Source organism: Dactylosporangium sp. CA-092794 (assembly GCF_050948465.1).
Lineage (GTDB): Bacteria > Actinomycetota > Actinomycetes > Mycobacteriales > Micromonosporaceae > Dactylosporangium.
The window spans coordinates 8,405,383-8,518,815 of sequence record NZ_CP192044.1; the positions used below are offsets into that span (position 1 = coordinate 8,405,383).

At 71.9% G+C, this 113,433-nt stretch carries 104 protein-coding genes (2 of these 104 cut by a window edge); 49 read left to right on the plus strand and 55 right to left on the minus strand.

Features of this window, described 5'->3' with window-relative positions:
• Positions 1 to 743: the 3' portion of a quinone oxidoreductase family protein gene (locus tag ACQPXD_RS36040; RefSeq protein WP_432825977.1), read on the plus strand. 208 nt of this gene lie to the left of the window's left edge; only the last 743 of its 951 coding nucleotides appear in the window; its start codon lies off the left edge, out of view; its stop codon occupies positions 741 to 743.
• A 30-nt stretch (positions 744 to 773) separates the two neighbouring features.
• Here ACQPXD_RS36040 and ACQPXD_RS36045 read toward each other — a convergent pair whose 3' ends face one another.
• Together ACQPXD_RS36045 and ACQPXD_RS36050 are read right to left on the minus strand one after the other, a co-directional pair.
• A complete protein-coding gene (locus ACQPXD_RS36045) occupies positions 774 to 1,115 on the minus strand; it encodes a hypothetical protein (protein WP_432825979.1) in 342 nt (113 codons plus the stop codon).
• A gap of 24 nt (positions 1,116 to 1,139) precedes the next feature.
• Positions 1,140 to 3,446: a glycoside hydrolase family 9 protein gene (locus tag ACQPXD_RS36050; protein WP_432825981.1), complete on the minus strand. Its 2,307-nt coding sequence runs from the start codon at positions 3,444 to 3,446 to the stop codon at positions 1,140 to 1,142.
• Between the two features lie 211 nt (positions 3,447 to 3,657).
• Here ACQPXD_RS36050 and ACQPXD_RS36055 point away from each other — a divergent pair, with 211 nt between their 5' ends.
• The 6 genes from ACQPXD_RS36055 (at position 3,658) to ACQPXD_RS36080 (ending at position 10,932) form a co-directional block, all read left to right on the plus strand.
• Complete coding sequence (locus ACQPXD_RS36055) at positions 3,658 to 4,524, plus strand: hypothetical protein (protein WP_432825983.1); 867 nt, start codon at positions 3,658 to 3,660, stop codon at positions 4,522 to 4,524.
• Positions 4,525 to 4,576: 52 nt separating this feature from the next.
• Positions 4,577 to 5,332 (plus strand): hypothetical protein, encoded by a 756-nt coding sequence (locus ACQPXD_RS36060; protein ID WP_432825985.1) that lies wholly within the window; start codon positions 4,577 to 4,579, stop codon positions 5,330 to 5,332.
• 303 nt (positions 5,333 to 5,635) lie between these two features.
• Positions 5,636 to 6,397 (plus strand): hypothetical protein, encoded by a 762-nt coding sequence (locus ACQPXD_RS36065; protein ID WP_432825987.1) that lies wholly within the window; start codon positions 5,636 to 5,638, stop codon positions 6,395 to 6,397.
• 404 nt (positions 6,398 to 6,801) lie between these two features.
• On the plus strand, positions 6,802 to 8,472 hold the full coding sequence (locus ACQPXD_RS36070) for a transposase (RefSeq protein WP_432825989.1): 1,671 nt from the start codon (positions 6,802 to 6,804) through the stop codon (positions 8,470 to 8,472).
• A 433-nt stretch (positions 8,473 to 8,905) separates the two neighbouring features.
• Positions 8,906 to 10,732 carry a CASTOR/POLLUX-related putative ion channel gene (locus ACQPXD_RS36075; RefSeq protein ID WP_432825991.1) on the plus strand — a complete coding sequence of 609 codons (1,827 nt, stop codon included), beginning with the start codon at positions 8,906 to 8,908 and terminating at the stop codon, positions 10,730 to 10,732.
• Between the two features lie 5 nt (positions 10,733 to 10,737).
• Positions 10,738 to 10,932 (plus strand): hypothetical protein, encoded by a 195-nt coding sequence (locus ACQPXD_RS36080; protein ID WP_432825993.1) that lies wholly within the window; start codon positions 10,738 to 10,740, stop codon positions 10,930 to 10,932.
• Here the strand turns inward: ACQPXD_RS36080 and ACQPXD_RS36085 are convergent.
• The 7 genes from ACQPXD_RS36085 to ACQPXD_RS36115 form a co-directional block, all read right to left on the minus strand.
• Entirely contained in the window at positions 10,913 to 11,104 is a 192-nt protein-coding gene (locus tag ACQPXD_RS36085) for a hypothetical protein (protein ID WP_432825995.1), read from the minus strand. The genes ACQPXD_RS36080 and ACQPXD_RS36085 overlap by 20 nt on opposite strands.
• A gap of 276 nt (positions 11,105 to 11,380) precedes the next feature.
• Positions 11,381 to 12,463, minus strand: coding sequence for a glycoside hydrolase family 5 protein (locus tag ACQPXD_RS36090; RefSeq protein WP_432825997.1), 1,083 nt, complete (start codon positions 12,461 to 12,463; stop codon positions 11,381 to 11,383).
• Between the two features lie 38 nt (positions 12,464 to 12,501).
• The gene (locus tag ACQPXD_RS36095) at positions 12,502 to 12,690 is read right to left on the minus strand and encodes a hypothetical protein (protein WP_432825999.1); all 189 of its coding nucleotides are present in this window, start codon (positions 12,688 to 12,690) and stop codon (positions 12,502 to 12,504) included.
• Positions 12,687 to 13,346, minus strand: a complete 660-nt coding sequence (locus ACQPXD_RS36100; protein ID WP_432826001.1) for an RraA family protein — start codon at positions 13,344 to 13,346, stop codon at positions 12,687 to 12,689. Before ACQPXD_RS36100 ends, ACQPXD_RS36095 begins: the two co-directional genes overlap by 4 nt.
• Positions 13,347 to 13,370: 24 nt before the next feature.
• Entirely contained in the window at positions 13,371 to 15,950 is a 2,580-nt protein-coding gene (locus ACQPXD_RS36105) for a dipeptide ABC transporter ATP-binding protein (RefSeq protein WP_432826003.1), read from the minus strand.
• On the minus strand, positions 15,947 to 16,885 hold the full coding sequence (locus ACQPXD_RS36110; RefSeq protein WP_432826005.1) for an ABC transporter permease: 939 nt from the start codon (positions 16,883 to 16,885) through the stop codon (positions 15,947 to 15,949). The genes ACQPXD_RS36105 and ACQPXD_RS36110 overlap by 4 nt, the downstream gene beginning before the upstream one ends.
• A gap of 50 nt (positions 16,886 to 16,935) precedes the next feature.
• Positions 16,936 to 18,459, minus strand: coding sequence for an ABC transporter substrate-binding protein (locus ACQPXD_RS36115; RefSeq protein WP_432826007.1), 1,524 nt, complete (start codon positions 18,457 to 18,459; stop codon positions 16,936 to 16,938).
• Between the two features lie 194 nt (positions 18,460 to 18,653).
• Between ACQPXD_RS36115 and ACQPXD_RS36120 the strand changes: the two genes are divergently transcribed.
• On the plus strand, positions 18,654 to 19,460 hold the full coding sequence (locus ACQPXD_RS36120; RefSeq protein ID WP_432826009.1) for a FadR/GntR family transcriptional regulator: 807 nt from the start codon (positions 18,654 to 18,656) through the stop codon (positions 19,458 to 19,460).
• Positions 19,461 to 19,514: 54 nt separating this feature from the next.
• Here ACQPXD_RS36120 and ACQPXD_RS36125 read toward each other — a convergent pair whose 3' ends face one another.
• The 3 genes from ACQPXD_RS36125 to ACQPXD_RS36135 all read right to left on the minus strand — a co-directional run bounded on the left by ACQPXD_RS36125 (position 19,515) and on the right by ACQPXD_RS36135 (position 22,178).
• On the minus strand, positions 19,515 to 20,507 hold the full coding sequence (locus ACQPXD_RS36125) for a lactonase family protein (RefSeq protein ID WP_432826011.1): 993 nt from the start codon (positions 20,505 to 20,507) through the stop codon (positions 19,515 to 19,517).
• Positions 20,504 to 21,259 (minus strand): SDR family NAD(P)-dependent oxidoreductase, encoded by a 756-nt coding sequence (locus tag ACQPXD_RS36130; RefSeq protein WP_432826013.1) that lies wholly within the window; start codon positions 21,257 to 21,259, stop codon positions 20,504 to 20,506. Before ACQPXD_RS36130 ends, ACQPXD_RS36125 begins: the two co-directional genes overlap by 4 nt.
• Positions 21,260 to 21,398: 139 nt before the next feature.
• Positions 21,399 to 22,178, minus strand: coding sequence for a FadR/GntR family transcriptional regulator (locus ACQPXD_RS36135; protein ID WP_432826015.1), 780 nt, complete (start codon positions 22,176 to 22,178; stop codon positions 21,399 to 21,401).
• 179 nt (positions 22,179 to 22,357) lie between these two features.
• Here ACQPXD_RS36135 and ACQPXD_RS36140 point away from each other — a divergent pair, with 179 nt between their 5' ends.
• Positions 22,358 to 23,407, plus strand: a complete 1,050-nt coding sequence (locus ACQPXD_RS36140) for a mannonate dehydratase (protein ID WP_432826017.1) — start codon at positions 22,358 to 22,360, stop codon at positions 23,405 to 23,407.
• Positions 23,408 to 23,479: 72 nt separating this feature from the next.
• Here ACQPXD_RS36140 and ACQPXD_RS36145 read toward each other — a convergent pair whose 3' ends face one another.
• From ACQPXD_RS36145 to ACQPXD_RS36155, 3 genes are all read right to left on the minus strand, one after another.
• Positions 23,480 to 24,196: a hypothetical protein gene (locus ACQPXD_RS36145; RefSeq protein ID WP_432826019.1), complete on the minus strand. Its 717-nt coding sequence runs from the start codon at positions 24,194 to 24,196 to the stop codon at positions 23,480 to 23,482.
• A gap of 109 nt (positions 24,197 to 24,305) precedes the next feature.
• Entirely contained in the window at positions 24,306 to 24,983 is a 678-nt protein-coding gene (locus tag ACQPXD_RS36150; protein ID WP_432826021.1) for a response regulator, read from the minus strand.
• On the minus strand, positions 24,980 to 26,119 hold the full coding sequence (locus ACQPXD_RS36155; RefSeq protein WP_432826023.1) for a sensor histidine kinase: 1,140 nt from the start codon (positions 26,117 to 26,119) through the stop codon (positions 24,980 to 24,982). The genes ACQPXD_RS36150 and ACQPXD_RS36155 overlap by 4 nt, the downstream gene beginning before the upstream one ends.
• 157 nt (positions 26,120 to 26,276) lie before the next feature.
• Between ACQPXD_RS36155 and ACQPXD_RS36160 the strand changes: the two genes are divergently transcribed.
• From ACQPXD_RS36160 to ACQPXD_RS36180, 5 genes are all read left to right on the plus strand, one after another.
• Positions 26,277 to 27,710, plus strand: a complete 1,434-nt coding sequence (locus ACQPXD_RS36160) for a hypothetical protein (protein WP_432826025.1) — start codon at positions 26,277 to 26,279, stop codon at positions 27,708 to 27,710.
• Positions 27,707 to 28,090: a hypothetical protein gene (locus ACQPXD_RS36165; RefSeq protein ID WP_432826027.1), complete on the plus strand. Its 384-nt coding sequence runs from the start codon at positions 27,707 to 27,709 to the stop codon at positions 28,088 to 28,090. Before ACQPXD_RS36160 ends, ACQPXD_RS36165 begins: the two co-directional genes overlap by 4 nt.
• On the plus strand, positions 28,087 to 29,238 hold the full coding sequence (locus ACQPXD_RS36170; RefSeq protein WP_432826028.1) for a hypothetical protein: 1,152 nt from the start codon (positions 28,087 to 28,089) through the stop codon (positions 29,236 to 29,238). The genes ACQPXD_RS36165 and ACQPXD_RS36170 overlap by 4 nt, the downstream gene beginning before the upstream one ends.
• Complete coding sequence (locus ACQPXD_RS36175; protein WP_432826030.1) at positions 29,235 to 29,795, plus strand: hypothetical protein; 561 nt, start codon at positions 29,235 to 29,237, stop codon at positions 29,793 to 29,795. Before ACQPXD_RS36170 ends, ACQPXD_RS36175 begins: the two co-directional genes overlap by 4 nt.
• A 713-nt stretch (positions 29,796 to 30,508) precedes the next feature.
• Positions 30,509 to 31,609 carry a M23 family metallopeptidase gene (locus ACQPXD_RS36180; RefSeq protein WP_432826032.1) on the plus strand — a complete coding sequence of 367 codons (1,101 nt, stop codon included), beginning with the start codon at positions 30,509 to 30,511 and terminating at the stop codon, positions 31,607 to 31,609.
• A gap of 141 nt (positions 31,610 to 31,750) precedes the next feature.
• Here ACQPXD_RS36180 and ACQPXD_RS36185 read toward each other — a convergent pair whose 3' ends face one another.
• Entirely contained in the window at positions 31,751 to 32,764 is a 1,014-nt protein-coding gene (locus ACQPXD_RS36185) for a LacI family DNA-binding transcriptional regulator (RefSeq protein ID WP_432826034.1), read from the minus strand.
• Positions 32,765 to 33,029: 265 nt separating this feature from the next.
• Between ACQPXD_RS36185 and ACQPXD_RS36190 the strand changes: the two genes are divergently transcribed.
• The 4 genes from ACQPXD_RS36190 to ACQPXD_RS36205 all read left to right on the plus strand — a co-directional run bounded on the left by ACQPXD_RS36190 (position 33,030) and on the right by ACQPXD_RS36205 (position 37,620).
• Positions 33,030 to 34,292 (plus strand): ABC transporter substrate-binding protein, encoded by a 1,263-nt coding sequence (locus tag ACQPXD_RS36190; protein WP_432826036.1) that lies wholly within the window; start codon positions 33,030 to 33,032, stop codon positions 34,290 to 34,292.
• 64 nt (positions 34,293 to 34,356) lie between these two features.
• Positions 34,357 to 35,289 (plus strand): carbohydrate ABC transporter permease, encoded by a 933-nt coding sequence (locus ACQPXD_RS36195; protein ID WP_432826038.1) that lies wholly within the window; start codon positions 34,357 to 34,359, stop codon positions 35,287 to 35,289.
• Positions 35,290 to 35,299: 10 nt separating this feature from the next.
• Positions 35,300 to 36,199, plus strand: a complete 900-nt coding sequence (locus tag ACQPXD_RS36200) for a carbohydrate ABC transporter permease (RefSeq protein WP_432826040.1) — start codon at positions 35,300 to 35,302, stop codon at positions 36,197 to 36,199.
• Entirely contained in the window at positions 36,196 to 37,620 is a 1,425-nt protein-coding gene (locus ACQPXD_RS36205; RefSeq protein ID WP_432826042.1) for a GH1 family beta-glucosidase, read from the plus strand. The genes ACQPXD_RS36200 and ACQPXD_RS36205 overlap by 4 nt, the downstream gene beginning before the upstream one ends.
• An 80-nt stretch (positions 37,621 to 37,700) precedes the next feature.
• On the opposite strand, the gene ACQPXD_RS36210 is transcribed toward ACQPXD_RS36205, so the two are convergent.
• The 3 genes from ACQPXD_RS36210 to ACQPXD_RS36220 are packed head-to-tail and all read right to left on the minus strand — an operon-like array spanning position 37,701 to position 42,828.
• Positions 37,701 to 38,201, minus strand: a complete 501-nt coding sequence (locus ACQPXD_RS36210) for a hypothetical protein (RefSeq protein WP_432826044.1) — start codon at positions 38,199 to 38,201, stop codon at positions 37,701 to 37,703.
• Complete coding sequence (locus ACQPXD_RS36215) at positions 38,198 to 40,984, minus strand: ATP-binding protein (protein WP_432826046.1); 2,787 nt, start codon at positions 40,982 to 40,984, stop codon at positions 38,198 to 38,200. Before ACQPXD_RS36215 ends, ACQPXD_RS36210 begins: the two co-directional genes overlap by 4 nt.
• Positions 40,981 to 42,828, minus strand: coding sequence for a hypothetical protein (locus tag ACQPXD_RS36220; protein ID WP_432826048.1), 1,848 nt, complete (start codon positions 42,826 to 42,828; stop codon positions 40,981 to 40,983). The genes ACQPXD_RS36215 and ACQPXD_RS36220 overlap by 4 nt, the downstream gene beginning before the upstream one ends.
• A gap of 450 nt (positions 42,829 to 43,278) precedes the next feature.
• Between ACQPXD_RS36220 and amcB the strand changes: the two genes are divergently transcribed.
• The 9 genes from amcB (at position 43,279) to ACQPXD_RS36265 (ending at position 52,270) form a co-directional block, all read left to right on the plus strand.
• Complete coding sequence (gene amcB / locus ACQPXD_RS36225) at positions 43,279 to 44,388, plus strand: cyclophane-forming radical SAM peptide maturase AmcB (protein ID WP_432826050.1); 1,110 nt, start codon at positions 43,279 to 43,281, stop codon at positions 44,386 to 44,388.
• A 9-nt stretch (positions 44,389 to 44,397) separates the two neighbouring features.
• Positions 44,398 to 44,583 (plus strand): hypothetical protein, encoded by a 186-nt coding sequence (locus tag ACQPXD_RS36230; protein WP_432826052.1) that lies wholly within the window; start codon positions 44,398 to 44,400, stop codon positions 44,581 to 44,583.
• A 78-nt stretch (positions 44,584 to 44,661) separates the two neighbouring features.
• Positions 44,662 to 45,663 carry an aldo/keto reductase gene (locus ACQPXD_RS36235; protein WP_432826054.1) on the plus strand — a complete coding sequence of 334 codons (1,002 nt, stop codon included), beginning with the start codon at positions 44,662 to 44,664 and terminating at the stop codon, positions 45,661 to 45,663.
• A gap of 151 nt (positions 45,664 to 45,814) precedes the next feature.
• Positions 45,815 to 47,344, plus strand: a complete 1,530-nt coding sequence (locus ACQPXD_RS36240; protein ID WP_432826056.1) for a sugar ABC transporter ATP-binding protein — start codon at positions 45,815 to 45,817, stop codon at positions 47,342 to 47,344.
• Positions 47,341 to 48,366 carry an ABC transporter permease gene (locus ACQPXD_RS36245; protein WP_432826058.1) on the plus strand — a complete coding sequence of 342 codons (1,026 nt, stop codon included), beginning with the start codon at positions 47,341 to 47,343 and terminating at the stop codon, positions 48,364 to 48,366. Before ACQPXD_RS36240 ends, ACQPXD_RS36245 begins: the two co-directional genes overlap by 4 nt.
• 20 nt (positions 48,367 to 48,386) lie before the next feature.
• Positions 48,387 to 49,532 (plus strand): sugar ABC transporter substrate-binding protein, encoded by a 1,146-nt coding sequence (locus tag ACQPXD_RS36250; RefSeq protein ID WP_432826060.1) that lies wholly within the window; start codon positions 48,387 to 48,389, stop codon positions 49,530 to 49,532.
• On the plus strand, positions 49,532 to 50,665 hold the full coding sequence (locus ACQPXD_RS36255; protein WP_432826062.1) for a M24 family metallopeptidase: 1,134 nt from the start codon (positions 49,532 to 49,534) through the stop codon (positions 50,663 to 50,665). Before ACQPXD_RS36250 ends, ACQPXD_RS36255 begins: the two co-directional genes overlap by 1 nt.
• Before the next feature lies 1 nt (position 50,666).
• Positions 50,667 to 50,855: a hypothetical protein gene (locus ACQPXD_RS36260; protein WP_432826064.1), complete on the plus strand. Its 189-nt coding sequence runs from the start codon at positions 50,667 to 50,669 to the stop codon at positions 50,853 to 50,855.
• Positions 50,846 to 52,270: an amidase gene (locus ACQPXD_RS36265; RefSeq protein ID WP_432826066.1), complete on the plus strand. Its 1,425-nt coding sequence runs from the start codon at positions 50,846 to 50,848 to the stop codon at positions 52,268 to 52,270. The genes ACQPXD_RS36260 and ACQPXD_RS36265 overlap by 10 nt, the downstream gene beginning before the upstream one ends.
• 15 nt (positions 52,271 to 52,285) lie before the next feature.
• Here the strand turns inward: ACQPXD_RS36265 and ACQPXD_RS36270 are convergent, their stop codons facing one another.
• The 5 genes from ACQPXD_RS36270 to ACQPXD_RS36290 form a co-directional block, all read right to left on the minus strand.
• The gene (locus ACQPXD_RS36270) at positions 52,286 to 53,197 is read right to left on the minus strand and encodes a LysR family transcriptional regulator (RefSeq protein ID WP_432826068.1); all 912 of its coding nucleotides are present in this window, start codon (positions 53,195 to 53,197) and stop codon (positions 52,286 to 52,288) included.
• A 160-nt stretch (positions 53,198 to 53,357) separates the two neighbouring features.
• Positions 53,358 to 54,083 carry a hypothetical protein gene (locus tag ACQPXD_RS36275; protein WP_432826070.1) on the minus strand — a complete coding sequence of 242 codons (726 nt, stop codon included), beginning with the start codon at positions 54,081 to 54,083 and terminating at the stop codon, positions 53,358 to 53,360.
• 56 nt (positions 54,084 to 54,139) lie between these two features.
• On the minus strand, positions 54,140 to 55,516 hold the full coding sequence (locus ACQPXD_RS36280; protein ID WP_432826072.1) for a serine/threonine-protein kinase: 1,377 nt from the start codon (positions 55,514 to 55,516) through the stop codon (positions 54,140 to 54,142).
• 51 nt (positions 55,517 to 55,567) lie between these two features.
• On the minus strand, positions 55,568 to 56,431 hold the full coding sequence (locus ACQPXD_RS36285; protein ID WP_432826074.1) for an SDR family NAD(P)-dependent oxidoreductase: 864 nt from the start codon (positions 56,429 to 56,431) through the stop codon (positions 55,568 to 55,570).
• Positions 56,428 to 57,207, minus strand: a complete 780-nt coding sequence (locus ACQPXD_RS36290) for an SDR family NAD(P)-dependent oxidoreductase (RefSeq protein ID WP_432826076.1) — start codon at positions 57,205 to 57,207, stop codon at positions 56,428 to 56,430. The genes ACQPXD_RS36285 and ACQPXD_RS36290 overlap by 4 nt, the downstream gene beginning before the upstream one ends.
• Positions 57,208 to 57,395: 188 nt before the next feature.
• On the opposite strand from ACQPXD_RS36290, the gene ACQPXD_RS36295 reads away from it, so the two are divergent.
• Both ACQPXD_RS36295 and ACQPXD_RS36300 read left to right on the plus strand, forming a co-directional pair.
• Positions 57,396 to 57,944, plus strand: coding sequence for a hypothetical protein (locus ACQPXD_RS36295; RefSeq protein ID WP_432826078.1), 549 nt, complete (start codon positions 57,396 to 57,398; stop codon positions 57,942 to 57,944).
• Positions 57,945 to 58,668: 724 nt separating this feature from the next.
• Positions 58,669 to 58,971 (plus strand): hypothetical protein, encoded by a 303-nt coding sequence (locus tag ACQPXD_RS36300; protein WP_432826080.1) that lies wholly within the window; start codon positions 58,669 to 58,671, stop codon positions 58,969 to 58,971.
• A 21-nt stretch (positions 58,972 to 58,992) separates the two neighbouring features.
• Here the strand turns inward: ACQPXD_RS36300 and ACQPXD_RS36305 are convergent, their stop codons facing one another.
• Entirely contained in the window at positions 58,993 to 61,527 is a 2,535-nt protein-coding gene (locus ACQPXD_RS36305; protein WP_432826082.1) for a cation-translocating P-type ATPase, read from the minus strand.
• Positions 61,528 to 61,989: 462 nt separating this feature from the next.
• Between ACQPXD_RS36305 and ACQPXD_RS36310 the strand changes: the two genes are divergently transcribed.
• The 5 genes from ACQPXD_RS36310 (at position 61,990) to ACQPXD_RS36330 (ending at position 66,634) form a co-directional block, all read left to right on the plus strand.
• Positions 61,990 to 62,601, plus strand: coding sequence for a M15 family metallopeptidase (locus ACQPXD_RS36310; protein WP_432826084.1), 612 nt, complete (start codon positions 61,990 to 61,992; stop codon positions 62,599 to 62,601).
• On the plus strand, positions 62,598 to 63,707 hold the full coding sequence (gene alr / locus ACQPXD_RS36315) for an alanine racemase (protein ID WP_432826086.1): 1,110 nt from the start codon (positions 62,598 to 62,600) through the stop codon (positions 63,705 to 63,707). The genes ACQPXD_RS36310 and alr overlap by 4 nt, the downstream gene beginning before the upstream one ends.
• Positions 63,704 to 64,654, plus strand: a complete 951-nt coding sequence (locus ACQPXD_RS36320; RefSeq protein ID WP_432826088.1) for a D-alanine--D-alanine ligase family protein — start codon at positions 63,704 to 63,706, stop codon at positions 64,652 to 64,654. Before alr ends, ACQPXD_RS36320 begins: the two co-directional genes overlap by 4 nt.
• Before the next feature lie 79 nt (positions 64,655 to 64,733).
• Positions 64,734 to 65,972 carry a sensor histidine kinase gene (locus tag ACQPXD_RS36325; RefSeq protein WP_432826090.1) on the plus strand — a complete coding sequence of 413 codons (1,239 nt, stop codon included), beginning with the start codon at positions 64,734 to 64,736 and terminating at the stop codon, positions 65,970 to 65,972.
• Positions 65,969 to 66,634, plus strand: a complete 666-nt coding sequence (locus tag ACQPXD_RS36330) for a response regulator (protein WP_432826092.1) — start codon at positions 65,969 to 65,971, stop codon at positions 66,632 to 66,634. Before ACQPXD_RS36325 ends, ACQPXD_RS36330 begins: the two co-directional genes overlap by 4 nt.
• A 162-nt stretch (positions 66,635 to 66,796) precedes the next feature.
• Here the strand turns inward: ACQPXD_RS36330 and ACQPXD_RS36335 are convergent, their stop codons facing one another.
• The 19 genes from ACQPXD_RS36335 to ACQPXD_RS36425 all read right to left on the minus strand — a co-directional run bounded on the left by ACQPXD_RS36335 (position 66,797) and on the right by ACQPXD_RS36425 (position 84,176).
• Positions 66,797 to 67,402, minus strand: a complete 606-nt coding sequence (locus tag ACQPXD_RS36335; RefSeq protein WP_432826094.1) for a dihydrofolate reductase family protein — start codon at positions 67,400 to 67,402, stop codon at positions 66,797 to 66,799.
• A gap of 3 nt (positions 67,403 to 67,405) precedes the next feature.
• A complete protein-coding gene (locus tag ACQPXD_RS36340; protein WP_432826096.1) occupies positions 67,406 to 68,389 on the minus strand; it encodes an alpha/beta fold hydrolase in 984 nt (327 codons plus the stop codon).
• 6 nt (positions 68,390 to 68,395) lie between these two features.
• Positions 68,396 to 68,755 (minus strand): DUF1330 domain-containing protein, encoded by a 360-nt coding sequence (locus ACQPXD_RS36345; protein ID WP_432826098.1) that lies wholly within the window; start codon positions 68,753 to 68,755, stop codon positions 68,396 to 68,398.
• The gene (locus ACQPXD_RS36350) at positions 68,752 to 69,516 is read right to left on the minus strand and encodes an enoyl-CoA hydratase-related protein (protein ID WP_432826100.1); all 765 of its coding nucleotides are present in this window, start codon (positions 69,514 to 69,516) and stop codon (positions 68,752 to 68,754) included. The genes ACQPXD_RS36345 and ACQPXD_RS36350 overlap by 4 nt, the downstream gene beginning before the upstream one ends.
• A gap of 77 nt (positions 69,517 to 69,593) precedes the next feature.
• Positions 69,594 to 70,880 carry an ABC transporter substrate-binding protein gene (locus ACQPXD_RS36355; RefSeq protein ID WP_432826102.1) on the minus strand — a complete coding sequence of 429 codons (1,287 nt, stop codon included), beginning with the start codon at positions 70,878 to 70,880 and terminating at the stop codon, positions 69,594 to 69,596.
• Positions 70,874 to 71,272, minus strand: coding sequence for an FmdB family zinc ribbon protein (locus tag ACQPXD_RS36360; RefSeq protein WP_432826104.1), 399 nt, complete (start codon positions 71,270 to 71,272; stop codon positions 70,874 to 70,876). The genes ACQPXD_RS36355 and ACQPXD_RS36360 overlap by 7 nt, the downstream gene beginning before the upstream one ends.
• Before the next feature lie 6 nt (positions 71,273 to 71,278).
• A complete protein-coding gene (locus ACQPXD_RS36365; protein ID WP_432826106.1) occupies positions 71,279 to 72,094 on the minus strand; it encodes an N-acyl homoserine lactonase family protein in 816 nt (271 codons plus the stop codon).
• 1 nt (position 72,095) lies between these two features.
• Positions 72,096 to 73,196, minus strand: coding sequence for a branched-chain amino acid ABC transporter permease (locus ACQPXD_RS36370; protein ID WP_432826108.1), 1,101 nt, complete (start codon positions 73,194 to 73,196; stop codon positions 72,096 to 72,098).
• Complete coding sequence (locus ACQPXD_RS36375) at positions 73,189 to 74,085, minus strand: branched-chain amino acid ABC transporter permease (protein ID WP_432826110.1); 897 nt, start codon at positions 74,083 to 74,085, stop codon at positions 73,189 to 73,191. Before ACQPXD_RS36375 ends, ACQPXD_RS36370 begins: the two co-directional genes overlap by 8 nt.
• A complete protein-coding gene (locus ACQPXD_RS36380) occupies positions 74,082 to 74,888 on the minus strand; it encodes an ABC transporter ATP-binding protein (RefSeq protein ID WP_432826112.1) in 807 nt (268 codons plus the stop codon). Before ACQPXD_RS36380 ends, ACQPXD_RS36375 begins: the two co-directional genes overlap by 4 nt.
• The gene (locus ACQPXD_RS36385) at positions 74,885 to 75,667 is read right to left on the minus strand and encodes an ABC transporter ATP-binding protein (RefSeq protein ID WP_432826114.1); all 783 of its coding nucleotides are present in this window, start codon (positions 75,665 to 75,667) and stop codon (positions 74,885 to 74,887) included. Before ACQPXD_RS36385 ends, ACQPXD_RS36380 begins: the two co-directional genes overlap by 4 nt.
• Entirely contained in the window at positions 75,664 to 77,211 is a 1,548-nt protein-coding gene (locus ACQPXD_RS36390) for a class I adenylate-forming enzyme family protein (protein ID WP_432826116.1), read from the minus strand. Before ACQPXD_RS36390 ends, ACQPXD_RS36385 begins: the two co-directional genes overlap by 4 nt.
• 188 nt (positions 77,212 to 77,399) lie before the next feature.
• Positions 77,400 to 78,095 (minus strand): TetR/AcrR family transcriptional regulator, encoded by a 696-nt coding sequence (locus tag ACQPXD_RS36395; protein WP_432826118.1) that lies wholly within the window; start codon positions 78,093 to 78,095, stop codon positions 77,400 to 77,402.
• Positions 78,096 to 78,202: 107 nt separating this feature from the next.
• Complete coding sequence (locus ACQPXD_RS36400; RefSeq protein ID WP_432826120.1) at positions 78,203 to 78,991, minus strand: SDR family NAD(P)-dependent oxidoreductase; 789 nt, start codon at positions 78,989 to 78,991, stop codon at positions 78,203 to 78,205.
• Positions 78,988 to 80,070: a TIGR03617 family F420-dependent LLM class oxidoreductase gene (locus ACQPXD_RS36405; protein ID WP_432826122.1), complete on the minus strand. Its 1,083-nt coding sequence runs from the start codon at positions 80,068 to 80,070 to the stop codon at positions 78,988 to 78,990. Before ACQPXD_RS36405 ends, ACQPXD_RS36400 begins: the two co-directional genes overlap by 4 nt.
• A complete protein-coding gene (locus ACQPXD_RS36410) occupies positions 80,070 to 81,194 on the minus strand; it encodes a thiolase family protein (protein ID WP_432826124.1) in 1,125 nt (374 codons plus the stop codon). Before ACQPXD_RS36410 ends, ACQPXD_RS36405 begins: the two co-directional genes overlap by 1 nt.
• Positions 81,187 to 81,540, minus strand: a complete 354-nt coding sequence (locus tag ACQPXD_RS36415) for a Zn-ribbon domain-containing OB-fold protein (RefSeq protein ID WP_432826126.1) — start codon at positions 81,538 to 81,540, stop codon at positions 81,187 to 81,189. Before ACQPXD_RS36415 ends, ACQPXD_RS36410 begins: the two co-directional genes overlap by 8 nt.
• A 30-nt stretch (positions 81,541 to 81,570) precedes the next feature.
• Complete coding sequence (locus tag ACQPXD_RS36420; protein ID WP_432826128.1) at positions 81,571 to 82,647, minus strand: NAD(P)-dependent alcohol dehydrogenase; 1,077 nt, start codon at positions 82,645 to 82,647, stop codon at positions 81,571 to 81,573.
• A 44-nt stretch (positions 82,648 to 82,691) separates the two neighbouring features.
• Entirely contained in the window at positions 82,692 to 84,176 is a 1,485-nt protein-coding gene (locus ACQPXD_RS36425; RefSeq protein ID WP_432826130.1) for an aldehyde dehydrogenase family protein, read from the minus strand.
• A 153-nt stretch (positions 84,177 to 84,329) separates the two neighbouring features.
• On the opposite strand from ACQPXD_RS36425, the gene ACQPXD_RS36430 reads away from it, so the two are divergent.
• On the plus strand, positions 84,330 to 84,950 hold the full coding sequence (locus tag ACQPXD_RS36430) for a nitroreductase family protein (RefSeq protein ID WP_432826132.1): 621 nt from the start codon (positions 84,330 to 84,332) through the stop codon (positions 84,948 to 84,950).
• Between the two features lie 4 nt (positions 84,951 to 84,954).
• On the opposite strand, the gene ACQPXD_RS36435 is transcribed toward ACQPXD_RS36430, so the two are convergent.
• From ACQPXD_RS36435 to ACQPXD_RS36450, 4 genes are read right to left on the minus strand one after another with little or no spacing between them, the layout of a single operon-like run.
• Positions 84,955 to 85,977, minus strand: coding sequence for a phosphotransferase family protein (locus ACQPXD_RS36435; protein WP_432826134.1), 1,023 nt, complete (start codon positions 85,975 to 85,977; stop codon positions 84,955 to 84,957).
• Positions 85,977 to 87,212, minus strand: a complete 1,236-nt coding sequence (locus ACQPXD_RS36440) for an acyl-CoA dehydrogenase family protein (protein WP_432826136.1) — start codon at positions 87,210 to 87,212, stop codon at positions 85,977 to 85,979. The genes ACQPXD_RS36435 and ACQPXD_RS36440 overlap by 1 nt, the downstream gene beginning before the upstream one ends.
• Positions 87,213 to 87,221: 9 nt before the next feature.
• The gene (locus ACQPXD_RS36445) at positions 87,222 to 88,001 is read right to left on the minus strand and encodes an SDR family NAD(P)-dependent oxidoreductase (protein ID WP_432826138.1); all 780 of its coding nucleotides are present in this window, start codon (positions 87,999 to 88,001) and stop codon (positions 87,222 to 87,224) included.
• Between the two features lie 26 nt (positions 88,002 to 88,027).
• On the minus strand, positions 88,028 to 88,639 hold the full coding sequence (locus ACQPXD_RS36450; protein WP_432826140.1) for a TetR/AcrR family transcriptional regulator: 612 nt from the start codon (positions 88,637 to 88,639) through the stop codon (positions 88,028 to 88,030).
• 81 nt (positions 88,640 to 88,720) lie between these two features.
• Between ACQPXD_RS36450 and ACQPXD_RS36455 the strand changes: the two genes are divergently transcribed.
• Complete coding sequence (locus ACQPXD_RS36455) at positions 88,721 to 89,482, plus strand: SDR family NAD(P)-dependent oxidoreductase (protein ID WP_432826142.1); 762 nt, start codon at positions 88,721 to 88,723, stop codon at positions 89,480 to 89,482.
• 74 nt (positions 89,483 to 89,556) lie between these two features.
• Positions 89,557 to 90,354 (plus strand): SAM-dependent methyltransferase, encoded by a 798-nt coding sequence (locus ACQPXD_RS36460; protein ID WP_432844086.1) that lies wholly within the window; start codon positions 89,557 to 89,559, stop codon positions 90,352 to 90,354.
• 48 nt (positions 90,355 to 90,402) lie between these two features.
• On the opposite strand, the gene ACQPXD_RS36465 is transcribed toward ACQPXD_RS36460, so the two are convergent.
• The 5 genes from ACQPXD_RS36465 to ACQPXD_RS36485 are packed head-to-tail and all read right to left on the minus strand — an operon-like array spanning position 90,403 to position 95,790.
• The gene (locus tag ACQPXD_RS36465; RefSeq protein ID WP_432826144.1) at positions 90,403 to 91,179 is read right to left on the minus strand and encodes an IclR family transcriptional regulator; all 777 of its coding nucleotides are present in this window, start codon (positions 91,177 to 91,179) and stop codon (positions 90,403 to 90,405) included.
• 27 nt (positions 91,180 to 91,206) lie between these two features.
• The gene (locus tag ACQPXD_RS36470; protein ID WP_432826146.1) at positions 91,207 to 92,118 is read right to left on the minus strand and encodes a polysaccharide deacetylase family protein; all 912 of its coding nucleotides are present in this window, start codon (positions 92,116 to 92,118) and stop codon (positions 91,207 to 91,209) included.
• Positions 92,115 to 93,974: an isochorismatase family protein gene (locus ACQPXD_RS36475; RefSeq protein ID WP_432826148.1), complete on the minus strand. Its 1,860-nt coding sequence runs from the start codon at positions 93,972 to 93,974 to the stop codon at positions 92,115 to 92,117. Before ACQPXD_RS36475 ends, ACQPXD_RS36470 begins: the two co-directional genes overlap by 4 nt.
• Positions 93,971 to 94,885 (minus strand): HpcH/HpaI aldolase/citrate lyase family protein, encoded by a 915-nt coding sequence (locus ACQPXD_RS36480; protein ID WP_432826150.1) that lies wholly within the window; start codon positions 94,883 to 94,885, stop codon positions 93,971 to 93,973. Before ACQPXD_RS36480 ends, ACQPXD_RS36475 begins: the two co-directional genes overlap by 4 nt.
• Before the next feature lie 2 nt (positions 94,886 to 94,887).
• Positions 94,888 to 95,790, minus strand: a complete 903-nt coding sequence (locus ACQPXD_RS36485) for an acetoacetate decarboxylase family protein (RefSeq protein WP_432826152.1) — start codon at positions 95,788 to 95,790, stop codon at positions 94,888 to 94,890.
• A gap of 183 nt (positions 95,791 to 95,973) precedes the next feature.
• On the opposite strand from ACQPXD_RS36485, the gene ACQPXD_RS36490 reads away from it, so the two are divergent.
• Genes ACQPXD_RS36490 through ACQPXD_RS36515 form a run of 6 tightly spaced genes read left to right on the plus strand, consistent with a single transcriptional unit; the run spans position 95,974 to position 102,748 of the window.
• Positions 95,974 to 97,995: an FAD-dependent oxidoreductase gene (locus ACQPXD_RS36490; RefSeq protein WP_432826154.1), complete on the plus strand. Its 2,022-nt coding sequence runs from the start codon at positions 95,974 to 95,976 to the stop codon at positions 97,993 to 97,995.
• Entirely contained in the window at positions 97,992 to 99,086 is a 1,095-nt protein-coding gene (locus tag ACQPXD_RS36495; RefSeq protein WP_432826156.1) for a class I SAM-dependent methyltransferase, read from the plus strand. The genes ACQPXD_RS36490 and ACQPXD_RS36495 overlap by 4 nt, the downstream gene beginning before the upstream one ends.
• On the plus strand, positions 99,083 to 99,397 hold the full coding sequence (locus tag ACQPXD_RS36500) for a hypothetical protein (protein ID WP_432826158.1): 315 nt from the start codon (positions 99,083 to 99,085) through the stop codon (positions 99,395 to 99,397). Before ACQPXD_RS36495 ends, ACQPXD_RS36500 begins: the two co-directional genes overlap by 4 nt.
• On the plus strand, positions 99,394 to 100,791 hold the full coding sequence (locus ACQPXD_RS36505) for a M20/M25/M40 family metallo-hydrolase (RefSeq protein WP_432826160.1): 1,398 nt from the start codon (positions 99,394 to 99,396) through the stop codon (positions 100,789 to 100,791). The genes ACQPXD_RS36500 and ACQPXD_RS36505 overlap by 4 nt, the downstream gene beginning before the upstream one ends.
• Positions 100,788 to 102,275, plus strand: coding sequence for a dihydroorotase (locus ACQPXD_RS36510; RefSeq protein WP_432826162.1), 1,488 nt, complete (start codon positions 100,788 to 100,790; stop codon positions 102,273 to 102,275). Before ACQPXD_RS36505 ends, ACQPXD_RS36510 begins: the two co-directional genes overlap by 4 nt.
• A complete protein-coding gene (locus ACQPXD_RS36515) occupies positions 102,272 to 102,748 on the plus strand; it encodes an Ohr family peroxiredoxin (RefSeq protein ID WP_432826164.1) in 477 nt (158 codons plus the stop codon). The genes ACQPXD_RS36510 and ACQPXD_RS36515 overlap by 4 nt, the downstream gene beginning before the upstream one ends.
• Here the strand turns inward: ACQPXD_RS36515 and ACQPXD_RS36520 are convergent.
• Positions 102,735 to 104,159, minus strand: coding sequence for an MmgE/PrpD family protein (locus ACQPXD_RS36520; RefSeq protein WP_432826166.1), 1,425 nt, complete (start codon positions 104,157 to 104,159; stop codon positions 102,735 to 102,737). The two genes, ACQPXD_RS36515 and ACQPXD_RS36520, sit on opposite strands and share 14 nt — an antisense overlap.
• Complete coding sequence (locus tag ACQPXD_RS36525; protein ID WP_432826168.1) at positions 104,152 to 105,051, minus strand: cyclase family protein; 900 nt, start codon at positions 105,049 to 105,051, stop codon at positions 104,152 to 104,154. Before ACQPXD_RS36525 ends, ACQPXD_RS36520 begins: the two co-directional genes overlap by 8 nt.
• 416 nt (positions 105,052 to 105,467) lie before the next feature.
• Between ACQPXD_RS36525 and ACQPXD_RS36530 the strand changes: the two genes are divergently transcribed.
• The 6 genes in view from ACQPXD_RS36530 to ACQPXD_RS36555 are tightly spaced (at most 47 nt apart) and all read left to right on the plus strand, a layout consistent with a single transcriptional unit that may run on beyond the window.
• Complete coding sequence (locus ACQPXD_RS36530; RefSeq protein WP_432826170.1) at positions 105,468 to 106,877, plus strand: ABC transporter substrate-binding protein; 1,410 nt, start codon at positions 105,468 to 105,470, stop codon at positions 106,875 to 106,877.
• 47 nt (positions 106,878 to 106,924) lie between these two features.
• The gene (locus ACQPXD_RS36535) at positions 106,925 to 108,964 is read left to right on the plus strand and encodes a hydantoinase/oxoprolinase family protein (RefSeq protein ID WP_432826172.1); all 2,040 of its coding nucleotides are present in this window, start codon (positions 106,925 to 106,927) and stop codon (positions 108,962 to 108,964) included.
• Positions 108,961 to 110,664, plus strand: a complete 1,704-nt coding sequence (locus ACQPXD_RS36540) for a hydantoinase B/oxoprolinase family protein (protein WP_432826174.1) — start codon at positions 108,961 to 108,963, stop codon at positions 110,662 to 110,664. The genes ACQPXD_RS36535 and ACQPXD_RS36540 overlap by 4 nt, the downstream gene beginning before the upstream one ends.
• 6 nt (positions 110,665 to 110,670) lie before the next feature.
• Positions 110,671 to 111,648, plus strand: coding sequence for an ABC transporter permease (locus ACQPXD_RS36545; protein ID WP_432826176.1), 978 nt, complete (start codon positions 110,671 to 110,673; stop codon positions 111,646 to 111,648).
• 13 nt (positions 111,649 to 111,661) lie between these two features.
• Positions 111,662 to 112,576 carry an ABC transporter permease gene (locus tag ACQPXD_RS36550; protein WP_432826178.1) on the plus strand — a complete coding sequence of 305 codons (915 nt, stop codon included), beginning with the start codon at positions 111,662 to 111,664 and terminating at the stop codon, positions 112,574 to 112,576.
• Between the two features lie 24 nt (positions 112,577 to 112,600).
• Positions 112,601 to 113,433, plus strand: the 5' portion of a protein-coding gene (locus ACQPXD_RS36555; protein ID WP_432826180.1) for an ABC transporter ATP-binding protein. It continues 169 nt past the right edge of the window; 833 of the gene's 1,002 nt are visible here — the first part of the coding sequence; it begins with the start codon at positions 112,601 to 112,603; its stop codon lies beyond the right edge, outside the window.

The window sequence follows — 113,433 nt, forward strand, 5'->3', positions numbered from 1 at the left end:
TCGACGGCCCGGATGCCGGCCTGCGGGTCCGGGCGATGACGGCGGCCGGACTGGCGCCCGGCGTCGAGGGCGGCCTCGCCGAGCTGCAAGTGGTCGACCGGGCCGCCTGCGTGCCGGTTCCGGACGGGCTGAGCAGCGAGGCCGCCGCAGCCATCGGCGTGGTCGGCACGGCAGCCGACCTCGCGCTGCGCAAGGCGGCGCTGAAGCCCGGGGAGAGCGTCCTCGTCCTCGGCGCCACCGGGCCGTTCGGCAACGCGTTCCTGCAGCTGGCCAAGCGGACCGGCGCGCAGCGCGTGATCGCGGCCGCCCGGCATCGCGACCGGCTCGCCCGGCTCACCCACGCGGACGCGGTCGCCGTTCTCGGCGAGGAGCCGCTACCGCAGCAGCTGGAGCAGCACGGCGGCCCCGTCGACCTGGTCATCGATCCCGTATGGGGCCAGTGGGCAGCGCCCGCCCTCCGTTGTCTGAAGCCCGGCGGACGCTACCTCAACGTCGGCGCGGCAGCCGGCGACGGACTGCCGTTCTCGGTCGAACTGCTCCGCGCGGCTCAGCTCACACTGATCGGTTTCAGCAGCGCCGGCGCACGGCTCCCGGACGTACTCGCCAGCTACGAACGCGTCGCGGCGCTTGCCCTGGCCGGCTCCCTCTCGCTGCCGACCAACACCTTCCCGCTCGACGAAGCCGAACACGCCTGGACGGCGCAGACCTCCTCTCCGGGAGCAAAGATCGTCGTCGTCGCCTGAGCCGGCAGAACCGCGCTCCGGATGCCGAGCTCACGCCCTCGTTCCGGGGCGCGGGGCGAGGATGCCGACGATGGCGCCGAGCGCTATCCCGACGAACCCGAACACCGCGGTCTGACCGCTGCCGCTCGCGTTCAGGCCCAGCAGAGTACCGCCCGCCACCACGATCCCGAGCACGGCGAACACCATCAGCCAGACGACGTCCGTGACCCACTTGGAGGGATTGCCGAGGACGGATGACGCCACGTTCTCCACGGCCGCCTCGCGCCGTCCCGGTGGCAGCAGCTCCACCGCCGACTGCACCAGATTCGTCTGTTCGGCGGGATTCTGCACCTTCCTCATGCTGTCGATGGCATCGTGCAGTTCGACGGACACAGCAATCACTTCCCGGACGGGCACTCATCGAGCCGGTGCAGCCGAGTGAACCACGATCGACCAGCCGGCGGGCAGGACGACGTCGACCTGGCGGTTGGCCCCCATGCTGATCTTCACCTCGTCGAGCGGGTTGGGACCGTCGTGGCGGCCTTGGTCGGCGGCGAACGACGCGACCCAGGACAGCGCGGAGTTCCAGTTGATCGCGACCTCGTTGGTGGACCAGGATTCGATGTCGTCGACGTAGCAGAACTGTGGCTTGGGTCGTTCACCGGTCGACGGGTCGAGCAGCATCTTCTTCGCCTTGGGGTCTTCCAGCCCGGGGTTCGGTCCGCCGGCGATCGAGCCCGCGGGCGGCTGCGGGAATCTGGGGTCGAGCTGGTGGGCGTAGATGCGGGAGTGCTGGTTCTTGGAGCAGCGGCTGCCGTACCCGGTGACGTACGAGCGGTTGAGGGCGTTGCGGCCCAGGATGAAGCCGAGACCTTCCAGGACACCGTCGCGGTAGCGCTGGTCGTCCGTGATGTCGAACGCGACGCCGATGACCATGAGCTTGTTGAGGATCACGCTGTTGGCGCCCCAGGTGTAGTCGTTCTCGCCCAGCGGTACACCGTATGCCTGATCCTGGATGATCTTCAGGTAACGGTCGGCCGCGGCCCGCACCGACGCGCGCGCGGCGTCGCGGTCGTTGTCCGGCAGTTTGCTGGGCACGGTGGCCAGGTCGATCCGGCCGAGCCCAGCGACGGACTTCCAGTCGGGACCGCTGTTGCCGAACGCGTCGCCGGTCCAGAAGGGCGAACCGCGCAGGAAGTCCAGGAACGGCTGCTCCCCGGTGGTGATGAACAGTTCGGCGGCGGCCCAGTAGAACTCGTCGCGGACGTCGGTGTCGTCGTACGGTCCGCCGCCGTTGCTGTCGTCCGGTCTGGCGTACATCGACTGGTGGTCGCGGGCGGCCTGCCAGGCAGTGCGGGCCGCGGCCAGGCAGCGGTCGGCGAAGGCGCTGTCGAAGGACCGGTACAGGCGCGCCGCCTGCGCCGCGGTCGCGGCCAGGTTCAGCGTCGCCGCCGTGGACGGCGGGTGCAGCTGCCGCGGCTGCGGATCCTGGTCGGGCAGGCACGGCAGGCCGGTCCAGGCCTGGTCGTGCACCTTGTGATGAGCCATCCCGGCGTTGGGCTTGCCCGCGGGAACCTGCATCCGCAGCAGGAACTCGAGCTCCCAGCGGGCCTCGTCAAGGATGTCGGGGACCTTGTTCCCGCGCTCCGGGATGTCGAGGGTGCCGTCGCCGAGGGCACCCTTGGTGACCACCTTCGCGGTCGTGGTGCGTTCGAACTGGCCGAGCAGCTGGGCGGTGGCGATACCGCCGTTGACCACGTACTTGCCGTGGTCGCCGGCGTCGTACCAGCCGCCACGCACGTCAAGCCTGTAGTCGCCGGTACCGGGCTGGCACGGCACATCGGTGTCGCCCAGGTTCGGTGGCACACCGACGTGACCGGCGGCCCGGGCGTATCCGGGCGCGAGCGCGTTGTCGATCGCGATACCGCTGCGCTGCGCATAGAAGAACTGCAGCGCGTCGCGACGCAGCCGGTCGTAGACGGACTCGGCGATGTCGAACGGGAAGCTCTCCTGCCCGCCGACCCGCAGGGTGTATCCGGTGCCCGGCTCGGTCACCGTGCTGAAGTCGATGGTGTGCACCTTCTCCCCCGACGACGCGTCGAGCCCGCGCGGGGTCGAGCTCCCCGACGCCACCGCCTGGCCCGCGCCGGTGACGACCTGCCAGGACAACGGGTCCGGCGCGTCGGTCACGACGGTGGCGTGCTTCGGCGCCGCCGGCAGGTAGCCGACCTGGCTGACCCGCACCGGAGGCTTGGTCTCCGGGATGTACCGGTCATACGGCTTGCCGCCCACGAGGGACACCTCGTCCAGCGTGAAGACCCACGGCTCACCCGAGCCGCCCAGCTGGAACGAGACCTGGCCCCGTTTGGTGTCGAGGTTGCCGGTGAACGAAAAGTGGTACTGCTGCGGATTGGTGCCGAGCCCGACGTCCTGCGACCACGTCGCCGTGTACGGCGAATCACTGAGCTGGACCTGAGCCTTGATCGTCACCGGACGGCTGGCCGAGGCGGTGAACGAGATCGAGTACGGCGTGTTGGGTTCCAACAGGATGTCGTTCTGCCCGACGATCACGTCGTAGGGCACGTGCGTGCCACCCGGCACCTGAATGCGCAGCCGCTCGTCAGCCGCGGTCAGATCCGTCCCGGCGGAGAACCAGCCGGCGGTGCCGCTGCCGTCGAACGTCCCGTTGAACACCTTCTCGCTGGGTTCCTTAACCATCACCATGCCCCGACCATGACTCCGCGGCGCCCGCCGCCGCCACGGGTCGAAACCCCCGGCCAGCGCCGGTGCGCGCGATCTCCTCCGGACACTCACCATCGCGGGTGTTGCCGCGAGTCATCGATCCGCCGGGCGGCGGCCGTCCACCGGTCAGCCTCCGCGTTCGGGCGCGGGACCAGGTATGTTCGGTTCGCGCTCGGACACCCGGAGGTAGATCATGAGGACGGTGACCCGCCGGCTCGCGCTGCGACAGGCGGATCTCCACGGTGCCGTCTGCCCCGCCCCGCCGGAGTCCGTCGAGGTCCTCAGCCACCGGCCCGTCGTCACCGTCGTGCTCGAGCACCACATCCAGGCCATCACGCCGACCAGGCAGGTCTTCGAGACCTCGCTTCGCCAGGACGAGGAGTGGCGGTTCAGCGGCATCGAATGGCCGGCGGACCTGCGGCCCGGGGCGCTGGTCAGCGTCTCCTGGCACGCCGAGCGGGACGAGGTCGTCATGCGCACCGCCGCGCTGGACGAACCGATGCGGATCGACGGCGTCGACTACTTTCACGAGTACGACCCGAAGGTCGTCACCCACGAATGCGCCCCGGGCACGTCGAACCGGGGGAAGGTGCTCCACGCGGTGCGCCGGCTGGGCCTCGTCTTCGACGACGGCAGCGCCGTGTTCGCCGAGTCGGAGCTGCCCGCGCGCTGCGGGCTCGGCCGGGGTGCCCGCGGCTCGTTCCTGCTCCGCAACGCCGTCGAGCAACTGATCCGCGAGGGCTACGTCACCCGCGTGCTCGGCAGCGTCGACCCGGCGGGGCATCCCTCCTATCCCGCCGTCGACGGCCAGGAAGCCGCCGAGATGCTGTTCTACGCGCCGCTGATCGAGCCGGCCCCGCACCCCGCCGACGCCGACGCGGGGGACGCCGACCGCCGCGACCACTGGGTCCACGGCTTCGTCCGCAAGCTGCCGCCCGGCGCCCAGCCGTCGGAGAAGCAGCTCGAGCTGCACAGGCAGGCCGTCGAGCACGAGCAGATCACCGCCGGCCCGCTGGAGCCCGGCTACACCTTCGTGCAGCAGCACCACCGCAACGGCTGAGCACAGCCCCCAGCGCCGCACCGGGTGTGAAGAGCCGCTATGTTGCGGGTCCATGAACGGTGAACTGGCACAGTGCCTGGCCATCGCGTCGCACGTCTCGATGTGGCTGGCGGATCCGTCCGGCGGCCGCTCCGGGTCGGATGACCTGTCCAGCCTGCCGCAATTCGCGGATATGGTTGCCTTCGACTCGGTGGTCGGTTTTGAGACGTGGGCCGAGCGTCTGGCCGGGGACGGGGTAGACCGGCTGTGGTTCGCCGTGGCCGGCCCCGGGATCGCCGACGGGCCCGCAGGGCTGCCGGCGCCGGTGAGCGCGGCGTTCATGGGTGGCGTACCGGCCGGGCTGTTGAGCACCGGCCCGGCCGGCAGTCGCCTGTGGCAGGCGCAGTGGAGTGCCGGCACGCGGGTAGCCGACGGTGCCGAGATCCTGGTGGTCAACTACATTTCCGAGCCGGTGGCGATTCGCCCGGTACGTCCCGGTATGGACGCGGCCACCCAAGCGCTGGACCAAACGCTGCGGCGCGCCGCCCAGTTCGCCGACCGGCAGCAGCTGCCAGCCTGGGCCCGGGTGTTCACCGCGGCCGACCACCAGCCGGCGCGGGACCTGTTCCCGGCGTCCTGGCCCGATCCAGACGGACCACGGCTGGCCGGCATGGCGCTGGCAGCCTGGGTGTTCGGGGGTATGGGATCATGGAACGACCTCGGGTTCGCCGACGGCGACGTGCGGCAGGAATACGAACAGATCAGCAGCGATCTCTTCGAAGCGGTGATGCAGGCATGCGTCGCGGCCGTCAATATCGACCTTCCCTAGACGGCACCGCCCTACCCAGCATCTTGCCCACGGCGGACCGCCGGCGCGGCCGCAGGGACGGGAAGTCTCCGTGATCATGCGCAACGCAGCATCGGCACCAACGGTTTTTCATGATCGTGGAGTGCTGATGTACCCCCGTGTACCACAAGTCTCCGGGATCATGGCAAACCCGGTGTGCGGTCACCACGGGCAGCATGATCACGGAGACATATGTTCGGCCCGGGCGCGCGGATCGCAGGTTGCACCCGGCGGGTGCGACATCCGCACCGCCGGCCGCTGGTGTGACATCTATCCTTCCGGGTCGTGAGCACCCACCACTCGATCGTCGTCGCCAGATCCGCGACTCCGTTGCCGTTGCTGCCCGAGGTGCGTAGCGCGTTCGGCACGTCCTGCTTCAACCTCGTGCGCCACGAGGACGGCTGGCAGATGGCCGAGATCAGCGTCCGGGCCCATCAGTGGGCCACGGTCGGGGCCGGTCCGGGACCGATCGCCGCCGCGACCGGTGCGCCGGTCCTGGCCGCCTGGATCTCCGACGTCGGCTGCGCGCAGATGGCCGCCGACGTCCCCGGCGGCCCCTCGTGGACCGCGCACCTGCTCGGTGGAGACTGGGAAAGCTGCGGCTTCGACCACGAGATCCTCAACACGTTGCGGGCGCCCGGCCCCGAGCAGCCGCCCGCCGACCACGCCCGGCTCGCCGCCGACCTGGCCGCGTGGTCCGCGGCGGCCGGCCGCACCACCACGGCGGAGCGCATCGAGGCGTTGCTGCGCGACCGGAGCGGGCTGCTGGAGGATCGATACCGCGCGATGGTCGGCGAGCTCGGCCTCGGCGCCGGCGTCGCATTCGAGCGCCGCCTGGACTGGGCCGACGACCGCATTCACACGGCGTGGCAGGATGCGCTCTACGCCAGTTACGACATCCCGACGCCGTGGAACGGGCGGACCAAAGCACCGCCACGCTCCACAGCGTTGGTCGCGTTCGCGGAACTCTACGACGCGGCCGAGTTCAATCCGGACATCACCGAGGCCGACCTCGTCGCACAGGCCGAGCATGCGCTCGCCTTGTGACGCCGGCGCGGTGGTGATCGGCGCGGGTAGTCGAAGTCGGCGGTGGTGGCGGACCGCTCCGAGGTTCGGGCATGTCGAGATCGACAATGAGCGAGGTCTCCGGTCGTTGGTGAACGACCACGGAGCATAAGGGCCCCCGGCGGCGCTCACCTTCCGCGATCATGCCGAGGAGCGTCCCGAATGGCGGGATCTCCATGATCGTGGAGCGATGATGTACCAGGAGAGCCTGGTGCGTAACTCGTTGTGTGTTCTTGTCAAGGCTCTTCCGTGCCAGGCCGGTGGTCTGGTCGTGTGGTGGAGGCCGGTGCTGTGTGGGTACGCACCTGGCCACGCTGTCGTGCGATGTCCGATCATGGCCGTGCGGACTATCGACCTGTTTGAGATGTTTGTGTAGATTTTGTGGTGTGGGTCGTGCATGGCTCGGCAGCGACCGGGGCGAGCAGGTCTTCCTGCTGCCGGTCGACGCTCGTGATCTGTTACCGGCTGGCCACCTGGTGTGGCAGATTCTGGAACAGGTCGAACAGCTGGATCTGACCATGTTCGCGGCGGCCTACCGTGCTGACGGGCAGGGCCGGCCCCCGTACGACCCGAGGATGATCCTCACCCTGGTCCTGTACTGCGCCGCCAAGGGCATCCGCTCGGGCCGGGATATCGCCGCGGCCTGCCACGACGATCTGGGCGCGCGGGTGGTCACCGGCAACCGTCACCCCGACCGGAGCACGATCGGCCGGTTCCTGGACACCCACCAGGTGGCGTTGCGGGCGCTGCTGCCGCAGACCTTGCGGTTGGGCTACGCCCTGGGCCTGGTCGACGTGTCCGTCACCGCCGGGGACGGCACCAAGGTGCTGGCCAACGCCGCGATGCATGCCACCACCGACGAGGCCGGCCTGCTGGCCCAGATCGCCGAGCTCGAACAGCAACTCGCCGAAACCCAGCAGGCATGGCTGGACCAGCTCGGCACCGAACCCGACCACCCGGCCCTGTTCGACCACCCGGCCCTGTTCGACCACCCGGCCCTGTTCGACCACCCGGCCCTGTTCGACCACCCGGCCCTGTTCGACCACCCGGCCCTGTTCGACCACCCGGCCCTGCGCGATGAGCCGGCGGGGTTGGATGGGCTGGCAGGCCCGGCGTCCCGCGGGCCGGGTGGGCAGTTGCGGCGGCGGATGGGCACCGTGTCCCGGCTGCTGCGGCAGCGGCGCGCGGCGCTGGCCCACCTACGTGCGCATCCCAGTACCGAGCGGGTCGAATGGGCCGAGCGGCTACGCCGTGATCAGGACCGGGTGCAGCGCTGCGCCGAGCGACTCGAACAGGCCCGCGCCGCCGTCCAGGCCGCCCATGACCGGCGGGCCACCGCCCAGGCCGCCGGCACCCGCATCCCCGGCACCAGACCAGTCCCGGCCGAGGACCACGTCCGGGTCCGCCAGGCACGCAAAGCCCTGGCCACCGCCACCGCCCGCGCCCAGGCCACCGCCGCCCACCCACCCGCCACCGGCAAGGTCAACACCACCGACCCGGCCAGCCGGATCATGCCCGGCAAACACGACGGCTACGGCCAGCGCCACAACATCCAAGCCTTCGCCACCCCCAACCAATTCATCATCGCGATCGCCAGCCACCACAGCCCCAACGACAAACAGGCCCTCGCACCCCTCCTCACCCAGGCCCGGGCCAACCTCGACGCCGCCGGGATCACCGACCCGATCGGCGCGGCCCTGTTCGACAACGGCTACGCCTCCGAAGCCAACTTCACCGCCGACCTGCCCACCGACCTGCTCCTCATCGCGGTGGAACAAGAAGCCCGCCAAACCGGCCGGCGCACCGGCAACGCCAGCACCACCACGCACGCCTGGCAGGCAATGGCCGAACGCCTCGACCAACCCGCCAACCGCGCCCTCTACCAACGACGAGGCGCCATCATCGAACCGCTCTTCGCCCAACTCTTCGACCGCTTCGGACGCACCCTGCACCACCGCGGCAACGACGACGTCACCACCGAACTCCACCTCTGGGCAGTCACCCACAACCTGCTCAAAATCAGCCGCCACCGCCGCAAACACCACCCGCCCGGCTGAACCCGACCCCCCACACCCACACCCCCGCGCAGACCCGCGCCAGGGGCCGCTCCCACACACCCAACCCCCACCACACCCACCACACCGCCACCCATCAACAACACAAAGTCACCAGACAGGAATACCGGCACCCGTCCACCACCCACCACCCCAAACCAATCGACCCCCGGCCCAGCAGTTACGCACCAGGCTCAGGAGCGGCACTATCACTCCACGATCATGAGGATCCCAGCCAGTGGACGTATCCGCCACATGATCACGGAAGCAAAACGCCGCACCGGGCGCCCGCGGGCGGCGCTCGACGGGCATGTGACAGCGCGGCCGCTACCAACGGTTATATTGTGCGGCGATCTTCTCGATTTCCAGCCCAGCCGAGGTGCCCATGGCCGCCGCTACGTTGCGTCGCCGTTTCAGATACTGGTTCGACAAGACGATGTCCGAGGGTACGTCGGCTCTCGTCGCGTGGCTGGGGCTCGCCTCCGTGGCGGTCGTGGTCGCCGGCGGGCTGCTGGTCTGGCTGATCGACCCTACGCCGGCGGACGGCGGGCGGCGCGGGTTCTTCGCGTCGGTGTGGCAGGCCGTGCTGCATGCGCTCGACCCCGGTACCGTCGCCGGGGACACGGGGCACTGGTACTTCGTGGCCGTCGCGTTCCTCATCACCATCGGCGGCATCTTCATCGTCACGGCGTTCATCGGTGTGCTGACCACCGGCCTCGACGGCAAGCTGCAGGAGCTGCGCAAGGGCCGCTCGGTCGTGCTGGAGACCGGTCACACGGTGATCCTCGGCTGGTCCGACCAGGCTTTCACGGTCATCGGCGAGCTCGTCGAGGCCAACAGCAACAAGCGCCGCGCCTGCGTGGCAGTCCTCGCCGACAAGGACAAGGTCGAGATGGAGGACGAGATCCGCGCGAAGGTCGGCGACCTGCGCAGTACCAAGGTCGTGTGCCGCACCGGCGACCCGCTCGACCCGGACGACATCGCGTTGGTGAACATCGCCCAGGCCCGTTCCGTCATCATCCTCACCGGCTCGGGGAACGACCGCGACGCGCATCTCGTCAAGATGCTGCTATCCGTCACGAAGGCCGAGAACCGGTGCACGGTCGTCGGCAGCGTCTCGGACCAGTCGAACATGCCGGCCGCCCGCCTGGCCGGCGGTCCCGGCGCGTACCTCATCGACGCCACCACCGTGGCGGCCCGCCTGATCGTCCAGACCTGCCTGCAGTCCGGGCTGTCCGTCGTCTACACCGGCCTGCTCGACTTCGGCGGCGACGAGATCTATTTCCGGCGCGAGCCGGGCCTGGCCGGACAGACGTATGCCGCCGCGCTGCACTCGTACCCCACGTCGGCGATCATCGGCGTGCGCCAGGGCGACGGGACCGTGCTGCTGAATCCGCCGAGCGACTATCACATCGCCGCCGCCGACGACCTGATCGCCATCTCGGCCGACGACGACACCGTCGTGATGGCGCCGCCCGCGCCGATCCACCACGAGCTGATCGTGGCCGGCCCGAACCCGGCGGCGGCGCCGAAGCGGGCGCTGATCCTCGGTTGGAACCAGCGGGCCGTCGGGGTCATCGAGCAGCTCGACCAGTACCTGACGGCCGGCTCGGAGGTCGTCGTCGTGGCGCGGCACCACGAGGTGTCGCTGAGCCTGAAGCGGCTCACGGGCGAGGTGCGGAACCTGTCGCTGAGCCTCACCGAGGACGACAGCGCCGACCGAGCCGTGCTCGAGTCGCTCGGCATCGCCGGCTTCGACCACGTCATCGCGCTGTGCTACGACGACGTCGACCGGCAGGTGGCCGACTCGCGCACCCTGGTGACGCTGCTGCACCTGCGCGACATGGAGCAGAAGTTCGACGGGAAGTTCTCGATCGTCAGCGAGATGGGCGACGACCGCAACCGCCAGCTCGCCCAGGTCACCCAGGCCGACGATTTCATCGTCAGCGACAAGCTGCTGAGCCTGATGACGACCCAGATTTCGGAGAACCCGCACCTCGCCGACGTGTTCGGCGGTCTGTTCGACGCCGGGGGCTGCGAGATCTATCTCAAACCCGCTGAGTTGTACGTCCGCGACGGCCACCCGCTCAATTTCCAGACGGTGCTGGAAGCGGCCCGCATGCGCGGCGAGTCGGCGATCGGCTACCGGCTGGCCGCGAACGCGCAGGCGGCGCCGGCGTTCGGCATCGTGCTCAACCCGAACAAGGCGGCAAGCGTGACGTTCGGCCCGGACGACCGTGTGATCGTCCTCGCCAAGGACTGAGAAGCGTGACGGTGCCGGTCATCGAGCGGATCGGTGCGTACCCGTCGCCATCGGTGCTCATCGACGGCGTGGATGTCACCGGCGCCGACCCGCACGGCCCGGCGGCATGTGTGCTGCGGCCACCCACCGCCGAACAGATCCGCACCGCACTTGCCGCCGCCCCAACCGGCGGATGTGCGGTCACCGGCCGCTGGAGGTAGCCGCCGGCCGCTGGGACTGGTCGTCGGCCGGCGGTGGCGGCGGGCCGGTGCGGGGCCGGTCCGGAAACAGCCGGGTCACGCCCCACACGACCAGCGCGACCACCGCCACCCAGAACGCCAGCATCAGCAACCACCCGGCGAGGCCCAGCGCGGAACAGTACGCGGGAATCATCGCGGCCTCCTTCGTCCGCCCGGCGTGTTCGTGTCGCACCGTTCACGGTGCATCGTGCGGATGAGGTTTCCGCCTGCCGAGTCATGAAGATTCCCTGAAGGCTCCGGGATCGTGGCAAACCCGGTGTGCGGCCACCGCGGACAGCATGATCACGGAGACATACGTCCGCCCCGGCCGCGGATCGGAAGGCGCGACAGGGGAACGGCATCCGTCCGCCCCGCGGGTTTCCGCTCCTCGGGTCGAGGCGACCGGAACTCCGCGGGGCGGAACGCAGGATCAGTTGCCCCGCAGCACGTCGGCCAGGGCGCGGTCGAGCTGGTGGCCGTGGAACTCCTCGGCCGCGGCATCGGTCCGGCCGGTGTCGACGACGCCGAACGGCCCGCGGAAGTTCCACATCGCGTAGCCGAGACCGTACTCGTCGAGCAGCGACACAACGTCCTTCGCGTACGCGAGGTACACCTCGTGCGCGACCTTCGAGTACGCGCCCATCTCGCCGACGTGCACCTTGTAGCCGGCGGTCGAGAGGTCGAGGTAGCCCTTCAGCAGCTCGCGCAGGGCCTCCTTGTCCCAGCGCTTCGCATCGTCGCCGGTCAGAACGCGCTCGACCCCCGGCTTGACGGCGGGCTGGTACGGCCAGGTCGGGGGCTCGAGGTCGGCGGAGACCATCCCCTCGGTCCACGGGCACTCGTAGTGGGTAAGCGTCATCGGGTGATACAGGTGCACCGAGTTCACGACGTTCTCCCGGGTCGCGATGCTCGCCGGGGCGGGCTGCAGCGTGATCGACGAGCCGTTCCAGACGAAGCTGCCTTCCACCTGGATGAGGCGATGCGGGCTCACGGCCTCGATCGCTTCGATGACGGGGGTGAAGGTGCGCACGAAGGTCGCGTCGTCGACGTTCATCGGCTCGTTGACGAGGTTGAAGCTGAGCGCGTCCCGCGGCACGCCGGCGTAGCGCTCGGCGAGCGTTCGCCACCATGTGATGAAGTCCCGCAGCTCCTCGTCGTCGGCGAAGAGGTTGCCCTTTTCCGGGAAGTCGAACTGCGAGCCGGCCGTCACGCAGTAGCCGGGCGCGCGGTGGAAGCCGGGCATCACGTGGATGCCGTACTTCTGCCCGAACTCGACCACGCGGTCGAGCAGCACGAGGCGCTCGGGGTCGGGCGTGCGGCCGTAGGCGCCGGTGCCGAAGAAGAGGTACGACATCGGGATGCGGACGAAGTTGAAGCCGAGCTCCTTGATCATGACGAAGTCCTCCTCCGCGACGACGCCGTCGTCCATCGGGAAGAACTCCTTCCACCGGACGCTCGTGGAGAACAGGTCGACAATGTTGAAGCCGCGCCAGCGCGGGATGGCCGTGCTCATGGACGTTCCTTTCGGGTGTGGTGGGTGGCGGTGTGCGATCAGTCGTCGAGCCCGTAGCGCGGGAGCGCCTGGCTGTAGCCGCCGTCGGTGAGGAGGCGCGCCCCGGTCATGTACCGGGATGCGTCCGAGGCGAGGAAGAGGAGGGCGCCGACTCCGCCCGGTGCGGCGCTGCTGCCGGTGACCAGTGCGGTCGCCCCGGCGAGATCCTGGAATTTTAGCGCGCTCACAGCACTCCGTAGGTGCGGAACGCCTCGGTGGAGCTCATGCCGGCCTCGATCGCGGTCCGCACGACGTTCTCGGCGCTGGCCTTGACGAGCGCGCGTTCGATCACCTCGTCCTCCACCGCCGCGGGGATCACGAGCACGCCGTCCATGTCACCGAAGATCAGGTCGCCCGGCTCGATCTCCACGTCACCGATCCGGATGCGGCACCGGAAGTCGAGCACCGATGCGCGCACCGCCGCGTCCTGCGCGTAGCTCCCCCGGCTGAACACCGGGAAATCCTGCTCGAGGACCCGCGGGGTGTCGCGATGGTAGCCATCCACCACCGCGCCGGCCGCGCCCCGCTGACGCGCGGTGGCGGTGAGGATCTCGCCCCACGCCGAGCACGGCACGGTCGCGTTCTGCGCGATGTAGACCTCGCCGTCCTCGAGCTGGTCGAGGGCCTCGGTGAGCCGGCCGAACGGCTTGCGCTGCGGCCCGGTCACGTCGGCGATCAGCACCGGCATCGCACGGCCGACCACGCGCATCGTCTCGCGCATCCCGCGGATCTCCGGTGGGATGAACTGCCGCCGGTAGCCGAGCTCGTCGAGGATGTCGCCGACCACGGGCGTATACAGCTGACTCCGGATCGCGTCCATGCGTGATCGATCCGTCGAGGTCATCGGCGGGTCTCCTTCTGGGTGGTTTCAGACATCGGCGGCCAGGGCGGCACGACGCTGCGCGCGACGCTCTGCCTGGATGACGGGGTCGGGGTAGGGAGATGCGGACGCCAGCCGGCGGGTGTAGGGCTCCCGCGGGTTGGTGGCGACCTCCTCGCTGTCGCCCACCTCGACCAGCGCGCCGTGCTGGATGACGGCGGTGTTGTCGGCGATGTGCCGGACGACGTCGAGGTCATGCGAGATGAACAGGTACGCGACCTTCGTGCGCTGCTGCAGTTCGGCGAACAGGTCGAGCACGCTGGCCTGCGTCGAGAGGTCGAGTGCGCTGACGGCCTCGTCGCAGATGATGAGCCGCGGCGACCGGGACAGCGCCCGGGCGATCGCGATGCGCTGCCGCTGGCCGCCCGAGAACTCGCGGGCGCGGCGACGGCCGGCGTCCTGCGGGAGGTGTACCGCATCCAGCAGGCCGCGCACGCGTGCGAGGGCCTCGGCACGCGTCACCTTCGGGTCGATGAGCAGCGGCTCGACCAGGATGTCCTCGACCGCCATCGCGGGGTTCAACGAGCTGTACGGGTCCTGGAACACCACCTGGATGTCGGAGCTCAGCGCGCGGCGCTCCGCACGGCCGGCGTGGGCGATGCTCGCGCCTGCCCAGCGCACGTCGCCGTTCGTCACGGGTGCGAGGCCGAGGATCGCGCGGCCGATCGTCGACTTGCCGGAGCCCGACTCGCCGACGAGACCGAGCGTCTCCCCCTGGCGGATTTCGAAGGACACCCCGCGGACGGCGACGAACGGGTTCCCGCGACGACCGGGGTACGCCACCTGGAGGTCCTGGACGCACAGCAGGACCGGAGCGCCGTCGAGCGACTTGGGCTCGCGGGGCGCGAGGTGCGCGGGCGCGGCAGCGAGCAGCGCGCGGGTGTAGGTGTGCTCGGGTGCGGAGAAGAGCCGCGGTGCCGGTGCCGACTCGAGCACGTGGCCGCCACGCATCACCACGACGTCGTCGCAGATGTCGGCGACGACGCCGAAGTCGTGTGTCACGAGGACGACCGCGATGTCTCGCTCGGCGATGAGGGAGCGGAACAGGTCGAGCACCTCGGCCTGGACGGTCACGTCGAGGGCCGTGGTGGGCTCGTCGGCGATGATCAGCTTCGGGTCGCACGACACCGCGCCCGCGATCAGCACGCGCTGCGCCATGCCGCCCGAGATCTGGTGCGGGAAGCTGGCGAGCGTGCGGTCGGGATCGACGATGCCGACGCGCGTGAGCAGGTCGCGGGCACGGGCACGGGCCTGCTTGCGCGAGAGGCCGAGGTGCCGGCGGATCGGCTCGACGAGCTGGCTGCCGATGGTGAAGCTCGGGTCGAGGTTCGACATCGGCTCCTGCGGGATGTAGCCGATCTCGCTCCCCCGCAGGCGGGCGAGCTCGGCGGGCGTCATCCGGACCAGGTCCCGGCCCGCGAACCGCGCCGAGCCCTCCGTGACCTGGCCACCGGGCGCCAGCAGTCCGAGCACCCCGAGCACCGTCTGGGTCTTGCCGGATCCGGACTCGCCGACAAGTCCCAGCACGCGACCGCGCTGGACCGAGAACCCGACGCCGTCGACGACGCGGCGGTCGACCCGGTCGAGCCGGTACTCGACGACCAAGTCTTGAACCTCGAGCAGGGCATGGCCCGTGGGCGCCGCCGCAGCGGCCTTCGGTGCGGCAGCGGCGCGGCGCCGGCGGCGGGACGGCGTCGCGCCGTCGCTGATCAGGTCCCGCCCCACGGACGCGAGCAGGATCAGGCAGAGCACCGTCAGCGTGATCGCGACGGCGGGCGGCACGAGCAGGAACGGCGCGTTGTAGATGTCCTTGAACGCGTCGCCGAGCATCCCGCCCCAGCTGGCCGCGCCCGGCGTGCCGATGCCGATGAACTGCAACCCTGCCTGCACGATGAGCGCGACACCGAAGATGAAACCGGTCTGGATGAGCGCGACCGGGAGGACGACCCCGAGGATGTGCCTGCCCATGATCGACAGGTCTCCGATGCCGGAAACCTTGGCGGCGTCCACGTAGAGCTCACGCCGCACGTCGAGGACCGCCGCGCGCACCGGGCGGAACATTCCGGGGAGCATGAGGACCCCGAACACGGCCATCACGGCGACCGGGTTGGAGCCGATCAGCACTGAGATCGCGAGCAGCGCGACGATCGCGGGGAGCGCCTGGATCAGGCTCGACAGCCAGTTGGCGATCGAGTCGAGCCGGCCGCTGTAGTACCCGGCCGCGAGGCCGAGGGGAACACCGAGGACGAACGTGACGGCGGTGCCGGTCAGGCCGGCGAGGAGCGTGACCTGGCCGCCGAACAGCAGCCGGCTGAGCACGTCGCGCCCGGACGAGTCGGTCCCGAACAGGTGCCCGTGTCCGGGCGGCTGGCGAACGGCGGTGACGTCGGCGTAGTCCGGCGACGGCAGGCCGAACAGCGGCGCCAGGACGCAGGCGAGCACGATCACGAGGAGCAGGACGGCCGGGATCAGCATCCCCGGGCTGCGCAGCAGGCGGCGAAACGGCGAGCGGCGAGCGATCGTCGAGGTCGCCGCCGCCGCGGCGAGGGTGTCGGGGGGCAGGATCACGAGCGCACCTTCGGGTTCAGCCACGCGTATGCGAGGTCCATGAGCAGGTTCACGACGACGACGGCGACGACGACGGTGATGACCGCGCCCTGGATGACCGGCTGGTCGCCCGATCCCGCCGCGCCGACCGTCAGCGCGCCGATGCCGGGCAGGGCGAACATGCGCTCGATCACCACCGATCCGCTCAGCAGGCCGATGAACTGCAGCGAGAGCACGGTCAGGGCGACGGGCGCGGAGTTGCGCAGCACGTGCTTGAGGTAGATGGATGCGGTGCCGAGACCGCGACCGCGAAGGGTGCGGATGTAGTCCTGCTGGAGCGTCTCGATCGCCGCGTTGCGGGTCTGCTGCGCCACGGCGGCGGTCGCCGCCACGGCGAGGGCGATCACGGGCAGCGTGATCGACCGGACCCAGCCGCCGGGATCGTCCGCGAAGTCGACCCAGCCGGTCGCCGGCAGGATCCGCAGGTTCAGGGCGAACACCGTGAGCAGCAGGATCGCGACGATGAAGTTCGGCACCGCGAAGCCGAGCACGGCGAACGGCTGGATCGCGCTGTCGACGGCCCCGCGCCGTGCCGCGGCCCAGAGGCCGAGCGTGATGCCGATGATGCCGGCGAGCACGGCGGCGGCGATGGTGATCGTGAGCGTCACCGGGAGGCGGTCGGCGATCGAGCCGGCGACGGGCTGGCTGGTGAACCACGACCGCCCGAGGTCGCCGGTGAGCGCGTGGGTCAGCCAGCCCCAGTAGGCGCCGAGCACGTCCTGGTCGAGACCGAGTTCGGTGCGTTTCCGCGCGACCTGCTCGTTGGTCGCGCTCACCCCGAGGATCGCGCGCGCCGGGTCGCCGGGGGTGACCCAGGTGAGCGCGAAGGAGATGAACGAGACGACGAACACGAGGACGAGCGCCGCGCCGGTGCGCTTGAGCAGGAAGACGAGCATGAGATCTCCGCAGGTTGGGGAGGGGCCGGAGCCCCTGCCCGGCGTGGCCCCTACTTGGCGGGCTTGTAGTTGTAGATGGACGGCACCGACTGCTGCGCCTGAGGGGTCACCGTCACGTGCGGTCCGACGAAGAACAGGTTGTTGACCACGTAGAACGGGTCGAACCAGGCCTGGTCGACGACGTAGGCGGAGAGCTGCTTGTACAGCGCTGCCTGCTCATCGCCGCTCGCGACCGCGATCTTCGACATCAGATCGGCGATCTTCGGGTCGGCGACGTGGAACGGGTTCCACGCGCCGTCCTTGCTCAGCAGGAGCGTGGCGTCGAGCCAGTTCTGCGACGAGCCCCAGCTGAAGACGAAAGCCGGGTACTCACCTGTGAGGAACGGTCCGAGGCCACCGGCGACGTTGAGCGGGGTGTAGTCGACGGTGATGCCCACGTTGGCCAGCTGCTGCTTCACGATCGGGTACACCTCGGGCAGGAACACGTCGATCGAGGGCATCTTCAGCGTGAATCCGCCGGCGTAACCCGCCTCGGCGAGCAGCTTGCGAGCCTTGTCGGGGTCGAACGGGTAGGCGCGGTTGAGCGAGTCGTCGTAGGCCGGGGTGCCCGGGTAGAACATCTGCGTCGAGGAGGTACCTTCACCGAAGGCCACCGACTTCAGCAACGCGTCGCCGTCGATGGCGTAGTTGATCGCCTGGCGCACCCGGACGTCGCCGAGCGCCGGGGTGGTCTTTCCCGCCCGGTCGATCAGGAACAGCCCCTGCCAGTCACCGGGCGCCGAGATCACCGTGAGCCCCGAGGACTTCGCCTCGGCCTTGCGTGACGGTTCACCGAACGTCGCGTCGACCTGGCCGGTCTTCACGGCGTTGAGGCGCGCGGTGGGGTCGGTGAGCACCCGCAGGTCGATCTCCGGGAACGGGAACGCCTCGGTGTCGTAGTAGTTCTCGTTCCGCGTGAAGACGTAGACGTCGCCGCGGCGGGTGGCGTTCTTGTCGAGCACGTACGGGCCGGCGCCGGCGGGCGTGGTCGCGAGGTCAGCGGCCGCGACGGCCGGGTTGGTGATCATGCCGGCGACGAGCGCGAGGTTGTGGGTGAGCGCCGGGTCCGGCGCCGACAGGGTCAGATCGACCGTGCTGTCGTTCACGGCCTTGTAGGACGCCACCGAGGCGAGCGCGGTCGCCCGCGGGCCGTTGGCTGCGGCGAACCGCTTCAGCGAGGCGATGACGGCCTCGGCGGTGAGCGGGGTGCCGTCCGAGAACTTCACGCCCTGGCGGAGCGTCAGCTCGAGCACCTTGTTCTCGTGGTCGGTGTACTCCCACTTGGTGGCGAGCATCGGCTGTAACTTGCCCTTGTCGTCGAGCCGGATCAGCGTGTCGTACGCCGGCTGCAGGTACTGCATGAAGTTGCCGACATCCGACTGCGAGGGATCGAACGACCCGACGTCGACGATCACGCCGATGGTGAGCTTCTGATGTCCGGCGGGCGCGTCGCTTCCGCCACCCGAGCATCCCGTCGCGCCGACGACGAGGGCGGCGGAGATGGCGACACCGCCGAGAAACTTCCTCAACGACACAGCGTCCTCCTTGAAGTTGTGCGCGACAGATTGCCGGTGCGTTGCCATCATGTAAGAGAGGTTGTTATATGTCAACATGCGAAGCAGCGAGGTTCCGGGCACGACGACGTGGTTTCGGGCGAGTCCGCGGGCACGGACTATGCTGGATCGACAGTCCCGCTTATCAGGGCAGTTGATAAGCTGTGATCGCTTCGGTGAGCGAGGACGGAGGTCGGGCAGCAATGCCCTCAGCCATCAAGCGCACCTCTCTGCAGGAGCAGGTGACGGAGGGGCTCATCGAGCTCATTCAGGAACGCAACCTCCGCGCGGGCGATCAGCTCCCCGGCAGCGCCGAGCTCGCGGAAATGATGAGTGTGAGTCTCCCGGTCGTGCGGGAGGCGATCGCCGGCCTGGCCGCCATCGGTCTCCTGGAGCGACACCAGGGGCGGGAAACGACGGTGGCGACGCCGAACGCCTCGCATCTGAGCCGGTTGTTCTCGCTCCGGGTGATCGGCTCGGAGGTCGACGACGAGAAGCTCCAGCAGTTCCGCGAGATCGTCGAGGTCGGCAACGCACGGCTCGCCGCGCGGAACCGGACGCCGGAGGAGTTGGCGGCGCTCGATGAAGCCCTTGCCACGCTGAACTCCGCGCGGACCGCCGAGGAACTGCACATGGCCGACGTCGCCTTCCACGCCGCGGTCGCCCGGGCGGCCGACAACGACCTGTGCGAGCTGACGCTCCACTCGCTGGAGCCCTTGCTCCGGCGGCTCCGCCGACGGGTGTGGAACGGCTGGGTCAACACGGGCGGGGAGGTCACCAGCATCATCGATGCCCATCGCACGATCCTCACGGCGATCCGGGACGGCGATGAGGACGCCGCGGCCGCCGCGATGTCCAGCCACCTCGCGCAGGCGCGGGTCGGGCTGGAGGAAGCGCTCGGCGGCGGGGACCACGCGGTTGCGCCGCGCGCCGGATTCCCGGAGGCAGGCGCCGAGTCGCCGGCACCCGCGACGACCGGCTAGGACGAGCTCCGTTCCGGTATCTCGGCGGCGAGAGCCCGGATCGTGCCCGGATCCTCAGCCGAGCGGCGGCCGACCGAACGCTCGCGACCACGGGATCACCCCGAAGTCGCTGACGTGCGGGGCCGGCGTCAGCCGGGGAGCATCGCCCTCCCCCGCGACGTACGTCGCGATGCATCCGGCGTCCTGAACGCAGACGTAGGTGTGCCGGGCGTCCGAGGTGATCGCCCGTGGGTTGTCGCCCGGCAGGCGGATCTCCTCGCCGGCGACGAGGCGGTCGCCCTCGACGGCGAACGCCGCGATGGTGCCGACGACACGGTTGGCCACGATCACGTCGTTTCCGCGTGCGGTGATGCCGGACGGCTGAGCGCCGCCGGACCGCGTCGCCGGCACGAGGTCCAGAACGCGCGACCCCGGCCCGCGCAACTCGATCAAGGCGAGCTCGGCGCTCAACTCCCCGACGAGTACGGCGCGGTCGTCGCCGATCATCACGAAGTGGCGCGGGCCGAATCCGGGCGGCAGTGCCGCTTCGACGTGCTGTCCGCCGCCGGGCGAGACGGCGACCACGGCATCGGCGCCCAGGTCGGCGACCAGGATGTCGTTGTGGCGCGGGTGGGCCAGGTGGGCATGCGAGCCCTCCTGGCGACCCGCCACCGGTCCGGACCCGCTGAGCTGCCAGACCGCGGCAGGCTCCTCGATGGCGCCGTCGGACGCGAGCGACCACGCCGCGACGGTTCCGTCGAGGTAGTTGCTCACCACCAGCCGGGCACCCGTCTCGTCGACCGCCAGGTGGCACGGCAGCGCGCCGTGCGACGGCACGCGTTGCCGTTCGTGGAGCGATCCGTCCGGCCCGGCCTCGACCACGATGACGGCTCCCGGTTCGGATTCCTGCGTGGCGTACAGGATCGGGAGGCGAGGGTGCGGCTCCACCCAGGAGGGGCTGCGCAGCGCGAGGGCACCGATCCGCTCGAGGCCGTGACCGGTGCCGCGCCACAGGGCGAGCTCGGACAGCCCGCCGTGCGAATCCGAGCCGCTGTAGTAGAGCGTCATTCCAGCAGGCCGTACCGCAGCAGCGCGAGACTGTACCCGCCGTCGACGAGCAGCCGGGTGCCCGTGACGTACCGCGACGCATCCGATGCGAGGAAGAGCAGCGGCGCGACGACGTCGTCGACCGTACCCACGCGCCCGAGCGGGATCCACGACTCGAACTTGTCGCGGCCCATCGTCTCGATCGCCTCGCGGGCCATGTCGGTCTCGATAGCACCGGGGGCGAGGCAGTTGACCCGGATCCCCAGCGGTGCGAGCTCCAGCGCCATCGTGCGCGTCGCGCCGGCCAGCCCGGCCTTCGACGACATGTATGCGAGGTTGCCGGCGACCGGGACGTCGTCGTGGATGCTCGTGATGTTGACGATCGAGCCGCCGGTCGACGCCCGCAGCAACGGCAGCAGCGACCGTGCGAGCAGCATCGGGGCGACCAGGTTGACGTCGAGGACGGTGCGCAGCTCCCGCTCGCTCAGGGTCGCGAGCCGTTGCGGGATCTCGACGCCGGCGTTGTTGACGAGCACGTCCAGCCGGTCGACCCGGGCCTTCACCGCATCCGACAGCGTCTCGACGCCCGCTTCGGATGAGAGGTCCGCGAGGATCACGTCGGAACCGGGCCCCACAAGCTCGGCGTGGGCGGGCGGCCCATGCCGGAGGACGCGAGCCCCGGCATGCTCAAGCGCATCGGCCAGGCCCGCGCCGATGCCTCGGGAGCTGCCCGTCACGAGGGCGGTCTTGCCCCGCAGATCGTCGAACGACATCACTTCACCAGTCTTCAGGCCAACATCCTTGAAGACCAACTTATCAGATAAGCGACTACTATGATCAGGGCGTAGCCCGGAGAGCGGTGGCGTGGAGGGTGCCGAGCAGGGCGAGTGCCTGGGCGCTGGGGCGCGTACCCTACGCCTTGGCCGAACGCACCGAACGCTTCTTCTTGGCCGCGGGGAAACCGGCGCGGGGGGCGACCTCGTGGTCACCGGCGCGGATCGACTCCTCCAGACCAGCGCGCGCTTGGGCCAGATGGCGAGACATGGCGGCTGCCGCGGCGTCTTCGTCGCCGTCGCGAATGGCCATCAGGACCACCCGGTGCGCGTCGATGATGCTGGTGAACTCCCCGCCCGCGTTCACCCATCCGTTCCAGACCCGGCGGCGAAGCCGCCACAGGAGCGGCTCCAGCGACTCCAGCGTCAGCTCGCACAGGTCGTTGTCGGCAGCTCGAGCCACCGCGGCGTGAAAGGCGACGTCCGCCTCGTGCAGCTCCTCGGCGCTCTGCGCGGACGCCAGGACGGCCATGGCTTCATCCAGCGACGCGAGCTGGTCCTCGGTGCGATTCCTCGCCGCCAGACGGGCGTTGCCCACTTCGACGATCTCGCGGAACTGTTGCAGCTTCTCGTCGTCGACGGCCGAGCCGATGACGCGCAGCGAGAACAGCCGGCTGAGGTGCGACGAATTCGGCGTCGCCACCGTGCTCTCACGGCCCTGATGTCTCTCCAGCCGGCCGATGGCCGCGAGACCTGCCATCGCCTCCCGCACGACCGGCACGCTGACCTGCAGCATCTCCGAGAGCTCGGCGCTTCCTGGCAGCTGATCGCCCGCGCGAAGATTCCGTTCCTCGATGAACTCGATGATCGCCTCGGTCGCCTGGTCCGTCAGCGAGGTCCGTTTGATCGATCGGGGCATTCCTGCCTCGCTTACCTAAGGAGATTGCGTACCTGTGAGCATACAAGGTTCTCAGCTCTCCTGATAGGTCGGGTCCATCGACCGAGGCCCACACGACTGCCGAACCTGCGGCCACGTCGGCCGCGCTCGCAGCTTATATGATAAGCTGGTAACACGATAACAAGACGTAAGGAGAGCGTGTGTTTCGACTCTCGGAGTTCCTGTCGCCGCGTCCCGAACCCCTGTGGGACCTCGTGCGCCAGGCCGGCGTGACCGACGTCGTCGCCCTGCTGCAGGGGGCCGAGCAGGAGCAGCGCATGTTCGCCTCGCTGCAGAACGGCCGCCTGCACCACCACCGCGTGGACCAGCTCCCGTGGAGCGAGGCGTCGATCGCGCGGGACCAGGCGGTCTTCGCCGAGGCCGGCTTCACCGTCGTCGCGATCGAGGACACCGTCCCGATGGACCGCATCCGCATGGGCCTGCCGGGGCGTGACGAGGACATCGCCGCGATCATCCAGCAGCTCGAAGCCATGGGCAACCTGGGGATCCGCGTGCTCTGCTACAACTGGATGGCCCTGTCCAGCTGGTCGCGCACCGCCGTCGACGTGCGCAGCCGCGGCGGCGCCCTCGTCACCGGATTCCGGCAGGCGGACGCCGAGGCGCTGCCGGAGGTCGAGCATCCCGCGGTCGAGCACGATCAGATGTGGGACGCCCTCGAATACTTCCTGCGCGCGGTCATCCCCGTCGCCGAGCGCGCCGGGGTGCGCCTCGGGATGCACCCGGACGACCCGCCGCTGCCGCGACTGCGGGGCGTTCCGCGCATCATGGGCTCTGCGGATGCCTACCGCCGGCTGCTGAGCATCGACCCTTCTCCGAGCAACGGAGTCACTTTCTGCCAGGGCAACTTCACGTTGATGGATGGCGATGTCCCGTCGATGATCCGGGAGTTCGGACCCAGAATCCGGTTCGTCCACTTCCGCAACGTCCGCGGTACCGCGAGCGACTTCGTCGAAACGTTCCACGACGACGGGCAGCTCGACATGCTCGAGTGCATGCGGGCCTACCAGGAGGTCGGGTTCGACGGCCCGCTGCGGCCCGATCACGTCCCGACGATGGCCGGAGAGCGCAACGAGCGGCCCGGATACGAAACGCTCGGCCGGCTCTTCGCGCTCGGCTACGCTCGCGGACTCGGCCAGGCCGTCTACGCGCCGAGTGCCTCCGACCGCACGGCGGCACCCGTTCCTTCCTGACCAGTCATTCGTCGCGAGAGCGGCGGACGAGGTGAACAACGCGGCGCGATGAGCCGCGCCGCGAGCGCTGGGTCAGGCGGTCGCCAGCGCGGTGATGGTCAGGGTCGCGGAGTACGTGCCGGGTTGGGTGCTCGACGGGATCTTCAGGGAGAGGTCCCCGCGGATGACGGTGGTGCCCAGGCCCCGGCCCGCCGGCGCGGCGGCCAGCCGGCCGCCGTGCTTCAGGCCCGGGTCGGTCCGCGGGGCCACCGGCAGGCCCGGGACGACGTCCCGGGCCGGGTTCTGCACGGCGATCCCGGGCGTCCAGCCCAGGAAGCTGCCGCTGAACGTGTGGCCGTCGCCGGCGAAGTCGCCGATCTGGCCGGAGACGCTCCAGCCGGGGACGGTCTGGTCGCGGAAGTCGTCGATCGTCACCCAGCCGAGGTCGCCGGTCGACTCGAAGGTGTGGTCGGGCCGGAGCACGGCGTCCGTCATCACGACCGTCCCGCCGGCGGTCATGGTGAGCACGCCCTCGGACAGCGGGACGTCCACGTCGATCGTCTCGTCCAGCGTGCCCTCCCGGAACTTCGCCCGGCCGGTACTGGAGCCGGACCGCTCGTAGTCGACCCGCATGCCGTACTGCGCGACCGTGCCGATCCACGAGCGGAACGCGTTGTAGGACAGCGTCGAGCCGCCCCCGGAGATCGGCACGTAGCTGGCGGCCGCCGCGGGCCGAGCGGCGCCGGCGACGCCGACCAGCGCGGCCAGCAACGAGACTGTGGCCAGTTTGCATATTCGTCGGACCCGCATGGTGTATCCCCCCGTCGATGTGGAAGTCGAGGGTGGACCACGGGGGTGTCCCCCAGTTCGGCCGGCTCCCGTACGCCGGAAATCCGTCAGGTAAACAGGAGGTCGTCCGCTATCCGCGGTCGCGCACCAGACCGTTGAGGTGGGCGTACACGACGGCGTGGATCCGGTCGCGCAGGCCGAGCTTGGCCAGGATGCGCGAAACGTGGGTCTTCACGGTCTCCTCACCGACATGCAGGCGGCGGGCGATCTCGGCGTTGCTGTGCGCCTCGGCGAGCAGCAGCAACACCTCCCGCTCACGGCCGGTGAGCCGGGACAGCTCGGGCGGCTCCGGCGGCGGGGCGAGGCTGGTGGCGAACCGGCCGATGTGACGGCGGGTCACCGACGGATCGATGAGGGCGTCACCGCGCGCGGCGATGCGGATCGCGGCGACGAGTTCCTCCGGCGGCAGGCTCTTGAGCAGGAAGCCGCTCGCCCCGGCGCGGATCGCACGATAGACGTATTCGTCGCTGTCGTAGGTGGTCAGCACCAGGACCCGGGTCCGGTTGCCCGGCGCGGCGAGCACCGCCTCCGTCGCGCCGAGGCCGTCCAGGCGCGGCATGCGCACGTCGAGCACGGCCACGTCCGGACGGGAACGGGCGATGGCGTCCACCGCCTCACGGCCGTCGGCGGCCTCGCCGACACAGACCAGGTCAGGCTGCGTTCCGATGAGGGTACGCAGGCCGGAACGGAACAGCGCATGGTCGTCGGCGACGAACACACGCAACGGCTGCTCCGGCGATCCGGTCACGCGGCGGCATCCCACGGCACGGCGACCGAGGTCCGCCAGGTACAGCCGTCCGCCCGGGGCCCGCACTCGGCACGGCCGGCGAACGTCCGCACGCGGTTGTGAATGCCGGTGAGCCCGCGCGGTACACCGTGGTCGCCGCCCGGCACCGCGGCCGCGCCGATGCGGTTGTCGGCGGTGACGATGAGCTCCGTGAGGCCGTGGTCCACGGTCACCTCGACGCCGCTGCCGTCGCCGTGGCGCAGCGCGTTGGTCAGCATCTCCTGCACCACCCGGTACAGCGCGACGTCGAGGTAGTCCGGCAGCGGCCGCACGGCGCCGGTGATGTGCACCGAGACCGGCACGCCCGCGGCGCGGACCACGTCGACGAGCTCGTCGAGGTTGGACAGCCCGGGCTGCCGCGCCGAGTCCTGCGGGTCGCCGTGCAGCACGTCGAGCAGCCGGCGCAGGTCGGTCATGGCCGCCTGGCTGGCCGTCTCCACGGCCCGCAGCGAATCGCCGGTCCCGGCCGCGGAGGCGGCGCCCAGGCCGAGCCGCGCGGCACCGGCGTGCACGTTGATGGCGCTGACGTGATGGGCGATCACGTCGTGCAGGTCGCGGGCGATGACGCTGCGCTCGCGGGCGACCGCCTCGGCGACGGCGTCCCGGGCGTCGCGCCGCTCCTGCTCGGCCCGGCGCCGCAGGTCGTCGAGGTAGGCCCGCCGGCTGGTGGTGTACCGCCCGACGAGCCACGGCAGCACCCCGCTGCTGAGCGCGTCCAGCGGGGTCAGCCAGCCGGGGTGGTCGCCGACGAGCAGCGCCGACCCGGCGATCCCCGCGCACAGCACGACGACCGAGCCGACCGCCTGCGGGCCGCGCAGCCACGCCCCGGCCCGGTAGCCCGCGATGAGCGAGCCGGCTTCGTTCGCGTCGGGCGCGGCCGTACCGCCGAGCAGCAATGGGCTGAGCACGCGGACCGCCGCGGCGAGCACGGCCACCGCCCCGGACAGCCGCGCCGCCGTGGCGAGCGCGGCGTCGGCGAGCACGATCATGGTCAGGGCCGCCCACCACCGCCAGCCGCCAGGGCCGTCTCCGCCCACCACGAATTCGAGAGTGTCGGCGGCGAGGCAGGCGGCGGCGACGAGCAGCGACTGACGCACCAGCGAACCGTGCGCGTCACGCCCTGCCACCACCGCCGCCTCACCTCCACACCCGATCCTGCCTGGCGGCCCCCGGGACCGGGTCCCCCGGCCGGGGGATGGACATCGCTCGCAGACGGGACGATTCGGATCCGGGTGGTACCTAGCCTCATCGTCGATGAACGCCGCATCGCGAGCCGCCCTGGCCGTCGCCGCCGCCTCCGCCTTCCTGCTCGGGACGGGCGCGCCGGCACGGGCCGACACGCCCGCCGCCGGGGCCGACGTCAGCGTCGCGCAGAGCCTGGGAACGCGGGAGCTGACCGTGACGATCCGGCGCGTCACCACCGTGCCGGGCCCGCTGCGGGTCGACATCGTCACGCATGCCGGCTCACCCGCCGGGGCGCTGCGTCTCGCCGTCACGCCGACCGGCGCCGATGTTCCGAACGCGCACCGGCCGCCGCCGGGCGCCGTGACCGGGTCCGCGACGGTGACCCTGCCGGACCGGCCCGGACCGGCCGGCGCCACCCTGCGCATCGACCGGGCCGGGCCGTGGGAGTTGTCGCTCGGCGACGGGAACCAGATCGCCACGGTGCCGTTCACCGTGTTCGCGCCCGCGGTGAGCCCGCCGGAGCGCGCCGCGTACGTCGGCTTCGCCGTCGCCGGGGCCGCCCTGCTCGGCACGCTGCTGCTCGCCGCCGCCGGACGGCGGGCATGGTGGGCAGCGATCCCGGCCGCCGCCGCGGTGGCCGGCCTGGCCGTGGCCACGACCGGTGCGGTGCTGACCCGGTCGCTGCCGCCCCCGCCGCAACCAGGACTGCAGCGCGACGCGACCGTGGCCAACGCGACCGACCCGTACGCGGGCCCGTTCCGGGCCACCGACCCGTCCCGGCCGCCGGCGAACGCGACGCTGACCGCCGAACCGGCCGGGCTGCGGCTACGGCTGAGCGACGCGGCCACCGGCCTGCCGGTCGACGACCTCGTGGTGCACGACGGCGCGCTGGTCCACCTCATGGTCACCGGCCCCGGCGGCGAGCTGTGGCACTTGCACCCGGTCCGGGTCGGGCCCGGCGAGTACCGTGCGCCGCTGGAAGCGCCCGCGGCCGGCCGGTATTCGGCCGCCGCGGAACTCGAACGCCGCGGCGGCGGGGTGCAGCTGATCCGCGCGCAGCTCGACCTCGCCGCCGGTGTGGCGGCGGCGCCACCGCCCGCCGGCACGGCACCGGTGCGGGTGAGCGTGGCGCCCGCGGTCGCGGGCCGCCCGGTGACGATCCTGGCCAGCGCCGGCGCGAACGCGGACCTGCAGCCGTGGCTGGGCATGCTCGGGCATCTCATCGTCGTAGGCCCGGGCGACCCGGCGACGGCCCCGGTGTGGGCGCACAGCCACTCGATGGGCATGGGCGCCGGCATGATGGCGATGGACGGCATGGCGGGCGGCATGCTCGCCGCACCGGGCGTCGACGGGGCACCGGACGAGACGGTCGCCGCCTACGGGCCGGTCGTCCAGTTCACCTTCACATTCCCGCTGCCGGGCACCTACCGAGCCTGGATTCAGGTCGAGCGGCAGTACACCGTCATCACCGTCCCGGTCACCGTCACGGTCGGTGCCTCATGATCCGGATCGCCACGGCGTCCGCGCTCGCGGCGGCGGTACTGGGGTGGCTGCTGTGGCCCTCGAGCGCCCCGGCGACCGAGCTGACGGTCGGCTCGGCGGACCGGGTCGTCACGGTCGCCGTCGCCACACCCCGGGTCGGCGACCGTGACGTGGAGGTGCGCGTCACCGACCGTACCGGCCGGGCCGACGACGCCGGACCCGTCGAGGTGACCGCGGTCCTGCCCACGATGGGCTTCTGCGCCGCGCCGGCTCCCGCCACCCCGCTCGGCGGCGGCCGGTTCCGCGCCGCCCGCGTCCCGCTGATGAGCCCCGGCGACTGGCAGCTGCGCGTCGACGCCGGCGGCGCCACGCACGTTCTGCCCCTGACCGTCCTGCCGTGAGCACCCGATTGGAGCACGCACACATGACCCGTCCCACCGCCGGCCGTTCCGGCGCGGCGACCGTCCTGCTCGGCACCGCCTTGTCCCTGGTGGGCATCACCTGGGACGTGCAATGGCACGTCGACGTCGGCCCCGACACGTTCTTCACGCTGCCGCACCTGCTGCTGTACTCCGGCAGCGCCGTCTCCGGCCTCGCCAGCCTGGCGATGGTCCTCGCCGCCACCGCGGCCCGCCGCGCCGGCCGGGACGCGGCGGAGATCGCCGGCGGGCCGCCGGTTCGCGCGCTCGGCGTGTTCACCGCACCGCTGGGGTATCTGGTCTCCGGCGTCGGCGCCGCCTCGTTCCTGCTGTACGGCCTCATCGACCTGTACTGGCACTCCGTCTACGGCTTCGACGCCACGCTCGCCTCGCCACCGCACATCGCGTTGTTCAGCGCCATCACCGTCACCATGGTCGGCGCCGTCATCGTCTACGGCTCGTCGCGGCACGAACGCTGGGGCCGCGCCGGGCTGCTGGTGAGCCTGCCGATCCTCATGATGTTCAGCCCCATCACGACGAACGCGGTCAAGGACCTGCCGTTGCCGTTCGACCCGATGACCGCCGGTACCGCGTTCTTCGGCGTCATGCTGCTGGTCGTCGGCCTGGCCACCGTCGGGCGTCCGGGCACCGCGCTCGGCGTCGCCGCGGTCCTCGGCGTGATGCAGGCGGCGCTGTGGCTGTTCGCGCCGTTTGCCGCGCACGCCTATGCCGGCGCCGTCGGGCTGCCGCTGCGCGACAATCTCGGCGGCAAGCCGCCCGAACTGCCCGCCGGCATCCCGATGTTCCTGCTGCTGGCGGCCGCGGCCCTGGAGGGCGTCCTGTGGCTGGCCGCCCGCCGCGGCTGGTCCCCGCGCTGGGCGCCATCGGTCGGCGGCGCCCTGGCCGGGCTCATCGTCTCGGTCTCGTTCGCCCTGCAGGGCCCGCTCATCGGCGGCGACCCGGCCCCGGCCGGGGCTGCGCTGGCCGTTGGGGCGCTGGCCGCCGCCGGGTTCGGCGCGCTGGGCGCGTTCCTCGGCTGGCGGTTCGCCGGCATGCTGCGCGGCGACGCCGAGGCCGCCGCCGCGCCGGTCCCCGGCCCCTCACTCGCCGTCGAAGGGCTGCAGCCGTGACCATCCGCACCACGCTGGGCCGCGCCGCCGCGGGCGTCGCCGCCGTCGCCGTCCTGGTCCTGGGCACCGCGAGCCCGGCCCTGGCCTATCAGCCGGTCAACATCGTGCACACCGAAGACGTCCAGGCCGGCCCGTACCAGCTGACCATCGGTTTCTCGGTCTGGCCGCTGCGCGCGCAGCGCTCCCTGGACTGGGTCTTCATCCCCGGCGGCGGCATCGCCGACAAGACCGGGACGCTGTCGGTGGCCGGCCCGGACGTGCCGTCGGACGAGGCGCACCGGCCGCTGGTGCGCCATCCCCGCCGGCTCGACGTGTGGGGCCTGGACGTCGAGTCCCTCGACAGCCCGGGCGACTACACGTTCACCTTCGACATCGACGGCCCGCAGGGCCCCGGCACCGGCACCCTGGCTGGCCTCAACGTCCTCGACCAGCCCGGGCCGCCGCCGGCGTTGAGCTGGGCGGTGTGCGCGGTGCCCCTCGTCGCGCTGATCGCGTTCCTGGTCATCGCCTGGCGCCGCGCCAGGCCGTCGGGCCACCTGCTCCCGCTACCGGCGTAACCAACTGCCGTAACGGCCGGGCCGGCTCAAACCGAGCCGGCCCGGCCGGGTGTCGGTGGCCACCTTGGCGCACAAGCGGTCATCGGCGCCGACCGCCGGGGCGGCCCGGCGCGGCGGCCCCGCGCGGATGTCGCACCCGCCGAGTCGCACCATCCGATCCGCGCGGCCGGACCGGACGTATGTCTCCGTGATCATGCTGTCCGCAGTGGCCGCACCACGGGTTTGCCATGATCCCGGACCTTTCGGTACACGGGAGTACATCAGCACTCCGTGATCATGAAAAACCGTTGGTGTCGACGCCGGGTTGCGCATGATCACGGAGACATCCGGTCCCTGCGCCGTGCCGCGCGGCGGGTAGCGCCCGACGGGTGGGACGTGGTCGCAGACCGTGCCCGCTTGTTGGGACGCATAGGCCGGGCACCGACGGGCAACACGGACAGCGGCGCGGGCCCGGTGCCGGGGCACAGTATCGGCCGGGACGACCGATCCGCAGCACCTGCAAGGTTCCAGGTACCGCCGCGAAGCGCCCCTCGGCACACTTGTGTCGCCCGCAGACGTCGGGCTATCCACCCTCCCCGCTGGATAGCAGCGCCCGGTGCCGGGCCGGTCCTGCAGCATCCACAGTGGAGGGACGTCGGTGCAGTCACTCAGGCGAAGAATCGGGGGACTTCATGGAAGCAAGCAGCTCTGCACGGCCCCGCCGGGCAAGGACGGTGAGACGACTCGCGGTCGCGGCGGTCCTGATGACCGCGTCCGTGGTGGCCGCCCAGCTCACGTTGGCCGGACCGGCTCAAGCGGCGGGCTGGGTGAGGCCGTTGGAGAACTACACCACCAGCGGTGGATACACGGGGCCGCAGCCCGGCCACAACGGCGTCGACATCATCGCACCAGCGAACACGGACATCCGCGCGGTCTCGGGCGGCGTCGTGGAGCAGGCCCAGTGGGACAACGGGTGCGGCTGGTATGTCGGGATTCGCCACTCCACCAATGAGGGCACCCTCTACTGCCACATGATCTCGCAGCCGCTGGTGTCCGTCGGTCAAAGCGTCAGCACGGGGCAGGTGATCGGCCATGTGGGCTCGACGGGCGATTCGGGGACACCGCACCTGCACTTCCAGACGCATCTCGGGACGTCGACCGACGAATACAACACGACCGACCCGATGACGTTCATGGCGGCCCGCGGGGTCAACCTCGCCGGCGGCAACCCTCCGCCGACCAACCCTCCGCCGAGCGGCGGACCCTACAACGTGACCACCTTCGCCAACGCGCCCGGTTACGCCTCGGCGACCAGCACCACCCAGACCGGCACGCTCAACGCCGGTACGAATTACGTCTACTGCAAGTACTGGGGCCGCAATGTCGGCAACAGCACCTCGTACAACCACTGGTGGCTCAGGACCGACCTGGACAGCGGGTCGCCGTGGCAGAACCAGTACGTCTCCGCGTACTACCTGAGCAACTGGGGCAACGACGAGGCCCTGACCGACAACGGGGTCACGATTCCTACCTGCTCCGGCGGTGCGAAGCCGTTCGAACAGTACCAGGTGACGACGTACGGCGACGCGCCCGGCTTCTCCTCGGAGTGGTCCACCACGCTGTCCGGATGGCTCTACGGTGGCGGCAACTACGTCTACTGCAAGGTCTGGGGACGCGAGATCAGCAGCGGCAGCAGCTTCAACCACTGGTGGCTCAAGACCGACCTGGACAGCGGGTCGCCGTGGCAGAACCAGTACGTCTCCGCCTACTTCCTGAGCAACTGGGGCAACGACGAGGGGTTCGCCGACAACGGCGTCTCCATCCCGAGTTGCTGACCTGACCCTTTGACACCGGGCGCCGCGCCTCCGGAGCGCGGCGCCCAGGCGTGCGCGGGGCGGGCAACACCCCGAGAAAAATGCCCGCGCTTGACGACGGTGACGGGGCATCCATAGCGCGGTGCGAGGATGCCGGCCGGATCAGGTGGAGCCGCGCACGACCAGCGTGGTGGGCAGCGCGGTGGGGTGGCAGGACACGTCGCCGTCGCGCAGCATGGCGACGAGAGTCTCGGCGGCCGCGGTGCCGAAGCCGGCCTTGTCCTGGGCGACGGTGGTGAGCCCGGGCGGAACGAGCGCGGCGACGTCGATGTCGTCGAAGCCGACGACCGCCACGTCGCCGGGCACCCGCAGGCCCGCCTCGGCGATGGCCCGCATGGCGCCGATCGCCATCTCGTCGCCGGCGGCGAACACGGCGGTCGGCGGTGCGGCGAGTGAGAGCAGCCGGCGCATGGCGGCATGCCCTCCGTCGAGATAGAAGTCGCCCTCGACGATGTACTGCGCGGGCAGCGCGAGGCCGGCTCCGGCCAGTGCGGCGCGGAAGCCGGTGAGTCGCTCGGCCCCCGGCCACGTCCGCTGCGGGCCGGTGATGGTGGCGATCCGCCGGTGGCCGCGCTCGACGAGGTGCCGTGCCGCGAGCGCGGCGCCGCCGGCGTTGTCGGACGTGACGTAGGTGGAGGTGGGGCCTTCCACCCGCAGGTCCAGGGCGACGCAGGGCACGCCGGCGTCGGCGAGGGCCAGCACGGCGGGCTCCCGGTTGCCGTTGTCGATGATGACGAGACCGTCGAGGTTGTGCCGGCGCACCGCGCGCAGATAGCGCTGCCGGGCGTCCGATCCCGACGCGTCGGCGGCGGCGAGCATGAGCAGGTGCAGCCCGTGCCCGCTCAGCGCCGTCTTGAGGGCGACCAGGATCTCCTGCAGGAACGGGTGCCGCCAGCCGGGCCGGCGATGGTCGGTGTCCCACACCAGGCCGACCAGGTGGGACTTCTTCGTGGCGAGGGTGCGGGCCGACTCGTTCGGCAGGTAACCGATCTGGACGGCGACGTCGAGGATGCGCTGGCGGGTCTCCTGGCTGACGACTTCCGGGGTGTTGAAGACGCGCGAGACGGTGGCGACCGACACGCCACAGTGTCGCGCGAGCTCTCTGATGGTGGCCATGCGGGCGCTTTCTTGTAACCGGTTACAGGACCGTACTGCGGCGCCGCGAACCGGTCAAGCGGGCATTGCTCGTTATCAATCTGATACTTGACAATACCGGGGCAGGCGGGGCGAGACTGGGCACTGGAAGCGCTCCCAGTTGGCAACCGCCCCGCCGTTGGACAGCGCTCACCCGATTCGCGTTGCACCCACACACCCCAGCGACGCGGCGATGCGACCGGCTCTATGTAACCGGTTACACCGCCGCACGGAAGGACCCAGACGCATGCACCGCTTCCGACTGGTGCCCATGACGGCGGTCGCGCTGGCCGCCGCCGTGCTGCTGACCGCCTGTGGCACGAACGGCGGCGCCGGCAGCAACGGCACGATCACGCTGAACGTCAACCTGTTCGGCAACTTCGGGTACAAGGACCTGTACGCGCAGTACGAGAAGGACCACCCGAACATCAAGATCCAGGAGCACACCGCCGCCTACAACGACCACCACCGCGACCTGGCCACCCATCTGGCCGCCGGCTCCGGTGCCGGGGACATCGAGGGCATCGACACCGGGTTCATCGCCCAGATGCGGGAGCGGGGGAACCTGTTCGCCGACCTGGGCACGGACCGCCAGTCGCAGTATCTCGACTGGAAGTGGAAGGCGTCGCTGACCAAGGACGGCAAGCAGATCGCCTACGGCACCGACGTCGGCGGCCTGGCCATCTGCTACCGCCGCGACCTGTTCGAGAAGGCCGGCATGCCCACCGACCGCGACCAGGTGTCGGCCGCGTGGCACAGCGGCTGGGACAAGTACATCGAGTTCGGCAAGCAGTACGCGCAGAAGGCGCCGACCGGCAGCGCCTTCTTCGACGGCGGCGGCCAGCTGTTCAACGCCATCATCGGCCAGGCCTCAACGGGGTACTACAGCGAGGACAACACCATCGTCGTCGGCACCAACCCGGAGGTTCGCGCCGCCTGGGACCTCAGCGTGCAGGCCATCCAGAGCAACCTGTCGGCGAAGCTGATCGGCAGCTCCCAGGAGTGGAACAACGGCTTCGCGAAGGACCAGTTCGCCACCATCGCCTGCCCGGCCTGGATGATGACGAAGATCAAGGACCAGTCGAAGCAGGCCGCCGGCAAGTGGGACGTGGCGGAGGTGCCGGCCGGCGGCGGCAACTGGGGCGGCTCGTACCTCGCGGTTCCCAAGCAGGGCAAGCACATCGAGGAGGCCAAGGCGCTGGCCGCCTGGCTGACCGCGCCCGAGCAGCAGGCCAAGGTGTTCACCCAGCAGGGCAACCTGCCGTCCATCCCGTCGCTGTACGACAAGCCCGAGATCGCCCAGTACAAGGACCCCTTCTTCAACAACGCACCGGTGGGGCAGCTGTTCACCGCCGCCGCGAAGCAGTTGAAGCCGCAGTATCAGGGCCCGCGGGCGGGCGACATCCAGACCACCATCCGTGACGCCCTGGTGCGCATCGAGCAGGGCAAGCAGTCGCCCGACGACTCGTGGAAGCAGATGGTCGGCGACGTGGGCCGCCTCGCCAAGTAGCCGCACCTCCGCGCCGGCGGCGGCCGCCCGTGCCGCCGCCGGCCCCGGCGACGAAGGATCGACGATGGCCAGCTATCTCCACCAGGCCCGGCGGGCCGGCCTGAGCCGGCTCGACACCAAGGGCTCCCCGTACCTGTACATCCTGCCGTTCTTCCTGCTGTTCGGCGCGTTCGGCCTGTTCCCGCTGCTCTACACCGCGTACGTCTCGTTCAACGACTGGGACCTGCTCGACTCGAGCGACCATCGCTGGGTCGGCCTGGCGAACTACGAAGAGCTGCTGCGGGACCCGTACTTCTGGAACGCGCTGGGCAACACGCTGAGCATCTGGCTGCTCTCCACCGTGCCGCAACTGCTCGCCGCGCTCTGGATAGCCCACCTGCTCAACCACCGGCTGCGGGCGCGGACCGCGCTGCGCATGGGCGTCCTGCTGCCCAACGTCACGTCGATCGTCGCGGTGACGATCGTGTTCACCCAGCTGTTCGGGCGCGACTTCGGCATGGTCAACTGGGCCATCGGCCTGTTCGGGGCCGGGCCGATCGACTGGCAGGCCAACACCTGGAGCTCCCACCTGGCCATCGCGGTCATCGTCGCCTGGCGGTGGACCGGATACAACGCCCTCATCTTCCTCGCCTCGATGCAGGCGATCCCGAGCCACCTCTACGAGGCCGCCGACCTCGACGGGGCGACGCAGGGCCAGCAGTTCCGCCGGATCACCGTGCCGATGCTGCGCCCGACGATCATCTTCACCACCCTGATCTCGACCATCGGCGGGCTGCAGATCATGGCCGAGCCGCTGCTGTTCGCGAGCTCCCAGACGCCGACCGGCGGGTCCGACCGGCAGTTCCAGACGATCGCCCTGTTCATGTACGAGCAGGGGTTCCGGGAGTTCCGGTTCGGGTACGCCTCCGCGATCGCCTGGACACTGTGCCTGCTGATCGTCGTCGTCGCGACCGCCAACTTCCTGCTGACCCGGCGCATCGCCAACGACGAGGAGTGAGGAGATGGCCATGAGCACCCTCGCCGACACCCGCCCGACCGGCACCGCCCCGCCGCGGTCGCAGCGCCCGCCCCGCCGCCGGCGCGGGTTCGGACATCCGCGCAAAGCCTCGGTCTGGACCTACGGCGCCCTGCTGGCGGTCGTGGCCGGGTCGGTCTTCCCGCTGTACTGGTCCCTCGTCGTGTCCTCGCAGACCCCCGACGCGGTCACCCAGGTCCCGCCGGCCCTCGTGCCGGGCGGGCACCTGTTCGACAACATCGCCCGGGTGTTCGACACGACCGACTTCGGCCTCGCGCTGGTCAACTCGTTCATCGTCAGCGGCTCGGTCACCGTCTCCGTGGTGTTCTTCTCCACCCTGGCCGGATTCGCCTTCGCCAAGCTGCGCTTCCGCGGCCGGGGGTGGCTGCTCGCGCTGGCCATCGGCACGTCGATGGTGCCGCACCAGCTCGGCGTGATCCCGCTGTACATCATGATGGCCGACCTCGGCTGGACCGGGCACCTCGCCGCCGTGATCGTCCCCGGCCTGGTGACCGCGTTCGGGGTGTTCTTCATGACCCAGTACCTCGGCCGCGCGGTGCCCGACGAGCTGCTCGAGGCCGGCCGGGTCGACGGGTGCGGCACGTTCGGGCTGTACTGGCACGTGGTCCTGCCGGCCGCCCGTCCCGCCGCGGCCGTGCTCGGCCTGTTCACCTTCATGCAGGCGTGGAACGACTTCTTCTGGCCATTGGTGGTACTGCAGAACAATGCGACCGTGCAGGTCGCCCTCTCCGCGCTGGCCAGCGGATACACCACCGACTACACGCTGACGCTGACCGGCACGCTGCTCGCCACGCTGCCGATCCTCGTCGTGTTCATGGTCCTCGGCCGGCAGATCGTCGGCGGCATCATGCAGGGAGCGGTCAAGGGATGAGCACCACCTTCGACGGCGCGAGCGCCGCCCGTGCCGCGACCGGCGCGCCGGCAGACGTGCCGGACCTGCCCGCCGGCTTCGTCTGGGGCGCCGCCACGGCGGCGTACCAGATCGAAGGCGCGGTCGACGAGGACGGCCGCGGCGAATCGATCTGGGACGTCTTCTGCCGCCGGCCGGGCGCCGTCGCCGATGCCGCGTCCGGGGCGGTGGCCTGCGACAGCTACCACCGCTGGCGCGAAGACGTGGACCTGCTGGCCGGGCTCGGCGTCGACGCCTACCGGTTCTCGGTCGCCTGGCCCCGGGTCATCCCCACCGGGCGCTACGGGGTGAACCAGGCGGGGCTGGACTACTACGACCGGCTCGTCGACGCGCTGTGCGAGCGCGGTATCCGGCCGTTCGTCACCCTCTACCACTGGGATCTGCCCCAGGCGCTCGAGGACGAGGGCGGCTGGCGCGCGCGGGACACCGCCGAGCGGTTCGCCGAGTACGCCGGCCTGGTCGCCGGCGCCCTGCACGACCGGGTGGAAGACTGGATCACGCTCAACGAGCCGTACTGCTCCTCGATCGTCGGCTACGCGGAGGGCCGGCACGCCCCCGGCGCCACCGAGGGGCACGCCGCGCTGGCCGCCGCGCACCACCTGCTCCTCGGGCACGGCCGGGCGGTCGACGCGATCCGGGCGGCGGCCGGTCCGCGCACGCGCGTCGGCATCACGCTCAACCTCTCCCCCGTCGTGCCGGCCACCGGCACCGACGCCGACCGGGCGACGGCGCACCGGCTGGACCTCATGCTCAACCGGCAGTTCACCGACCCGGTCCTGAGCGGCGAGTATCCGACCGGCTTCGAGCGGTTGTACGCCGGCGTGAGTGACCTGTCGTTCCGGCGAGACGGCGATCTCGATGTCATCTCGGCGCCGCTGGACTTCCTCGGGGTCAACTACTACTACCGCCTGCACGCCGCCGCCGCGCCGCACGCACAGCCCGACCCGGCCCTGCGCAGCGCCGCCGACATCGGCGTCCGGCAGGTGCGACCGGAGGGCGTGGCCACCACCGGGCTCGGCTGGCCGGTCGAACCCGAGGGGCTTTTCGACACCCTGACCGGCCTCGCCGAGCGCTACCCGGACCTGCCCGCCGTGTATGTCACGGAGAACGGCTGCGCCGAACTGCGCGACGGCCCGGAGCCGGACCCGGAACGCATCGCGTTCATCGCCGGGCACCTGGCCGCGGCGAGCCGGGCCGCCGATCGGCTCGAGCTGCGCGGGTACTTCTACTGGTCGCTGATCGACAACTTCGAGTGGGCGCGCGGCTACGGGCCGCGCTTCGGGCTCGCGCACGTCGACTACGCCACCGGCATTCGCACGCCGAAGGCCAGCTACCACTGGCTACGCGACCGGCTGCAGGCCTGGCACGCGCGTACCGCCTGACGGTCCCGGCGCCCGTGGTGTCCGCGGTGGCTCAGGCGGCCGGCGTGTGGTCCCGGGTTCAGCGGAGGCCCGGGGATCGGTCATGGACCGTCACCGTCGTCTTCGTCCCTGAGGGCGTCGTTCAGCGCGTGCAGGAAATACTCCGCATTCTCGTAGCCCTCCCGCTTTCGTTCGGCCTCCTCGGCTTTGCTGTCGGCCGCCTCGGAGACCTCGGCGTCGGGGGCCGCGGAGACCTCGGCCTCGGGAGCCGCGGAAGCCGAGGACTCGGCTTTGGCGTGCTCGGTTCGAGCGTCGGCCATCACCAGGGTGTGGTCGTCGGGCTGATGCCGCTGCTCCAACCCCGGCCGTTCGTTCACACCGGCCGCGTTGGGGGTGGGGCTCACAATGCCCCAGTCGACGGCCAATCCGGCCACGAGGGCGGCGGCCACCGTGATGCGCCACGCCTGGTCCGCGACCTGGCGCAGACTGTTCACCAGGCCGCCGTCTCGGGAGTTGTCCTGGCGGACCGTCTCCGGGGATTCCGCAGGCTTCGAGTCCGGGGGTGGCGGAGGCTGGTCGGGCGGCCGGGGAACGTCGCTCATTGCGGGATCACCTCGTTGTCGATGAGGGACTGGACGAACTGCACGGCGAGGTCGGCCAGCAACGGGTGGCAGGCGTAGCGCAGGGCCGCCTGCAGTGGCTCGCCGCCCCACTGACCGCGTAGCGCGAGCACCGCTGCTCGCAGGCCGCTGGCGTCGGGATCGCCGAGTGCGACGCCGTTCACGGCAGGACCGGCGTCCGGCCGGAGCCGGAGCTGCGCGATCTGATCGGCTGTCGTCGGCCCAGGTATCGACAGTCCGCGGGCGGCCCAGTCGGCGCTGGCCGGCAGGGCCGTGGCGTCGTCGCCCAGCGCCTCGCTGCGTGTGCGTAGCTGGTCCAGGACGTCGTTCCAACGGTATACGCCGGCGCGAAAGCGCGGGTCGACGTCCCGGCGCTGGCCGGTGAGCAGCGCGTTCGCGGCAGCGTGGACGGCTTCGATGTAGTCGTCGACGTCGACGTAGCGGCGGATGACATCCGCACGGGCCAGCACGGACCGCTCCGCCGCGTGCCGAACGGCGCAGCGCAGGGTCTCCGGGCCGACCGAGTTGACCAGCGGAGCGAGGTCCGGGTTCGGGAACAGTCGCGGCTCGCCAGCGACGAAGGCCATCGTGAGCGCCTCGATCCAGACGACAAGCAGGGGCTGCTCGGCGAGGCGGCGCGCCGTGTTGAGCTGGGCCAGGGTGCACGGCGCGGCAGTGCAGCCGGGACAGCGGCGGCCGATCGGAAGGTGGGCCGGCGTGACGGCCGCATGCTCGCGGGACTCGCCAAGCGGGATGCGGATCTTCAGTGGGCGGTCAGCGCCGTCCACGGTAACGGCAGCCTCGCCCGGGCGGAACGCGACGAGCGCCTCGGACTGGTCATCCTGCAGGTTCATGGTACCGCCGACCAGGGAGCGGTCGTCGGCAGCCGGGAGCCGGTGGGCGATCTTGAGGGCGCTGTTCTTGATGACGTCGGGGACGAGCTTGGACGGAATCTGTTCGACAACGACGACGCCCTCGCCATAGGCGCGGATCTCGGCGAGCAGAGTGGCGAAGAGCTCCACCGCGGCCGCCTGGGGGCCGTGATCGACCTTGCGCAGCAGGCGATGCGCCTCCTCGATGACGATGAGGTGATGCAGGGCGATCGCGCCTTGCGAGCCGTGGTGCACGCGCAGGTGCTCGACGATCCGGATGAGCACCATGCCGATCAGGAACGCCTTGTCCTGATCGTTGGTGATGGTGTCCAGCTCGAGGATGGCCCGCAGGCGCAGCAGGGCGCCGATGTCGAGCGGGTGGCCGCCCTCGAAGAAACGGCCAGGGGTGCCCTCGCGGAGGCTGCCGAGCCGGACGTCGATGAAGCCGCGCACGTCGGCGGTCATCTCGGGTCCGTAGCCGATCCGCTCGACGATACGGCGCGCGACGGTCTGCAGGTCGCCCAGCGTCGGGTAGCGGCGGGACGCGGGCTCGTCGGGATCGTCGAGGCGGTACTTGGGTTTGACGGCCGGCACGGGATCGCCGGTGACGAGGTCCCAGCCGCCCGCGCGGTAGCACTCGGTCAGCGACCGGGAGAGCACCTGCGGGAACGGCTCGTGGCCGGCGAATGCGGCCAGGAACAGCGCGCGGACGAGGTCGACGTGACTCTGCAGCGGGTAGCCGGGCTCCGGTTCGAGCGGATTGAGGCAGACCGGCGGCGCGTCGAGGTCGCCGGGGCGGAGCACGACGATGGGCAGCGCCGGGCCGAGCCTCCCGGCGATCCGGGCGTACTCCGCCTTCGCCGACTCGATGACCAGCCAGGACAGCGGGGTGTCCAGGCGCGACACCGACTCCAGCAGGCTGCGGACGGTCTGCGACTTGCCCGAGCCCGTGGCGCCGCATACGAAGGCGTGCCGGTTGAGGGTGTCGAAACTGACCGGGAAGGAGCCGGCGGGACGATCGACGGCATCGAGGACCTCGCCGAGATTGACGGTCGGGCCGGACGGGGTCGGCTCCGGGGTGACGTCGAAGCGGGCGGGACTGGTGAGGCGCAGCCCGGGCAGCTCGCGGCGGGGCGGGCGGGCCAGCGCGGCGACCAGTGCCGTAGAGGCGAGGAATGGTGCGTCGACCGCGGCGGCCAGGTCCACGACTTCGGCGCGGGGGGTCAGCTCGTAGGGAACCGCGTCGAGGTCGCTGGCGCCGCACAGCAGCGCCGCAGCGGTACGGGCGCCGATCGGGGTGGTGCCACCGGCGAGGACGCTGACCTGCCAGATGGCGTCGGTTCGGGTGAGCTCTCGGTGGCGCAGCCGGTCAAGTTCGGCGGCGAGTCGGTCGGCCTCGGAGTGGACGGCCTGGCCGAGGGCGGGCAGTCGCCGGGCGAGTTGCCGGCGCTGCTCGGCGAGGGCGGCGGCAACGACGGGGGTGGCGACGACGAGCCATGCGAATGGGTCGGGCAGGGCGGCGACGAAGTTCTCCAGCCGGCGGGGTTCGGGGTGCACCGCCGGGTCCGCGACGGCCTCGCGCTCGGGCAGCACCATCTGGCCGGCGCAGCCGACCCAGTGCCCGAACCGCCACAGATGCTCCCCCACCGGGCCCGCGTCGGTACAGGTGCCGCCGGGCGGGTACATGGTTGCGTATGCGCCGGTGCCGCCGACCAGCACGGTGAGCTCGGCGGTGCCGGGGGGCCGCAGCCACGCCACGCCGATCGGGCCGGCGGCATGGGCGGCGAGCAGGGCCGCGTACACCTGCGGCGGCAACGGATCCGGGGTCGTCCCGTCCGGCGGCCGGGGCAACGTGCGGAGCCGGTTCCAGCGCAGGCCGCGCGGGTCGGTCACGCGGGCACCGCGCGAGGGCGGTCCGCGACGCCTGGCTGGGACACCAGGGCGGGAGAGCAGTCGCCGAACAGCGCGCGGCGGCTCGCCGGGGCGAATGCCTGCACGACGATGAAGCCGGTCGGCGGCATGTTTTGGATCTGCTCCGGCTCGGCGATGAACTCGCGGGTCTGCGCCTGGGTCTGGCTGCGGTCCCGCGAGCGGCCCTGCTGTTCGCTGGAGCCCCATGTGGTACTGGCGGAGGTCTCCTCGTGCTCGCTCGTGTCGCGGGGGCCGGTTGTCGTACCCTCACCGAATTGGCGGGAGTAGCCATCCTCGGTGCCGTAGGTTCGGTTCTCGCCCTGGCTGTAGGTGATGCTCGACAACATCCACTTGAGCCCCCGGCCGATGTGCTCGACGGCGACGCGAGCCTCGGCGGAGTTGCCCAGGCGCATGAAAATGCTGGCGCTGTCGGAGCTGCCGAGAAGCTCCGGTGCGCTGCGGCGGAGCCGTTCGATGAGGTGCACCAGGCGGACGCCGCGGGCGCGGGCGAGGGTGTTGAGATCCTCGACGCTCTCGAGGCCGAGCCGGTCGCCGCCGGCGATCACCAGGACGTCGCGCGGCCGGACGTCGGTGCGGCCGAGCCAAGCGCGCAGCGCCTCCACGAAGGCGTTGTCGACGGCTTGGCGCGCGAAGCCGTCCTGCGCCACGGCGGCGGCCGAGCGGCGCAGGACCGTGAGGCCGGGGGTGCGCCACAGGTCGGCGAGGCCGGCACGGCCGCCGGGACCGTCGTCGGCGATCGCCTTTACCAGGACGTGCAGCGTCCGTACGCCCCCGAGGTCGGCATCGCCGGCGATGGCGGCGTCGTGCAGCAGCCGGTCGACCTCCTCGCCGGTGAGCTCGGGGTCCTCGCCGCTGCGGGGTAGCCGGCGCAGCACCGCGAGCGCGGCGGCGACACGCCGGGGTGTGTATGGCGCCTCGATATCGTTGAGGACGGTCTGCAGGACCTCGCGGTGCAGGTGCGGGTCGGCGGACGGGTCGCAGGCACGAGCGGTGGCGAGGAGGATCTGGCGTACCGCGGCGGCGTCGAGACCGGCAAAGAAGTCCGCGACCGCGGCCTGCTCCGGCAGGACGGCGTCGTCGACCGGGCACGCGGAGACGCCGGCGGTGTAGCGCAGGTGCGCGGCGACGTCGTTGCCGGTCAGGTCGGCCACAAGCACACGGGCGCCGCCGGCCAGGATCGACGCGCCCATGGTGGTCAGCAGGCTGGACCATCCCTCCGGCACACCGCCGAACACGTCGACGCGGCGGGCCACGGATGGGTCGATATGGATGGGGTACCACCACGGACTGCGGCCGATGCGCTGCTGCTCGCTCCAGCCGTGCCGATCCCGGTCGGCGCGCCACTGCGCGTGCCGGCGCTCGAAGCCGGCGCGTTGAGCCGCGACCCACTGGTTGTATTGGTCCTGGCGCCGGCGCCGCTGCGCGCCCGCGAACATCCGCGGCATGAATGCCAGCAGGAGCACAACGCCGATCAGCAGCCCGAAGATCACGACGAGGAAGCCGTTGTTGAACAGCGGATTGTTCGCGGGCTTCGGCGCGTTGTTGGTGACGTTGGCGCACATGCAGGCGGCCCCGACGAGGGCGACGACAATCGAGATACCGACGCCGGTGCGCAGGCTGCCCCAGGACCGCTGCACCCAGCGGTCGTCGTTGGTCGGGTCGTACGGCCGAGGCTGGCGCCAGATCGGCTCGTTGAACTCCCACTGGAACATCTGCTGGCCAGGCGGCGGGGCGAACTCCCAGCCCCACCGCTCGGGCGTGACAAACAGCCCGCCCGTCCGACTCGGCCCTGTCTGCCAGTCCACCGACACGTCGCCCGCACCCCTTGCCTCGGCACCTTGAGGGCCACAGTAGGGACCGATGTCCGGGCCCGCCATGCTGCCTGCGGCCGGGATGGTCTGGGCACCGCGGCGCACGAGGCTGCCCGTTCGGCTCACTGAATCCGGCTGTCGGGCGACAGGGTCGCCGGTTCCGTGATGCCCGGATTCTGTGCGTCGAGAGCGGCGACGATCAGCGACGGCACCCGCCCCGTGGCCACGTCCCGCACGGGGATTTCACCGCCTGCGGGGCGGTGGGTAGCCCGGCGGCCATGAGCCGCTTGAGTGGCGTCGGGATTCGCCGGTTAGGGCGAGGCGTTCCGGGAACCGGCGACCTACGCTGAAAGGCGTCAGTCGTCGATCACCAATTGGGCTGTGGCGTATCCACGAAACACCGCCGTGAATGGACTCTTCTCGCCAAATCCGGAGCATTCTCTGATGGTGGACCCCGACCGGCGCATCGGCCGCCAGTTCCGCATGGTGGTCGTCCAGCCGACGACTCGCTGTTCATGGAAGTGTGATTACTGCTATCTGACCACCCGTGATCAGCGGCTCGAGATGACGCCTGCCGTGGCGGAGGGGGTGGCCCGGGGCATCGCGGCCCAGGACTGCGCCGATCCGGTGACCGTCGTGTGGCACGGCGGCGAACCATTGTCGCTGCGAAAGGAGCGGTTCGAACAGTTGCTCGCGCCGTTCGAATCGTTGCGCGCCGCCGGACGCGTGCGACACTCCGTCCAGACCAATGCGAGCCTGATCTCCGCCGAATGGTGCGACCTCTTCTCGCGGTACGGCTTCAGCGTCGGCGTGAGTATCGACGGGCCGGAATGGGCGAACGCGCACCGGCTGGATGCGGGCGGGCGGCCGGCCTTTCACCGGGCCATGCGCGGCATGGACGCGCTCAAGCGCCACGGCCTGCGGTTCACGGTCATCGCCGTCGTCACGGCCGAGACGATCGGCCGGGCCGACGAGCTCGTGGACTTCTTCAACGACCTCGGCGCCGCCGGCGTCGGCTTCAACCTCGAGGAGTTCGAAGGGGCGAATAGCCGGGAGCCGGCCATCACCCGCGCCAGCGCCGAACATTTCTGGGCGGCATTGTTCCGGCGCCGCGCCCAGGGCCTGGCGTTCCCGGTGCGCGAAATCGAGCGGATGCTGTCGTACCTGCGCGTAGCCCGGGCCGGCCGGATGCCGTCGAACCGGCGGTACGAGCCGATCCCAACCGTCGCCTGGAACGGCGACACCGTGGTGTTGTCACCCGAATTGGCCGGAATTCAGGATGACGCATACGACAACTTCGTGATCGGCAATGTGGTCCGGGAACCGCTGCCGGCCATGCTCGCCCGGGCCCACGAAACGCGCTATGTCGCCGAATTCGAGCGGGCCCTGCAAGCGTGCGCGGCGAGCTGCGAGTTCTACGACTTCTGCGGCGGCGCCCAGGCCGGGAACCGCTATTTCGAGCACGGGACGTTCGACGTCGCCGAGACCGCCTACTGCGTCAACACCCAGCAAGCGCTCGTGAGCGCGCTGCACGAGCTGTCGACACCCGTCTAAGGAGTCGCCGTGACCATCCTGGAACAGCTCATCTCCTCGCCCTCGCCGACGCTGCGGAAGCTGCTGGACGACAGCGTCGCGGACGGTACCAACGCCATGACCGAGCCATCATGGGGCGACTTCTCGAACGCACCGCCACCGCCCCCGTGGGACAACTGGAACAACTGGACCAACTGGGGTAACTGGGGCAACTAGCGGGGTGCACGGCGGCGCCGATGCCGGATGTGATCTGGCCCCTTTCCCGTCAGGCGGCGCACGCCTACCATCCGGCGGGTGAGCGAGCCGACAGGGGCCCCGGCCGGCCCGCCGCTGTCCGCAGGTATCCGGATCGGCCCGGCGCGCAGCGGCCGCGTCATCCTGGGTGGTGCGACGTTCGGCGGGATGGGCAGCACGCTGTCCGCGATCGGGTCCGGGCTCGACGACGCCGAGGCGTATGCGGTGATGGACGCCGCCGTCGCGCTGGGCGTCACCGTCTTCGACACTGCCGACGGGTATGCCGACGGCGCGAGCGAGCGGGTGATCGGCGCATGGCTGCGCGACCGCGGCTTGTCCGCGCAGGTCTCCGTGACCACGAAGGTCGGAGTGGCCGGCGGCACCGTGCACGGCCGCGACCTGTCGCCCGCTCGCATCGACGCGCACGCCCGCCGCAGCCGTGAACGCCTTGGCCTGGAACAGATCCCGATGTACATGGTGCACGCCACCGACCCGGCCACGCCCGTGGCCGACAGCCTGCGCGCGTTCGACCGCCTCCACCGTGACGGCGTCATCGGCGCGCTCGGCATGTGCAACGTGACCGTCGAGATCCTGCGCGAGTGGGACCGCGCCGCCGACGAGTTGGACGCGATCCGGCCCAGCTGGGTGCAGAACGAGTACAGCCTGCTGTGCCGGGGCGATGAGGCGGACGTGCTGCCGTACTGCGCCGAGCGAGGCCTGGCGTACACCGCGTACAGCCCGCTGGCCGGCGGCGTCCTCGCCGGCCGCTACCGGCGCGGTGTGCCGCCGCCGCCGAAGTCCCGCATCGCCACGCTGCCCGCCCAGTACGGTCCCCGCCTCACCGGGCGCGTGCACGACGCCCTCGACACGATGTCGGGCCTGGCCGCCGAGCGCGGCACGACCGTCGCCGGTCTCGCCCTCGCCTGGGTGATGAGCCATCCGCTGGTGGCCGCGCCGCTCGTCGCGCCGCGTACCCCCGCACAGTTCGAGGCGGCCATCCAGGCGGCGCGGATCGCGCTGGACGCGCAGGAGCGCGCCGCGATCGCCGCGTTGATGAGCTAGCCGGTAATCTGCGCGTACACGCCGGAAACACAAGCGCAATTACGGCGTAGTCGATAAGCGCCGCGAATCACGGCATCGCCATTCCTGTATTGGACAACCCGCCGCTGAACTGGCGATATTCGGAGCCTCCACGGAAACACCGGAGGCCCGGATGAGCCCAGAAACGCAGGATGCCGAACCGAACGGCCTATACACCGAAAACCTGTCCAAACGGTACGGCGCCTACCTGGCGCTGGTCGACGTGACATTCCGGGTCCGGGGCGGCGAGATCGTGGCCGTGATGGGCGAGAACGGCGCCGGGAAGTCGACGCTCTCGAAGATCATGGCCGGCGCGATCCGGCCGGACGCCGGAGAGCTCCGGCTCGGCGGCGAGACGCTGCGCCTGGGCTCGCCGCGTGACGCGATCGCGGCCGGCATCTCCTACATCCCGCAGGAACTGGCGTACCTGCCGAACCTCACCGTGGCCGACAACCTGCTCGTCGGCCAGTGGCCGCACCGGGGCGGCTTCCTCACCAAGCGGTCGAGCCAGCGGCAGGCTCAGGCGATCGCCGAGCGATTCGGCGTCGACATCGACGTGCGCCTGCCGATCGTCGATCTCGGCCTGGCCGAACGCCAGCTCGTCGAGATTCTCAAAGCGCTGGCCCGCGAGACCAAGGTGCTCATCCTCGACGAGCCGACCGCGTCGCTGACGGCCGAGGAGAGCGCGAACCTGTTCCGTACGCTGCGCGCGCTCGCCGCCACCGGCGTGGCGGTCATCTTCATCTCCCACCGGCTGGACGAGGTCTTCGAGATCGCCGACCGGCTGGTGGTGCTCCGCAACGGCCGCATCGTCGCCGACCTGGTGACCGCCGAAACGACACCGCGCCAGCTCATCGACCACATGCTCGGGGCCGAGGTCGCCATGGCCGAACGCTCGCTGGGGGGCAGCGCGACGATCGGCGAACCGGTGCTGACCGTGCGCGGCTGGTCCCGGCGCGGTCTGCCGGACATCCGCGACCTGTCGTTCGAGCTGCGCCACCGGGAGATCCTCGGGCTGTTCGGGCCGCGCGGATCCGGCGCCGAGCTGGTCGCCGACGGGCTCGGCGGCCGGATCGGCGGGTTTACCGGAACGGTCGGCGTGAACGGCGCCGATACGCCCGCGTTCTCGTCGCCACGCGAGTCACGGGCGGCCGGCATCGGGTACGTACCGCCGGAACGCAAGCGCGACGGGCTCAGCCTCGAGTCGTCGATCGCGGCCAACCTCAGCCTGCTGACGCTGCGCCAGGTGTCCCGGCTCGGCGTCATCAACCGCGTGGCCGAACGCCGCGCCGCGCAGACCTGGCGGGACACGTTGCAGATCCGCAGCCGGTCGGTCAACCAGGCCGTCGGCGCCCTGTCCGGCGGCAACCAGCAGAAGGTGCTGCTCGGCAGCCGGCTGGCCGCCCGGCCGGAAATCCTGGTCCTGAACGAGCCGACGCGCGGCGTCGATGTCGGGACCCGGGTCCAGATCCACCAGTACCTGAAGCAGGAGGCGGCCCGCGGCACGTCGGTGCTGTGGGTCACCTCGGACATCGAGGAGGCGGTTTCGGTGAGCGACCGGCTGCTGGTGATGCGCGACGGGCGCATCGTCGCGGAGCTGAGCGGGCGCGACATGACACAGGCCAACGCGCTGGCGCTGGCGACGGGAGAGACGCCCCGATGACGGCCGCGGCGGACGGCGCGACGGCCGTGGAGGCGCCGGCGGTCAAGCGGCAGGCGACCGTGGCGCGCGGCGCCGCGCAGGCGACGCAGTTGCTCGGCGTCGGCGGGTTCTACGTGATCCTGATCGTGTTCTTCGCGGCCAAGGCGGAGAACTTCCTGACCGCGCCGAACGCGGTCAACATTTTCAGCAACATCGCCATCCTCGGCATCGTCGCCCTGGGCCAGGCGATCGTGCTGATCTCCGGCGGGTTCGACCTGTCGGTCAGCGGCACCGTCCCGCTCGGCGGCATCATCTACGTCGAGCTGGTCAACCACGGCCAGAACATGTTCGTCGCCATCGCGGTGGCGGTCGCGGCCGGCCTCGTCGTCGGCGCGGCCAACGGCTTCATCATCACCGTGCTGGGCATCAACCCGCTCATCACGACGCTGGCCACCGTGTCGATCATCGGCGGCCTCGCGTTCACCGTGTCCAACGGCCTGACCGTCACCCTGACGAACCCGGACGACGCGCCGATGGGCCTGAACCTGTGGGGCATGCCCCGCTACGTCTGGATGATGTTCCTGCTGGCCATCATCGCGTTCGTCGCGTTGCGGTACACGGTCTTCGGCCGCGTGCTCTACTCGGTCGGCGGCAACCGCGAGGCGGCCCGGCTGGCCGGCATCCGCACCAACGGCATCACGACGCTCGTCTACGTGCTGAGCGGTCTGCTGTCCAGCTTCGCCGGCGTCATGCTCGCCCATCAGCTGCTGGCCGGGGCGCCGTCGGTCGGCGCGACCATGGGCCTGCAGTCCATCACGGCCGTCATCCTCGGGGGCGCCTCGCTCGCCGGCGGCACCGGCGGCATTCCCGGCACGCTGCTCGGCGTGCTGGTCATCGGCACCGTCGCCAACGGGCTCGCGCTGATGCAGGTGCCCACCTTCTACCAGCAGATCGCCACGGGCGCCATCTTGCTGCTGGCGGTCGGTCTCGGCCGCGTGCGCGGCACGGTGGAGCGCGCCATCTGGGCCAGATCGGCCCCGTAGTGACTCCGGAAGGATTTGTCATGCATATGAGACCTCGGTTCGCCGTCACGGTCGCGACCGCCGGACTGCTGATCGCCGCCTGCGGCTCCAGCTCCGGCTCCGACACGCCCGCGGCCCCGGCGAGCGGCGGCACGACCGACTACAGCAAGTTGACCATCGCGTACGCGAGCGCCGGCGACTCCGTCGGCATCTTCAAGACAGTCGGTGACGGCGTCGTCGACAACGCCACCAAACTCGGCATCAAGATCAAGCGGTACGACAACAACCTGGACGGTCCGACCGCGCTCAACAACGCCGGGCTGATCGTGCAGACCAAGCCGGACATCGCCATCGACTGGAACACCGTCGTCGGCGTCGGGGCGGCCGTCGGCCAGCAGTACACCCGAAACAAGGTCCCGTGCCTCGCGGTCAATCAGCAGATCCCCGGCTGCGCCTGGTTCAACCTGTCCAACAAGGACATGGGCCTGGACGCCGCCAAGGTGATCGTTCCCGAGGCGCAGAAGCGCGGCTGGAACGGCTCCAACACCACCGTGGTGATGGTGATCGCGGCCGCGAACGGCACCGAGGTGAACGACGGCCCGCGCTACTTCTACGTCCAGGCGGCCCAGCAGCTGTCCGGTTTCAAGCAGGTCCAGCCGGACGAGATCACCGCGTCCACCACGACGATCGGCGGCACGAACGGCATCCAGATCGACTGCAAGTCCACGCTGGATGGCGCGTACCAGGCCATGCAGAACGTGATCGGCAGCATTCCGAAGGGCAACAACATCCTGTTGTACGGCAGCGACGACGACTGCAACCTCGGCGCCTACCGCTCGCTCAAGCAGGCCGGCTTCGGCGACCGGGTCCTCACCGGCGGCCTCGGCGCCACCCCGGACGCCCTCGCCGCGCTGCGCACCGACCCGAACTGGCTGGTCGAGGGCGCGCTGTTCATCCAGCAGTGGGGCGTCTACGTGCTGTCCGAGGCGGTCGCCATCACGCAGGGCGTCACACCGCCGCCGCTGACGTCGGCGCCGCAGGTGATGCTCACGAAGGACACGGTGCAGAAGTACTACAACGACGACAACACCACCGTGAAGATGCTGCCGCCGCTCGTGGACAACAACCAGTACCTGGCCAAGTACGGCATTCTGCAGAAATACGCGAACGTGGAGGGGCTGAACTGATGCCGACGGAACCGAGCAACCGGGCCGCGCAGCGGGCGGCGCTCGCCGAATCGTTGCGCGACAAGGGACTGCGCGTCATCGCGCTCAACTCGTACCAGGCGGTGTCGTACTTCGCCGGCACGAACATCCTGACCCAGGTCAGCCTGCCCGACCGGCTGGCGTTCTGTCTCTGCTTCGACGACGGCTCGGCCGCGATGATCGTCTGCGACATCGAGGCGTCGATGGTGCGCACCCAGACCGACATCCCCGAGATCCTGGAGTTCGTCGAGTTCGTCGACGACCCGACGGAGACGCTGGCCAAGGCGCTCATCGACCGGGGAGTGACGAGCGGCCGGATCGGCGTCGAGAGCCGCCGCCTGCCCGCGCGCAGCGCCGGCATCCTGGCCCGGGCGCTGCCGGCCGTCGAGATCGTGGAGATCGACGACCCGGTCGAGGAGACGCAGACCGTCAAGTCCGGCGACGAGATCGGCATGCTGCAGGCCGCCGGCCAGCGCACGCTCGACTCGGTGCTCGCCGGCGTGGCCGCGACCGGCGCCGGGCAGACCGAGCAGGAGCTGTGCGCGCGGATCGGCTCGCACATGTACACCTCGGGCGGCATGCCGGTGTTCACGTTCTTCGGCACCGGCGAGCGGGCGCTCGGCGCGCATGTGGAGCCGATCGACCGGAGGCTGGTCGAAGGCGAGCTGTGGCGCATCGACCTCGGCGGCCGCTTCTACGAGCTGATGAACTCCGACCTGGCCCGCACCGGCGTCATCGGCGAGCCGGTCGACGAGCAGGAGTCGATCCTGCAGGATCTGCTCGCCTGCCAGGCGGCCGGATTCGCGGTACTGGAGCCCGGCCGACCGGCCTCGGACGTGTTCCACGCCGTGGCCGCCGAATTCGAGCGGCGCGGCATGAAGTTCACCATGCCGCACGTCGGTCACGGCATCGGCATCGGCCTGCACGAGTTCCCGATCCTGCACCCGGGCAACCACGCGCCGCTGCAGGCCGGAATGGTGCTCAACGTCGAGCCGATGTTCAAGTCGGCCGAGCGCCGCGAGTGCTACCACGTCGAGGACCTGGCCGTCGTCACCGAAGACGGTTTCCGCCTGCTCACGCAGCCGCAGAGCGGCCTGCTGCGGATCGGGGCGTGACGTGGAGCTCGATCTCGACGCCGCGCTGGTCACGTCGATCGCCCGCCTGGCGGCGGTCGACGTGCCGGCCGGCGACATGCCCGCGCTCCTGGACGTCCTGCGCAATCAGGTGGAGATGGCCGCCACGCTGCGGGCTCTGCCGTACGACGATGTCCCGCCGATCACCTCGATGGATCCCCGATGGGTATGACCGACCTCTGCTGGAAGACCGTCGCCGAGGCCGGCGCGATGCTGCGCAACCGCGAGGTCACCTCGGTCGAGCTGACCGAGGCGACGCTCGCCCGGATCGGCACGACCGATCCGGTCCTGCACGCGTACGCGTCGCTCATGACCGACAGCGCGCTGGAAGCCGCCCGTGCCGCCGACCGCGACTTCGCGGCCGGCGTGGACCGGGGTCCGCTGCAGGGCATACCGGTCGGCGTCAAGGACCTGCTGCGCACGGCCGGGCACCCGACGTCGGCCGGGTCGCGCGTCATCGAGGGCTACGTCCCCGACGACGACGCGGTCGTGGTGGCCAAGCTCCGCGCCGGCGGCGCCGTGATCGTCGGCAAGACGGTCACCCACGAGTTCGCGTACGGGCAGGACAAGCCGCCGACCCGCAACGCCTGGGCGACGGATTGCTACCCGGGCGGTTCGAGCGCCGGATCGGGCGTGGCGCTGGCCGCCGGAACCGCATACGCGGCCATCGGTACCGACACGGGCGGCTCGGTGCGCGCCCCGGCCGCCGTCAACGGGATCGTCGGCCTGAAGCCGACGCACGGCCGGACCAGCACGCGAGGGGTCTTCCCGATGAGCCCGACGCTCGACACGGTCGGTCCGATGGCCCGCACCGTACGTGACGTGGCGCTCCTGCTCGGCGTGATCGCCGGGCCGGGCCTGCCGGACCGGGACGGCTACACCGATCAGGGCGCGATCGCCGAGCCGGTGCCGGACTACGCGGCCGCGCTCGGCGGCGACCTCACGGGCGTGCGCATCGGCGTCGAACGGGACTACTTCTTCTACCCGTCCGTGGCGCAGGACGTCCGGACCCGCGTCGACGACGCGATCCGGACGCTGGCCGACCGCGGCGCGACCATCGTCGAGGTCACCGTGGCCAATCTTGACCTGGCCGTTCCGGCCGGCATGGCGGTGCTGCTCGGCGACACCAGCGAGTGGCACCAGCGGTACCTGCGCGAACGCGGCGACCTGTACACCCCGGGCGTGCGGGCCATGCTGGAGCTGGGCGAGCTGGTGCTCGCGACCGCCTACGTGCGGGCCCAGAAAGTTCGCCGGGTCGTGCAGCGAAGCTACCGGGCCGCGTTCGAGGCGTACCAGCTGGACGCGCTCGCGGCGCCGACGCTGCCGGTCACGACGATGCCGGTGGAGCAGCTGGACGTGGACCTGACCGACTCCGGCGAGGCCGCGACGTCGAGCTTCATCCACCACAACTTCCTGGCCAATGTGGTGGGCGTGCCGTCGCTGTCGGTGCCCGTCGGCTTCGACCGGGACACCAAGCCGGTCGGCATGCAGCTGTACGGCCGGCCGTTCGGCGAACCGGAACTGTTCCGTATCGGGCACGCGTACCAGGAAGCGACGGACTGGCACGAACACCATCCGGCGCTGTGACGCGCGCGTCACCACTCACGCGGCGCCGGGCAGACCGCCCGGCTCCCGCCGTTCGGCCATGCGCAGCGCCATCTCCAGCAGGTTGCGGGCCGCGCCGGGCAGCTGCCTGGGCCGGTAGGCGACGCCGACCTCGATGTACTCGTTCGTCCCGCGAAGGGGTTTGACGACGACGCCCGGGGTGTTGTGCGTCCACGACTCGGCGGCGAACGCGACGCCGATGTCGTTGGCGATCAGCTCGATCAGCACCTGGATCGATGAGATGTGCGCGGAGATGTGTGGCTCGAACCCGGCGTCGTGACACAGGTCCAGCCATAACCCGTGCAGGCTGGGCACGCCCTCGATGACCGGGATGATGAACTGCTCGGCGGCGAGGTCGGCCACCGCGACGTCGGGCGCGCTCGCCAGCGGGTTGGCGAGGCTGACGGCCAGCCCCAGGCGCTCGCGGCGCAGCGGCAGATATTCGACCTCGTCGCCGGAGCCGTCACGGCGGGTGATGGCCAGATCGAGCTGGCCGGCCTTCACACCCTCGACCAGTTCGGCCGCCTTCATCTGCCGGCTCGTCACGTTGACGGCCGGGTAGCGCTGCCGGAACGCCCGCAGCAACGGAGGCAGGATGTCGAACACCGCGGCGTCCACAAACCCGATGGTGACCTCGCCGATCTCGCCCCGGCCGGCCCGCCGGGCCAGGTCGCATGCGAGGTCAACGGTCCGCAGCACGCCCTCGGTCTCCGCCAGCAGCACCCGGCCGGCTTCGGTGAGCGACGCGCCGCGCGTGTCGCGTTGCAGCAATGGGCAGCCGATCTCGCGCTCCAGCCGCGCCAGCGCCTGGCTCAGCGCGGGCTGGGTCATGTGCAGCCGCGCCGCCGCCCGCCCGAAGTGCAACTCCGACCCGAGGACAGCCAGATAGCGCAGATCCCGTAACTCCATGAACGCACCTCCGCCACGCTGACGGCGAGCGTATCAGCAGGTGAGGGCCATCTTGTCTCACTCATGTGACGCTGACGTCACGTTCGGCGCCGAATGGCGATCCCGGTCGACGTCGGGCGCCGCGCCGGCTACCCGGCATCCCGCGGGCCCGGTGCGAGACTCAGTGTCCGGCGCGGGCGCTCGGCTGCTGGCTGGGGCGGCCGGTCGGGTGCGCGGCGGGGCCGGCCTGGTGGCTCGTGGGGGCGCCGCCCGGGTGGTCGCCGACGGCGCCGGTCGGGTGGGCGCCCTCGCTCGGGGAGGCGGCCAGGAGCCTGGTGCAGTACGCGTCGACCTTGTCCTTGCCGTCGGCGGCGGTGATCAGGGCGCTGAAGGCGGGATTGTCGAGGGCCTTGCCGTGATCGGCGCCGGCGGTGTAGGCGTGGCACAGCCCGACCAGCGACGGTGACGGGCCGGCGCTGGACGGGCCGTGACCCGGCACCGACGGGCGGGCCGACGCGCCCGCGCCGGCGATGCCGGCCGATCCGGCGGGGCCGGCGTGGCTGTTGAACGGGTTGGGCAGCGCACCGGTGGTGGCGGCCAGGGCCACGCCGCCGGCGCCGACCACGACCACCGCGACCGCGGCGGCCTTGACGGTGAGCGGCTTGACCAGTGCAGTCTTGATCACTGATGGTCTCCGTGGAGCCGGGACGCGATGAAGCTGAGCGGCCCGGAACCCGGCCACGGCCTCGTGCAGGCCGGTGAGCTCGGCCGGCCGGGCCGGGCCGGCCGAGGCGGCGAGCACGGCGGCCAGCGCCCGGTGCTCGTCGTCAACGCGGTCGCCACCGGCACCGGCGAGCAGGCGCTCGGCGGTGGCGGCGGTGATGCGGCGGGTACGTCGGATGCTCATCTCAGCTGTCCTGGCGCCGGTGCCGGGGCGCTACCGGGTCGCCGGCCATGGAGGCGTCAGGCGTCTTGCGAGTGCGGCAGCGAGTTGGCGAACCTGTCCAGCGCCGCCGACACCGCCTGGTAGCCACCGCTGGTGACTTTGCCGTCACGCTGCATCCCGGCCAGACTCTGCCGTACCCGGTCCAGGCGGCCGGTCACGTCGCTCTGCCCCTTGCTCAGCCGGCGGGCCACGTCCTCCAGGCGGTCGTGGAGTTCGGCACCGGCGTCCGGGGCGAGCTGGCCGGCGCTGACCTGCTGCGCGATCACCGCCTGGAGGTTGCTGTACGGGTCGGCGAGCGTGGCCGCGCGACCCGGCGTGGCGGCCGGGGCCGGGGTGGTGGGCGGCGCGCTCGCGTCCGGCGACGGCGAGCCGACCGGCGCCGACGGGTCGGCCGGCGCGGGATCGTCCGCGGCGGCCGGAGAGCCGATGCCGGCCTGGAACGACGGCCTGGCCGGTGAGCCGCCCAGCGTCGGCACCACCGCCAGGATTCCACCCAGCAGCACCAGCACCCCGAAGGCGACCAGCGCCCAGCGCAGGCCCGGCCAGGCCGGGGCGGCTCGGTGCGTGGCCGGGATCCGGACGGGGAGGTCGCCGGGCGCTGTGGCGGGCGCCTGCGCGGCCAGCGCCGCGAGGCGGTGGCGCACTGCTTCGGCACTCTCCGGCCGCCGGGCCGGGTCCTTGTCGAGCAGTTCGAGCACCAGCCGGTCGAGTTCGGCCGGTACGTCGGCGCGCAGTTCGGCCGGCGGCACGGGCACCTCGTGCAGGTGCTGCTGCAGCACCTCGACCGGCGTCCGGCCGGTGAACGGCGGTCCGCCGCTCACCATCGCGTACAGCACGCAGCCCAGCGCGTACAGATCAGCGCGGGCGTCGCCGTCGGCGCCGGCGGCCCGTTCCGGCGCGACGTATTCGCTCGCCGTGGACACCTCGGAGCCGGCGATTCCGAAGTCGCAGACCTTCACGACACCGCCGGGCATGACGATGATGTTGGCGGGCTTGATGTCCCGGTGCTGGATTCCGGCGGCGTGGGCAGCGCTCAGGGCGTCGCACACCTGGATCGCGATGCCGACCGCCTGCTCGACGGGTAGGGCCCCTTGCCGGAGCAGGGTTGCCAGGCTCGGGCCCTCGACCAGCTCCAGTACCAGCCGGGCGGTGTCCGAGTCGACGTCGAAGTCGTACACGGCGACGATGTTGGGGTGCGTCAGCCGCACCAGGATCCGCGCCTCGCGGCCCAGGTGCTCGCGCATACCGGGCGCGGCGAGCACGGCCGAGTCGAGCACCTTGACCGCGACCGGGCGTTGCAGGTGCAGATCGTCGGCCCGCCACACGGTGGCCATGCCGCCGCGCCCCAGTACCTCGTGCAGCCGGTATCGACCACTCACCAGCAGTTGCGCCAAGACGTCATCCTCTCCCTCTGCGGGAAAAGGGCGTTCGGCGTGGACACCGCGTTACACAGGCTCCGACGACGGCTCGACGGTGCCGCTGCCTGCGCTCACCGTCGCGAAGGGCAGCAATCGCTCCCAGTAGAGGGCGGTGAGCCGCTCCCGGTTCGAGGGATCGGTGACGTCCGCGCTCGGCGACACGACGCGGTCGTCCTCGAGGTAGGAGCCGGACGGGACGTCGGCGACCGCGGCATGGAGGACCCGGGCCGCGCCGCCCGTGGCAGGGCCGCCGATCCTGCCCATCATCGCCGCGCTGAGCGGAGTGTCGTTGAGGCCGGGGCAGAGCGCGACGACGCTGACCGGCATCGACCGGAGTTCTTCCGCGAGCAAGGTCGACCAGGTCACCATCGCCAGCTTCGCCCGTGCGTACGCCGCCACCGGCGAGTAGCCGTGCTCCAGGTCGATGTCGTCGAAGTGGAACCGCTCGACGCGGTGCGCGGACGACCCCACGTTCACGATTCGTGCGCCCGCGGCCAGCGCAGGAACGAGCAGCCGGGTCAGCAGCGCCGGCGCGAGGGCGTTGACCTGCAGCGTCCGCTCGAATCCATCCGTGGTGACGATCCGCCGCGGCGCGCCCGGCACGCCGGCATTGTTGATCAACAGATCGATCGCCGGCGCGAGCGACGTGATCGAGCGGGCCGCCTCGACGACCTCGGCGAGGTGGGTGAAGTCGGCACTGACGTAGTCGACGTCGGCGCGGCCGGACCCGTGGATCCGCGTGAGAACCTGCCGTACCCCTGCCTCAGGCTCAGGCCCGAGCACGATGAGCGTCGCGGAGACCGCCGCCAGCCGGTGGGCCGTCGCCTCGCCGATGCCGCTCGTAGCGCCGGTGAGCACCACCGTGCCGAACCGCTCACCGGGGGTATTCACAGCTCGTATCCCCCGGCGACCTGAATGTCCTGCCCGGTGATCCACGCGGAGTCGTCCGAGACGAGAAACGCGATGACCTTGCCGATGTCCTCCGGCTCGCCCAACCGGCCGAGCGCGGTCTTGGCGGCGATGCCGGCGATGATCTCCGGGTACTTCTCGAACGCGTCGTCGCTGATGCGAGTGCGGGTCGGTCCCGGGGCGATCGAGTTGACGCGGATGCCCCGAGGGCTCAGCTCCCTCGCCAGGAACCGGGAGGCGACCACCAGGCCGCCCTTCATCGCCGCGTATCCCGAGAAGCCGGCCTCGGTGCCGCCGGGCCGCACGGAGCTGCTCGAGGTGTTGACGATCGAGCCACCGTCGTGAATCAGCGGCAGGAGCGTCTGCGTGAGGAAGTACGGCCCGCGCAGGAGCACACGGTAGTACTGGTCGAACGCTTCCTCGGTCATCTCCTCGAACCCGCGACCCCCGCCGAAGCCGGCGTTGTTGACCAGCGCGTGGATCTTGTCGGTGCCCCACTCGTCGCCGAGGACGCGCGCGAGCTCGCTCTTGAACTTGGGAAAGGTTTCGCCCTGTCCGATGTCGAGCGGCAACGCGGCCGCGCGGCCGCCGTTGTCGCGAATCATCGCGACGGTCTCCTCCGCACCCTCGGGCCGGGAGTTGTACGTCACGACGACGCCCATGCCGCGCGCGGCGATCTCGATGGCGGCACTGCGCCCGATGCCGGCACTCGCGCCGGTCACCACGGTTACCGCCTCGCCCGCTGTCTGCTTGTCCATGTCTCTAGACAACCCGACCGTCTTGCGGTGTGTTAGTCGAATCGTGGCGACTTCTTGTCCAATGCTCGCAGGTTCGCGCCCCGGCCGACCAAGACGATGCCCGCGCCTGACCACTACACCGATCCGGCGAAAGCATCTACGATCTGGCCTCGGAACCATGATGGTCGATGTCAGACCGGGAGGTCGGTATGCGTCACCTCCATCGTCGGCGCTGCTGGCGGCTCGCGCTCGCCGCCCTGCTCGCCACTGTCGCGGCGTTGACCGCGTGCTCCGCCACGGCCACCGACCGGGCCGCCGCGCCCGCGGCGACCGGACCGCCAGACGCGAAGACCGCGATGGTGTGCGAGGTCGAGGCCCAGGAAGACATCGCCGAGGCCCTCGGTCTGACCACGTCCCAACCGCCCACCTCGACGTGGCAGGACCGGCTGTTCACCTGCACCTACCGGTACCCCGACGGCGTCATGCCGGTGTCCGTGAAGGAACTGCCGGATGCCGCGGCCGCCACGAAGTACTTCAACGAGCAGCAGGCCGCAGCACCGAACGCCGTGCCATTCCCCGACATGGGCGACGCGGCGTTCGCCGTCAACAACACCGCCACCTACGTGCGCAAAGACCGGTTCGTCCTGAAAGTGGACGTCAGTGGCCTGCCGGACGCCCTTGGTGCGAGGCAGACGCCGCGCAACCACGTCGGCATCGCCGTCGCCAGCGTGATCCTCGGCTGCTGGGTCGGCGACTGACCCACCCCCGCCAACCGGACAGCCCGCTCGGTGGCTGCCGGCCGGTCGGTGTCGGCCGCCCTCATCCGCGTTGCGCGGATGCGCAAGGGGGTGCGGGCCCCGGAGCGACCGCGGGACCCGCACATTGTCGGCCGGATCGCAGTTGCCACACCAGGGGCCGGCCGCGCGGTCACTCTACTAAACAAGATAGTAGTTTGAAAGGCGCAACATCAGCCCGGCTCCGACCGCCAGTCCGGGCGCGCGCACCACCGACATCGCAGACGTCGCCAACGCCGGCTCGCGCCCTCCCGCGCCGCCAGATCCAGCGGCCGGCTCAACCCCGCCGATCCAGAGCGGCGTGACCCCCGGCGGCCCCGCCAGCCGCGCGCGGCGCTCGTGACCCCTGCGGCCGGTGCGGCGTGCGGGCGGTGCGACGTGCGGGCGGTGCGGCGTTTTGCTTCCGTGATCATGCGCTGGAAGCGTCCGCTGGCTGGGATCCCCATGATCGCGGAGGGATAGTGCCGCTCCTGGTACATCGTCACTCCACGATCATGGATATCCCGTCATTCGGGACGCTCCTCGGCATGATCACGGAAAGAAAGCGCCGTCGGAGGGGCGTGGGCCCGCCAACTGGTCGGCGAGGACGAGACGATCTGTCAGAAGAGGCGATCGATGAGTCAGGACGCTGAGCCCGCGGCTGCGGCCGGACGGCTGCAGCTGACCGGGGAACTGGGCCTGAACCGGCTTGGAAGCCGTCACCGAGCTGCGGTTCGCGCTCGACGGGCGGTGGCTGGTCGTCGGCGGCGCGGGGACGGTACGCCTGCACGACGCCGGGACCGGCACCGCGCTGCCGGGTGACGCGCGGGCGGTCGCCGTCGTGCCGGACGGATACTGGGCCATCCACCCCGACGGCTCCGTACGCCTGCATGACGCCACCGGCGCCGCCGTTCGTGACCTGGACCTGAGTGGTACGAGCAACGAGGACTGGGAGGTCGCAGGGCTCCGCCTCGTGCGGCCGGGCGACCTGCCGGAGCCGTCCACCGGCTGAATGTCGGCAGCACCCATGCGATCACAGCCGGTCGGGCAGGCGAAGCGCGCGGCCGGCGACCAGCGCGGCGAGGATCGCGGCGACGATCGCGGCGGCGACAGCGATGAGGCCGGCCGGTGACGGCGCGGCGAGGTGGACCAGTTCGCCGGCCGGGGTGAGCGCGGCCAGCAGCCCGGCGGCGCCGGCGACACCGGCCCACGCGGGGAAGGCCGGGTTGGCGCGCCAGGACAGGCCGGGCTGAGTGCGCAACGTCCACGCGATGAAGGCGTGGCCGACCAGCCAGCCGAGCACGGCGGCGGCGCGGGCCGCGCCGGTGGAGGTGTTCGCGAGCAGCAGGTAGCCGGGCAGCGTCGCGACGGTGAGGGTGATGGCGACGACCCCGATCGCCGCCACGGCGGGCCGGTCGAGGAAGCGGGTGCCGGCCGGGCGCGGCGGGCGGTGCATCGCGCGTGGCGCCGCGGGTTCGGCGACGAATGCGACCGACGCGCCGAGATCCATGAACACTTCCAGCAGCACGATGTGCACCGGGGCGAAGGGGATGGGCAGGCCGGCGGCGAGCGCGACGAGGAGGACGGCGACCAGGGCGAGTTTCGCGCCGAGGTAGAACGTCACCGCGCGGCGCAGCTGCGCGCCGATGTTGCGGCCGGTGGCCACCGCCGCGACGACGGTGGGGTAGGCGTCGTCGGTGAGGACCAGGTCGGCGGCGCCGCGGGCGAGGTCGGCGCCGCGCTTGCCGAGAGCGATGCCGACGTCGGCCGCGGCCAGGGCGGGGGCGTCGTTGGCCCCGTCGCCGGTGACCGCCACGAGTTGGCCGCGTCGTTGCAGGGCCTGCACGACACGGTGCTTGACCGCCGGGGTGGCCCGGGCGATCACGGTACCGTGGGTCAGCAGCGCATCGAGTTCGGCGTCGGTCGCGTCGGTCAGGCGGTCGCCGCGTTCGACGAGGTGGCCACTGGGCAGGCCGGCCTCCGCGGCGATGGCCGCGGCGGTGGCGGGATGGTCACCGGTGATCACGATCGTCTCGACCCCGGCCGTGTGCAGGGTGGTGACGGTCTCGGTGACGCCGGGGCGGATGGGGTCGGCGAAGCACGCCAGCCCGACGTAGCGGAGGCCGGTCTCGGCCGCGTCCCGGTCGGTGGGCAGTTGCGTCAGGCTCCGGTCGGCGAACGCGATCACCCGCATGCCTTGGCCGGCGCGCTGCCGCACCAGCGCGGACAGCTCGTCCGCGTGCGCCGGGTCGAGGGTGCAGCGGGTCAGCACCGCCTCCGGCGCGCCGGCGACCGCCAGGGAGAACCCGGTGCCGCTGCGGTGCACTCGGCTGGCAAGCTTGCGCTGAGGGTCGAACGGGTACCCGGCGACGTCGTCGTCGACGGCGGTGACGCCGAGGCCGATCGCGGCGGCGGCTAGCTGCTGCTCCATCGGTTCGCGTCCGGTCGCGCCGGCCGTCTGCGCGGCCATCGCGGTGCGCAGGACCTCGGCGCGGTCTCCGATGACCTCGACCAGGCGCAGCTGGTTCTCGGTGAGCGTGCCGGTCTTGTCGGTGACCACGACGTTGACGGCGCCGATGGTCTCGCCGGCGCGCAGCCGGCGCAGCAGCGCGCCGCGGCGGGCCAGTTGCCGGCCGCCGACGGCGAGCAGCACCACGACCAGGATCGGCAGCTCCTCCGGGACGGTCGCGAACGCCACCGTCAGCCCGGACAGCAGCATGTCCCGAACCTGCTGGCCGGCCAGGACTCCGACGACCGGAACCGCGATGCTGGCCGCGATCGCGACGACCAACACGGTGCGTGCCAGCTGCGACAACGCCTGCTGCAGGGGAGTGGGTGGTTCCCTGGTCTCCGCGACCAGGCGACCGAGCCGGCCCAGCTCGCTGTGCCCGCCGGTCGCGGTCACCACCGCCCGGGCGTCACCGGTGACCACGGCGGTTCCGGAGTACAGCATGCTCGAGCGCGTCGCCAGCGGTGCGTCGGCGTCGACCGGCGCCGGGTCCTTGCCCACCGGGACCGACTCGCCGGTCAGCGTCGACTCGTCGACGCGCAGCCCGCGGGCCGACAGCACCCGCGCGTCGGCCGGCACGACATCGCCGGCCTCGACCACGACCACGTCCCCGGGCACCAGGTCGGCCGCGGCCAGCTCACGCACCCCGCCGGCGACGGCCAGCCGGGCGGTGGGTGCGCTCATCGCCCGGAGCGCTTCGATGGAGCGGGCGGCGCGCATCTCGGTGGCCGTCTCCAGCACCGCGACGATCGCGATGACCACCGCGATCGCGATCGCGTCCGACAGCTCCCCGAACACGGCCGACAGCGCGGCCACGGCGATCAGCAGCAACTGCAGCGGCTCGGTGAACGACTCGGCGAGCTCCGGCAGCCACCGTTTCGGCTTGCGCCCTCCGCCCACGACGTTGGCGCCGTATCCGGCTCGGCGCGCGGCCCGCTCGACCTCGTCGACACCATGTGCCGTCGAGCCCAGCGCCGTGAGGGCCTCGGTCCCCTCGATGGCATGCCAGGCCGGGATGGAACCGGGTGTCGTGATCGCGGTGTCGTCGATTTCGGTCATGCTGTCCTCATCCAGGCCGGTGCCCGGGTTCCGCGTCGTCGTCCAGGTCCTCCGCCCCGACCATGCGCAGGGCCGCCTCCTCAAACGTCGCCAAGGCGCGCGCGCACCGTTCGACCGCGGCAGTGGCGTCCGCGGCGCCCGGAGCGCCGAAGTAGTGCGTGCCTCGATCTTGCCCAGCCAGGTGCGGAATCGTTCGAGGCCCGCCTCTGATTCCTCGACTTCGGCGTAGGTCGCCCGTCCGCGCTGCGTCTCCATGGCTATCTCGTCCAGCATCGCCAGCGTGCAGCAGGCAGAAATAGGCAGCGTAACATCCAGTTGAGTTGGATCGTGTGTTACAGCGTCAGCGATCGGGCGGCACCACTGCCGACCATCGGGCCGGGTCCGGCGGCTCAGCCTTGAGGACCGATCATCGGCACCTCAGACGGAGGCACCGGTGTCAGCGCGCCGGTCACCGTAGTGCCCATGACCCTCCTGCTGTCCGATCCACGGGTGTCCGCCGTTCCGGTCCGCGACGTCGATGAGCCCCTGGTCGTCCTCGATCCCGGATTCGGACCCGGCCAGGCCTTGGTCCGCCGCGAGCTGGCCACCCGGCTGCGGTCCGCACGGGCGGCCCTGCCCTCGGGGATCCACCTGCGCGTGGTGGAGGGCTACCGCCCGGCGGACCAGCAGCAGGCGATCATCGAGCGCTACTCGGCCGAGATCCGAGCCGAGCGTCCCGGCATCGGCGAGCCGGAGCTGCACATCCTCACCAGCCGCTACGTCGCACCGCTGGCCGTGGCGCCCCACGTGGCCGGCGCCGCCGTCGACGTGACCCTGGTCGATGCCGGCGGGCAGGAACTCGACCTGGGCACCGCGGTCGACGCCACCCCGGAGCAGTCCGGCGGCCGCTGCTACTTCGCCGCCGACGGGATCGGCCGCGGGGCGCGGGCCAACCGCGACCTGCTCGCCCGGGTGCTGTGCCGGGAAGGGCTGGTCAACTATCCCACCGAGTGGTGGCACTACTCCTACGGCGACCGTTACTGGGCGCTGGCCACCGGTGCCGGTGCCGCGCTGTACGGCCCGGTGTTTCGGTGACCGTGCTGGCGCTGCGGCCGCAGGCGACCCTGCGGGTCGACCTGGGCGCTGTCACCGCCAACGTGCGCACCATCAAATCTCGCACGGCCGGCGAGCTGATGGCGGTGGTCAAGGCCGACGGGTTCGGCCACGGCCAGATCGACGTCGCGCGGGCCGCTCTCGCCGGTGGCGCGACCCGCTTGGGCGTCACCAGCATCGACGAGGCCCGGCCGCTGCGCGAAGCGGGCCTGACCCAGCGCGTGCTCAGCTGGCTCAACCCGGCCGGCGCCGACTTCGGCGCGGCCGCGCGGCTGGACATCGAGCTCGGCGTTCCCGGGCTGGAGCACCTGCACGCGATCGCCCGTACCGCCCCCGGAGCCCGCATTCACCTGCAACTGGACACCGGCATGGGCCGCGACGGCGCCGAACCGGCCCAATGGGATCGGCTGTGCCGCGCCGCCCGGGAAGCCGAGCGGCGCGGCCAGCTTCACGTCGTCGGGATCATGGGTCACCTGCCCTGCGCCGACCGGCCCGGCCATGCCGCCAACGCACGGGGCCGTGACCGGTTCGCCTGGGGTCTGCGGGTGGCCAGGGCGGCGGGGCTGCGCCCGGCCGACCACCACCTCGCCGCGACGGCCGCCACACTCAGCGATCCGCTGTCGCACCACACCATGAGCCGCATCGGCGCGGGCCTGGTGGGCATCGACGAGTCGGGCACGGTACGGCTGCGGCCCGCCCTGACCCTGACCGCCCCGCTGGTGACCATCCGCAGCGTGCCGGCCGGCACCGCGGTGGGCTACGGGCACACCTGGACGGCCAGGCGAGCGACCCGGCTGGGCCTGATTCCGGTCGGCTACGCCGACGGCCTGCCCTGGCCGGCCTCCGGCCGCGCCGAGGTCTGGGTCGCCGGCGCGCGCCGCCCGGTGGCCGGCCGGATCTCCATGGACATGACCGTCGTCGATCTGGGCCCCGATACCCCGGTGTCCGTCGGCGACCCCGTCACCGTCTTCGGCCCGGGCGACCACGGCGAGCCGACCACGGCGCAATGGGCCCGCTGGGCCGGAACCCTCGAACACGAGATCGTCACGGGCCTCAGCGCCCGGCTGCACCGAAGGAGCTCCGCATGACCCCGACCCGCGTCGCCGTGATCGGCGGCGGCCGCAACTGCGAACACGACGTCTCCCTCGCCTCGGCCGCCGCGGTGGCCGAGGGCCTGGAACAGGCGGGCTACGACGCCGTTCGCCTCACCATCGATCCCGCCGGCGTCTGGCGCGACCGGGAGGATCGCCCGATCGGTCTGGCCGCGGCGGTTCAAGTCCTGCTTTCCTGCGCGGTGGCCTTTCCGGTACTGCACGGTCCGCACGGCGAGGACGGCACCCTGGCGGCGCTGTGCGACCTGGCCGACGTGCCGTGCGTGGGATCACCGCTGGGCGCCGGCGCGCTGGCGATGGACAAGTGGGCCACCAAGCTCGTCGCCGGTGCGCTCGGCATCGCCACGGCGCCCGGCCGGTTGCTCACCGGCACCGACGCGGACTCGTACACCTTCACGCACCCGGTCGTCGTCAAACCCGTCGCCGCCGGATCCAGCCACGGTGTCACCCTGGTGCGCGAAGCGGCCGGACTCGGCCCGGCCCTGGACGCCGCGTTTGCGCTCGACGACCGGATCCTCGTCGAGGATCTCATGACCGGCCGTGAGATCGACGTGGCGGTGCTGAGCCGCCCCGACGGATCGCGGGTCGTGGCGCCGGCGCTGGAGATCATGATACCCGTCGGGGAGATCTTCGACCATGCCGCCAAGTACGGCGGCTCGGCAGACTTCCGCATCCCGGCCCCGCTGGACGAGGCGGACCGCAAGGACCTCGAGCAGGCGGCGGTGAGCATGTACGACGCGCTCGGCTGTGCCGGGGTCGCCCGGATCGACTTCTTCCTGACCGAACGGGGGCCGGTCCTCAACGAGGTGAACACGATGCCGGGCTTCACCGCGCAGTCGCAGGTGCCCAGGATGTTCGCCGCGACCGGAATGTCCTTCGCCGTCCTGCTCGATCTGCTGGTGCGCGATGCGCTGCCGGCCTGAATCCGGACCTGCTTTTGCAGGTCAAGCCCTGCGGATGGTTCGCTTGAGCTGACCTGTCCCGACCGACCTGGATGACCGGATGAGCGAAACGGGCTGGCGCCCATATGTGCCCGAGGCGATCGCGGCGTTCGTGGTGCTCGCGATCGGCTTCACGGAGGCCCTCGTGACGTGGGCGATGACCGGCGGCCGCTTGGAAGGCTTCGCGCAGGCGCTGGTCGTCGCGTTCGCGGTGGGGCTGTGCCGCCGGGCGCCGGGCGCGGCGCTCGGACTGGTATGGGGGCAGGGCCTGCTCCACGTGCTGTTCGATGAGCCGATCATGCTGACCGAGTTCGCGCTGACCGCCGTGTTCTTCGCCGGCGCGCGGTGGGGCCGCCCGCCGACCGTGGTGATGAGCGCGCTTTCCGTACCGCTCGCCGTGGTCGTGGCGTTCGTCCTGCACTCGGGCAAGGTTGTCACGCTCCACCTCCTGCTGGGCGGATCGAGGCTGGGCGGCATCGTCCGCGAGGAGCCGACCGCGCAGCTGGCCCTGGCGCTGATCGGGTTGCTGGTCGTCGCCGCTCCGTGGCCGGCCGGTCTGATGATGCGGTTCCTCGAACGGGCGAGCACCTCGCGGACCTCGATGCTGGCGGCGGAGGACGCCGCCGCCAAGGCCTGGCGCGAGACGGAACATGCCCGCGAAATCGCGCATCTGCGCGACCAGCAGACCCGGCTGGCCCGTGACGTCCACGATGTCGTCGGCCACTCGCTCGCGGTGATCCTGGCGCAGGCCGAGTCGGGGCAGTATCTGGACGAGACCGTGAAGCTGAAGCAGACCATGCAGACGATCGCCACCTCGGCGCGCTCGTCCCTGCAGGATGTGCGGCAGGTGCTCTCCTCGACCCAGGACACGACCACGGCGCGCGGTGCGGCGGACCGGTTCGACGATCTGATCGCCGGGGTGCGCGGCAGCGGACACGAGATCGTCGCGACCGAGCTGGGCACACCGCGTCAGCTGCCGCGCGAAGCCGGGGCGGTCGCCTACCGGGTGTTCCAGGAGATGCTCACCAACGCCATCAAGCACGGCCGGCGGGACCAGCCCATCACGGCCGAGCGGCACTGGCCGGCGACGCAGCCGGCCGGCGGCTTCGCCGACACCTTGCGTATCGAGGTGACCAACGTGGCGGAGGCACCCGGCGACGCCGGCCCCGGGCGCGGTCTGGACGGCATGCGGCGCCGGCTCGAAGCGATCGGCGGCCACCTCGACGTCCGCCGCCGCGAGCAACCCGCCGGCACCACCTTCACCGTGACCGCGTTCGTGCCCGTGCGGGGCGGCGCGTGACGAGCGACGAGATCACCGTGCTGCTCATCGACGACCAGGAGCTCTTCCGCGAAGGGGTACGGGTCATCATCGACGCCCAGGACGGCATGCGCGTGGTCGGCGCGGCCGGCGACGGGGTGGAGGCGGTCCGCCTCGTCGAGGAGTTGCAGCCCGACGTCGTTCTCATGGACATCCGGATGCCACAGATGGACGGCGTCGAGGCGTCCAGGCAGATCTTCACACCCGAGCGGGTCGCCCGGCGGACCAAGCCGGTCCGCGTGATCGTGCTGACCACCTTCAACCTCGACGACCGGGCCGCCACCGCGATCCGCCACGGCGCCAGCGGCTTCCTGCTCAAGGACACCACGCCGCTGATGCTGCGCGACGCGATCCGCACCGTCCACGGCGGCAACGCCGTGCTCGCCCCGCAGGACCTGGCCACCTTGCTGGACAGGAAGTTCCAGGCCGAGGCGCCGCCGCCGGCGGCGTTCCTCGCGCTCACCGACAAGGAACGCGAGGTGTTCACCGCCGTGGCCCGCGGCCTGTCCAACGCGGAGATCGCCGGCACCCTGTTCGCCGGCGAGTCCACGGTCAAAACCCATGTGGGCGCCATCCTGCGCAAGCTGGCGCTGCGCGACCGGGTGCAGATCGTCGTGTTCGCCCACGAGCACGGCCTGATCTGAGCGCCCGGGCCGGCGGCAGCCGCCTTCGCGGGCTCGCCGATCCTCGCGTGCGCCGTGCTCCGCGGCGGCCACGAGTTGGTCCGGGCAGCCTTCGCGGCGGCCGGTATGGTGCCGGTTCGCCCGAATGGCGCGGCACCACTCGCGGCGACGCCGGTCTGACCTTCAGTCCCTGACGACCTCGTAGGTGAGGTGCGTCGCCCGCGGTGACTCGGCGACCTCCCGCTGGACCAGCGTTGCCGGGCCGGCGAGGTCGAACAGTCGCGTGCCGCCGCCGAGCAGCAGCGGTGACAGGTGGATGCGCAGTTCCTCGACCAGCCCCGCCGCCAGGCACTGGTCGATGACGTTCGCGCCGCCCATGACGACGACGTCCTTGTCGCCCGCCGCCGCCCGGGCCCGGTCGACGGCGGCCGCCACGCCGTCGGTCACGAACCGGAACCTGGACGCGAGCCGCACCTGGGCGGGCGGTTCGTGGGTGACGACGTAGCACGGCGGTGCGGCGGACTGGTTCTGGTCGTGTCCGTACCCGATGTCGTCGTTCCAGCCGTGCGGGCCGTCCACGATGTCGTACAGCCGCCGCCCCATCACCACGGCGCCGGTCTTGGCGAAGCTGTCCGCCAGCACCGCTTCGTCGACCGGGGAGCGGGGCTCCTCGAGCACCCACGCGTGGATCGCCTCGCCGCCGACGCCGAGGCCGTGCTCCTCGTCCACGCCGCGGGCGGTGACGTACCCGTCCAGCGACATCGAGATGTCAGCGATCACCTTGCTCATGGTTCACTCCTCCGGGGTCCGGTGCAGGTGCACAACGGCGGGGCCGGGCGGGAACGGCGCGGAGAACTCGGCCGTGCGCTCCGGCTCGACTGTCGTTTCGCGGTTGCTGACATCGAACCATTCGACCCGGTAGGAGGGGGAGGCGATGCGGGCAAGGATGTGCGACACCAGCGCGTCCGGGGCGACCTCGGGTATCCAATGTCCGGTCGAACTCAGCTCGGCGAACCGGTACTCACCGGTCACCTGTTCGGCGCAGAGCAGTGCCGCCGTCCGGCGCAGCGCCACGTCACCGGCTCCCCACACGTAGGTGGTCGGCACGACGACGGGGCCCAGCGCCTGGAAGTCGCGGGTCATCGCGCGGTACCAGTTGAGCCGTGCGGTCAGCGCTCCGGGGTGCCGCAGTTCGCCAAGGTACAGGTCGACCAGCGCACGCGGCACGGCGGCCGGAAACCACCTCCGCAGCCGGCGCGCGTCGTCGGCAAGCAGGACCCGCTCGGCCTTCTCGGTCCGGAACAGACGTATGTAGGCGGAACCCTCCCGCTGGTCCGCGTCGCCGGCGAGCGCCCGGCCGAACGCGGCCGGGTGCGGAACCGATACCGCGGTGAGGCTGCGCACGCGATCGGGGTGCCGGGCGGCGACGAACCACGCCACCGTCGCTCCCCAGTCGTGGCCGACGAGGTGGACGGCCGGCAGGCCGATGGCGTCGAGCAGCCCGAGCACGTCGCCGACGAGCGCGTCGATGTGGTAGTTGGCGGGCCCCACGGGGCGCGCGCCCGGGGAGTACCCCCGCTGGTCCGGTGCGATCACCCGAAGTCCCGCCGCGGCCAGCCGGGGAGCGACCTCGGCCCATGCCGCACGGCTCTGCGGGAACCCGTGCAACAACACGACCGGGTCGCCCGCCTCGGGGCCGGTCATCGAGACGTCGAACACGAGCCGGCCCAGCGCGATCCTCGTCGGCGTGCCCCACGAAAGGCTCTCGAACGGCATCGGGAGTCACCAGGGGGAGGTCGCCTGGAGTACCGCCGCGGAGAGCGCCGCCGTCCGCAGGTGGGTGATGCGCTGGTAGCCGGGGTCGGCGACCATCCGGCTGAATGCCGCGCGGCTCGGATACTCCACGAGCAGCACCGCGTCCCAGGCGAAGCCGTCGGGTGCCACCAGCGCGGTCGACGTGTCGCCGAGGTACACCATTCGCGCGCCCACGCGCTCGAGGAACGGCAGGACCTCGCGCGCGTACTGCTCGTACGACGGGCGGCCGGCCGGGGCGAACCGCAGCAGGTTCAGCATCACGACCGGCCCGCCCTCGTCCTCGGCGAGAAACCGCTTCAGGTCGGCGCCGGTGGGATCGACGCTCATGAGGCGTCCTTTCCGGAGCGGGCGGCGAACGCCTCGAGTCCCCGGCGCGACTCCCCGCTGTCCTGCGCCTGTTGCGCGAACGGCAGCTGCGCCTCCCACGCGTTGGCTTCCGTGACGAAGTCGTGGGTCCGCCGCACGATCGCCTTGGAGGCACGCACCGCCGCCGGGGCGTTGCTCATGATGCGCCGCGCGAGCTCGCGTGCGCCCGCCACGGCACCTCCGGGTTCGCAGACCCGGCCGACCACTCCCCAGCTCTGCATCTGCTCCGCGCTCACCCGCTCGCCGGTCAGGGCGAGCCGCATCGCGGCGTGGTACGGCATGCGCTGCGGTAGCCGGAAGAGCCCGCCGCCGATGGCCACCTGCCCGTGCACGACCTCGGGCAGGCCGAACTGCGCGCCGCTGCCGGCGACGATGAGGTCGCAGCTCAACGCCAGCTCGAAACCGCCGGCGAGGCAGTAGCCCTCGACCGCGGCGATCAGCGGCTTGACGATCGACGTGCGGTTGAACCACGCCAGCTGCGCGTCGCGGCTTGCGAAGGCGGGCTCGCCGCGCAGCGCCGCCTTGAGGTCGCGGCCGGCGCAGAAGTTGCCGCCCGCGCCCGTGAGCACGACGACACCGACCCCGGGATCGCTGTCGGCCCGCACGAGGGCCTCCTGCAGTTGCGTCCTGAGGGCGAGGTCGATGGCGTTCATCACGCGGGGCCGATGCATCGTCACCACGGCGACGGCATCCTCGGACTCGTAGTGCACGACGGATTCCACAACTGGGCCTTTCGGTAGGTCTGCGACGGGTGTGCCGGCGCGGGCGGAGCGAGCCGCCCGCCCGCGCCGGCCCCGCCTCAGGAGACGGTGAACGACGGCTTGTAGGTCGCCGCATCGGGACCGGCGAAGGCGCCGCCGTCGACCGACTTCAGCATGCCCGGCGCCGAGGGGTCCGGCCGCATCACGTAGCTCTGGGTCGTCGGGACGCCGCCCTTGCTGAGGTCCAGCTTGGGTACCATGCCGTGGAAGTCGATCGAGGACAGCTTCTTGCGGGCCTCCAGCAGGCCGTCGCGGGTCAGGGCGCCGTCGTCGCAGGCCTGCTTGAGTACCGTCGTGATCGCCAGCGCCGCGGAGAACGCCGACAGCTGCTTGAAGTCGTCGGCGTGCTTCGGGTCGGCCGCCTTGAAGGCGGCCATCAGCGCCTGGACGGTCGGATCGGTGATGCTCAGGTCGGCGTTCGGCGCGCCGACATACACGCGCTGCTGGACCGCCTGGCCGGTGCTGCCGGCGAGCAGGTCGTTCTCCCACCCGGTGGTGTCGATGCCGACCGGTACCGGGAAGCCGGCGGCCTGGCTGGCCGCGACGACCGACGCGACCTGCTTGGGCGTGCCGCTGACCAGGATCGCGGCGGCGCCCTCGGCTCGCGCGTTGGTCACCTGCGCCGTCATGTCGACGGCGGTCGCCGGCACGCTGATCGTCTTGACGTTGATGCCGCGCTGCTTGGCCACGTGGCCGCTGCCCGCGAACGCGGTGTTCGACAGATCGCCGACGAGACCGATGTGGGCGATCGTGTCGCCCTGCTTGATCACGCCCTTGTCGAGCCAGTAGTCGAGCAGGTTGATGATCTCGTAGTCGTAGGTGACGCCGATCTGCAGCACGCCCTCGACCTGCGCCGTCGGCCCGCTCTGGCTGGCAGGGTAAAGCAATACCTTGTCCGAGCGGTACCGTCCGTTCAGCGACGCGTTGATCGCCGAGCCGAAGATCTGGGCGAACGCGAGGACCTTGGGCTCCTGCTGCGAGTAGGCGACGGTCGCCTTCTGCACGTCGTAGCCGGAGTCGGCGAGCTCGACGTCGATCTTGCGGCCGCACACGCCGCCGCCCTCGTTGACCTTGTCGAAGTACACCTGCTCGGCCTTGATGATCGCGCTGTCCGCGGCGGAGAACGGGCCGCTCAGGTCGCTGATGGCGCCGAGCCTGATCGAGGTGTCGGTGACGCCGACGCCCTGGGTCACGCCGCCCTTGCCGGACTTCTCGGAACTGTTCGTGGCCTTGGCGCTGCAACCGGCCAGCAGCACGACGGCCGCCGCCATGACCGCGACGCAGGTCCGCCGCTTCCCGCTCCGGATGAGTAACCGACCTAACATTCGCTGCTCCTTGTTCGGTGGGGTGTCGCGGGGGTGTGGGTGTCCGACAGGTCGTCCACGCGCAGCGGGCGCTGGTGGAACCGCCCCTCATGGGCGATCACGGGGGACTCGACCGGCGCCAGCTCGGGATGCCGATGCTCGAGCGCCAGCCGGGTGTCAAGCTCACGTCGCAGGGCGGTCACGCGCCGGGGGTCGCCGCGGCCGGTCTGCGACCAGGTTCTGGGCATGTCCTGCGGGCCGCGCCCCGGGCTCGCGCCGCGCAGCAGCCCGGCGCCGCGGATGAGGCGGCGCATCGGGTTCGAGCAGCGCGGGCAGTCGGGCAGGGGCGCGTCCATCGGGCGCAGCGCCTCCAGGCCCGCGCCGCAGTCACATCGGAACTCGTAGATCGGCATGACGGATCACGTGTAGTAGTGGTCGGGGGCGAGGCGGAGCGACGCGATCTGCTCGGCGTCGTGGCCGAAGACGATGAGGGCGTCGCGCTGCCGCTGGATCGCGCGCAGCTTCTCCACCGAGGCGTACCACCCGCGCAGGTCGCTGACGATGGCCGGCGGCACCGCCGGCGGGCCGAAGCTCTCCCCCAGGTAGACGGCGTCGGAGGTGAACACCATGGTTCCGGAGTCGGGGAGGTCGACCTGCAGGGACATGCTGCCGGGGGTGTGTCCGGGCATCTGCAGCAGGGTGACGCCCGGCAGGATCTCGACGTCCCCGACGAGCGGTTCCAGGTCGAGGCCCTCGTATTCGGCCTTCACGTGACCGCCGAGGAACGGCCCGATGAAGCTGTTGGCGAACTCGATCTCGTCCCGGCTGCACACGACGCGTGAACCCGCGTCCTGGAACATCCTCGTGTTGCCGATGTGGTCGAAGTGCAGATGGGACAGCGCGACGATGTCGACCGAGCCGGGCTCGACGCCCATCCGCCGCAGCTGCGAGTCGAGGTACTGCTCCTCGGTGACGTCGTCGTAGGGGTAGTAGTCGTTGAGGCCGGAGGGTCCCCACCGCTGCTCCCAGTCCCGCGGACAGCCGGTGTCCCAGATGAGCGAGCCGGCCTCGGTCTCGACGAGCACGCAGTACGTCGCGAATGCGCCCCACGGCGACGGGAAGTGCTCGTGGTCGTGCCGCGAGCGGATCGTGACGCCCTTCTTCAGCAGCAGCGAGGTTCGATCCGCGTGCAGGGAGCCGCAGCTGATGATGCTCAGTCGGGGGGCGGTGACCATGTCACACTCCTTCGGTTGCCGGGACGGGTTCGCGGTGGTCGTTCGCCGGCAGCCCGCGGCGAGGTGCGGTCCGCTTGAGGACGGCGGCCAGCCCGTTCGGCTCGAAGATCATCAGGACGATGACCAGCCCGCCGTAGAAGAACTGGCTGACGGTGTTCGCCGTCAGGCCGCCGTCGGACAGCACCGGGACCGACGCGCTGTAGCGGGTGAGGATGAGCGGGATGCCGGTGACGACGAGCGCGCCGACGACGCTGCCGCCCATGGAGGCGAGGCCGCCGATGACGACCATCGCCAGGTAGTCCACGGACAGCGTGAGGCCGAACGAGTCGGGGACGATCTGCCCGACGCTGAGGGCGTACAGCACGCCGGCGAGCCCGGCGATGAGCGAGGACACGACGAACGCGTCGCGACGGGCCCGCCGGACGTCGACGCCGAGGACGGCGGCGGCGACCTCGTTGTCCCGCATCACCATGAGCGCGCGGCCGGGCCGGCCGTCCACGATCCCCTGGGCGAACCACCAGGTGGCCGCGACCAGCGGCACGCCGAGCAGCCACAGCATCTCGTACTGGCCGAGCGGGATCGCGCCGAGCGCCAGCCCGGAGTCGTCGCTGAAGCGCAGCGGGCCGAGCGACAGCGGCTCGACGGGGCGGCCGTTGAACCCGCCCGTGTAGGTGTCCGCGTTGATCAGGATGTACTGCCCGAGGAACACCAGGGCCAGCGTGGCGATGCCGAGATAGATGCCCTTGACCCGGGCCGAGATCGGGCTGAAGAGCAGCCCGGCCAGGCCGGCGAGCGCGGTGGCGAGGATCGCCGCGAGCCAGGTCGGCAGGCCGGCTCCGGAGCGGCCGTGGCCGGACAGGATGGCGTAGCCGTACGCGCCGATCGCGACGAAGAATCCGTGCCCGAGGTTCAGCTGCCCGCCGACGCCGAAGAGGAGGTTGAGGGCGATCGCGGCGATGGCGGCGCTGCAGACGAACAGTCCCATCTGCAGCGTCGCCGAGTCGGCGTACAGCACGGGCAGGAACACCGCCGCCAGGAGCGCGGCTGGGACGCCCAGGCGGCGCACCAGGCGGGCGCGGGGCGAGACGATCACGTCAGACACGAACCATCGACCTCGATCCGAACAGTCCGGTCGGCCGCACCAGCAGCACGCCGACCATGACCACCCACGGCGCCACGGTGCCCACGTCGGTGCCGAGGAACCCCAGCGAGCCCTCGTATCCGTTGGCCAGGCTCTGGAACAGCCCGATCGTCACGCCGCCCAGCAGCGCGCCCCCGATCGAGTCGAGGCCGCCGATCACGATCGCCGGGAAGGCGGCGAGCGCGACGTTGGCGACGCTGATGTCCACGCCCGGCGCGGGCGACGAGGTCAGGAACACGGCCGCGACCGCCGCCAGCGCGCCGGCGACGCCCCAGGCGATCGCCGCGACCCGCGCCTGGTTGACCCCCGTCAGCGCGGCCGCCTCCGCATCGTCGGCGCTCGCCCGCATCGCGACGCCCCAGTCGGACCATCGGAACAGGGCGAGGAACGCGGCGATGATGAGGATGCACACGATGAGGGCGGCGACCCGGGCCTGCGGGAAGGTGACCGGGCCCAGTGTCACGACGCCGTTCTGCCACGGGTCGGGAATATGCAGCAGGTCGGAGCCGATCAGCACGGTGAGCTCCGTCATGAGCACGATGTTGAGCCCGATCGTGACGGTGGCGACCGCCTCGTGGCCGGCCGCGCGCAGGCGCAGCGGGCGCAGGATCAGCCACTCGGCGACCACCGCCAGCGCGCCGACCAGCAGCACGCCCAGCAGCGCGCCGAGGGCGAAGCCGAGTCCGGCGCTGAGCTTCGCGATGGCGCAGCCCCCCGCGAGCACGATGGCGCCGTGCGCGAAGTTGATGACCTGGGTACTGCGGTAGACGAGGACGGCGCCGAAGGCGATGAGGGCGTAGATCACCCCCGTCGACAGCCCGCCCAGGATGAGTTCGAGCAGCTTCGTCATAGTGCCTCTCCCGATTCGTGGCCGGCGTGGACGGCGCCGGTGTAGGCGGTCTGCACGGCGGGGTCGGCGGCCACCGCGGCGGGCGTCCCGCTCGTCAGGTACCGCCCGGACGTCAGCACCGTCACGTGGTCGGAGATCCCCATGACCAGGCTCATGTCGTGCTCGATCAGCAGGATCGCCGTGCCCAGATCGGCGCAGACCCGGCGCAGGATCTCGGCGGTGCGCGCGGTCTCGTCGTCGTTCATCCCGGCGACGGGCTCGTCCAGCAGGACGATCGAGGGCTCCATCGCGAGGGCCCGGCCGAGTTCCAGGCGCTTGCGGTCGCCGTACGAGAGATCCCCGGCGGAGCGGTGCAGGTGGCGCTCGAGGCCCAGCAGGCCGGCGATGCGCGCGACGACCTCGTCGCCCGCGGCGCGCTCCTGCCGGCTGCGCCGCAGCCGGAGGCCCGCCGACAACAGCCCGGACGAGGTGAGCACGTGCCGGCCGAGGAGCAGGTTCTGCGCCACGGTTTGCCGGGCCGAGAGCGCGATGTTCTGGAACGCGCGCCCGACACCCAGCGCGGCGATCTGGTGCGGCAGGCGGCCGACGAGTTCGGCGTCGCCGAGCGTGATGCTGCCGCGCGTCGGCTTGTACACGCCGCTGATGACGTTGAAGCAGCTGGTCTTGCCGGCGCCGTTGGGACCGATCAGCGAGTGGATCGTCCGCGGTTCGACGCGCAGGTCCACGCCGTCGAGCGCCTGGACGCCGGCGAAGCGCAGCGACACGTCCTTGAGCACGAGCGTCGAGTCCTTGCGGGCGGTCATCGGGCCGGCTCGTTCCGGCGGGAGCCGGCGTCGCGGCGCTGACCGAGGTACAGGTCCCGCACGTCGTCGACGGTCACCTCGACACCGACCCGGCCCGCGAGCGCCACCCTGCCGACGTCCAGCACGTACGCGCGGTCGGCGAGCGACAGCGCGAACTGCGAGTTCTGCTCGACCACGACGATCGCGGTGCCGGCGGCGCGGATGTCCCTGAGCCGATCGGCGATGTCGGCGATGACCAGCGGCGCGAGGCCCAGGGAGGGCTCGTCGAGCAGGAGGATCGCCGGGTCGGCCATGAGCGCCCGGCCGATGGCGAGCATCTGCTGCTCGCCTCCGGAGAGGTAGGCGGCGTGGAGGTCGGCCTTGTGCTCCAGCACGGGGAAGAGCTCGTAGACCCGCGCGCGCAGCTCGCGCCGGCGCTGACGGTGGTGTGCCATCCCGCCGACGCGGAGGTTCTCGCCGACGGTCAACCGCCCGAACACGTGCCGGCCCTCGGGCACCTGGAGCAGCCCGCGCCGCACGATCGCCGTCGGTCCGCTGCGATCGAGCCGGTGCGGGCCCCACGTGATCCGTCCCGACCGGATGCCGCCGCGGTGCAGGCCGAGCGTGCCCGACAGCGCCCGCAGGAGCGTCGTCTTGCCGGCCCCGTTGTTGCCCAGCAGCGCGGTGACGCCCTCGGGCGAGATGGTCATGGACACCTCGCGCAGCGCGTGGGAGTCGCGTCCGTACCCCACCGACAGGTCCTGGATGACGAGCGGCTCGCCGGCCGCCGGCCGGTTCATCGCGCCGCCTCGTTCGTGGTGCGGGCGATCGCGGGCAGGCCGGCCTTGGTCACCTTGCCGACCGCGTTGCGCGGCAGCTCGTCGAGGATCGTGAGGCGGCGCGGGCGCTTGAAGCGGGCCAGCCCGGACCGGCAGAAGTCGAGCAGCTCGTCCTCGCCGGCCGAGGCGCCCGGGTTCAGCTCGACGAAGGCCACCGGCACCTCGCCCATCTCCTCGTCGGGCACGCCCACCACGACCGCGTCGCCGACCGCCGGGTGCTGGCGCAGGCACGCCTCGATCTCGGCCGGGTAGACGTTGACGCCGCCACTGATGATCATGTCGACGCGCCGTCCCGTGATGTAGAGGTACCCTTCGGCGTCCACCGAACCGAGGTCGCCGGTCCGGAAGAATCCCCGGGCGTCGAGCACCTCCGGACCGAGCGGGCCCTCGTCGAGGTAGCCGCGAATGATGCGTGGGGTCTTCACCCAGATCTCCCCTTCCGTGCCGGCCGGCAGCGGCTGGCGGCCACCGTCCGACCTGATCTCGACGGCGACGTGGGCGAACGGGCGCCCGCACGAGGTGGGCCGCTCGCGCAGCTCCTGCGGGGAGATGCCGGTCACCATGCCGGTCTCCGTCGAGCCGTAGCCGCTCGTCAGGACGTCGGGGCCGAGGTACTCGGCGACCTCGGCGACGAGGCGGGCGGGCACCGGCGCGCCGCCGACGGTCAGGCGCCGGATGGACGACAGGTCGTACACCGGCCCCAGCTCATCGGCGAGGCGCAGCATCCGGTGCAGCATGACCGGCACGACGTGCCAGTCGGTGACGCGATGCCGATCGATGAGCTCGAGGGCCTGCCGGGCGTCGAACCGTCGCTGCAGTACCACCGGAATTCCCGCGGCCAGCGCCTCCAGGACCTGCTTCGGGCCCGATGCGTGTGACAGCGGCATGCTCACCATCACGCAGCGCTCCGCGACGGGATCGGTGCGCGGGCCCGCGTACTCCTGGGTCGAGCGCACGTACTCGGCGAACAGGTCGGCCGGGACGTGAGCGGTCCCCCGCAACGCGCCCTTCGGCCGCCCCGACGTGCCCGACGTGTAGACGACCAGCTCGCCCTCCACGGGCTCGGCCGTCGGCTCCAGCGCCGTCGGATGCGCCAGCAGCTCGCCGAGGTGGAGCACGCCCGGGAGGCGCTCGTCGTCGACCGTGATGGGCGTGGCGACGCCGGCGGAGCGCAGGGCCTCGACCACGTCGGCCGCGTGCGGCATGTCGATGATCGCGGTGGCCGCCCGGCTGCGCTGAGCCGTGGCGGCGACCTCGCCGACGGTGAAGCGGGCGTTCATGGAGATCTGGAGCGCGCCGATCAGCCCGAGCGCGCGGTTCACCACGAACCACTCGATGCGGTTCGGCGTGGCCACGATGACGCGGCCGCCGGCCGGCACCCCGAGGTCGCTCAGCGCGGAGGCCACCGCACGCGCCGAGGCGTCCAGCTCCTCGAGCGTCACGCCCCGGTCGCCCTCGATCAGCAGCGGCCGGTGCGGCGGCCGGATCGCCTGTGCGTTGGTCATCGCGCTCCCTTTGGCTGCCCGCGTCGCGTATGACGCCGGTCACATGGGGATTCAAGCAACTTTCTGGCTGTTCAGCAAGTGTTGTTTCGGAGCGATTTCTCCGCCGTGAAATGCGGCCCACGCTGGGCTTTTTCGGGCACGGCGAAGCCGGCGGGCGCTCGGCGCCCACCCCGAAGCGACGAGAAGCCCTACCGCGAAGCGGCGGTCTTGCCGGCAGCCACCTGCTTGGTACCGCGGCCGGCGGGCGCGTCCTGGACGGCGTCGGGCCGCGCGGCGATGGCGTGCCGCACGAAGTCCATCGCGGCGGCCCGCGCCGGCGCGACGTCGAACGCGTCCGGATCGACCAGCGCCTGCACCGCCACCCCGCGCTGGATCGCGTGCAGCAGCGCCGCGTAGCCATCGGGGTCGACGTCGCGGCGCACCGAGCCGTCGGCGTGCCCCTCGACGATCCACTGGCGGAAGTTCGCGCGCACGCTGGCGAGCTGGTCGCGGATCGCCCGCTGCAACTCGCGCTCCTCCGCGACCGACTCGGTCGCGAGCGTCAGCATGACGTAGGCGCGGGTCGGCCGGTGCTGCAGCCGGTCCATGTACATGTCGAGCTGCGTGATGATCGACTGCAGCCCGTCGGTACTGCCGAGGCCGGCGGCGGCGAGGTCGGCCGCCATGCGCTCCCGGATGTCCGTGACGACCGCCTCCATCAGCCGCACCTTCGAGCGGAAGTGGTAGCCGACCAGCCCCCGGCTCATGCCGGTCTCCTGCCCGATCCGGTCGAACGTCACGCGACGGTAGCCATCGGACGCGATGATCTTGATAGCCGCGTCCAGGATCGCGCGACGGGACGCCTCAGAGCGCTGGACCTGCGTCTGGGGTGCCTGCTTGGCCATCTGACCCTCTCCCCGCGGGCCTGCGCGGCCCGCCGTTGGCCTGACCCTACCCACCGTCTCGGCGACGGTCCGGCGACCCGGCAGGCGCCGGACCGCCGTCGCGGGGGTCACAGCGCGAATGAGTAGCCCCCGTTGACCGGGACCGTCTGACCCGTGACCCACGACGCCGCGTCGGAGGCCAGGAACGTGATCATGTTCGCCGCGTCGTCCGGCTCGCCGGGCCGCCGGATAATGTAACCCTGCATTGCCTTCCTGGTGAACTCCGCGTCACTCAGCGCGGCCTCCGTGCGGGGCGTCCGCGTCGCGGCGAGCGACACGCAGTTGGCCGTGATGCGATATCGCCCGAGCGACGCGGCCAGGGACCGGGTGAACCCGGCGGCGCCGGCCTTGCTCGCGCTGTAGACCTCGCGGTGCGGTTCGCCGTAGCGACCGGCATCGGAGATGACGTTGACGATGCGGCCGTAGCCGCGCTCGATCATGACCGGGACGATCGCGCGACAGGTGTTCATCACTCCGTAGAAGTTCGTGCCGATCCAGTTGTCCCACTCCGCGCGCCCCTGCTCCCAGAATGGCCGGTCCATCGCCGTCGTCGGGTTCGGACCGGCGTTGCCGGCGTTGTTGACCAGGATGTCGATCCCCGCGAACGCGGTGATCGCCCGGTCGACCTGAGCCGCCACCCCGTCGAGGTCGCCGACGTCGCCGGACACGGCGAGGGCCTCGGCGCCCAGGCCGCGGACCTCCGCCACCACCGACTCGGCCCGTTCGAGCCGGTAGTCGTTCACCACGATCGCGCGAGCGCCCTGCATGGCCATGCGGATCGCCACCTGCCGGCCGACGCCCTGCCCGGCGCCGGTGATGAACGCGACGCGTCCCTTGAGGTCAACCATGTCGCTCATGCCGTCTCCTGGTTCGTGGCGGTGCTCGCGGGCGAGCCCGGGCGGATCGGGGTGGTGGAAATCCGGCGGGCGATGTCGGCGAGGAGCTCGTCGTCCGTCGGCACGGCGGTGTACAGCGACACCCGGTTCACGAGGTCACCCATGCGGCCGACGACCAGGTCCGCGACGCGGTCCGGCTCCGCGACCACCGCGAAGGTGCCGAGCACCTTGTCGTCGACGAGGTCCGCCATCGTGTCCCAGCGGTTCGGGTCCGGCGTGCGCGAGAGCCGGTTGAGCTCCGCGGCGAGGTCGTCCCACCCGTGCGTCTCGAGCACGGTCCGGTAGGCGGCCGTGCTGGCGTAGAACGCGATCTGCCGGCGCATCGCCCGGGTCGCCGCGCTCAGCTCACGGCCGGTGGCTCCGGTGGCCATGAGTACCGGGGCGGACACCACGAAATCGGCACGGTCGCGCCCGGCCGCGGCCAGGCCCCGTTCGATCGCCGGCACGGTGTGGCGCCGCAGGTGCTCGCGCGAGGAGAACGCGTGGGCCAGCAGGCCGTCGCCCACCCGGGCCGCGACGTCGAGCATGCGGTCGCCGACCGCGGCCAGCATGATCAGGGGGTCGGGACGAGCGGCATGGTCGGGCGTACTGTCCGGCAGCATCAGCGTGTGCGTGTAGAACTCGCCGCGGAAGTCGAGCCGGTCACCGGTCCGCCAGCAGCGCCAGATCTCCCGCACCGCCCGGACGAACTCCTCCATCCGGGCCGCCGGCCGGGACCACGGCATGCCGAAGCGCCGCTCGACGTGCGCCTTGATCTGGGTGCCCAGGCCGAGGGTGAACCGTCCGTCCGAGTACCGCGCCAGGTCGCTACCGAGATAGGCGACGCTCATCGGGTTGCGGGCGAACGCCACCGCGATCGACGTGCCGAGCCCGATCCGCCGCGTCGCCGACGCGGCGATCGCGAGGGACAGGAACGGGTCGTTGGCCGACTCGCGCGACCAGATCGTCGCGTAGCCCGCCGCCTCCCACCGCGCCGCCGCGGCCGCCACCTCGCGGGCGTCGCCCGGGCGATCGAGCCGGACGTCCACGCCGAGGGACATCAGGGCGCTCCCAGGACGTGGACGACGCACACCGCGCCGACACCGACGAGATGGGCCAGGCCGTACCGCGCGCCGGGCTGCTGCCGGGCGCCGGCCTCGCCGCGCAGCTGCAGCGTGATCTCGGCGATCTGCGCCACGCCGGTCGGGCCGATCGGGTGCCCCATGGCGAGCAGTCCCCCCGAGGGGCTGACGGCGCACCGCCCGCCGATGTCGAACGCGCCGTCGCGGAGCCGGGCGACCGCCTCGCCCTCGGCGCACAGGCCCATCGCCTCGACGTACTGCAGCTCCTCGATCGCGAAGGCGTCATGGAGCTCGACCACGTCGAGGTCGGACGCCTCGAGCCCGGCCTCCCGCAGCGCGTCGGCGGTGGTGGCGCGGGTCAGCTCGGCGTCGAAGCTGCGCGGACCGTAGAGCTCCTCGCTGCGCTGGGCCGAGGCCATCACGCGCACCGCGCGCTCGCGCGGTACGCCGAGGCGCTCGACGGCGGCGGCGGACGCGACGATCACCGCCGCGGCCCCCTCCCCCACGGGGCAGCACTGCAGGCGCGTCAGCCGGCCGGCGATCGGCCGGTCGTTCACGATCTCGTCGAGCGTGCGCTCCCGCTGCCGGTGGGCGTGCGGATTGCGGCTGCCGTTGCGGTGGTTCTTCACGGCGACCAGGGCGATGTCCGCCGCCGTCGCCCCGTACCGGGCCATGTACTCGTCGGCGAGCAGCGCGTAGTGCGTGAACGGCACGATGTGCCGCCCGCCGAGGGACTCGACCCCGGTCAGGTCCTCGGCCCGCCGTACCGGCGCGGGCTTGTCGACGCCGATCGCGATCGCGACGTCGGCGAACCCCGCGGCGACGTCGCGCGCGGCGAGCCGGAAGGCGCTCGATCCCGACGCCGAGGCGTTCTCGACCTGCGTCATGGGGATGCCGGTGGCGCCGAGATGCTTGAGCATCGGACGCGAGACCGCCATCCCGAGCCGGGTCGTGCCCGTGTAGGCGGATTCCACCTCGGTCCAGGCGATGCCCGCGTCGGCGAGGGCGGCCCGCACGGCCGTCAGGCCGAGCCGCACGTAGGGGACATCGCTCGCGGGGCCGAACCGGTGCCAGCCGACACCGATCACGTAGGCCTCACGCACGGCTCGGCACCTCGTCCCGCAGCGCGAAGCGGAAGTCGTTCGCCTCGTGGTCGAAGCGGGCGTACACCTTGGCGTCACGCAGCGACGCGTCGGCCACGCTCGACAACACGCCCCGCACGAAGGGGCCGTCGTCGAGCACCACGGCCACGACGGTGAACGGGACCTCGGCCGACCGCTCGGTCTGCTGGTGGACCACGGCGGAGGACGTGACGGTGCCCGAGCCCGACAGGGCGACCTCGATCAGCCGGTCCGCGGTCGCACCGCACGATTCGCAGCCGTAGGACTGGTAGGGATGGGCGCGGTAGCCGCAGGCGCGGCACTCGACGCCGATCAGCGTTTCGTTCACAACAAGCTCCTTCCGGGGTGGGCGCGCGGCTCAGGCGGGCATGCGCACGACGGGCTTGATCGCCGCTCCCGACTCGGCCGCCGCGAACGCGGACCCGATGTCGGGCAGGTCGAAGTAGGTGATGAGCGCCTCGAACGGGAATCGGCCGGCTCGATGCAGGTCGAGCAGGGCCGGGATCAGCTCGGCGGGCACGGCGTCGCCCTCGGAGACGCCGCGGATCGAGATCGCCCTGGTCCGGATGTGCCGCCAGTTCAGCGCGGGCGCGGACGCCGGTCCCCAGGCTCCGGCGACGGCACACACTCCGCGCAGGCCCAGGCAGTCGACGGCCGGCCCGAGCGCGGCGGGCGAGCCGCTCGCCTCGATCGAGAAGCCGGCCCCGCCCCCGGTCAGCTCGCGGACCACGGCGACCGGGTCCGCGTCCCGGGCGTTCACCACGTGCGTCGCGCCCAGCTCGCGGGCGAGCTCGAGCCGGGCCGGGTGGAGGTCGACGACGATCACGGTGCCGACCTCGCGCACGGCCGCGGCCATGACCGCCGCGAGGCCCACGGCGCCGGCGCCGAAGACCACCAGCGTGGCGCCGGGCGAGAGGTCGAGCGTGGTGAAGACGGTTCCGGCGCCGGTCTGGATGCCGCACCCGAGCGGGCCGACGATACCGAGATCGACGTCGTCCGGGACCGGCACCAGGTTGCGGTGCGGGACGACCGAGTGGGTGGCGAAGGACGACTGCCCGAAGTAGTGGCTGCGGACGCCGGCTCCCCGGTACGCCGACGTCCCGTCCGGCCGGTTCCCGGTCAGGTTCAACGCCACCGCGTCGTCGCAGTAGGACGGGAGCCGATGGGTGCAGGCCCGGCACGCCCCGCAGGACCCGAAGGTCATGGCGACGCGGTCGCCCGGGCGCAGGCCGGGCACGCCGGCCCCGACCGCCTCGACGATCCCGGCGCCCTCGTGGCCGAGCACGACGGGCGTCGCGATCGGGATCGTGCCGGCCCGGCAGCTGACGTCGGTGTGGCACACCCCGGTCGCCACGACCCGGACCAGCACCTCGCCGGGCCGCAGGTCGTCGAGCACGAGCGACTCGACGCTCAGCGCGGCACCGGGAGACCTCATCACGGCCGCCCGGCAGGTGACCGGGCGGGCCTGAGCCTGAGCATTCACAGGCTGACCAGCACGCTCTTCGTCTCGGTGAACGCCTCGACGCCCTCGCGGCCGAGCTCGCGGCCCCAGCCCGACTGCTTGACCCCGCCGAACGGCAGGTTCATGTCCGTGCGGCCCCAGCAGTTCACGAACACCGTGCCCGCGCGGAGGGCGGCGCTGACCCGGTGCGCCGTCGAGAGGTTCGTCGTGAAGCAGCCGGCGACCAGTCCCAGCCGCGAGTCGTTCGCCATCGCGACCGCGGTGTCGGCGTCCGTGAAGGGCACGACGGTGACCACGGGGCCGAAGATCTCCTCGCGCTGGACGCGCATCGCCGGCGTCGTGCCGACGAGCACGGTCGGCGGGACGAAGTTCCCGGCGCCGCCGGGCGCCCTGCCCTGCCCGGCGATCCGCGCGCCGTCGGCGAGTCCCTCGGACAGGAACGCCGCCACGCGGTCGCGCTGCCCGGCGCTGATGAGCGGGCCCATCTCGCTGCGCGGGTCCAGCGGGTGGCCCAGTCGGGTCCGCTCGGCGATCGCACCGATACCGCCGACGACCTCGTCGAAGACGCGCCGGTCCACGTAGAGCCGCGACCCGGCCATGCAGACCTGGCCGTTGTTGGCGAACACGCCGGCCGCGGCGGCCGGGATGGCCAGGTCGAGATCGGCGTCGGCGAAGATGAGATTCGCCGGCTTCCCCCCGAGCTCGAGCGAGACCCGGGCCATGCGGGCCGCCGCCTGGCGGGCGATGGCCTTGCCCACCTGCGTCGAGCCGGTGAAGGTGATCTTGTCCACGCCCGGATGGCTGACCAGGGCGGCGCCGGTGGTCGCGCCGTCGCCGGTGATGATGTTGACCACGCCGGGCGGGAAGCCGGCCTCCTCGACGAGGCCCGCGAACAGCAGCGCGGTCAGGGGCGTCTGCTCGGCCGGCTTGAGCACGACCGTGTTGCCCGCGGCGAGGGCCGGCGCCAGCTTCGCGGCCAGCATGTAGATCGGGTAGTTCCACGGGATGATCGCGGCCACCACCCCGAGCGGTTCGCGGCGCGAGTACGCGAGCCACTGGCCGGGCAGGGAGACCGGGTGCTGGCCGCCGTCGAGCTTCGTGGCCCACCCGGCCATGTAGCGCAGGACGCCGATGGCCTTCGTGACGTCGACGGCCCGGCTCAGCGCCAGCACCTTGCCCACGTTCAGCGCCTCCAGCTGTGCGAACGTCTCGAACCGGGCCTCGATCAGGTCCGCGAGCCGCCACAGCGCCGCCGCCCGGTCGGCCGGCGTGACGCCCGCCCACTCCCCCGCGAAGGCCGCCCGCGCGGCGCGCACGGCGCGGTCGACGTCGGCCGCCCGCGCCATCGGCGCCGTCGCCAGCCGGGCGCCCGACGCCGGGTCCAGCACGTCGAAGCGGCCGCCGTCGTGCGAGGGGACGCGCTCGCCGCCGATGAGCAGGTCGCTCTCGGTGCCCAGGAACGTCGCCACCGACGCGATCGGTGCAACGGCAATGACGGTCATCGCGACTCCGGCTCGTTCGTGGTGGGGCATCCCGCCAGGTCATGTGGCGGCTGTCACGCTAACAACTTTTTGGCTAGCCAGCAAGCAAGTGACGGATCCGTCCTACACTCGGCTCAACGAGGTCGTCACCAACGGGAAGGCGAGCGCCGCGCCATGGACCTGTTCGAAGCCATCCGCACCACCCGCGCCATGCGCCGGCTCGACCCCGACCGGCCGGTCAGCGACGCCGACGTCCGGACGATCCTCGAGGCCGCGCTCAAGGGACCGTCCGGCGGCAACTCGCAGCCGGTGCGGTGGCTCGTCGTGCGGGACCGCGCGCTCAAGCGCGGGATCCAGGAGATCTACCAGCGCGGCTGGGCGCTGAGCCGCCGGCGCTACGAGGCCTCCTCCTCCGGCCCGTCGCCGGCGGTGCTGGGCTCGGCCGATCATCTCGCCGCCCACCTGCACGAGGCACCGGTGCTCATCATCGCCTGCGGCGAGACCGACGGCGTGAAGCGCGACGCGTCGGTGTACCCGGCCGTGCAGAACCTCATGCTGGCGGCGCGCGGACTCGGCCTCGGCACCACGCTGACCACCGTCCACCTCACGTTCGAGGACGAGGTGAAGGGGCTGCTCGGGATCCCCGCGGAGGTGCAGACGTTCGCGCTCGTCCCGGTCGGCTACCCGCTCGGGCGATGGGGCGAGGCGAAGCGCCGCCCGGTCGAGGAGGTCACCTTTCTCGACCGCTGGGGCGAGCCCTACCCCGCCCCGTCGCCGGCGGCCGGCGGCGCGTGAGGGCTCAGGCCCCGGCCAACTCGGCGAAGGCCCGGTCGATGAGCCGCTCCACCACCTCGGGCGTGGGGCCCCCGACCGGTGCGGCGTTGCGTGGATCGTCGACGGCCCGGCGCAGCACGCCCTCGCAGATGATGGCGATCTTCCACAGCCCCAGCGCGTGCCAGTACCCGACGGAGTCCCCGTCCCGGCCCGTGATCGACAGGTAGGCGTCCGTCAGCTCGGCCCGGGTCGCGAACCCGGGCAGGGCCGAGGCGGCGAACAGCCCCGTGGCCGCGTCGCCGGCCTGCGGCCAGTAGGCGAGCATGCTGCCGAGATCGGCGATCGGGTCGCCGAGCGTCGCGAGCTCCCAGTCGAGCACCGCCCGCACCGCACCGGTCTCGGGCGAGGAGATGACGTTGCGCAGGTGGAAGTCCCCGTGCACCAGGACGGTCTCCCGCTGCGGCGGGACCTCGCGGGTGAGCTTCCCGGTCAGCTCCTCCAGCGCCGGCAGGTCGCGCGTCTTCGACTGCGACCACTGGGTGCTCCATCGCTTCAGCTGCCGTGGGGCGTACGGCTTGTGGCTGGCCAGCTCCGCGAGCCCGGCCCGGTGCAGGTCGACCGCGTGGATGGCGGCGAGCGTGCCGATCATGCTCTCGGACAGCCGGCGGCGCAGGTCCGCGGGCATGCCCTCGGCCACCTCCAGCTCGTCCACGACCAGGCCGTCGACCCGCTCCATCAGCACGAGCGGCACGCTCGCGACCTGCTCGGCCGCGCTGACCGCATGGATCTTCGGTACCGGTACCGCGGTCCCGGCCAGCCCCCGCATGATGGCGGCCTCGCGCGCCACGTCGTGCGCCGAGGCCAGGAGGGCGCCGAGCGGAGGGCGGCGCAGGATCCAGCGCCCGCCCCCGGCGTCGCGCACGTCGAGGGTGATGTTCGACTGCCCCGCGCCGATCCGCTCGAAGGTCAGGCCGCCACCCGCGCCGATGCCGAGGGAGCCGATCCAGCGGGCGACCGGCTCAGGGTCGAGGCCGAAGTCCGGTTCCACTACGACGCACCGTTCCAGGCGGGGTCGACGCGGCGGAGCTCGAACCGGGCGATCGTGCGCTTGTGCACCTCGTCCGGGCCGTCCGCCAGCCGCAGCGTGCGCTGGTGCGCATAGAAACTGGCCAGCGGTACGTCGTCGGTGACACCGGCCCCGCCGAACACCTGGATGGCCCGGTCGATCACCTTCAGCGCGACCTGCGGGCCGGCGACCTTGATCGCCGCGATCTCGGTGCGCGCCCGCTGGTTGCCGGCGGTGTCCATCAGCCAGGCGGCCTTCATGGTCAGCAGGCGGATCATCTCGATCTCGATGCGCGCCTCGGCGATCCAGTCCTGGATGTTCGCGCGGTTGGCCAGCGGTTCGCCGAAGGTGACGCGCTGCTGGGCGCGGGCGATCATGAGATCCAGCGCCCGCTCGGCGGCGCCGATCGAGCGCATGCAGTGGTGAATCCGGCCCGGACCGAGCCGGGCCTGGCTGATCAGGAACCCGTCGCCCGCGCCGGCCAGCAGCGCCGTCCTCGGTACCCGGACGTCGTCGAAGACGATCTCCGCGTGTCCTTCCCGGTCGAGGTAGCCGAACACCGGCAGGCCCCGCACGACGGTGACGCCGGGGGTGTCGATGGGCACGACCATCATGCTCTGCTGGCGGTGGCGCGGCGCGTCGACGTCGGTCTTGCCCATGACGATCAGGACGCGGCAGTTCGGGTGCAGCGCGTTCGAGGCGAACCACTTGCGGCCGTTGAGCACGTAATCGTCGCCGTCCGGCTCCATCCGCAGCCGGATGTTGGTGGCATCCGAGCTGGCGACCTCCGGCTCCGTCATCGCGAAGGCGGACCTGATCTCGCCGGCCAGCAACGGCCCGAGCCAGCGCCGCTTGTGCTCGTCGGTGCCGAAGAGCTGGAGCACCTCCATGTTGCCGGTGTCCGGCGCGTTGCAGTTCATCGACTCGGGCGCGATGAACGGGCTGCGCCCCATGATCTCGGCGAGGGGCGCGTAGTCCGAGTTGCTCAGGCCGGGCGAGCCCCACTCGGCGCTCTCGTGCGGGTGGAAGAGGTTCCACAGCCCGCGGCGGCGAGCCTCCGACTTGAGCTCCTCGAGGATCGGCGGATGGAAGTTCGGGTTGCCCGACTCGCGCATCTGCGCGGCGTAGACGGCCTCCGCCGGATAGACCCGCTCGTCCATGAAGTCCAGGACCTTGGCCTGGTACTCCTTGGCCCGCTCGGAAAGCTCAAACTGCATGGATACTCCTCACGCCGGCGGGGCCGGACTGTCGAGCCGCTGCTGAATCCTGTTCATGCCCGCGAGCCAGGCGTCCTCGTCGGCCGCCTTGCGCCGCACGTAGTCACCGACCCTGGGATGCGGGAGGACGAGGAACCGATCGTGCGCGAGACCTTGCCAGACCGCCTCGGCGACCTCGTCCGGCGTCAGGACACCGTCGTGGACGAGCAGGGCCTGGAGGTCGTCGGCGCCGTCGAACATGCGGGTCCGCACCCCCTGCGGGCACACCGCCTGCACGACGATGCCCCGGTGCCGGTAGCTTGCCGACAGCCACTCCGCGAAGGCGACCGCTCCGTGCTTGGTCACCGAGTAGGCGGGGCTGCCCAGCATGGTCAGCAGGCCCGCGGCCGACGCGGTCAGGACGTATCGCCCGCCGCCGGCGGCGATCCACCGCGGCACCAGCAGCCGGGCGGCGCGCACGTGCGCCATGACGTTCACGTCGTAGGACGCGAGCCAGTCGGCCTCCGCCGCGCCCAGCCCCCGGCCCTTGTCGACGCCGGCATTGCCGAACCAGACGTCGATCCCGCCCAGCAGCCACTCGGCCTCGTCGACGAGCCGGGCCGCACCTTCCTCCGTGGCGGCGTCGCCCGGCACCGGGAGTGCACCGGTCTCCTCGGCGACGGCGGCCACCGCCTTCGCGTCGAGGTCGTTGACCACGACTCTGGCGCCCTCGGCCGCCAGCCGCCCGGCGATCGCGCGGCCGATCCCGGAGCCGGCCCCGGTGACCACCGCTCGCAGGTTGTCCTTCATCGCCCAGTCCTCTCAGCGACTCGGTATCAGTGGTGGTCGCAGACCGGGTCGCGCCGCAGCATGCGGGTGGCCAGGTCGGCGTGCTGCCGCGCGATCGCCCGGCGGTCGCGGCGCCGTTCGGGGTCGAACCAGCGGACGAGGTCGATCGACAGGGAGAGCAGCGCCTCGGCGGCCTGCCTCGCGTTGAGGACCTCGAAGTGCCCGCGGGCGACCCCGTCCTCGATGGCCGCCACCATCAGCCGCTGGATCCGCCGGCGCAGGGCGGAGATCTGCTCGCGGTGCTCCTCGGTCATGGCGCGGAACTCGTACTGCACGACCCGGCCCAGCTTCGCGTGGTCCATGTGCCACAGGCTGAACGCGAAGACCATGCCCTGCACACGCGCCACCGGATCGGTGCTCGCCTCCGCGGCCTCGCGCAGGCAGGCCAGCGCGGTCTCGTGGCCTCGCACGCTGATCGCGAAGAGCAGGTCCTCCTTGGACTCGTGGTGGATGTAGACGGCGGCCGGGCTGCGGTTCGCCCGGGCCGCGATGTCACGGGTGCTCGTGCCCCCGAAGCCCAGCTCGGCGAACGCCTCGGTCGCCGCAGCCAGCAGATGACGCTGCGCGGAAGACAACGGCTGGGGCTCCCCCGTGGACAAGCGACCTCCTCGGTGCCAAGCTAAGCAATCGCATACCTATGCAATCGCTTACCTCGCGCGAAGTCAACCCAGGGAGCCGTCATGCCCATCACCGACCTGTTCCGGCTCGACCGGAAGGTCGCCATCGTCACCGGCGCATCCAGCGGCCTCGGCGTGGCCTTCGCGCAGGCCCTGGCCGAAGCCGGCGCCGACGTCGTCCTCGGCGCGCGCCGGGCCGACCGCCTGGCCGAAACGGCCCGGCTGGTGGAGCAGGCCGGGCGGCAGGCACTCGCCGTGGCGACCGACGTCAGCGACCCCGCCTCCTGCACCGCCCTCGTCGCGGCCGCCGTGGAGCGCTTCGGCCATGTCGACATCCTGATCAACAATGCCGGCATCGGCACCGCTGTCCCCGCGACCCGCGAGACCCCCGAGCAGTTCCGGCAGGTCATCGACGTCAACCTCAACGGCTGCTACTGGATGGCCCAGGCCTGCGGACGCGTGATGCTTCCCGGCTCCAGCATCGTCAACATCTCCTCGGTGCTCGGCCTGACCACCGCCGGCCTCCCCCAGGCCGCCTACGCCGCGTCCAAGGCCGGCCTGATCGGCCTCACGCGCGACCTCGCTCAGCAGTGGACCGGCCGCAAAGGCATCCGCGTGAACGCGCTCGCGCCCGGGTTCTTCACGTCCGAGATGACCGACCAGTACACGCCCGGCTACATGGAGTCCCAACGAGGACGCATTCCCGCCGGGCGCACGGGCGACCCGCGCGAGCTCGCGGCAACCGTCGTCTTCCTCGCTTCCGATGCCGCGGGCTACATCACCGGCCAGACGCTGCCCGTCGACGGCGGAATGACGATCACCTGAGTATCGCCGACGCCATTGAACCGCATTCGATGGTTCCGGCGGGTAGGGTCGGCGGGACAGATGGGCGGTGTGGCATGACGGAATGGGTTCCTGACGGGGTGGATGTCACCACGCCGAATGCGGCGCGCGCGTATGACTACGCGCTGGGCGGGTTCCACAACTTCGAAGTCGACCGGCAGTTCGTGGCGGAGGCGGAGCGGCACTGGCCGGGCGTCAAGGAGACGGCGCATGCCAACCGGGCGTATCTCGGCCGGGTCGTGCGGCGGCTCGTCGATGCCGGCGTGCGGCAATTCCTCGATCTGGGTTCGGGAATTCCGACGCTGGGCAACGTCCACGAGGTGGCCCAGCAGGCGGCACCGGAATCCAAGGTCGCCTATGTGGACATCGATCCGGTAGCGGTGGCGCACAGCCAGCGCATTCTGCGGGGCAATCCGCGGGCGGCGGCGGTGCGGGCGGACCTGCGGGCACCCGCGGCCATTGTCGGCCATCCGGACATTGCCGGTTTGCTGGACTTCGCCGAACCCGTCGCGGTGCTGATGATCGCCGTGCTGCACTTCGTCGAGGACGACGCGGATCCGCCACGGATCATCCGCGAGATCTCCGAGGTGCTGGTGTCCGGGAGCTTCCTGGCAATCGCGCACGCCGCGCTCGCGCCGGAGGCACGCGCGGCCCAGGCGGCGGTGACCCAGATGTACCGGCGGACGCCGACACCGTTCCGGCCCCGCCCGCCGGAACAGATCACCGGCTGGCTGGACGGCTGGGAGGTCCTGCCGCCGGGCGTCGTGCCGCTGAACGAGTGGCACCCGGACTCCGACGAGGACGACGGCCTGTCGATCACGGCCGTCGGCGTCGTGGCCCGCAAACGCCCCTGAGCCATACGGTTGCCGTGCGGGTGTCGCGACCGTGCTCGTCGAGCTCGGTCACGCCGCGGGGCGGCCGCGGAAGCCCAGCGATCGCGAGAGGCTTGCGGCGCTGTGGCGGACCAGCTCACCGAAGCGAATCAGATCGGCGTCGGACATCCGGGCCGCGGGGCCGCAGACGCTCATGGAGCCGATGACACGGAAGGGTCCGAAGACCGGCGCCGCCACCGAGGCGGCCCAGGGGTCGCGCTCGCCCCGGCTGGCCGCGTATCCGGTCTCGCCGGCCCGCTTGACCTCGGCGCGCAGCGATTCCGTGTCGGTGAGCGTAGCCGGGGTGAGCGCCACGAACTCGACCGAGCGGAGATACGCGTCGAGCTCATGCTGCGGCAGGCCGGCGAGGATACTGCGGCCGGACGCGCCGGCATACAGCGGGTAGCGGCGGCCGATCTCGACCGACATCCGCACGTCCTGGGGGCTGGCCACCTGCTCGATATAGACCCGCTCGTTGGCGATCATCAGGGTGAACGTCGCGGTCTCGCCGGTCAGCTGGGACAGCTCCTGCAGGTACGGCAGGGCGGAGGTGCGCACGTCGGGGACGCCCAGTGCGGCCATCGCCAGCGTCGCCGCCCGGCTGCCCAGGCGATAGCGCGACGAGTCGGCGTCCCGCTCGATCAGCCCGACCTCCAGCAGCGCGGCGAGGGTGCGGTGGACCGCGCTCTTCGGGATGTCGAGGTGGCGGGCGATCTCCGAGACGCCGAGCGTCGTGCCGATGCCTTCGCTGAACGCGACCAGGACGGCGCAGAGCCGCTGTGCCTGCGTGGCCGGCGGAGATGTCATGGACTGAAACGTAACACGCACGACACCTCAGCTCGACGCCCGTCCGGGGCGGAACGGCTGCTCCCACCACAGGTCGGCGATGTCCCGCCGGCGGGCGAACCAGCCGCCGCCCCGGGCGAGGACGTGGTCGATGAAGTCGCGCAGGGCGCTCGTGCGGGACGGTTGTCCGATCAGCCGCGGGTGTACCCCGATCGACATCATGCGCGGCGTCTCGCCGCCCTCCTCCCACAGATAGTCGAAGCCGCGCCGGCACTCCTCGAAGAAGTCGCCGGCCGACGTGAACTGGCCGTAGACGTGCCGGCTGTCGTTGAACGTCAGCGAGTAGGGCACGACCAGGAACGGCGTGCCGGCCACGTCGACGAAGTAGGGCAGGTCGTCGTTGTAGGCGTTCGAGTCGTACCGGAAGCCGCCCTCCTCGACCAGCAGCCGCCGGGTGTCGACGCTGGGCATCCACCGCGAGTACCAGCCGACGGGGCGCCGGCCGCAGGTCGTCTCGATCGAGCGGACGGCCCGCGCGATCGCGTCGCGCTGGGCGTCGACGCCGGCCAGCCACTCCTCGCTCCATCGCCAGCCGTGCGCGCAGACCTCGTGCTCGCCGCCGCGGATCGCCTCGCACACCGCGGGGTTGGCCTCCAGCGCCTCCGCGGCGGCGAAGAACGTGCAGGCAATGCCGTACTTGTCGAACAGCCGCAGCAGCCGGTGGACGCCGGCGCGGCTGCCGTACTCGTACACCGACTCGGTGGCCAGGTCGCGGTAGGGCCCGTCGACGCGGCGGGGCACCTCGCCGAGCCCCTCGTTGACGCCGTCGCGGTCGAACGACCGCTCGCTGCCCTCCTCGTAGTTGACGACGATGCTCACGGCCACCCGCGCGTCGCCCGGCCAGCGCACCACCGGCGGCCGCCGGCCGTATCCCACGAGGTCGCGCACCGGCCCGGTCACGGCGTGCCCTGCGGGACCGGGAGCGCGGCGACGACTTCCTCCGCGCTCATCACGTCGGCGAACTGCCGGTCGAGGTCGAACAGCGCGATGCGGTGCGAGACGTCGATGCGGTCGAACACGCAGTCCTCGACCACGATGGTGCGGAAGTTGTATGAGGCGCTGTCGATCGCGGTGGCCCGCACGCAGTTGCTCGTCGCGCCGCCGACCACGATCACGGTGTCGATGCCACGGTCGATCAGCAGACCGAGCAGCGGCGTACCGTGGAACCCGCTCGGCTTCTTCTTCACCATCACCACGTCGCCGGGTTCCGGGGCCACGGCCGGGTGGATCTCGGCGCCCTCGCTGCCCTCCAGCGCCCAGCCCTGGGTGCTGAGCAGGTCCCGTTTGCGCCCGTAGACGCCGATGTCGCTGCCGTCCGGCGCGACCGTCCACTGGGTGTAGAACACCGGCACGCCGGCCGACCTGGCGTGCTTGAGCAGCGTGCGCATGGCGGGGACGGCGGCCCCGGCCGAGGCGCAGGCCGAGGGATAGTCGTGGGGGGAGCCCTGCGGCGCGCCGACCATGTAGTTCTGCGCGTCGATGACCACCACCGCGGGCCGCGCTCCGATCCCCACCCGGCGGCCAAACGCGGAGCGCCGGATGGTCTGCCGGTCGGCGTCGGTGATCAGGTGGTCCCACGGCCGGGGCCGGGCCGCCGGGCGGGCGGCGAGCTCGGCGAGCACGCTGTCCGTGTCGGCCCCGACGGCGGTGCGGCCGGTGTGGCGGATGCGTCCGGGCGTCGCGCTGAGCTTGGCGATGAGGCCCTGCATGGTGACCGTGCCGAGGTCGTCGTCGGGCAGCTCGACGAGGCTTTCCCGGGCCCGCACGTGCGGGTCGGCGGCCAGCGACTCGGCGTCGTTGACGGGGGCGATGGGCGCCTCGGCGGCGGCGAAGGCGGCGAGCACGTCGGCCTGGCTGTGCCGGCCGATCCAGCCGGCCACGACGGCGTCGAGTTCGTCGGCGTTGGCCCGCCGGGCCGCCGGCGTGCTGAACCGCTCGTCGCGGGCCAGCTCGGGCCGGCCGACCGCGGCGAGGATACGGTTGGCGACCTGCTGCGTGCCGCCGGACAGGGCGACCCACCGGTCGTCGGCCGTGCGGTAGGCGTTGCGGGGCGAGGTGCGGCCGGAGCGGTTGCCCTGCCGCCGCTGCACGACTCCGGTCGCGGCGAACTCGGTCACCTGCGGGCCGAGGATCGACAGCAGCGGCTCGTACAGGCTCAGGTCGACGACCTGACCGCGCCCGCCGCGGGCGGCGTCGCGCCAGTAGAGCGCGACCATGGTGGCGAACGCGCCGGTGACCGCGGCGATCCCGTCGGCCAGCCCGAACGGCGGCAGCGTCGGCGGCCCGTCCGGCTCGCCGGTGATCGCCGCGAAGCCGGCGAAGGCCTCGGCCAGGGTCCCGAACCCGGGGCGGTCGCGGTAGGGCCCGGTCTGCCCGAAGCCGGTGACCCGCACCATGACGAGGCCGGGGTTGTGCACGGCGAGCTGCTCGTAGCCCATCCCCCACCGCTCCAGCCGGCCCGGCCGGAAGTTCTCGATCACCACGTCCGCCCACTCGGCGGCCAGCCGGCGGGCCGCCTGGCGCTCGGCCTCGTCGTGCAGGTCGAGGCGGATCAGCCGCTTGTTGCGGGAGATGGTCTTCCACCACAGCGGCACGTCGCCCTTGCTCAGGCCCCAGCGGCGGGAGTCGTCGCCGCGCGGGTGCTCGACCTTGATCACGTCGGCGCCGAAGTCGCCGAGCAGCGTCGCTATGTACGGCCCGGCGTAGAGGGAGGAGAGGTCGAGGACCCGAACGCCGGTGAGCGCGCCGCCGCTCATCGCGGCGCGTCCGAGCCGTGCAGGGCCGATCCGCGGCGCAGGAGCTGTTCGGCCCGGCGTACCACCGGGACGTCGACCAGTTCGCCGTCGACGCTGGCGTTGCCCAGGCCGAGCCGCTCGGCCTCCTCGGCGGCGGCGACGATCCGCCGCGCCTTGTCCAGCTCGGCCTCGCCGGGAACGAACACCGCGCGGATCACCGGAATCTGGTCCGGATGGATCGCATGTTTGCCGGCGAAGCCCATGGCCCGGGCGTAGCTCGCCTCGGCGCGGAGTCCGTCGAGGTCGCGGAACGCGGGATAGACCCCGTCGTGCGGCGGTGGCAGGCCGAGCCGGCGGCTGTGCAGGACCAGGTCGGCCTTGGCCGCGAGCAGGGTATGTCCCTGTACTCCGCCCGGCGGCGGAAACGCGATCCCGAGCTCGAGGGAGAAGTCGCCGGCGCCGAAGCTGAGCCCGTGCACGCGGCGCGGCACCGCCGTGGCGCCGCATACGCTCTGCCACCCGGCGACGGTCTCGATCAGGCCCAGCAGCGCCACGGCGTCCGGCGCGAGCCCGCGCGAGCGTTCCAGCGCGGCGAGCTCGACCGCCACCGTCTCCAGCGACTCGACCGTGGCCTTGGGGACGATGAGCCCGTCCACCTCGGGCCGGGCGCAGGCCGCGACGTCGGCGGCGAAGCCGTCGGTCCCGGGAGCGTTGACCCGCACCCAGAGCTGTTCCCGCCGGCCCGGGTCGGGGGCGTCGCGAAGCTCGTCGAGCAGCCGGCCGAGCGCGGTGCGGGCCTGGCCCTTCGCATCGGCGGCGACGGCGTCCTCGAGGTCGACGATCACCGTGGTCGAGGCGAGCAGCTCGCCGACCTTGGCCAGCTTGCGGGCGTCGCCCGCGGGCACGTAGAGCATGGCGTCCAGGTCGTGCACCGTCAGCCGCCGAGCAGTTCTTTGATCTGGGGCCGGTTCGCGTAGGGGCTCTGGTCGCCGTAGTCGTGCACGATGTACGGCGAGCTCTTCTGGTGGGTGAAGCGCAGCGTGAAGAACCACGAGCCGACCATCTCGCGCGGCTGGAACTGCAGGACCTCGTCGTTCTCGGCGTCGTAGAACTGGGCCCAGCCGTCGCCGTGCCACACCGGGCCCATCTCGACGTCGTCGCCGTAGTGGGCGACGAGATCGTTGGCCAGCGGCCGGCCCTTCACCGAGTCCCAGATGTAGCGATGGCCCAGGAAGTGCGGGCAGGAGCCCTGGACCCACTTGAACGGGGTGTCCTCGGGCCTGATGACCTCCTTGAGGTCGCCGTAGATGCGGTGGACCAGGCCCATGTTCTCGACGCTGGCGCAGATGCGGGCCCCGGCGTGGGCCCCGCTGTACGTCGGGTGGAACGAGTGGAAGCTGGTCATCTGCACCTTGGCCCACTTGTGCGGCATGCCGACCAGGCGGCCGGTGTAGCCCAGCCAGTCGCGGTTGCCCCACGAGAACGGCACGAAGTAGAACTCCTTGCCCTCATACGAGCACGGGATCCAGAAGAACGACTCAGTCTGGTTGAGCCGCTCGAAGCTGATGAACTCGGTCGCGTTGCGGCTGGTGTAGCCCCAGCGCTGGACCGCCTTGATGTACATCAGGCCGGAGCCGTCGAGCTCCAGCGGCTCCGGCACGTAGGCGCGCACGGCCTCGGGGTCCGCGCGGAAGCCGACGATGAGCACGTCGTCGGAGAGCACGAGATCCGGCTCGGTGTTGAGGTCCATCAGGCTGGCCCGGCCGGTCGGCGACTGCGGCCACATCACCCCGACCTTGTTGCCGTGCATGGCTTTCGGGTTTCTCGTCTGGGTCACGTCAGGTCCTTCCGGGGGGGTACGCCGCCACTTGATCGCCCTGCCAGACTGACGCCAACCATTCCGCTCTGTCAAACGTTTCGGCTCCGTGTTTCAGCTAACGGAACGTTTTTCGTTGACTGCCCCAACCGCCACGGCTATGGTTCCGACCATGTCCATGGCTCGCGAGCAAGCTAAAAATCGTTGACGATCGATGCAATGGCCCTGCTGTCCGCGCCCTTGCAGGCGGGCCGGCTGGTGCTGCGCAACCGCGTGGTCGTGCCCGCGCACACCACGAACTTCGCCCGGGACAACCTCGCGACCGACCGGCACGTCGCTTACCACGCGGAGCGCGCCCGCGGCGGCGCCGGCCTGATCATCACCGAGGCGATCCGGGTCCACCCGACGAGCGCCGGGCGGGCGAGCACGCTCGGCGCCTTCGACGACGGCTGCGTGGCGCCGCTGCGCGCGGTGACCCGCGCGGTCCGCGGGCACGGCGCGGCCGTCGTCGCGCAGCTGGTCCACGCCGGCCGGCAGGCGCCGGGCGACGGCGCCCGGGTCGCCGCCTGGGCTCCGTCGGCCATCGCCTGGACCCCGGGCGCCCACATCCCCCACGCGATGAGCGCCGCGGACATCGCCACCGTCGTGGAGTCGTTCGCCGACGCGGCGCGGCGGATGCGCGCGGCGGGCTTCGACGGGATCGAGATCCACGCCGGCCACGGCCACCTCATCCACCAGTTCCTGTCGCCGGTCAGCAACACCCGCGACGACGACTACGGCGGCGACCCGCAGCGGCGCCTGCGCCTGCTCCGCGAGGTCCTCGCCGCGGTGCGCGAGGCGGCCGACGGGCTGCCGATCGGGCTGCGCATCAGCGCCGACGAGTTCCTGCCCGGCGGGCTCACCCCGCCGGACATGGTCGCGGTCGTGGCCCAGGTGCGCCGCGAGACCCCGCTGAGCTTCCTCAACGTGAGCCACTCCGCCTACCACGGCAGCTTCAGCCTGGCCACGCAGATCGCCGACATGACCTTCGGCCACGCGCCGTTCCGGCGGTTCCCCGCGCTGTTCCGGCGGGCCCTGCCCGGGCTGCCGGTGATTGCGGTGTGCCGCCTCGACAGCCTGCCGGAGGCCGCGGCGCTGCTCGCCGACGGCAGCGCGGACCTGGTCGGCCTCGCCCGGGCGCACATCGCCGACCCGCACCTGTTCGGCAAGGCACGGGCCGGCCGGCAGCACACCGTGCGCTCCTGCATCGCCTGCAACCAGGGCTGCCTCGGTCGCATCGAGGCCGGCCTCGACATGGCGTGCGTCGTCAATCCCCGGGCCGGCCGCGAGGGCATCCCGCGGCCCCGGCGCGGGCCAGGGCGCCGGGTCCTGGTCGTCGGCGGCGGGCCCGCCGGTCTGTCGGCGGCGATCGAGGCCGCCCGGCGGGGCCACACGGTGACGCTGGTGGAGGCCCGGCCCGAGCTCGGCGGCCAGGTCCGGATGCTGTCGTACCTGGACACCCGGCGCCGCTTCGCGCTGCTCGCCGACGAGCTGGAGCGCGACGCACGGGCGGCCGGGGTGCGGATCCGGCTCGGCAGCACCGCGACCGCCGACGAGGTCGTGGCCGCGCAACCCGACGCCGTCGTCATCGCGACGGGCTCACGGCCGGCGCGACGGCCGCTGGTCGCCGGCCCGCCGGTGCTCGACCTGTGGCAGGCGATCGGACAGCTGCGCGAACCGGACGCCGGGGACGGCCGGGTGGTGGCGATCTTCGACGACCACGGCGACTGGGCCGGCGCGAGCGTGGCCGAGCACTACGCCGGGCGGGGCTGGAACGTGCACCTGGTGAGCCCGGCGGGCACGTTCGCGGGGCGGATCACCACGTACTCCCGGCTGGCCGTGGTGCACCGCTTCGGCGAGTTCGGGATCCGGGTGCACCCGCTGCGCCGCCTGGCCCCGGAGGCGGCGCCGGCCCGCGGTGGGTGGCGGGCGGGGCTGGTCGACGTGCTCACCGGCGACGTGGAGCACCTCGACGCCGTGCACACCGTGGTCGACGCCGGCGCCGGGCACGCCGTGGACGCCCTCGCCCGCGAGCTGGAACGGCGGCTGGGTGCCGGCCGGGTGCACCTGGCCGGCGACGCGAACGCGCCGCGGTCGGTGCTCGAGGCGGTCTTCGAGGGACACACCTGCGCCGAGTCGCTGGACGAACCGCCGGCGGCGGCCGATACATCCCGACAGGAGAGATGATGATCGATATCGAGCAACGACTCACGCTCGACGAGCGCTCCGCGGTGGACTTCGTGCTGCACCTGCGCAAGCGCTGGGCCGGCACGGTCTACCCGGCGCTGGTGGAGGAGTTCGGCGACCCGGCCGGCGACATGGCCGGGACGACACAGCGCCTGCACGAGCTGAGGCTCTATCCCTGGTTCAGCCATCTGGAGCGCACCCAGCAGAAGATGCTGTGGCGTACCGCCGGCGACGCGGTGCTGGCCCGGGGCGAGGAGCTCACCGGCGAGCTGTCCGCGGTGCCCGGAAGCGCCCGCGGCACGCTGGAGCTCAGCCCGGGCTTCGAGCTGCCGGACTGGTACACCGCCTACGACATCCACATCCAGCCCGGCAGCTACTTCTCCGACGACCTCTCCGCCTACGTCTACGAGCTCGGCGCCCGGATCGTGATGCTGCGCGACAACGACGGCTACAAGTTCCACCGCCTCTTCGTGACCACCGCACTGCCCGACCGCCCCGGCGCGACCCGGGTGCTCGACATGGGCTGCGGATTCGGCAAGAGCACCCGGCCGCTGGCCGGCCGGTACCCGGCCGCGGAGGTGATCGGCGTCGACCTGTCGGCCCCGGGCCTGCGCCTGGCGCACGCCGAGGCCGAGGCCGAGGGCCTCGCGATCCACTACCGCCAGCGCAACGCCACCGACACGGGCATCGAGTCCGGCACCTGCGACGTGGTGACCGGCACGATGGTGCTGCACGAGATGCCCGCCGCCGTCATCGAGGCGACCATCGCCGAGGCGGCCCGCCTGCTCAAGCCCGGCGGCGCCATCGGCTTCCTGGAGTTCGCGATGACCGGCGACCCGCTGCGCGACGCCACCGTCATGGAGCACGCCGAGCGCAACAACGAGCCGTACTTCCACGACCTGTTCGGCACCGACGTCGTGCGGGCCTGCCGCGACAACGGCCTGGTCGGCGCGGCCTGGCTGCCCTTCGACGAGCGCAACGCGGGCGTCGCCGCCCAGGGCTGGGGCGACCGGCCGGAGTGGCACTTCCCGTGGGCCGTGCTCACGGCGACCAAACCCGCCGGCGACGACGAACCGGGAGACCAGCGGTGACCGCCGAATTCGCCTACTTCACCGACCCGCACGTCGGCAAGCTGCTCGACCTGGTGCTCCAGCTGGCGACCGAGCTGCACGTGACCGACCGGCGGCTGCGCACCCTGGAGACCGTCCTCACCCGCCAGGGGGTGCTGGCGCCCGCGGCGATCGACACGTTCGAGCCCGACGACCGGGAGCGGGAGGCGCTGGAGACCGGCCGCGACCGCTACCTGGACCGGCTGGCCCGGATCATCGCCGAGGCCGGCCCGGCCGAGCACCCGATGCGCGGCCAGTGGGAGCAGCGGTTACAGGACAAGCGGGCCGCATGACCGCGCCGGTCGACACCCAGGCGGTACTCGACGCGGTCGACCGCCACCTCGACGAGTTCGTGGCCCGGCTGCAGGCGCTGTGCCGGCTGCGCAGCCGCCGCCAGGACCCCGAAGGCATGCTCGCGGCGGTCCACCGCATCGCCGACGAGCTGCGCCACTGGGGCGGCACCGCGGACATCGTCGAATGGCCGGACTCCTACCCGTACGTGCTGGGCGAGATCGGCGGCGGCAGCCGGCGGCTGCTGCACTTCCTGCACTACGACGTCGAGATCGAACCCACCGGCGACGACAGCGCCTGGACCAGCCCGCCCTACGCGGCGCAGATCCGCGACGGGCGGCTCTACGCACGCGGCGTCGCCGACGACAAGGGCGCGCTGATGTCTCGCATCCACGCCGCCGCGGCGTGGCGGGCGGCCGGGCTCACCCCGCCGGTGACCAGTATCTTCCTGATCGAGGGCAAGCGGCGGCTGGACAGCCCCGGGCTGCCGTCCTTCGCCCGCCACCACGCCGGCCGGCTGGCCAGCGACGGCACGCTGTGGGAGAACTCCTGGTGCGACAGCCAGGGCCGGCCCCTGCTGAAGCTCGGCGAGAAAGGGCTGCTGTATCTCACCCTCTCGGTGCGCACCCTGCGCCGCGAACTGACCAGCCAGAACGCCGCGCTGCTGCCGTCGGCCTCGACCCGGCTGGTGGCGGCGCTGGCGAGCCTGCACGCCCCCGACGGCCGGGTGCGGGTGCCCGGCTTCTACGAGTCCGCCCGGCCGGCCTCGCCCGCCGAACGGGAGCTGCTGAGCCGGATCGAATTCGACGGCGAGTTCCTGCGCCGCCGCTCCGGGGTGACGGCCTTCGCCGGCGAGCTCGACGACCGCGAGGCCGCGGTGGCCGTGCGGACCGTCCCCACGCTGACCATCGGCGGCATCGAGGCGGGCGACAACCGGCCGGACGTCACGCTGGGCCTGCCGGCCGTCGCGACCGCGAAGGTCGAGGCCCGGCTGGTCGCCGGGCAACGGCCCGATCACGTCCTGCGGGCGATCGAGGACCACCTGCGCGCCGAGGGGTTCCCCGACGTGGAGGTGGCGGTGGTGGCGAGCAACGCGCCGTACCACACCGACCACCGCGACCCGTTCGTCGCGCTGGTCGCCGACGCCGCACGGCGCGCCTACGGCCGCGACCCGGTGATCGAGCCGTTCACCACCTGGGTGGGCAATCAGGCCGCCCTGGGCGACCGGCCCATCGTCGGCATCGGCGTCTCCCGGGCGGACTCCGGCTTCGACGGGCCGGACGAGCACGTGCGCATCGACGACTACCGGCTCGGCATCCGCCACGTCGTGGAGATCATGGCGGCGATGGCCGACGCCGGGGCCGGCCGCACCGACCAGCAAGGAGCACAGTCATGACCGAAGCAGACCTGGACCTGCTGATCCGCGCCGTCGACGTGGTCACGACCGGCGAGGACGCGCCGCAGCGGGCGGACATCGGCATCCGCGACGGGAAGTTCGCCGAGATCGCCCCCGGCATCGATCCCGCCCGGGCGCGCCGGATCGTCGCCGGCGCGGGGCGGCTGGCGTTTCCCGGCGTCATCGACGCGCACCAGCACTGGGGCATCTACAACCCGCTGCCCGAGGACGCGGCGAGCGAGAGCCGCGCCAGTGCGCTGGGCGGCGTCACCACCGCGCTGAACTACATGCGCACCGGGCAGTACTACCTCAACCGCGGCGGGGCCTACGAGGAGTTCTTCCCCGAGGTGCTCGACCAGGTGCGGGGCCGCTCGATGATCGACTACGGCTTCCACCTGGCGCCCATGACGGCCGGGCACATCGACGAGATCCCGCTGCTCATCGACCGGTTCGGGGTCAGCTCCTTCAAGATCTTCATGTTCTACGGCAGCCACGGGCTGCACGGCCGGTCGGCCGACCAGAGCGGCTTCCTGATGATCCCGCCCGACCAGTCCTACGACTACGCCCACTTCGAGTTCATCATGCGCGGCGTGCAGGCGGCCCGGGAGCAGCGACCCGAGCGGGCCGAGGCCATCTCACTGTCGCTGCACTGCGAGACGCCCGAGATCATGCGCGCCTACACCAAGCTGGTCGAGGCGGATCCGGGCCAGACCGGGCTGGCCGCCTACCACGCGTCCCGCCCGCCGCACTCCGAGGGGCTCGCGGTGACGATCGCGTCCTTCCTCGCCGACGAGACGAATTTGGCGACGATCAACCTGCTGCACCTGTCCTCCCGCAAGGCGCTCGGCGCGGCCATGCGCATGGCCGCGGCGTTCCCGCACATCGACTTCCGGCGGGAGGTCACGATCGGGCACCTGCTGGCCGACGTGGAGTCCGCCCGCGACAACGGCGGGAAGGTCAACCCGCCGCTGCGGCCCCGCGCCGACGTCGAGGGCCTGTGGGAGCACCTGCTCGCCGGCGACGTCGACTGGGTCGTCAGCGACCACGCCTGCTGCCGCAGCGAACAGAAGTTCGGCGGCGCGCCGGACGACGTCTTCGCCGCCCGGTCGGGCTTCGGCGGCGCGGAGTACCTGCTGACCGGCCTGCTGACCGAGGGCGTCAAGCGGGGGCTGAGCCCGGGGCGCATCGCCCGGCTCACGGCGGGCAACCCGGCGCGGCGGTTCGGTCTTTCGTCCAAGGGCGACATCGCGGCCGGGCTCGACGCCGACCTCTGCCTGGTCGACCCGGCGTCGACGTGGACCGTGCACGCGGCCGACTCGCCCTCGACCCAGGAGTACACCCCGTTCGAGGGCATGGAGATGACCGCCCGGATCACCGACACCTTCGTGCGCGGCGTGCCCGTGGTCACCGCGGGCGTCGCGGCCACCGGCCCGGCCACCGGCGAGTACCTGTTCCGCCCCCAGCCGCAGGCGCGGCCCGCATGAGCGGGGAAGCGGCGGGCGGCGGCGGACGGATCGATCCGGTCTATACCGCCCGCGTCACCGCGACCGGCGGCCGCGGTGGCCGGGTCAGCTCCGGCGACGGCGTGCTCGACCTCGCCCTGACCCGGCCGCCGGGGCTCGGCGGCACCGCCGGCGACGCCCCGGGCACCAACCCGGAGCAGCTGTTCGCGGCCGGCTATGCGGCCTGCTTCCACTCCGCGCTGACCGTCGTGGCCCGCGCCGCGCGGACCGCCGTCACCGGCTCCTCGGTGACGGCGGAGGTGTCGATCGGGCACCACCCCGGCGGCGGGTACGCACTGGCCGCCACGCTGGTCGTGCGGCTGCCCGGGCTGGCCGCCGGCGCCGCCGACGACCTGGTACGCCGCGCCCACGAGATGTGCCCCTACTCGCGGGCCACCCGCGGCAACATCGAGGTGCGGCTGTTCCTCGGCGAGCGGGAGCTCACCGCGGCGTGACGCGGGCCCGGCTGAGCCCGGCCATCAGGGCGGGGATCGTGCGCTCGTCCTCCCCCAGCCGCGCGACCGTGGCGATCACCGCGTCGCGCGCCTCGGCGCCCAGCCGGTCCCCCACGTTGTCGCGGAACTTCCGGGCGAGCTCGGCCGGGCTCAGCGGCCGGCCGGGCCCGCCCCGGGTCAGCGTCACCCGCTCGGTGTACTCGCGGCCGTCCGCGGTGCGGGCCCGGATCGCGGCCGGGAACTGGTTCGGGAAGATCCGGGTGAGCTCGGGGTCCTCGCGCACCGTCACCTTCGCCATGATGGCCCGCCGGCGCGGGTCGCCCGCCTGCTCGTCGGTGAAGTCGGCCCGCCCGGCGCCGAGCCCGGCGCCGCCGAGCAGTCCGACCGTCACCGCGTACGGGCCGCTGAACTGGGCCTGGTAGCCCGTCACCGGCGCGCGTTTGGCCTCCGGCGGCTCGCCGATCGTGCGGATGACCGGCCCCGGCGCGAGCACGGTGATCTCGGTGAGGTCGTCGGGGCGCACGCCGGCGGCGCGCAGCGCCGCGGCCGCGTCGATCACCGCGTGGAGGAAGTGGTTGGCCGGATACGGCTTCACGAACAGGTCGCGGGTGTGCCAGGAACGGCCCAGCCCGTCGAGCACCGCCTCCGGGCGGGCGTCGTCGCGCAGGAACGCCTGCAGGAGGCCGAAGCGCCCCTCGATGACCGTGGGCGGGCCGGTGATGCCGGCCCGGCTGAGCTCGGCGGCCTGGATCGCGGCCTGGGCGGCCCAGCCGCAGTGGATGCGCTTGACGGTGCCGCCGGCCCGGTTGGCCTCGATGACCCCGGAGGCCATCGAGGACGCGAGCCCGATCGCCGAGGCGACGCCCGCCTCGTCGAGGCCCGCCAGCATCGCGGCGGCCACCGCGCCGCCCACGGTCCCGCAGATGGAGGTCGCGTGCTGTCCGTAGCGGAAGTAGACCGAGTTGCCGGTGTGCGGGTCGTAGCCGGCCATGCCGAGCCGGATGCACACCTCGAGGCCGGCGGTGAGGGCGGCCACCGCCCGGGCGTCGGTGGCACCGTAGCGCTGCGCCGCGGCGAGCACGGCCGGCACCACCGAGGCGCTCGGGTGCAGCACGGAGGGCAGGTGCGTGTCGTCGTAGTCCAGCGAGTGCGCCAGCACGCCGTTGGCGAACGCCGCGGCGGCGGCCGGCACGCCAGGGCCGAGCCCGATCGCGTGGGCGTGCGCCGGCCCGCCGCTGTCGCGCACGTAGTCGAGCACCGACCGGCTGGTGTCCAGGTCGAGGGCGGCGACGCTGACCCCGATGGTGTCCAGCACGCGGTCGCGCACGTTGCCGACCAGGTCCGCGGGCAGGTCCGCGGCGCCGAGCCCGTGCGCGAACGCGGCCAGGACGTGGGCGATCGGCTCAGTCACGCGCGGTCACCGCCAGCGGCCGGGCCGGCGAGCCGGTCGCGCCGACGATGGGCAGCGGCGCCAGCACGAAGGTGAACTCGTGCACCCCGCGGGCGGCGAGCTCCTCGAGGACCATCGCCTCGATGAGGTAGATGCCGTGCTCGACCAGGAGGATCCGGTGCGCCGGCAGGAGGCTGTGCCCCGCGCCGGGGGCCAGGCGCTCGAACGCGATGGTGTCCGCGCCGGCCGCGTGCACCCGCTGGGCGGCGAGCCAGCGCGCGCCGGCGGCGCCGACACCGGGCACGCCGTCGGCGGCGCCGACGAACGCCTCGGGGTGCTCGAACAGCTGCGCCCAGCCGCTGCGGATCAGCACCACGTCGCCGGGCAGCAGCCGCGTGCGCTGCGCGGCGGCGGCCGCCCGCAGGTCGTCGGGCGTGATCTCGTACCCCGGATCGCAGCGCGGCAGGCCGAGCGCGCCCGGAATGTCGAGGAGCACGCCGCGGCGGAACATCGGCTGGATGGTCTCGGCGCCGTGGGTGGCGAACCGGCCGGAGCGCATCGCCTCGGCGACCGCGACGCCGCCGTGCAGGCGGCCGTCGTGCGAGACGTGCGCGAGCGCGTCGATGTGCGTGCCGACGTGCGTGCCGGTGAGCAACAGGTCGCCCGCGGCCGATCCCCCGTCGGCCCGCACCATGTCGCCGTGGCGGCGCACCACGTGGTGCGTGAACGCCGGATGGTTCGGTGACTGCGGCATGCCGACAAACAGCGGGTGCCCGAGATCGAACACCCGCACCCCTGCGCCGAGCGCGGCCAGCAGGCGGTCGGAGCGCTCGCCGGCGAGCGCCGGCGACGTCCGCGGGGACGGGGCTTGCATGGTCGGCTGGGCCCCGCCGGGCGTCGGATGGTCTATCACTGTGTCTCCGTTGTTCCGTTGGATAGAACGAGTTGTGCTGGATGTTCTAGGGACCATACCGGACGTGTCCATCCGGCCGGAAGCCTGCGGGCCGCGGTGACGATCACGTTTCCAAGCGATTTCGAGCCCCGATCGGCGCGCATCGCCCACCTCCGGGCTCTTGACACCGGAATCCGGCAGCCCAACAATCGCCAGAACACGAGGGTGCTGCTGTTCTACTACACGGAACGACGGACAGATTCGAGGGCAGTCATATGGATGGATTCGGCCCGATCCGCGAAGCCGGCCACTACCGCTTAACCCGCCGCGGCCTGCTCAAGGGCGGCGCCGGCGGCCTGGCGCTCGGCGCGCTGACGCTCGCCGGGTGCTCCGGCAAGGACGCCGCACCCGCCTCCGGCGGCGTGGCCACTGTGGACATGGCTCTGGAGCCGTCCACGCTCAACGGGCTCACGATCAACAACCAGTACATCTGCTGGATCAACCGCCACGTGCAGGAGCGCCTCTACGACCTGGACCCCTCCTCGACGGCGCTGATCCCGCGCCTCGCCGACGGACAGCCGAAGGTCATCGACGACCTCACCACCGAGGTGAAGATCCGCCCCGGGATCAAGTTCCACAACGGCGACGAGCTGACCGCCGAGGACGTGGCGGCGACCATCAACGCCGGCAACGTGAAGGGCAAGGTGTGGGTCTTCCACCTGGCCCCGCTGGTCAAGGCCGAGGCGGTCGACGCGACCACCGTGCGCTTCACCTTCAAGAACAAGTGGGCGCTGCTGCCCTCGAAGCTCGCGCTCATCCCGATCATCCACCGCAAGTACCTCGACCGCGACGACGCGATGATGGGGACTGGCCCCTACAAGCTCCAGTCGCACCAGCCCGGCGTGGACGTCAAGCTGACCGCCAACACCGACTACCGCGACGGGGCGCCGAAGATCTCCGGCATCGTCTACCGGTTCGTGCCGGAGTCCGGCGCCCGCCTGGTCAACCTGGTCCAGGGCAGCTCCACCGTCTACCCCGCGGTCACCACCATCGACGCACCGCGCATCTCCTCGGACGGCAACCTGGTGCTCGCCGAAGCGGCGGCGCCGGTGCTCATCACCATGCGCCCCAACTGCGCCCACCCGGCCCTGCGCGACGAGCGGGTCCGCCAGGCACTGGCGTTCGCCATCAACCGCAAGCGGATGCGCGACGTGGTGTTCGGCGGGCGGGCCGAGATCGGGCAGGGTCCGATCGGCCCCGGGCACGAGGGCTGGGAGTACATCACCAAGGTCTACGGCGAGAACCCCGACCTGGACCGGGCCCGGTCGCTGCTCGCCGCGGCCGGCTACCAGGGCAAGCAGATCAACTTCACCTGGGTGGCGCAGGACGACAGCGTGCTGCGCGACGTCGGCGCGGTGCTCAAGGCCGACTGGGCGGAGGTCGGCCTCGTCGCCGAGCTGCAGTTCCTCCAGCAGGGCGACTGGCTGACCTCCACCGCCAAGGGCGGCCCGTGGGGCTTCAAGATCGCCTTCGAGATGGCCGGCACCGGGCAGGGGCGCAGCATCGACGGCAGCGTCGGCTCGCTGATGGCCGACAGCACGTCGAACTCGACGTCGTTCATCGACGAGGAGTCCACGGCCATCGCCAAGCAGGCGGAGGTCACCGCGGACGCCACCGAGCGGATCAAGCTCTACGCCAAGTGGAGCGACATGCTCGCCACCAAGGCCGCCTACATCCCGCCGGTCTACCCGTCGTTCCTGATCGGCCACCGCAAGGAGCTGACCGGGCTGGACCCGGCGGCGTACCGCATCAACGCCTTCGACCTGTCGAAGGCCAGCCTCCGCTAGCCGAACGCCGCGGCGCCGGCCACCGGCGCGCCCGGAAAGGGGATCATGTGGGTCGCATCATCGGCATCGACGTCGGGGGGACGTTCACCGACGCCGTGCTGGTCGACGACGAGCACGGCACGACCGTGGCGAAGGTGCCGTCCACGCCGGACGACCCGGCGCGGGCCATCGAGGCGGCCGTGCGGCAGATCCGCACCGAGGGGGACGCACGGACGCTGCTCGTCCACAGCACGACGATCGCCACCAACGCGATCATCTCCCGAACGGGCGCCCGGTGCGGCATCATCACCACGCAAGGGTTCCGCGATGTGCTGGAGCTGGGCCGCCGGGACCGGCCGCGGATCTACGGCTTCGATGGCGCGCACCGGCCCATCGTCGCGCGGCGCGACCGGCTCACCGTGCGCGAGCGGCTGAACCACGACGGCAGCGTGCTCGTGCCGCTCGACCCCGACGAGGTCCGCGCCGCCGGCCGCGAGCTGCTGGCCGCCGGCGTGGCCGCGGTCGTCGTGTGCTTCCTGCACTCCGACGTCAACCCCGGGCACGAGCGGCTGGCCGTCGCCGCGCTGCGGGAGTTCTGGCCCGAGCCGCGCTACGTCACGGGCTCGGCCGACGTCTACGCCGAGGCGGGCGAGTTCGTGCGGTTCGCGACCGCCGCCGCCAACGGATATCTCCAGCCGGTGGTCGGCGACTACCTCGGCCGGCTCACCGACCGGCTCGCCGCGGCGGGCCACGAGGGGTCCGTCCTGGTCATGCAGTCCAGCGGCGGCGTCGCCTCGATCGAGCAGACCCGGGCGCTGGCCATCGGCACCGCCCGGTCGGGGCCGGTGGCGGGGGTGGTCGCGGCGGCGGCGATCGCCCGGCGCGCGGGCCTGGCCAACCTGGTCACCTGCGACGTCGGTGGCACCAGCACCGACGTGTCGGTGATCGTCGACGGCGAGGCGCGCTACGTCAACGACGCCCGGCTGGACTTCCGGCTGCCGCTGGTCACGTCCACATTGGACGTCGTCGCCGTCGGCGCGGGCGGGGGGAGCATCGCCCGCGTCGACGAGCTCGGGGTCCTGACGGTGGGACCGGAATCGGCCGGCGCCGACCCGGGCCCGGCCTGCTACGGGCACGGCGGCACGGCCCCGACGGTCACCGACGCGGCGCTGCTGCTCGGCCGCATCGACCCGGCCGCGCCGTTCGGCACCGGCCGGCAGACGCGCCTGGACGCCGGTCGCGCGGCCACGGCCGTGCGGCCGGTGGCACAGGAACTCGGCCTGTCCGTCCAGGAGGCGGCCCGGGCGATCATGACCGTGGCGACCGCGACCATGGCGAACGCGATCCGGTCGGTGCTCACCGCCCGCGGCCACGATCCGCGCGAGTTCGCGCTCGTCGCCTTCGGCGGGGGCGGCGGGCTGCACGCGTGCGCGCTGCTGCGGGAAACCGGCATGCGCACCGCGCTGGTGCCCCGCCGCCCCGGGCTGGTCAGCGCCCTGGGCTGTGTCGTGGCCGATCTGCGATACGAGACGAGCCAGTCGTGGCCGGCGGTCGTGGCCGAGCTGGGCTCCGCCGCCCGGCTGGCGGACCTGCGGCGCACGCTCGCCGAGCAGGAGGCGGCCCTGCGGGCGCGGCTCGCCGGCGCGGGGCTGCCCACGGTCGACGCCGAGATCGTCGTCGAAGCGGACCTGCGCTACCGCGGGCAGTCCCACCACCTGCGCGTGACGCTCGACCGGCCGGTCGACATGGCCGGGGTACAGCGGCGGTTCGAGGCGGCCTACACGCACCGCTACGGGCGCACGCTGGCCGGCGGGACGGCCGAGATCGTCACCGTGCGCTCCACGCTGATCGCCCGGCACGGCATCGGCGCCCGCACCGGCCGCCCGCCGGGCCCGCACCGGAGCGCGACCGGTACCGGTGCGGACGCGAGGGCCGGTGCGCCGGCACCCCGCCACCGCGACGACATCGGCGCCGGCGACGTGCTCATCGGACCGCTCACCGTGGTGAGCGACGACGCCGCGGTCTTCATCGAGGAGGGGTACCTGGCCGAGGTCGACGCGCAGGAGAACCTCGTCGTCCGGGCCGCCGGCGCGGAGCCGCGGCCGTGACCGAGATCGACCCCACCACCCTCGCGGTGCTGCGCGCGGCGTTGCAGCAGGTCGCCACCGAGATGGACACGACGCTGGTCCGCTCGGCCTTCTCCCCCGTCATCTCGGAGATGGACGACCGGGCCTCCGGTCTCTACGACGCGGCCGACGGCGCCACCATCGCCCAGGGGCCCGAAAGCATGCCGATCTTCGTGGCGGGCATGCAGTACGCCGTCGGGCACACGATCCGGCTGCTGCGCGAGCGGGGCGAGCCGGCCGGCCTGCGCGACGGCGACGTCTACATCTTCAACGATCCGTACGCGGGCGGCACCCACGCGCCGGACGTCAAGCTGCTCGCCCCCTACCACGCCGACGGCGAGCTGTTCTGCTGGCTGGCCACCAGCGGCCACTGGCTGGACGTCGGCGGCAGCATGCCCGGCTCCGTGGTGGCCGACGCGACCGAATGCTACGCGGAGGGGCTGCGCATCCCGCCGGTGCTGCTCTACCGCGCCGGGCAGGAGCGCCCGGACGTCGCCGCGCTCATCTTCGCCAACATCCGCTCGCCCCAGAACCAGGCGGCCGACCTGGAGGCGATGCTCAACGCGCTGCGCGTCGGCCGGCGCCGCATGGACGAGCTGCTGGCCCGCTACGGCGCCGCCACCGTGCGCGCCGCGATCGCGCAGCTGCGCTCCCGGGCGGCGGGCCGCATGCGCGAGATCATCGCGGGGCTGCCCGACGGGGAGTACACCTTCTGCGACCATCTCGACGACGACGGCGCGGGCGGCGGGCCGATGCGGCTACGGCTGAGCCTGCGGGTCGCGGGCAGCCGGATGACCCTCGACTTCACCGGCTCGGCGCCGCCCGCCCGCGGCCCGATGAACCTCGGCCGCGACACGACGGCCGCCGCCGCGTTCATCGCGATCAAGCATGTCTTCCCCGACGTGCCGGTCAACGGCGGCGCTCTGGAGCCCTTCGAGTTCGTCATCGACGAGCACAGCTTCCTCAACGCCACCCGCCCGGCGCCGGTCGGCGGCTATCTCGACTGCGCGTCGCGGGTCATCACGGTGGTGCTCGGCGCCCTCGGCGCGTGCGTGCCGGAGCTGGTCCCGGCCGACTGGTTCGGCACGTCGGCCGTGATGTCGCTGGCCGCGACCGGGCGTGACGGCGCGCACACGGCGATCCCGCTGCCGGCGGCCGGCGGGATGGGTGCGCTCCCCCACGATGACGGGCTGGTCAACGCCCCGCCTCCGCACGGCACGGCGAAGTACCCGACCGTGGAGGCGATGGAGCGTCGCTTCCCGGTCCGCTTCGAGCGCATCGAGCTGACCCCGGACTCCGCGGGCGACGGCGAGCACCGGGGCGGCCTGGGCAACACCTACGAGCTCACGTCGCTGGACCCGTCGGTGACCGTCGGGCTGATCGGCGACCGGGTCACGTTCGTCCCGTTCGGCGTGCACGGCGGCACCTCGGCACACGGGCTGACCGCCTGGCTGCGCCGCGGCGGCCGGGCGGAGCCGATCGAGAACGGCAAGGTCCGCCAGGCGCGGCTGCTGCCCGGCGACGGCGTGACGCTGTGCTCGCCCGGCGGCGGCGGTTACGGCGACCCCACCCGGCGCCACCCGGCGGCGGTCGCCGCCGACGTGCGCGACGGCTACATCAGCGCGGCCCGGGCGGAGGCGGTCTATCACCGCCGCTCCCCGGCGTCAGGGAACGAAGGGTAGCGGCCGATGGCCGGATATGTTCTGCGCCGGGTCGCCGGCTCGCTCGTCGTGCTCCTCGCGGTGGCGACGCTCGTCTTCGTGCTGGTCGACTTCGCGCCCGGCGACCCGGCCCGCATCTATGCCGGGCAGTACGCCACCGAGGAGGACGTCGCCGCCGTCCGGGCCCAGATGGGACTCGACGGATCGCTGGGCGAGCGCTACTGGGCGTACCTGACCCACGCGATGACCGGCGACCTCGGCACGTCGATCTTCACCGGTCGCGACGTGCTCACGGAGGTGCTCCAGCGCGCGCCGGCCACCCTCGAGCTCGCGATCCTGGCGCTGGTCATCGCCACCCCGATCGGCATCGCGCTCGGCCGGTTCTCGGGTGCCCGCTACGGCTCGCGGCTGGACTCGGTGCTGCGGGTGGGCACGCTGGTGAGCTTCTCGATCCCGGGTTTCTGGCTCGCTCTGCTGCTGCTGTTCCTGTTCGGGCTGTACGTGCCGGGCGTGCTGCCGACGGGCGGGTGGGTACCACTGACCCAGAACCCCTGGGACAACCTCACCCACGCGGTGCTGCCGGTCTTCGTGCTGGCGCTGCCGTACGTCGCCATGATCGCCCGGACGCTGCGGGTGTCCATGCTCGACGCCCTCGGCCGCGACTACGTGGTCTTCGCGCGGGTGATGTCGCTGCCGGCCCGGGAGGTCAACGGGCGGGTGGCCCTGCCCAACGCGATCATCCCCACCGCCACGGTCATCGGGCTCGCGCTGGCCTACCTGATCGGCGGCACGGTGATCGTGGAGGTGGTGTTCACCATCCCCGGGATCGGCCAGCTGATGGTCGACTCCTTCGCCAAGCAGGACTTCCCGGTGGCCATCGGCTGCACGCTCTTCGTCGCCGTCTTCTGCGTGCTGCTCAACCTGATCGTCGACGTGCTCTACGCGGTGATCAACCCGAAGCTTCGCGAGCTCTACCGGCAGCGGCTGTCGGTCCGGGACCTGTAGGCAGGAGGTCGGCATGGTGAGCACAACGGCATCCGCCGGGACGGCGGCGCGCCTGGCGGGGTGGATCCGCGTCCCGGGCCGGGTGGTCCTCGCGACCTGGTCGTCGCGCATTGGCGTGGCCCTGATCGTCGTCTACGTGGCGATCTGTGTGGCCGGGCCGCTGCTGGGCGACGATCCTCTGCACCAGGGCGACGACATCCTGCGGGGCCCGAGCCTCGGGCACCTCTTCGGCACCGACCAGCTGGGCCGCGACATCTTCGCGCGCACCGCCGCCGGCGCGCGGCTGTCCCTGGCGGTCGCGCTGGCCAGCGTCGTGCTCGGCCTGGCGGTCGCGATGCCGCTGGGGATGGTGGCCGGCTACTTCGCGCGCACCTGGGTCGACGAGGTGATCATGCGGTGCCTGGACGTCATCATGGCGCTGCCGCTGTTCATCCTCGGCGTGGTCTTTCTCGGGCTCAGCCGTGGCAGCGGCGGGGCGATCCTCGGCGTGCACATGCCGGTCGCCGTCCAGGTGGTCGTCGTCATCGCGATCACGACGCTGCCGAAGTTCGCCCGGGTGGCGCGCGCGGCGACCATGGTGGAGCGGGAGGAGGACTACGCCGACTCGCTGCGGGTCATCGGCGTCTCCCGGACCCGGATCATCTTCGGCGAGATGTCCATCAACGTGCTGCCACCCGTGCTGGTGCAGGCGTTCCTGTGGATGGCGGTGGCGATCTTCGCCGAGGCCGCGCTGAGCTTCCTCGGCCTGGGCGTGCAGGCGCCCGAGCCCACGCTGGGCAACCTGCTGCACGACGCCCGCAACTACGTGCTGCTCGGCGCCTGGTGGTACTCGGTGCTGCCCGGCGCCGTGCTCATGGCCGTCATCGTCGGGCTCAACCTCGTCGGCGACGCACTGACCGACTGGCTCTCACCCCAGCTGCGCGACTGAGCCCGAGGACGAAGGATGGCACAGATGGACCCGAGTCTGCCCGCCGGCCCGCTGCTGGAGGTCGACTCCCTGCGGACGACCTACCGCCGCGACGGCCGCACCCGCACCGCCGTGCGCGGCGTGTCGTTCGCGGTCGGCCCCGGCGAGGTGGTCGGCATCGTCGGCGAGTCCGGCAGCGGCAAGAGCACCGCGCTCATGTCGGTGCTCGGCCTGCTGCCGCCCAACGCCGAGGTCGTCTCGGGCCGGGTGGTGTTCGCCGGCGAGGACCTGCGCCGGGCGGGCGACGCGCGGCTGCGCGCGGTGCGCGGCCACGAGATCGGCCTGGTGCCGCAGCGGCCGATGACCTCGCTGAGCCCGGTCGCCCGGGTGCGCGGCCAGCTGCGGCGGTACCTGCGCCACCACCGGGGCGTCGACCGGGCGGAGGCGGACCGGGTGATCGCCGAGATGCTGCACCGGGTCGGCCTCGACGGCGTAGCCGGGCGCCTCGACGACTACCCCCACCAGTTCTCCGGCGGGCAGCTGCAGCGGCTGCTCATCGCGCTGGCGGCGGTGGGCGCCCGGCCGCGGCTGCTCTTCGCCGACGAACCGACGACCACGCTGGACCCGACGGTGGCCGGGCAGATCCTGCGGCTCATGCGGACGCTGCGCGACGAGCTCGGCCTCGCCATCGTCTTCGTCAGCCACGACCTGAGGGCGGTCGCGCAGCTCTGCGACCGGGTGTACGTCATGTACGCCGGGGAGATGGTCGAGGAGGGCGACGTCGCGTCCGTCTTCCGCCGGCCCCGCCACCCCTACACCCGGGCACTGCTCGACTCCATCCCCGGGCGCCACCGGCCGCGCGAGCCGATGCCGGTGCT

Excerpts from the sequence above, each read along its gene's own strand:
- ACQPXD_RS36075 (WP_432825991.1), top strand. The coding sequence starts at position 8,906 with ATGTCCGAGGGTACGTCGGCTCTCGTCGCGTGGCTGGGGCTCGCCTCC.
- ACQPXD_RS36135 (WP_432826015.1), bottom strand. The coding sequence starts at position 22,178 with ATGCCCCGATCGATCAAACGGACCTCGCTGACGGACCAGGCGACCGAG.
- ACQPXD_RS36550 (WP_432826178.1), top strand. The coding sequence starts at position 111,662 with ATGGTGAGCACAACGGCATCCGCCGGGACGGCGGCGCGCCTGGCGGGG.
- ACQPXD_RS36340 (WP_432826096.1), bottom strand. The coding sequence starts at position 68,389 with ATGCCGTTCGAGAGCCTTTCGTGGGGCACGCCGACGAGGATCGCGCTG.
- ACQPXD_RS36505 (WP_432826160.1), top strand. The coding sequence starts at position 99,394 with ATGACCGCGCCGGTCGACACCCAGGCGGTACTCGACGCGGTCGACCGC.
- ACQPXD_RS36405 (WP_432826122.1), bottom strand. The coding sequence starts at position 80,070 with ATGTCCCTCGGCGTGGACGTCCGGCTCGATCGCCCGGGCGACGCCCGC.
- ACQPXD_RS36355 (WP_432826102.1), bottom strand. The coding sequence starts at position 70,880 with ATGTTAGGTCGGTTACTCATCCGGAGCGGGAAGCGGCGGACCTGCGTC.
- ACQPXD_RS36200 (WP_432826040.1), top strand. The coding sequence starts at position 35,300 with ATGAGCACCCTCGCCGACACCCGCCCGACCGGCACCGCCCCGCCGCGG.
- ACQPXD_RS36325 (WP_432826090.1), top strand. The coding sequence starts at position 64,734 with ATGAGCGAAACGGGCTGGCGCCCATATGTGCCCGAGGCGATCGCGGCG.
- ACQPXD_RS36185 (WP_432826034.1), bottom strand. The coding sequence starts at position 32,764 with ATGGCCACCATCAGAGAGCTCGCGCGACACTGTGGCGTGTCGGTCGCC.
- ACQPXD_RS36295 (WP_432826078.1), top strand. The coding sequence starts at position 57,396 with ATGCGTCACCTCCATCGTCGGCGCTGCTGGCGGCTCGCGCTCGCCGCC.
- ACQPXD_RS36430 (WP_432826132.1), top strand. The coding sequence starts at position 84,330 with ATGGACCTGTTCGAAGCCATCCGCACCACCCGCGCCATGCGCCGGCTC.
- ACQPXD_RS36270 (WP_432826068.1), bottom strand. The coding sequence starts at position 53,197 with ATGGAGTTACGGGATCTGCGCTATCTGGCTGTCCTCGGGTCGGAGTTG.
- ACQPXD_RS36510 (WP_432826162.1), top strand. The coding sequence starts at position 100,788 with ATGACCGAAGCAGACCTGGACCTGCTGATCCGCGCCGTCGACGTGGTC.
- ACQPXD_RS36420 (WP_432826128.1), bottom strand. The coding sequence starts at position 82,647 with ATGAGGTCTCCCGGTGCCGCGCTGAGCGTCGAGTCGCTCGTGCTCGAC.
- ACQPXD_RS36445 (WP_432826138.1), bottom strand. The coding sequence starts at position 88,001 with ATGAAGGACAACCTGCGAGCGGTGGTCACCGGGGCCGGCTCCGGGATC.
- ACQPXD_RS36425 (WP_432826130.1), bottom strand. The coding sequence starts at position 84,176 with ATGACCGTCATTGCCGTTGCACCGATCGCGTCGGTGGCGACGTTCCTG.
- ACQPXD_RS36055 (WP_432825983.1), top strand. The coding sequence starts at position 3,658 with ATGAGGACGGTGACCCGCCGGCTCGCGCTGCGACAGGCGGATCTCCAC.
- ACQPXD_RS36145 (WP_432826019.1), bottom strand. The coding sequence starts at position 24,196 with ATGCGGGTCCGACGAATATGCAAACTGGCCACAGTCTCGTTGCTGGCC.
- ACQPXD_RS36345 (WP_432826098.1), bottom strand. The coding sequence starts at position 68,755 with ATGAGCGTCGATCCCACCGGCGCCGACCTGAAGCGGTTTCTCGCCGAG.
- ACQPXD_RS36385 (WP_432826114.1), bottom strand. The coding sequence starts at position 75,667 with ATGAACCGGCCGGCGGCCGGCGAGCCGCTCGTCATCCAGGACCTGTCG.
- ACQPXD_RS36305 (WP_432826082.1), bottom strand. The coding sequence starts at position 61,527 with ATGACCGAAATCGACGACACCGCGATCACGACACCCGGTTCCATCCCG.
- ACQPXD_RS36160 (WP_432826025.1), top strand. The coding sequence starts at position 26,277 with ATGAACGCCGCATCGCGAGCCGCCCTGGCCGTCGCCGCCGCCTCCGCC.
- ACQPXD_RS36240 (WP_432826056.1), top strand. The coding sequence starts at position 45,815 with ATGAGCCCAGAAACGCAGGATGCCGAACCGAACGGCCTATACACCGAA.
- ACQPXD_RS36495 (WP_432826156.1), top strand. The coding sequence starts at position 97,992 with ATGATGATCGATATCGAGCAACGACTCACGCTCGACGAGCGCTCCGCG.
- ACQPXD_RS36250 (WP_432826060.1), top strand. The coding sequence starts at position 48,387 with ATGCATATGAGACCTCGGTTCGCCGTCACGGTCGCGACCGCCGGACTG.
- ACQPXD_RS36320 (WP_432826088.1), top strand. The coding sequence starts at position 63,704 with ATGACCCCGACCCGCGTCGCCGTGATCGGCGGCGGCCGCAACTGCGAA.
- ACQPXD_RS36335 (WP_432826094.1), bottom strand. The coding sequence starts at position 67,402 with ATGAGCAAGGTGATCGCTGACATCTCGATGTCGCTGGACGGGTACGTC.
- ACQPXD_RS36050 (WP_432825981.1), bottom strand. The coding sequence starts at position 3,446 with ATGGTGATGGTTAAGGAACCCAGCGAGAAGGTGTTCAACGGGACGTTC.
- amcB (WP_432826050.1), top strand. The coding sequence starts at position 43,279 with ATGGTGGACCCCGACCGGCGCATCGGCCGCCAGTTCCGCATGGTGGTC.
- ACQPXD_RS36390 (WP_432826116.1), bottom strand. The coding sequence starts at position 77,211 with ATGACCAACGCACAGGCGATCCGGCCGCCGCACCGGCCGCTGCTGATC.
- ACQPXD_RS36310 (WP_432826084.1), top strand. The coding sequence starts at position 61,990 with ATGACCCTCCTGCTGTCCGATCCACGGGTGTCCGCCGTTCCGGTCCGC.
- ACQPXD_RS36515 (WP_432826164.1), top strand. The coding sequence starts at position 102,272 with ATGAGCGGGGAAGCGGCGGGCGGCGGCGGACGGATCGATCCGGTCTAT.
- ACQPXD_RS36460 (WP_432844086.1), top strand. The coding sequence starts at position 89,557 with ATGACGGAATGGGTTCCTGACGGGGTGGATGTCACCACGCCGAATGCG.
- ACQPXD_RS36130 (WP_432826013.1), bottom strand. The coding sequence starts at position 21,259 with ATGTCGTTCGACGATCTGCGGGGCAAGACCGCCCTCGTGACGGGCAGC.
- ACQPXD_RS36085 (WP_432825995.1), bottom strand. The coding sequence starts at position 11,104 with ATGATTCCCGCGTACTGTTCCGCGCTGGGCCTCGCCGGGTGGTTGCTG.
- ACQPXD_RS36455 (WP_432826142.1), top strand. The coding sequence starts at position 88,721 with ATGCCCATCACCGACCTGTTCCGGCTCGACCGGAAGGTCGCCATCGTC.
- ACQPXD_RS36375 (WP_432826110.1), bottom strand. The coding sequence starts at position 74,085 with ATGACGAAGCTGCTCGAACTCATCCTGGGCGGGCTGTCGACGGGGGTG.
- ACQPXD_RS36475 (WP_432826148.1), bottom strand. The coding sequence starts at position 93,974 with ATGAGCGGCGGCGCGCTCACCGGCGTTCGGGTCCTCGACCTCTCCTCC.
- ACQPXD_RS36360 (WP_432826104.1), bottom strand. The coding sequence starts at position 71,272 with ATGCCGATCTACGAGTTCCGATGTGACTGCGGCGCGGGCCTGGAGGCG.
- ACQPXD_RS36265 (WP_432826066.1), top strand. The coding sequence starts at position 50,846 with ATGGGTATGACCGACCTCTGCTGGAAGACCGTCGCCGAGGCCGGCGCG.
- ACQPXD_RS36440 (WP_432826136.1), bottom strand. The coding sequence starts at position 87,212 with ATGCAGTTTGAGCTTTCCGAGCGGGCCAAGGAGTACCAGGCCAAGGTC.
- ACQPXD_RS36365 (WP_432826106.1), bottom strand. The coding sequence starts at position 72,094 with ATGGTCACCGCCCCCCGACTGAGCATCATCAGCTGCGGCTCCCTGCAC.
- ACQPXD_RS36100 (WP_432826001.1), bottom strand. The coding sequence starts at position 13,346 with ATGACCTCGACGGATCGATCACGCATGGACGCGATCCGGAGTCAGCTG.
- ACQPXD_RS36545 (WP_432826176.1), top strand. The coding sequence starts at position 110,671 with ATGGCCGGATATGTTCTGCGCCGGGTCGCCGGCTCGCTCGTCGTGCTC.
- ACQPXD_RS36125 (WP_432826011.1), bottom strand. The coding sequence starts at position 20,507 with ATGACGCTCTACTACAGCGGCTCGGATTCGCACGGCGGGCTGTCCGAG.
- ACQPXD_RS36060 (WP_432825985.1), top strand. The coding sequence starts at position 4,577 with ATGAACGGTGAACTGGCACAGTGCCTGGCCATCGCGTCGCACGTCTCG.
- ACQPXD_RS36400 (WP_432826120.1), bottom strand. The coding sequence starts at position 78,991 with ATGAGCGACATGGTTGACCTCAAGGGACGCGTCGCGTTCATCACCGGC.
- ACQPXD_RS36210 (WP_432826044.1), bottom strand. The coding sequence starts at position 38,201 with ATGAGCGACGTTCCCCGGCCGCCCGACCAGCCTCCGCCACCCCCGGAC.
- ACQPXD_RS36290 (WP_432826076.1), bottom strand. The coding sequence starts at position 57,207 with ATGGACAAGCAGACAGCGGGCGAGGCGGTAACCGTGGTGACCGGCGCG.
- ACQPXD_RS36165 (WP_432826027.1), top strand. The coding sequence starts at position 27,707 with ATGATCCGGATCGCCACGGCGTCCGCGCTCGCGGCGGCGGTACTGGGG.
- ACQPXD_RS36380 (WP_432826112.1), bottom strand. The coding sequence starts at position 74,888 with ATGACCGCCCGCAAGGACTCGACGCTCGTGCTCAAGGACGTGTCGCTG.
- ACQPXD_RS36255 (WP_432826062.1), top strand. The coding sequence starts at position 49,532 with ATGCCGACGGAACCGAGCAACCGGGCCGCGCAGCGGGCGGCGCTCGCC.
- ACQPXD_RS36465 (WP_432826144.1), bottom strand. The coding sequence starts at position 91,179 with ATGACATCTCCGCCGGCCACGCAGGCACAGCGGCTCTGCGCCGTCCTG.
- ACQPXD_RS36090 (WP_432825997.1), bottom strand. The coding sequence starts at position 12,463 with ATGAGCACGGCCATCCCGCGCTGGCGCGGCTTCAACATTGTCGACCTG.
- ACQPXD_RS36190 (WP_432826036.1), top strand. The coding sequence starts at position 33,030 with ATGCACCGCTTCCGACTGGTGCCCATGACGGCGGTCGCGCTGGCCGCC.
- ACQPXD_RS36275 (WP_432826070.1), bottom strand. The coding sequence starts at position 54,083 with ATGAGCATCCGACGTACCCGCCGCATCACCGCCGCCACCGCCGAGCGC.
- ACQPXD_RS36205 (WP_432826042.1), top strand. The coding sequence starts at position 36,196 with ATGAGCACCACCTTCGACGGCGCGAGCGCCGCCCGTGCCGCGACCGGC.
- ACQPXD_RS36245 (WP_432826058.1), top strand. The coding sequence starts at position 47,341 with ATGACGGCCGCGGCGGACGGCGCGACGGCCGTGGAGGCGCCGGCGGTC.
- ACQPXD_RS36195 (WP_432826038.1), top strand. The coding sequence starts at position 34,357 with ATGGCCAGCTATCTCCACCAGGCCCGGCGGGCCGGCCTGAGCCGGCTC.
- ACQPXD_RS36395 (WP_432826118.1), bottom strand. The coding sequence starts at position 78,095 with ATGGCCAAGCAGGCACCCCAGACGCAGGTCCAGCGCTCTGAGGCGTCC.
- ACQPXD_RS36110 (WP_432826005.1), bottom strand. The coding sequence starts at position 16,885 with ATGCTCGTCTTCCTGCTCAAGCGCACCGGCGCGGCGCTCGTCCTCGTG.
- ACQPXD_RS36530 (WP_432826170.1), top strand. The coding sequence starts at position 105,468 with ATGGCTCTGGAGCCGTCCACGCTCAACGGGCTCACGATCAACAACCAG.